109 protein-coding genes, 5 tRNA genes and 5 pseudogenes (2 of these 119 only partly in view) are annotated in these 112,642 nt (G+C 70.8%); 69 read left to right on the top strand and 50 right to left on the bottom strand.

Translation table 11 applies throughout. The features are described from left to right. The 3 genes from AB0A97_RS07415 to AB0A97_RS07405 form a co-directional block, all read right to left on the bottom strand. Window positions 1-129, bottom strand: the beginning of a protein-coding gene (locus AB0A97_RS07415; RefSeq protein ID WP_030018343.1) for a DUF742 domain-containing protein. It extends 282 nt beyond the left edge of the window; the window shows 129 of its 411 coding nt (coding positions 1-129); the start codon lies at window positions 127-129; its stop codon lies off the left edge, out of view. Between the two features lie 97 nt (window positions 130-226). Next, entirely contained in the window at window positions 227-640 is a 414-nt protein-coding gene (locus AB0A97_RS07410; RefSeq protein ID WP_030018344.1) for a roadblock/LC7 domain-containing protein, read from the bottom strand. Between the two features lie 9 nt (window positions 641-649). Then, a complete protein-coding gene (locus tag AB0A97_RS07405; protein WP_361145827.1) occupies window positions 650-4,432 on the bottom strand; it encodes a nitrate- and nitrite sensing domain-containing protein in 3,783 nt (1,260 codons plus the stop codon). 625 nt (window positions 4,433-5,057) lie between these two features. On the opposite strand from AB0A97_RS07405, the gene AB0A97_RS07400 reads away from it, so the two are divergent. The 3 genes from AB0A97_RS07400 (at window position 5,058) to gltX (ending at window position 7,614) form a co-directional block, all read left to right on the top strand. Then, window positions 5,058-5,282, top strand: coding sequence for a hypothetical protein (locus tag AB0A97_RS07400; RefSeq protein WP_361145824.1), 225 nt, complete (start codon window positions 5,058-5,060; stop codon window positions 5,280-5,282). Window positions 5,283-5,381: 99 nt separating this feature from the next. Further along, complete coding sequence (locus AB0A97_RS07395) at window positions 5,382-6,143, top strand: fumarylacetoacetate hydrolase family protein (RefSeq protein WP_361145821.1); 762 nt, start codon at window positions 5,382-5,384, stop codon at window positions 6,141-6,143. After that, window positions 6,136-7,614 carry a glutamate--tRNA ligase gene (gltX, locus tag AB0A97_RS07390; RefSeq protein WP_361145820.1) on the top strand — a complete coding sequence of 493 codons (1,479 nt, stop codon included), beginning with the start codon at window positions 6,136-6,138 and terminating at the stop codon, window positions 7,612-7,614. Before AB0A97_RS07395 ends, gltX begins: the two co-directional genes overlap by 8 nt. A gap of 88 nt (window positions 7,615-7,702) precedes the next feature. Here gltX and AB0A97_RS07385 read toward each other — a convergent pair whose 3' ends face one another. The 3 genes from AB0A97_RS07385 to AB0A97_RS07375 form a co-directional block, all read right to left on the bottom strand. Continuing rightward, window positions 7,703-7,942, bottom strand: a complete 240-nt coding sequence (locus AB0A97_RS07385) for a hypothetical protein (RefSeq protein WP_030018349.1) — start codon at window positions 7,940-7,942, stop codon at window positions 7,703-7,705. Further along, complete coding sequence (locus AB0A97_RS07380) at window positions 7,939-8,271, bottom strand: DUF6247 family protein (RefSeq protein ID WP_030018350.1); 333 nt, start codon at window positions 8,269-8,271, stop codon at window positions 7,939-7,941. The genes AB0A97_RS07385 and AB0A97_RS07380 overlap by 4 nt, the downstream gene beginning before the upstream one ends. A 143-nt stretch (window positions 8,272-8,414) precedes the next feature. Continuing rightward, window positions 8,415-8,714, bottom strand: a complete 300-nt coding sequence (locus tag AB0A97_RS07375; RefSeq protein ID WP_361145817.1) for a hypothetical protein — start codon at window positions 8,712-8,714, stop codon at window positions 8,415-8,417. 154 nt (window positions 8,715-8,868) lie between these two features. Here AB0A97_RS07375 and AB0A97_RS07370 point away from each other — a divergent pair, with 154 nt between their 5' ends. The 8 genes from AB0A97_RS07370 to AB0A97_RS07335 all read left to right on the top strand — a co-directional run bounded on the left by AB0A97_RS07370 (window position 8,869) and on the right by AB0A97_RS07335 (window position 11,427). Next, window positions 8,869-9,708, top strand: coding sequence for a helix-turn-helix transcriptional regulator (locus AB0A97_RS07370; protein ID WP_361147321.1), 840 nt, complete (start codon window positions 8,869-8,871; stop codon window positions 9,706-9,708). Window positions 9,709-9,787: 79 nt separating this feature from the next. Further along, window positions 9,788-9,913: a hypothetical protein gene (locus tag AB0A97_RS07365; protein ID WP_361145814.1), complete on the top strand. Its 126-nt coding sequence runs from the start codon at window positions 9,788-9,790 to the stop codon at window positions 9,911-9,913. A gap of 166 nt (window positions 9,914-10,079) precedes the next feature. Further along, on the top strand, window positions 10,080-10,820 hold the full coding sequence (locus AB0A97_RS07360; protein WP_361145811.1) for an HAD family hydrolase: 741 nt from the start codon (window positions 10,080-10,082) through the stop codon (window positions 10,818-10,820). Between the two features lie 87 nt (window positions 10,821-10,907). Next, window positions 10,908-10,979: transfer RNA gene (locus tag AB0A97_RS07355), tRNA-Gln, on the top strand. A 40-nt stretch (window positions 10,980-11,019) separates the two neighbouring features. Further along, window positions 11,020-11,092 (top strand) — tRNA-Glu (locus AB0A97_RS07350). A 63-nt stretch (window positions 11,093-11,155) separates the two neighbouring features. Continuing rightward, window positions 11,156-11,228: transfer RNA gene (locus tag AB0A97_RS07345), tRNA-Glu, on the top strand. Window positions 11,229-11,244: 16 nt separating this feature from the next. Beyond that, a tRNA-Gln gene (locus AB0A97_RS07340) sits at window positions 11,245-11,316 on the top strand. Window positions 11,317-11,354: 38 nt separating this feature from the next. Continuing rightward, a tRNA-Glu gene (locus AB0A97_RS07335) sits at window positions 11,355-11,427 on the top strand. A gap of 76 nt (window positions 11,428-11,503) precedes the next feature. On the opposite strand, the gene AB0A97_RS07330 is transcribed toward AB0A97_RS07335, so the two are convergent. Further along, window positions 11,504-12,154 (bottom strand): MerR family transcriptional regulator, encoded by a 651-nt coding sequence (locus AB0A97_RS07330; RefSeq protein ID WP_361145808.1) that lies wholly within the window; start codon window positions 12,152-12,154, stop codon window positions 11,504-11,506. A gap of 83 nt (window positions 12,155-12,237) precedes the next feature. On the opposite strand from AB0A97_RS07330, the gene AB0A97_RS07325 reads away from it, so the two are divergent. Continuing rightward, window positions 12,238-12,720 (top strand): DUF4188 domain-containing protein, encoded by a 483-nt coding sequence (locus tag AB0A97_RS07325; protein WP_361145806.1) that lies wholly within the window; start codon window positions 12,238-12,240, stop codon window positions 12,718-12,720. Window positions 12,721-12,813: 93 nt separating this feature from the next. Here AB0A97_RS07325 and ndgR read toward each other — a convergent pair whose 3' ends face one another. After that, a complete protein-coding gene (ndgR, locus tag AB0A97_RS07320) occupies window positions 12,814-13,530 on the bottom strand; it encodes an IclR family transcriptional regulator NdgR (protein ID WP_003984709.1) in 717 nt (238 codons plus the stop codon). Window positions 13,531-13,702: 172 nt separating this feature from the next. Here ndgR and leuC point away from each other — a divergent pair, with 172 nt between their 5' ends. From leuC to AB0A97_RS07295, 5 genes are all read left to right on the top strand, one after another. Beyond that, the gene (gene leuC, locus AB0A97_RS07315; protein WP_361145802.1) at window positions 13,703-15,139 is read left to right on the top strand and encodes a 3-isopropylmalate dehydratase large subunit; all 1,437 of its coding nucleotides are present in this window, start codon (window positions 13,703-13,705) and stop codon (window positions 15,137-15,139) included. Between the two features lie 6 nt (window positions 15,140-15,145). Next, window positions 15,146-15,739, top strand: coding sequence for a 3-isopropylmalate dehydratase small subunit (gene leuD / locus AB0A97_RS07310; RefSeq protein WP_361145800.1), 594 nt, complete (start codon window positions 15,146-15,148; stop codon window positions 15,737-15,739). 135 nt (window positions 15,740-15,874) lie between these two features. After that, complete coding sequence (locus tag AB0A97_RS07305; RefSeq protein ID WP_030018364.1) at window positions 15,875-16,120, top strand: hypothetical protein; 246 nt, start codon at window positions 15,875-15,877, stop codon at window positions 16,118-16,120. 125 nt (window positions 16,121-16,245) lie between these two features. Further along, window positions 16,246-16,968, top strand: coding sequence for an HU family DNA-binding protein (locus tag AB0A97_RS07300; RefSeq protein ID WP_361145797.1), 723 nt, complete (start codon window positions 16,246-16,248; stop codon window positions 16,966-16,968). A 150-nt stretch (window positions 16,969-17,118) separates the two neighbouring features. Next, entirely contained in the window at window positions 17,119-17,340 is a 222-nt protein-coding gene (locus AB0A97_RS07295) for a hypothetical protein (RefSeq protein WP_361145794.1), read from the top strand. Window positions 17,341-17,470: 130 nt separating this feature from the next. Here AB0A97_RS07295 and cofC read toward each other — a convergent pair whose 3' ends face one another. Then, the gene (gene cofC, locus AB0A97_RS07290; RefSeq protein ID WP_361145792.1) at window positions 17,471-18,157 is read right to left on the bottom strand and encodes a 2-phospho-L-lactate guanylyltransferase; all 687 of its coding nucleotides are present in this window, start codon (window positions 18,155-18,157) and stop codon (window positions 17,471-17,473) included. A 140-nt stretch (window positions 18,158-18,297) separates the two neighbouring features. Here cofC and AB0A97_RS07285 point away from each other — a divergent pair, with 140 nt between their 5' ends. From AB0A97_RS07285 to AB0A97_RS07275, 3 genes are all read left to right on the top strand, one after another. Next, window positions 18,298-19,128, top strand: coding sequence for a lysophospholipid acyltransferase family protein (locus AB0A97_RS07285; protein WP_030018368.1), 831 nt, complete (start codon window positions 18,298-18,300; stop codon window positions 19,126-19,128). Beyond that, window positions 19,125-20,126, top strand: a complete 1,002-nt coding sequence (locus AB0A97_RS07280) for an NAD(P)H-dependent glycerol-3-phosphate dehydrogenase (RefSeq protein ID WP_361145789.1) — start codon at window positions 19,125-19,127, stop codon at window positions 20,124-20,126. Before AB0A97_RS07285 ends, AB0A97_RS07280 begins: the two co-directional genes overlap by 4 nt. A gap of 159 nt (window positions 20,127-20,285) precedes the next feature. Then, on the top strand, window positions 20,286-21,422 hold the full coding sequence (locus tag AB0A97_RS07275; RefSeq protein WP_361145786.1) for a D-alanine--D-alanine ligase family protein: 1,137 nt from the start codon (window positions 20,286-20,288) through the stop codon (window positions 21,420-21,422). Between the two features lie 18 nt (window positions 21,423-21,440). Here AB0A97_RS07275 and AB0A97_RS07270 read toward each other — a convergent pair whose 3' ends face one another. Both AB0A97_RS07270 and AB0A97_RS07265 read right to left on the bottom strand, forming a co-directional pair. Further along, entirely contained in the window at window positions 21,441-21,932 is a 492-nt protein-coding gene (locus AB0A97_RS07270; RefSeq protein WP_361145783.1) for a DUF3515 domain-containing protein, read from the bottom strand. Between the two features lie 9 nt (window positions 21,933-21,941). Beyond that, on the bottom strand, window positions 21,942-22,175 hold the full coding sequence (locus AB0A97_RS07265) for an Lrp/AsnC ligand binding domain-containing protein (RefSeq protein WP_030018372.1): 234 nt from the start codon (window positions 22,173-22,175) through the stop codon (window positions 21,942-21,944). A gap of 209 nt (window positions 22,176-22,384) precedes the next feature. Here AB0A97_RS07265 and AB0A97_RS07260 point away from each other — a divergent pair, with 209 nt between their 5' ends. Both AB0A97_RS07260 and thiD read left to right on the top strand, forming a co-directional pair. Continuing rightward, window positions 22,385-23,365: a thiamine-phosphate kinase gene (locus AB0A97_RS07260; protein ID WP_361145780.1), complete on the top strand. Its 981-nt coding sequence runs from the start codon at window positions 22,385-22,387 to the stop codon at window positions 23,363-23,365. A gap of 103 nt (window positions 23,366-23,468) precedes the next feature. Beyond that, on the top strand, window positions 23,469-24,260 hold the full coding sequence (gene thiD, locus AB0A97_RS07255; protein ID WP_361145777.1) for a bifunctional hydroxymethylpyrimidine kinase/phosphomethylpyrimidine kinase: 792 nt from the start codon (window positions 23,469-23,471) through the stop codon (window positions 24,258-24,260). Window positions 24,261-24,403: 143 nt separating this feature from the next. Here the strand turns inward: thiD and rpmB are convergent, their stop codons facing one another. Continuing rightward, window positions 24,404-24,589, bottom strand: a complete 186-nt coding sequence (gene rpmB / locus AB0A97_RS07250) for a 50S ribosomal protein L28 (protein ID WP_003984695.1) — start codon at window positions 24,587-24,589, stop codon at window positions 24,404-24,406. A gap of 262 nt (window positions 24,590-24,851) precedes the next feature. On the opposite strand from rpmB, the gene AB0A97_RS07245 reads away from it, so the two are divergent. From AB0A97_RS07245 to AB0A97_RS07200, 10 genes are all read left to right on the top strand, one after another. Then, entirely contained in the window at window positions 24,852-26,564 is a 1,713-nt protein-coding gene (locus tag AB0A97_RS07245) for a DAK2 domain-containing protein (RefSeq protein ID WP_361145773.1), read from the top strand. Window positions 26,565-26,647: 83 nt separating this feature from the next. Beyond that, window positions 26,648-28,870, top strand: coding sequence for an ATP-dependent DNA helicase RecG (gene recG / locus AB0A97_RS07240; protein ID WP_361145771.1), 2,223 nt, complete (start codon window positions 26,648-26,650; stop codon window positions 28,868-28,870). Between the two features lie 108 nt (window positions 28,871-28,978). Further along, window positions 28,979-29,563: a 16S rRNA (guanine(966)-N(2))-methyltransferase RsmD gene (rsmD, locus tag AB0A97_RS07235; RefSeq protein WP_361145768.1), complete on the top strand. Its 585-nt coding sequence runs from the start codon at window positions 28,979-28,981 to the stop codon at window positions 29,561-29,563. Continuing rightward, window positions 29,560-30,069: a pantetheine-phosphate adenylyltransferase gene (gene coaD / locus AB0A97_RS07230; protein ID WP_361145766.1), complete on the top strand. Its 510-nt coding sequence runs from the start codon at window positions 29,560-29,562 to the stop codon at window positions 30,067-30,069. The genes rsmD and coaD overlap by 4 nt, the downstream gene beginning before the upstream one ends. A gap of 109 nt (window positions 30,070-30,178) precedes the next feature. Beyond that, entirely contained in the window at window positions 30,179-31,261 is a 1,083-nt protein-coding gene (locus AB0A97_RS07225; protein WP_361147318.1) for a cell division initiation protein, read from the top strand. An 86-nt stretch (window positions 31,262-31,347) separates the two neighbouring features. Next, complete coding sequence (locus AB0A97_RS07220) at window positions 31,348-32,031, top strand: YceD family protein (RefSeq protein ID WP_361145763.1); 684 nt, start codon at window positions 31,348-31,350, stop codon at window positions 32,029-32,031. A gap of 2 nt (window positions 32,032-32,033) precedes the next feature. Then, complete coding sequence (gene rpmF, locus AB0A97_RS07215; protein WP_003951102.1) at window positions 32,034-32,207, top strand: 50S ribosomal protein L32; 174 nt, start codon at window positions 32,034-32,036, stop codon at window positions 32,205-32,207. A 19-nt stretch (window positions 32,208-32,226) separates the two neighbouring features. After that, on the top strand, window positions 32,227-33,078 hold the full coding sequence (gene rnc / locus AB0A97_RS07210; RefSeq protein ID WP_361145760.1) for a ribonuclease III: 852 nt from the start codon (window positions 32,227-32,229) through the stop codon (window positions 33,076-33,078). Window positions 33,079-33,248: 170 nt separating this feature from the next. Then, the gene (mutM, locus tag AB0A97_RS07205) at window positions 33,249-34,109 is read left to right on the top strand and encodes a bifunctional DNA-formamidopyrimidine glycosylase/DNA-(apurinic or apyrimidinic site) lyase (protein ID WP_361145757.1); all 861 of its coding nucleotides are present in this window, start codon (window positions 33,249-33,251) and stop codon (window positions 34,107-34,109) included. A 222-nt stretch (window positions 34,110-34,331) separates the two neighbouring features. Next, on the top strand, window positions 34,332-34,568 hold the full coding sequence (locus AB0A97_RS07200) for a hypothetical protein (protein WP_361145754.1): 237 nt from the start codon (window positions 34,332-34,334) through the stop codon (window positions 34,566-34,568). 19 nt (window positions 34,569-34,587) lie between these two features. Here AB0A97_RS07200 and AB0A97_RS07195 read toward each other — a convergent pair whose 3' ends face one another. Further along, window positions 34,588-35,538 carry a CAP domain-containing protein gene (locus AB0A97_RS07195; RefSeq protein WP_361145751.1) on the bottom strand — a complete coding sequence of 317 codons (951 nt, stop codon included), beginning with the start codon at window positions 35,536-35,538 and terminating at the stop codon, window positions 34,588-34,590. A gap of 136 nt (window positions 35,539-35,674) precedes the next feature. On the opposite strand from AB0A97_RS07195, the gene AB0A97_RS07190 reads away from it, so the two are divergent. The 4 genes from AB0A97_RS07190 (at window position 35,675) to AB0A97_RS07175 (ending at window position 42,056) form a co-directional block, all read left to right on the top strand. Further along, window positions 35,675-35,956, top strand: coding sequence for an acylphosphatase (locus AB0A97_RS07190; protein WP_361145748.1), 282 nt, complete (start codon window positions 35,675-35,677; stop codon window positions 35,954-35,956). 381 nt (window positions 35,957-36,337) lie between these two features. After that, window positions 36,338-36,544 carry a hypothetical protein gene (locus AB0A97_RS07185; protein WP_361145746.1) on the top strand — a complete coding sequence of 69 codons (207 nt, stop codon included), beginning with the start codon at window positions 36,338-36,340 and terminating at the stop codon, window positions 36,542-36,544. 295 nt (window positions 36,545-36,839) lie between these two features. Continuing rightward, window positions 36,840-40,391, top strand: a complete 3,552-nt coding sequence (gene smc, locus AB0A97_RS07180; protein WP_361145743.1) for a chromosome segregation protein SMC — start codon at window positions 36,840-36,842, stop codon at window positions 40,389-40,391. A gap of 246 nt (window positions 40,392-40,637) precedes the next feature. After that, on the top strand, window positions 40,638-42,056 hold the full coding sequence (locus AB0A97_RS07175; protein WP_361145741.1) for a sugar porter family MFS transporter: 1,419 nt from the start codon (window positions 40,638-40,640) through the stop codon (window positions 42,054-42,056). Window positions 42,057-42,208: 152 nt separating this feature from the next. Here AB0A97_RS07175 and AB0A97_RS07170 read toward each other — a convergent pair whose 3' ends face one another. Both AB0A97_RS07170 and AB0A97_RS07165 read right to left on the bottom strand, forming a co-directional pair. Next, complete coding sequence (locus AB0A97_RS07170) at window positions 42,209-43,198, bottom strand: LLM class flavin-dependent oxidoreductase (RefSeq protein WP_361145738.1); 990 nt, start codon at window positions 43,196-43,198, stop codon at window positions 42,209-42,211. Between the two features lie 92 nt (window positions 43,199-43,290). Beyond that, window positions 43,291-44,772 carry a cytosine permease gene (locus tag AB0A97_RS07165; RefSeq protein WP_361145736.1) on the bottom strand — a complete coding sequence of 494 codons (1,482 nt, stop codon included), beginning with the start codon at window positions 44,770-44,772 and terminating at the stop codon, window positions 43,291-43,293. 514 nt (window positions 44,773-45,286) lie between these two features. On the opposite strand from AB0A97_RS07165, the gene ftsY reads away from it, so the two are divergent. Next, on the top strand, window positions 45,287-46,513 hold the full coding sequence (ftsY, locus tag AB0A97_RS07160; RefSeq protein WP_361145733.1) for a signal recognition particle-docking protein FtsY: 1,227 nt from the start codon (window positions 45,287-45,289) through the stop codon (window positions 46,511-46,513). A gap of 237 nt (window positions 46,514-46,750) precedes the next feature. Here ftsY and AB0A97_RS07155 read toward each other — a convergent pair whose 3' ends face one another. Further along, complete coding sequence (locus AB0A97_RS07155) at window positions 46,751-47,419, bottom strand: bifunctional DNA primase/polymerase (RefSeq protein ID WP_361145730.1); 669 nt, start codon at window positions 47,417-47,419, stop codon at window positions 46,751-46,753. A 1,195-nt stretch (window positions 47,420-48,614) separates the two neighbouring features. Between AB0A97_RS07155 and AB0A97_RS07150 the strand changes: the two genes are divergently transcribed. The 5 genes and pseudogenes from AB0A97_RS07150 (at window position 48,615) to ffh (ending at window position 57,222) form a co-directional block, all read left to right on the top strand. Then, entirely contained in the window at window positions 48,615-50,090 is a 1,476-nt protein-coding gene (locus AB0A97_RS07150; protein WP_361145727.1) for a hypothetical protein, read from the top strand. 537 nt (window positions 50,091-50,627) lie between these two features. After that, a pseudogene (locus tag AB0A97_RS07145) lies at window positions 50,628-51,920 on the top strand (ammonium transporter); the annotation flags it as partial. A gap of 257 nt (window positions 51,921-52,177) precedes the next feature. Further along, the gene (locus AB0A97_RS07140) at window positions 52,178-52,516 is read left to right on the top strand and encodes a P-II family nitrogen regulator (protein ID WP_030018395.1); all 339 of its coding nucleotides are present in this window, start codon (window positions 52,178-52,180) and stop codon (window positions 52,514-52,516) included. 284 nt (window positions 52,517-52,800) lie between these two features. Continuing rightward, a complete protein-coding gene (locus AB0A97_RS07135; RefSeq protein WP_361147316.1) occupies window positions 52,801-55,326 on the top strand; it encodes a [protein-PII] uridylyltransferase in 2,526 nt (841 codons plus the stop codon). A gap of 336 nt (window positions 55,327-55,662) precedes the next feature. After that, window positions 55,663-57,222, top strand: a complete 1,560-nt coding sequence (gene ffh / locus AB0A97_RS07130) for a signal recognition particle protein (protein ID WP_361145724.1) — start codon at window positions 55,663-55,665, stop codon at window positions 57,220-57,222. Between the two features lie 110 nt (window positions 57,223-57,332). On the opposite strand, the gene AB0A97_RS07125 is transcribed toward ffh, so the two are convergent. The 9 genes and pseudogenes from AB0A97_RS07125 to AB0A97_RS07085 all read right to left on the bottom strand — a co-directional run bounded on the left by AB0A97_RS07125 (window position 57,333) and on the right by AB0A97_RS07085 (window position 66,702). Next, entirely contained in the window at window positions 57,333-58,583 is a 1,251-nt protein-coding gene (locus AB0A97_RS07125) for a phosphopentomutase (protein ID WP_361145721.1), read from the bottom strand. Then, window positions 58,580-59,767 carry an alanine racemase gene (locus tag AB0A97_RS07120; RefSeq protein ID WP_361145718.1) on the bottom strand — a complete coding sequence of 396 codons (1,188 nt, stop codon included), beginning with the start codon at window positions 59,765-59,767 and terminating at the stop codon, window positions 58,580-58,582. Before AB0A97_RS07120 ends, AB0A97_RS07125 begins: the two co-directional genes overlap by 4 nt. A 5-nt stretch (window positions 59,768-59,772) precedes the next feature. Next, window positions 59,773-60,918, bottom strand: coding sequence for an aminotransferase class V-fold PLP-dependent enzyme (locus AB0A97_RS07115; protein ID WP_361145715.1), 1,146 nt, complete (start codon window positions 60,916-60,918; stop codon window positions 59,773-59,775). Window positions 60,919-61,132: 214 nt separating this feature from the next. Next, window positions 61,133-62,053, bottom strand: a pseudogene (locus AB0A97_RS07110) (phosphotriesterase); the annotation flags it as partial. A 36-nt stretch (window positions 62,054-62,089) separates the two neighbouring features. Continuing rightward, the gene (locus AB0A97_RS07105) at window positions 62,090-63,505 is read right to left on the bottom strand and encodes a YhfT family protein (RefSeq protein ID WP_361145712.1); all 1,416 of its coding nucleotides are present in this window, start codon (window positions 63,503-63,505) and stop codon (window positions 62,090-62,092) included. A 97-nt stretch (window positions 63,506-63,602) separates the two neighbouring features. Further along, a complete protein-coding gene (locus tag AB0A97_RS07100; protein WP_361145709.1) occupies window positions 63,603-63,959 on the bottom strand; it encodes a DUF2620 family protein in 357 nt (118 codons plus the stop codon). Further along, complete coding sequence (locus tag AB0A97_RS07095; protein ID WP_361145706.1) at window positions 63,956-64,327, bottom strand: PRD domain-containing protein; 372 nt, start codon at window positions 64,325-64,327, stop codon at window positions 63,956-63,958. The genes AB0A97_RS07100 and AB0A97_RS07095 overlap by 4 nt, the downstream gene beginning before the upstream one ends. 146 nt (window positions 64,328-64,473) lie before the next feature. Further along, window positions 64,474-65,421, bottom strand: coding sequence for a GntR family transcriptional regulator YhfZ (gene yhfZ, locus AB0A97_RS07090; protein WP_361145703.1), 948 nt, complete (start codon window positions 65,419-65,421; stop codon window positions 64,474-64,476). Window positions 65,422-65,826: 405 nt separating this feature from the next. After that, window positions 65,827-66,702 carry a methyltransferase domain-containing protein gene (locus AB0A97_RS07085; RefSeq protein WP_361145700.1) on the bottom strand — a complete coding sequence of 292 codons (876 nt, stop codon included), beginning with the start codon at window positions 66,700-66,702 and terminating at the stop codon, window positions 65,827-65,829. A gap of 219 nt (window positions 66,703-66,921) precedes the next feature. Between AB0A97_RS07085 and proS the strand changes: the two genes are divergently transcribed. The 18 genes and pseudogenes from proS (at window position 66,922) to AB0A97_RS06995 (ending at window position 84,719) form a co-directional block, all read left to right on the top strand. Then, window positions 66,922-68,337: a proline--tRNA ligase gene (proS, locus tag AB0A97_RS07080; RefSeq protein ID WP_361145697.1), complete on the top strand. Its 1,416-nt coding sequence runs from the start codon at window positions 66,922-66,924 to the stop codon at window positions 68,335-68,337. A 248-nt stretch (window positions 68,338-68,585) separates the two neighbouring features. Beyond that, window positions 68,586-69,176, top strand: a complete 591-nt coding sequence (locus tag AB0A97_RS07075; protein WP_361145694.1) for a hypothetical protein — start codon at window positions 68,586-68,588, stop codon at window positions 69,174-69,176. Between the two features lie 155 nt (window positions 69,177-69,331). Next, complete coding sequence (gene rpsP, locus AB0A97_RS07070; RefSeq protein ID WP_030018410.1) at window positions 69,332-69,769, top strand: 30S ribosomal protein S16; 438 nt, start codon at window positions 69,332-69,334, stop codon at window positions 69,767-69,769. 2 nt (window positions 69,770-69,771) lie between these two features. Then, window positions 69,772-70,011, top strand: a complete 240-nt coding sequence (locus tag AB0A97_RS07065; RefSeq protein WP_003980229.1) for an RNA-binding protein — start codon at window positions 69,772-69,774, stop codon at window positions 70,009-70,011. Window positions 70,012-70,206: 195 nt separating this feature from the next. Then, window positions 70,207-70,815, top strand: a complete 609-nt coding sequence (gene rimM, locus AB0A97_RS07060; RefSeq protein WP_361145690.1) for a ribosome maturation factor RimM — start codon at window positions 70,207-70,209, stop codon at window positions 70,813-70,815. Further along, entirely contained in the window at window positions 70,815-71,624 is an 810-nt protein-coding gene (gene trmD / locus AB0A97_RS07055) for a tRNA (guanosine(37)-N1)-methyltransferase TrmD (protein WP_361145687.1), read from the top strand. Before rimM ends, trmD begins: the two co-directional genes overlap by 1 nt. Window positions 71,625-71,756: 132 nt before the next feature. Beyond that, a complete protein-coding gene (gene rplS, locus AB0A97_RS07050) occupies window positions 71,757-72,104 on the top strand; it encodes a 50S ribosomal protein L19 (protein WP_031007308.1) in 348 nt (115 codons plus the stop codon). A gap of 393 nt (window positions 72,105-72,497) precedes the next feature. Further along, the gene (gene lepB, locus AB0A97_RS07045; protein WP_361147313.1) at window positions 72,498-73,268 is read left to right on the top strand and encodes a signal peptidase I; all 771 of its coding nucleotides are present in this window, start codon (window positions 72,498-72,500) and stop codon (window positions 73,266-73,268) included. Window positions 73,269-73,593: 325 nt separating this feature from the next. Then, window positions 73,594-74,529, top strand: a pseudogene (gene lepB / locus AB0A97_RS07040) (signal peptidase I); the annotation flags it as partial. Beyond that, a complete protein-coding gene (gene lepB, locus AB0A97_RS07035; RefSeq protein WP_361147310.1) occupies window positions 74,471-75,475 on the top strand; it encodes a signal peptidase I in 1,005 nt (334 codons plus the stop codon). The pseudogene lepB (AB0A97_RS07040) and the gene lepB (AB0A97_RS07035), both read left to right, overlap by 59 nt. A 219-nt stretch (window positions 75,476-75,694) precedes the next feature. Beyond that, the gene (gene lepB / locus AB0A97_RS07030) at window positions 75,695-76,423 is read left to right on the top strand and encodes a signal peptidase I (protein WP_361145684.1); all 729 of its coding nucleotides are present in this window, start codon (window positions 75,695-75,697) and stop codon (window positions 76,421-76,423) included. 73 nt (window positions 76,424-76,496) lie between these two features. Next, on the top strand, window positions 76,497-76,985 hold the full coding sequence (locus AB0A97_RS07025; protein ID WP_361147307.1) for an NUDIX hydrolase: 489 nt from the start codon (window positions 76,497-76,499) through the stop codon (window positions 76,983-76,985). Window positions 76,986-77,023: 38 nt separating this feature from the next. Further along, window positions 77,024-77,332, top strand: a complete 309-nt coding sequence (locus tag AB0A97_RS07020; protein ID WP_003980220.1) for a DUF2469 domain-containing protein — start codon at window positions 77,024-77,026, stop codon at window positions 77,330-77,332. A gap of 515 nt (window positions 77,333-77,847) precedes the next feature. Next, the gene (locus tag AB0A97_RS07015) at window positions 77,848-78,216 is read left to right on the top strand and encodes a YraN family protein (RefSeq protein ID WP_361147305.1); all 369 of its coding nucleotides are present in this window, start codon (window positions 77,848-77,850) and stop codon (window positions 78,214-78,216) included. Window position 78,217: 1 nt separating this feature from the next. Next, window positions 78,218-79,834, top strand: a complete 1,617-nt coding sequence (locus AB0A97_RS07010) for a YifB family Mg chelatase-like AAA ATPase (RefSeq protein ID WP_361145682.1) — start codon at window positions 78,218-78,220, stop codon at window positions 79,832-79,834. Window positions 79,835-80,422: 588 nt separating this feature from the next. Further along, window positions 80,423-81,586 carry a DNA-processing protein DprA gene (dprA, locus tag AB0A97_RS07005; protein WP_361145679.1) on the top strand — a complete coding sequence of 388 codons (1,164 nt, stop codon included), beginning with the start codon at window positions 80,423-80,425 and terminating at the stop codon, window positions 81,584-81,586. A gap of 369 nt (window positions 81,587-81,955) precedes the next feature. After that, window positions 81,956-82,792 (top strand): RNA polymerase sigma factor WhiG, encoded by an 837-nt coding sequence (gene whiG, locus AB0A97_RS07000; protein ID WP_031007327.1) that lies wholly within the window; start codon window positions 81,956-81,958, stop codon window positions 82,790-82,792. Between the two features lie 1,387 nt (window positions 82,793-84,179). Further along, window positions 84,180-84,719, top strand: coding sequence for a helix-turn-helix domain-containing protein (locus tag AB0A97_RS06995; RefSeq protein ID WP_361147302.1), 540 nt, complete (start codon window positions 84,180-84,182; stop codon window positions 84,717-84,719). 288 nt (window positions 84,720-85,007) lie between these two features. Here the strand turns inward: AB0A97_RS06995 and AB0A97_RS06990 are convergent. Beyond that, window positions 85,008-85,799: pseudogene (locus tag AB0A97_RS06990) on the bottom strand (M23 family metallopeptidase); the annotation flags it as partial. Window positions 85,800-86,425: 626 nt separating this feature from the next. Between AB0A97_RS06990 and rpsB the strand changes: the two are divergent. From rpsB to AB0A97_RS06965, 5 genes are all read left to right on the top strand, one after another. After that, the gene (gene rpsB, locus AB0A97_RS06985) at window positions 86,426-87,337 is read left to right on the top strand and encodes a 30S ribosomal protein S2 (protein WP_361145675.1); all 912 of its coding nucleotides are present in this window, start codon (window positions 86,426-86,428) and stop codon (window positions 87,335-87,337) included. Between the two features lie 109 nt (window positions 87,338-87,446). Continuing rightward, window positions 87,447-88,283 carry a translation elongation factor Ts gene (gene tsf, locus AB0A97_RS06980; RefSeq protein WP_030017378.1) on the top strand — a complete coding sequence of 279 codons (837 nt, stop codon included), beginning with the start codon at window positions 87,447-87,449 and terminating at the stop codon, window positions 88,281-88,283. A 176-nt stretch (window positions 88,284-88,459) separates the two neighbouring features. Continuing rightward, complete coding sequence (gene pyrH, locus AB0A97_RS06975; protein ID WP_030017377.1) at window positions 88,460-89,233, top strand: UMP kinase; 774 nt, start codon at window positions 88,460-88,462, stop codon at window positions 89,231-89,233. 174 nt (window positions 89,234-89,407) lie between these two features. Beyond that, entirely contained in the window at window positions 89,408-89,965 is a 558-nt protein-coding gene (frr, locus tag AB0A97_RS06970; RefSeq protein ID WP_030674083.1) for a ribosome recycling factor, read from the top strand. Next, window positions 89,965-91,104 (top strand): phosphatidate cytidylyltransferase, encoded by a 1,140-nt coding sequence (locus AB0A97_RS06965; RefSeq protein WP_361145671.1) that lies wholly within the window; start codon window positions 89,965-89,967, stop codon window positions 91,102-91,104. Before frr ends, AB0A97_RS06965 begins: the two co-directional genes overlap by 1 nt. A 213-nt stretch (window positions 91,105-91,317) precedes the next feature. On the opposite strand, the gene AB0A97_RS06960 is transcribed toward AB0A97_RS06965, so the two are convergent. The 7 genes and pseudogenes from AB0A97_RS06960 to AB0A97_RS06930 all read right to left on the bottom strand — a co-directional run bounded on the left by AB0A97_RS06960 (window position 91,318) and on the right by AB0A97_RS06930 (window position 97,047). Continuing rightward, entirely contained in the window at window positions 91,318-92,580 is a 1,263-nt protein-coding gene (locus AB0A97_RS06960; protein WP_361145668.1) for a site-specific integrase, read from the bottom strand. Window positions 92,581-92,665: 85 nt separating this feature from the next. Beyond that, window positions 92,666-92,896 (bottom strand): helix-turn-helix domain-containing protein, encoded by a 231-nt coding sequence (locus AB0A97_RS06955; protein WP_361145665.1) that lies wholly within the window; start codon window positions 92,894-92,896, stop codon window positions 92,666-92,668. A 138-nt stretch (window positions 92,897-93,034) separates the two neighbouring features. Further along, a complete protein-coding gene (locus AB0A97_RS06950) occupies window positions 93,035-94,282 on the bottom strand; it encodes a DUF3631 domain-containing protein (protein WP_361145662.1) in 1,248 nt (415 codons plus the stop codon). Window positions 94,283-94,454: 172 nt separating this feature from the next. Further along, window positions 94,455-95,378 carry a bifunctional DNA primase/polymerase gene (locus AB0A97_RS06945; protein ID WP_361147299.1) on the bottom strand — a complete coding sequence of 308 codons (924 nt, stop codon included), beginning with the start codon at window positions 95,376-95,378 and terminating at the stop codon, window positions 94,455-94,457. After that, window positions 95,370-95,666, bottom strand: a pseudogene (locus AB0A97_RS06940) (bifunctional DNA primase/polymerase); the annotation flags it as partial. The gene AB0A97_RS06945 and the pseudogene AB0A97_RS06940, both read right to left, overlap by 9 nt. Beyond that, on the bottom strand, window positions 95,663-96,352 hold the full coding sequence (locus AB0A97_RS06935; RefSeq protein ID WP_361145659.1) for an SAM-dependent methyltransferase: 690 nt from the start codon (window positions 96,350-96,352) through the stop codon (window positions 95,663-95,665). The gene AB0A97_RS06935 and the pseudogene AB0A97_RS06940, both read right to left, overlap by 4 nt. Continuing rightward, window positions 96,349-97,047, bottom strand: coding sequence for an SAM-dependent methyltransferase (locus tag AB0A97_RS06930; RefSeq protein WP_361145657.1), 699 nt, complete (start codon window positions 97,045-97,047; stop codon window positions 96,349-96,351). The genes AB0A97_RS06935 and AB0A97_RS06930 overlap by 4 nt, the downstream gene beginning before the upstream one ends. Window positions 97,048-97,346: 299 nt before the next feature. On the opposite strand from AB0A97_RS06930, the gene AB0A97_RS06925 reads away from it, so the two are divergent. The 3 genes from AB0A97_RS06925 (at window position 97,347) to AB0A97_RS06915 (ending at window position 99,944) form a co-directional block, all read left to right on the top strand. Next, window positions 97,347-98,042 carry a hypothetical protein gene (locus AB0A97_RS06925; protein ID WP_361145654.1) on the top strand — a complete coding sequence of 232 codons (696 nt, stop codon included), beginning with the start codon at window positions 97,347-97,349 and terminating at the stop codon, window positions 98,040-98,042. 295 nt (window positions 98,043-98,337) lie between these two features. Next, on the top strand, window positions 98,338-99,315 hold the full coding sequence (locus AB0A97_RS06920; RefSeq protein WP_361145651.1) for an HNH endonuclease: 978 nt from the start codon (window positions 98,338-98,340) through the stop codon (window positions 99,313-99,315). After that, window positions 99,312-99,944, top strand: coding sequence for an HNH endonuclease signature motif containing protein (locus AB0A97_RS06915; RefSeq protein ID WP_361145648.1), 633 nt, complete (start codon window positions 99,312-99,314; stop codon window positions 99,942-99,944). Before AB0A97_RS06920 ends, AB0A97_RS06915 begins: the two co-directional genes overlap by 4 nt. Window positions 99,945-99,997: 53 nt before the next feature. Here the strand turns inward: AB0A97_RS06915 and ssb are convergent, their stop codons facing one another. From ssb to AB0A97_RS06830, 17 genes are all read right to left on the bottom strand, one after another. Continuing rightward, window positions 99,998-100,444 (bottom strand): single-stranded DNA-binding protein, encoded by a 447-nt coding sequence (gene ssb / locus AB0A97_RS06910; RefSeq protein ID WP_361145645.1) that lies wholly within the window; start codon window positions 100,442-100,444, stop codon window positions 99,998-100,000. Between the two features lie 19 nt (window positions 100,445-100,463). Further along, window positions 100,464-100,958 (bottom strand): MazG-like family protein, encoded by a 495-nt coding sequence (locus AB0A97_RS06905; protein ID WP_361145642.1) that lies wholly within the window; start codon window positions 100,956-100,958, stop codon window positions 100,464-100,466. 8 nt (window positions 100,959-100,966) lie between these two features. Continuing rightward, window positions 100,967-101,440 carry a hypothetical protein gene (locus AB0A97_RS06900; RefSeq protein WP_361145639.1) on the bottom strand — a complete coding sequence of 158 codons (474 nt, stop codon included), beginning with the start codon at window positions 101,438-101,440 and terminating at the stop codon, window positions 100,967-100,969. 32 nt (window positions 101,441-101,472) lie between these two features. Next, entirely contained in the window at window positions 101,473-101,667 is a 195-nt protein-coding gene (locus tag AB0A97_RS06895; RefSeq protein ID WP_361145636.1) for a hypothetical protein, read from the bottom strand. A gap of 212 nt (window positions 101,668-101,879) precedes the next feature. Beyond that, complete coding sequence (locus AB0A97_RS06890) at window positions 101,880-104,087, bottom strand: hypothetical protein (RefSeq protein ID WP_361145634.1); 2,208 nt, start codon at window positions 104,085-104,087, stop codon at window positions 101,880-101,882. Continuing rightward, window positions 104,080-106,557, bottom strand: a complete 2,478-nt coding sequence (locus AB0A97_RS06885) for a hypothetical protein (protein ID WP_361145631.1) — start codon at window positions 106,555-106,557, stop codon at window positions 104,080-104,082. Before AB0A97_RS06885 ends, AB0A97_RS06890 begins: the two co-directional genes overlap by 8 nt. A gap of 73 nt (window positions 106,558-106,630) precedes the next feature. Then, entirely contained in the window at window positions 106,631-106,843 is a 213-nt protein-coding gene (locus tag AB0A97_RS06880) for a hypothetical protein (RefSeq protein ID WP_361145628.1), read from the bottom strand. A gap of 13 nt (window positions 106,844-106,856) precedes the next feature. After that, window positions 106,857-107,153, bottom strand: a complete 297-nt coding sequence (locus tag AB0A97_RS06875) for a hypothetical protein (protein WP_361145625.1) — start codon at window positions 107,151-107,153, stop codon at window positions 106,857-106,859. Beyond that, complete coding sequence (locus tag AB0A97_RS06870) at window positions 107,150-107,374, bottom strand: hypothetical protein (protein ID WP_361145621.1); 225 nt, start codon at window positions 107,372-107,374, stop codon at window positions 107,150-107,152. The genes AB0A97_RS06875 and AB0A97_RS06870 overlap by 4 nt, the downstream gene beginning before the upstream one ends. A gap of 82 nt (window positions 107,375-107,456) precedes the next feature. Further along, window positions 107,457-107,765 carry a hypothetical protein gene (locus AB0A97_RS06865; RefSeq protein ID WP_361145618.1) on the bottom strand — a complete coding sequence of 103 codons (309 nt, stop codon included), beginning with the start codon at window positions 107,763-107,765 and terminating at the stop codon, window positions 107,457-107,459. Between the two features lie 58 nt (window positions 107,766-107,823). Beyond that, window positions 107,824-108,207 carry an RRQRL motif-containing zinc-binding protein gene (locus tag AB0A97_RS06860; protein WP_361145615.1) on the bottom strand — a complete coding sequence of 128 codons (384 nt, stop codon included), beginning with the start codon at window positions 108,205-108,207 and terminating at the stop codon, window positions 107,824-107,826. Beyond that, on the bottom strand, window positions 108,207-109,538 hold the full coding sequence (locus AB0A97_RS06855) for a hypothetical protein (protein ID WP_361145612.1): 1,332 nt from the start codon (window positions 109,536-109,538) through the stop codon (window positions 108,207-108,209). Before AB0A97_RS06855 ends, AB0A97_RS06860 begins: the two co-directional genes overlap by 1 nt. Then, window positions 109,535-110,335 (bottom strand): GGDEF domain-containing protein, encoded by an 801-nt coding sequence (locus AB0A97_RS06850; RefSeq protein WP_361145609.1) that lies wholly within the window; start codon window positions 110,333-110,335, stop codon window positions 109,535-109,537. Before AB0A97_RS06850 ends, AB0A97_RS06855 begins: the two co-directional genes overlap by 4 nt. Window position 110,336: 1 nt before the next feature. After that, window positions 110,337-110,831 carry a hypothetical protein gene (locus AB0A97_RS06845; protein WP_361145607.1) on the bottom strand — a complete coding sequence of 165 codons (495 nt, stop codon included), beginning with the start codon at window positions 110,829-110,831 and terminating at the stop codon, window positions 110,337-110,339. Window positions 110,832-110,932: 101 nt separating this feature from the next. After that, a complete protein-coding gene (locus tag AB0A97_RS06840) occupies window positions 110,933-111,088 on the bottom strand; it encodes a hypothetical protein (RefSeq protein ID WP_361145604.1) in 156 nt (51 codons plus the stop codon). Continuing rightward, complete coding sequence (locus AB0A97_RS06835; RefSeq protein WP_361145602.1) at window positions 111,085-111,531, bottom strand: DUF3307 domain-containing protein; 447 nt, start codon at window positions 111,529-111,531, stop codon at window positions 111,085-111,087. Before AB0A97_RS06835 ends, AB0A97_RS06840 begins: the two co-directional genes overlap by 4 nt. Continuing rightward, on the bottom strand, window positions 111,531-111,791 hold the full coding sequence (locus AB0A97_RS06830; RefSeq protein WP_361145599.1) for a DUF6284 family protein: 261 nt from the start codon (window positions 111,789-111,791) through the stop codon (window positions 111,531-111,533). The genes AB0A97_RS06835 and AB0A97_RS06830 overlap by 1 nt, the downstream gene beginning before the upstream one ends. 801 nt (window positions 111,792-112,592) lie before the next feature. On the opposite strand from AB0A97_RS06830, the gene AB0A97_RS06825 reads away from it, so the two are divergent. Beyond that, window positions 112,593-112,642, top strand: partial view of a winged helix-turn-helix domain-containing protein gene (locus AB0A97_RS06825; RefSeq protein ID WP_361145596.1) — the start only. 313 nt of this gene lie beyond the right edge of the window; the window shows 50 of its 363 coding nt (coding positions 1-50); the start codon lies at window positions 112,593-112,595; its stop codon lies off the right edge, out of view.

Genomic DNA, 112,642 nt, shown 5'->3' with positions numbered 1-112,642 from the left:
CTGGTAGCGCGGCCGGGTCCGTCCCCCGGTCATGGCGTACGGGCGGACCAGCGGCTGGTCACCTTCGCCCCCGTACGGCGCTTGGCTGTAGGCGCCGTACGGGCCGGGCGAGGCAGGTGGCGGGGTCATGGGGTCCTCCGGACGGGACAACTGACTGTCGTCGGGTTGGGCCGGTGGGGGGTGCGGCACGGTGGTCGGTGGGTCGGGTCGTGACGTTCGGCGGGACTCAGTGCAGCAGGCTGCCCTGGAGTTCGGCGCGCAGGTCGGGCGTCAGCACGGTGCCCGCGCGGTCGACCAGCAGGGCCATCTCGTAACCGACGAGGCCGATGTCGCACTCGGGGTGCGCCAGTACGGCCAGCGACGATCCGTCGGAGACGGACATGATGAAGAGGAAGCCGCGCTCCATCTCCACCACGGTCTGATTGACCACGCCGCCCTCGAAGATGCGGGACGCACCGGAGGTCAGCGAGGTCAGCCCCGAGGCCACCGCCGCCAACTGGTCGGCGCGGTCGCGGGGAAAGCCGTCGGACATGGCGAGGAGCAGTCCGTCCGCGGAAACCACCACCGTGTGGGACACACCGGGGGTGTTGTCCACGAAGTTGGTGATCAACCAGTTCAGATTCTGCGCCGCCTGGCTCATCGGACTCAACTAACGCTCCTGCTGGTGAGTGGGGTCGACAATGCCGTGGTTGCCGGTGGAGGCGTTCTCCTCGGCCCGGTAACGGCCTTGCTGGATACCCCGACGAAGATTGGTCAGACGGCCGCGCACGTCGTCGGGCGCACGCGAGACCTGCGGACCGGTCTGGTGGGACTGCTGCTGCGCGGTGCCGGCGACCAGGTTGGCGCGCGGCACCCGGCGGGGCAGCCCGGAGGTGGTGACGCCGCCCGCGGCGGGCTGGCGGATCTGCTCCGCCTGCCGCCAGCGCTCGTCGTTGGGCGAGGCACGCCACTGGCCCTGCTCACCCTGGGTACGGCTGTCGGCGGCGGCACCGTCGAAGAGCGAGCCGGACGTACCGGCGGACGCGCCGCCGGCGGCGGCACCGGGCTCGCGGCGCGGCAGCGGCGGCGCCTCGGAGTGCTCCGCCGACGGGACCGAGGGTTCGTCGGCGGCCTGCTGCGGCACCGAGGCCGCACCGGACGCCGGGTGGTTGAACCAGTTCGACTCGATGGTGTCGAAGATCGGCGTACGGCCGTCCCCGGGACCGGCGGGCGAACCGCCGCCGAGCAGGTCACCGGAGCCGCCGTCCTGGCGCTGCCGCTCCTGTGGCGGCACCGCGAACTCGCCGGTGCCCTGCTGCGACCCGTTCTGCAGGTCGGCGGGGAGGGCGAACTCGCCGGTGGTGTTGGCGTCCTGCTGCTGCGCGCCGCCGCCGAAGGCACTGCCGCCCGCGAAGGCGTTGCCCGCGGCCGCGTCATAACCGTTGTTCCCGTACGCGGTCTCGCCGAAGCCGCGCCCGTCGTCCGGGCGGGCGAACTGCCCGGTGTCGCCGGGGCCCTGCGGCGACTCGCCGCGCAGGTCGGCAGGCAGTTCGTACTGACCGGTCGCCTGGTCGTCACGCTGCGGCGCGCCGGAACCGAAGGCGTCGGTACGGGCGAATTCCCCCGTGTCACCGGGGCCGCGTCCGGTCAGGTCGCCGGGCGGCGGGGCGTCGAAGTCGGGACGGGCGAACTCCGCCGTGTCGCCGGGACCGCCGGCCGCCGGGCGGGGGAAGCCGCCGGTGGTCTCCGGCTCCTCGTGGCCGCGCGGCCGGTCCTGCTCCTGGCGGGGCGTCATCGGCCAGTCGTCCGAGGCGCCGCGCTCACGGCGGGCACCCCAGCTCGTGGTGTTCGGCTGCGACGGACCGCCGGTGGCGTCCGCGCCGCCGGTCAGCTCGCCGGCCGGGCCGCGCTGCGGAAGCTCCGGGCGCTCGTCACGGTGGGGCGCACCCGTCGGGGGAGCGACCGTCGGCATCTGCGAAGTGTCACCGGCACCGGCACCCGCGCCCGTGTTCGCACCGGCCGGCGTGCCACGGGTCGGCAGCGCCGGACGTCCGTCGCTCAGCTGACCGGTGTTCGGGGTGCTCTTCGAGGGTCCGGCGGGCGCGTTGCCCGTACGGCCGGCCGGCGCGCCGAACGCACCGGCACCCGGCCCGCCCTGGCCACCCGGACCGCCGCGGCCCGGCAGCGCCGGACGCGCGCCGCCCGCGCCGACCTGGCCGCGCGGCTGGAGACCGGCGAGGCGGTTGGCGGAGGCGTTCGGGGTGTGGGGCGCGGGGGCGCCCTCGACGGAACCGGCACCCGGCCCGCCCTTGCCGCCCGGCTGGGGCTTCTTGCCGCCCTGGGCGACATCGACCGGCAGCATGACCAGCGCCGTCGTACCGCCCGAGTCGGACGGCCGGAGCTGGATGCGGATGCCGTGCCGCAGCGACAGGCGGCCGACCACGAACAGACCCATGCGGCGGGAGACCGAGACGTCCACCGTCGGCGGGCTGGCCAGCCGCTCGTTGATCGCGGACAGGTCCTCGGGGGACAGGCCGATACCGGTGTCGTGGATCTCGACCAGCACCCGGCCGTCGGGCAGCGCGTGACCGGTGACCTTGACCTTGGTCTGCGGGGAGGAGAACGAGGTGGCGTTCTCCAGCAGCTCGGCGAGCAGGTGCACGAGGTCGTTGACGACCCGGCCCGCGACCTCGGTCTGCGGTACGGCGCTCAGCTCGATGCGCTCGTACTGCTCCACCTCGGACGCGGCGGCGCGCAGCACGTCGACCAGCGGGACCGGGCGCGTCCAGCGGCGGCCCGGCTCCTCGCCCGCGAGGACGAGGAGGTTCTCACCGTTACGGCGCATACGGGTCGCGAGGTGGTCCAGCTTGAACAGCGAGGAGAGCTGGTCCGGGTCGGCCTCGCGGGACTCCAGTTCGGAGATGAGCGAGAGCTGGCGCTGGATGAGGCCCTGGCTGCGGCGCGAGAGGTTGGTGAACATCGCGTTGACGTTGCCCCGCAGCAGCGCCTGCTCGGACGCCAGACGGACGGCTTCGCGGTGCACGTCGTCGAAGGCCGCGGCCACCTTGCCGATCTCGTCCCGGCTGTGCACGCCGACGGACTCCACGGAGGTGTCCACGTCCTGCGGGTCCGCCTCGGAAAGCTGCTTGACCAGCTCGGGCAGGCGCTCCTGGGAGACCTTCTGCGCGGTGTCCTGCAGACGGCGCAGCGAACGCACCATGGACCGGGACACGACGAACGCGCCGACCAGCGAGATGCCGAGGACCAGCAGGATCAGCGCACCGCTGAGGATCGCCTCCTGCGTCGCCTCGTTGCGCAGCTCGCGGGACTTCTGCTCCATCTGGGAGAGCAGCGAGCTCTCGATACGGCCCATCTCGTCGATCTTGACGGTGTCCGTGTCGTACCAGTCGAGGTACTTGTAGTCCTCGCTGTGGATGCCGCCGTCGCTGGCGAAGGCCCGGTGGGCGAAGGCGACAGCCGCCTTGATGTCGTCGTTGTTGCCGTCCAGACCCTTGGTCAGGTCGGTGGCGCCGGTGTAGATCTGCGAGAAGCGGTCACGGGCCGCCTTCTCGTTGTCCTCGGCGGTACGGCCGGCCAGCCGGTCGTTGGAGGAGAGCTGCGGGCTGCCCTTGTGCGCGAGGCCGGCACTGACCAGCGCGCGCTGCATCGACGCGTATTCCTTGGCGGAGGAGAACGCCGCCAGCGCACGGGTGCTGCGGATCATCTCCGGGTTGCTGGTCGCCTGGGCCATGTCCTGGGACAGCGCGAGCAGCGAGGTGATGAGCTGGTTGTAGCTGCTGACGGTACGGGCGGCGTTGTCGCCGTCCTTGTACGCGTTGTTGCGGATCTCGTTGAGGGTGTTGAGCTGACGCCCGATGTCCAGCAGGGTCGCCTGCACGCCGGCCATCGTCGGGTCGTCGCGCTGGACGTCACCGGTGGCCTTGTTGAACGCCTGCTTGGCCCGGTCGGTCGCCTCACGCGGGGCGACGACGCTGGCGTCGTCCTTGACGTTGCCGGTGCCGGCGATCGGACCCGCCGACTTGTCCCGCTCCGTCTGGAGGGCGTCGGCCAGCTCGGTGGCCTGCCGCGTCATCTCGGTGAGCAACTGCATCTTGTCGAGCTGGTCGATGTTCTCCAGCGACGTGTTGATGCGCATGCCGCCCAGCGTGGTCGCGGCGATGACGGGGAGTGCGAGCAGGGAGACCAGGCGGGTGCTGATGCGCCAGTTGCGCATGGCTATTCGCGCGCCGGGGCCGCTCGGCTCCTTGGCGCCCTTCGACGGCTTGGGCGAGGCGCCGTCGGCGGAGTCACCCCCGGCCGCCGGGCCGGGGCCCTGGCCATGCTGGGGCGAGGCGGCGCGGTCGCTTCCGCCGCGCAGCTCCGGGTCCGCCGCAGCTTCCCCTTGGCCCTGGCGGGCCTGGGGAGACCCGTCCCTCTTGAAACGTCCCTGCACTAGCGTCGCAACCTCTGGACCAGGCGTCCCTCCGCGTGAACGGCGGGACGGTTGTCGAGTCGTAGGGGACCGGGGCCCCCGTGTGGCGGTCGTGAGTGACCGGCGAGCTGCCCTCTCTGGCCGAGAGAGCGGCACCACCGCGCGGCGCTTCGCTGCGCCCTCTGCCTGCGCCCTCTGCGCGCCGTCCGGCTGAAACCTGCGGCGGTCCGTGGAATTCCAGCACAGTGCCGGATCTCCAACAAGGGCGGTGCCGTCCCCTGTGACATGCGTGACGCAATGTACGGAACTCGTCACAATACGTAGAGAGTGGCGCCGTCGATAACGGACTAATGCCCGCGAGTCGCTCGCGGGTACCTCCTGTCCCAGGTGCGGTGATCGGGAGCGGAACATGGGCTTCAATCCTGCAATGTCCGTTTCGCCCGTGGATGTTGATCATGAGAAATGCGGCATTTGTCACACAGTTCGTGAGCAAACTCACAGGTGCCGGGTCGACTTTCCCGGAGTCGCGCGGGGAATAGCGCGCATAGCCTGACGCTTTACACAGTTGCCCGAAACGACAAGGCCGCAATCCCGCGCGAGCGGACCGCGGCCTTGTTTCCCGAGTTCCCACGCGAGGCATGAAGCAGTGAAGACCACGATGATGTTCCGCAACATAGCCAATCCGCGGCGCACCACCCTCGCCCACCTCAAGGACGCCGACGACCTCCAGAGCGCCGCGGCCGAGGCCCCGGAGCACGCCGTCGAGCTGCCCACCCAGACCGCCAACCCCCGCCGCACCGTCCTCATGGACGCCCCCGCGCCGCAGACCGTCCCCGCGCAGGCCGCCGCCGCGCCGGACACGGCCGTCTGACACCAGGGCGAACGCCAGGGCAGGCGGGCCCGCCGCGCCCCCCGCGATAGCCTGGAGTGTCAACTCCGGCCAGTGATCTATGAGGGGCAGCGGCAACCCGTGCGCATCGCCAGATTCTCCATCGACGGCAACGTCGGCTTCGGCGTCCTCGACGGCGACGACATCGACGTCATCAAGGGACATCCCTTCGCGGAATTCGAGCGCTCGGGTCACAAGGTCCCCCTCGACAAGGTCCGCCTGCTGCCCCCGGTCCTGCCCAACAAGGTCGTCGCGGTCGGCCGCAACTACGCCGAACACGCGCGCGAACTGGGCAACGAGGTCCCGGACGTGCCGGTCACCTTCTTCAAGCCCTCCACCTCGGTGGTCGGCCCCGGCGACCCCATCGTGTACCCCTCCTTCTCCCAGGAGGTGCACCACGAGGCGGAGCTCGCCGTCGTCATCGGCCGCATGTGCCGCGAGGTCCCCCGCGAGCGGGTCAAGGACGTCGTCCTCGGCTACACCTGCGCCAACGACATCACCGCCCGTGACGTGCAGAAGCGCGAGGCGCAGTGGGCGCGGGCCAAGGGCTTCGACACCTCCTGCCCGCTCGGCCCCTGGGTCGAGACCGAGCTGGACCCCGGCGACCTGACGATCATGTGCACCGTCAACGGTGAGCAGCGCCAGCTCGGCCGCACCAGCGAAATGGTCCGTTCCGTCGAGGACCTGATCGTGCACATCACCGAGGCGATGACGCTGCTTCCCGGCGACGTCGTCCTCACGGGCACCCCGGCCGGGGTCGGCCCCCTCCAGGACGGCGACGAGGTCGCCGTCCACATCGAAGGCATCGGCACTCTCACCAACAAGGTGATCAAGCGTGGCTAACGCGACCCCCGTCCGCGTCCGTTTCTGTCCCTCCCCGACCGGCAACCCCCACGTGGGCCTGGTCCGCACCGCCCTGTTCAACTGGGCCTACGCCCGGCACACCCAGGGCACCATGGTCTTCCGCATCGAGGACACCGACGCGGCCCGCGACTCCGAGGAGTCCTACAACCAGCTGCTCGACTCGATGCGCTGGCTGGGCCTGGACTGGGACGAGGGCCCCGAGATCGGCGGCCCCCACGAGCCGTACCGGCAGTCGCAGCGCATGGACCTCTACCAGGAGATCGCGCAGAAGCTGCTGGACGCCGGCCACGCGTACAAGTGCTACTGCTCCACCGCCGAGCTGGACGCCCGCCGCGAGGCCGCCCGCGCCGCCGGCAAGCCGTCCGGCTACGACGGCAAGTGCCGCGTCCTGACGGCCGACGAGATCACCGCGTACGAGGCCGAGGGCCGCGAGCCGATCGTCCGCTTCCGGATGCCGGACGAGCCGATCACCTTCACGGACCTGGTCCGCGGCGAGCTGACCTTCACCCCGGAGAACGTCCCGGACTACGGCATCCTCCGCGCCAACGGCGCCCCCCTCTACACGCTCGTCAACCCGGTCGACGACGCCCTGATGGAGATCACCCACGTCCTGCGCGGCGAGGACCTGCTCTCCTCCACCCCGCGCCAGGTGGCCCTCTACAAGGCCCTGATCGAACTGGGCGTCGCCAAGACGGTCCCCGCCTTCGGCCACCTCCCGTACGTCATGGGCGAGGGCAACAAGAAGCTCTCCAAGCGCGACCCGCAGGCGTCCCTGAACCTGTACCGCGAGCGCGGCTTCCTCCCCGAGGGCCTCCTCAACTACCTCTCCCTCCTCGGCTGGTCCTTCTCCGCCGACCAGGACGTCTTCTCCATCGACGAGATGGTCGCGGCCTTCGACATCGCCGACGTCAACGCCAACCCGGCCCGCTTCGACCTGAAGAAGGCCGAGGCGATCAACGCCGACCACATCCGCCGCCTGGACCCGAAGGCCTTCGCCGAAGCCTGCCGCCCCTGGCTCCAGGCCCCGCACGCCAACTGGGACCCGGCCGACTTCGACGAGGCGGCCTGGCAGGCCATCGCCCCGCACGCGCAGACCCGCCTGACGGTCCTCTCCGACATCACCGCCAACGTCGATTTCCTCTTCCGCAAGGAGCCGGTCGAGGACGAGGCGTCCTGGACCAAGGCGATGAAGGGCGACCCGGTGGCCCTGCTCACCACCGCCCGCGAGAAGCTGACCGGCGCCGACTGGTCCAGCCCCGACTCCCTCAAGGAAGCCGTCCTGGCCGCCGGCGAGGCCCACGGCCTCAAGCTCGGCAAGGCCCAGGCCCCGGTCCGCGTGGCCGTCACGGGCCGCACGGTCGGCCTCCCGCTCTTCGAGTCCCTGGAGATCCTGGGCAAGGACCGCACCCTGTCCCGCATCGACGCGGCACTGGCGAAGCTGGGCGCGTAACCGCGCGGCTTTCACGTCGTACGCCGAAGGGGCGGCCACCGGGTGTCGGTGGCCGCCCCTTCGGCATGGCGTGTGTGGCGGGGCCGGGTCACGCGGCCACGAGGTCGATGACGTTGATCACGACGTGCGTATTGGACACCACGTACTGGATGAAGCCGCCTTCGAAGGTGGCCGACCAACTGTTGTCCCGATGGCTCTTGGCAGGCGCGCCGAACGGGTTCAGGCTGAGCCTTTTCTCCAGCTCCTCCAGGGAGGCCCGCTGCGCGGCGCCCAGGGCCGCCTTGCACCGTGCGGCGCGGTCCGCGTACCTGATGACGTAGGCGGTCATGGACACCTGCCGACGTCGATCGGATTGTTCTCGGCGTCGTACGCGTTGCCCTCGGCGTCCCGGAAGACCATGCCTTCCGTGTCCCCCTCCGCCAGGCGCTTGGCCATCTGCTCCACCTGATCCAGGTAGCCGGGCGTCGCGCACGCACAGGCGAAGGGGAACCACTTGTCGACCACCCGGTCCAGCTCCGCCCGGTCGAACTCCGCCGCCGCGCTGAGCCAGTCCTGCTCGAAGTACTGGAGCCAGTCCGGGCGCCGCTGCAACGCCGTACGGATCGCGTCCGGAGTCCGCTCGCAGGCGTCCCGATCCACTTCGATCTCTCTGTCCATGGCCGGCGACCTCCGGTACGAGTAGGCAGGGCGGGACCCACGGTAGGCGGCGGTGGGGCACGCATCCAGGAGATCCGGGCTTCCGTGCCCCGACGGACGGATGGTGTCCGGCGATGGTCGGATCGGTCCGTTCGGCCGGGCCCTCATGCCCCCGGCCAGACGACGCTCCCGAGACTGCCCGGCCGCATCGACACGAACCGGGCCGCCCGCTCCGGCGCCGCCACCGACATCCGGAAGCCGGAGCCCACGGCAGCGACATCCGCCCGCCCGTCCTCGTAGGCAAGCCCCCAGGCGGCGACACGGGCGTCCCGGAACCCGCCGACGGCGTACTCCTCGACGACGGCGAAGAGGCGGGGCGCGGTGGCGTCCACCAGCTCCTGAACCTCCCGCCCGAAGCCGTCGGGTGGCTCGGGGAGGGGCGAGGGTGGGGATACGGTGGCCATGTGAAGTCTCCTGTCATCGCGAGGAGTTGATGACGCGACGTTAGCCGCTTCGTGATAGCTCTATCCCGAAGAAGCTGATAGTTCTTGGGAATTCACTGGTGTGGGGTACGTCTTGCACACGCGTGCACCGAGAGGGGGACCCTTGGCGACAGCCATGCCGCCGACATTGCGGCAGCGCCGCCTGGGCGCCGAACTGCGCAAACTGCGGGAACAGGCCGGGCTGACCTCGACGGAGGCAGCGGCCAGGGTGGGCATCCAGCAGGCCCGCATGAGCATGATCGAGGCCGGGCGGTACGGGGTGAGTGCGGACCGGGTACGGGCCATGGCTCACACCTACGCCTGCGACGACGCTGGGCTGACCGAAGCGCTGGGCGACATGACGGGGCGCCGCAGTCGCGGCTGGTGGGACGAGTACCGCGAACTCCTTCCCGTGGCGCTTGTCGAGGTCGCTGAGCTCGAACACGAAGCCACGGCTCTGCGGGTCGCTGTACTCGTGACCATGCCGGGCCTCTTGCAGACCGCCGAGCACGTCCGTGCTTCATACGACCAGAGCGTGCCCGCGCTTCGCCCGTTCGAGGTCGAGCATCGCACTGCGTTCCGCATCAGGCGGCAAGGTGTCCTGCATGGGGAAGCGCCGGTGCCCTACACGGCGATCGTCCACGAAGCCGCTCTGCGGATGGGGATCGGTGGTGTGGACGTCGTGCGCGCACAACTTCGGTACCTGATCGACGTCGGCGAGCACGAGCACGTGACAATTCAGGTCATCCCGTTCGGGCGGGCGGATTTCCCCGCGGCAGGGCAACCGATCACCTACGCGTATGGCCCCGTACCGCAGTTGGACACCGCCCTGCTGGATTACGACCACGGCTGCGAGTTTCTCTTCGCGGAGGCCCAGTTGGCCCGCTACCGGGCGGTGCTGGACCGTATGCAGCGGTGCGCACTCGATCCCGCCCAGAGTCGCGACCTCATTCACAAGATCGCGAAGAGCATGTGAGGCCCTGACGATGCACGTGCACCACTGGCAGAAGTCCTCGTACAGCAACGAGGGCGCAAACTGCATATACATCGCCGCTATGCCTGACGGCTCCGTGCGTCTACGGGAGAGCGATGACCCGCAGGTGATCCTCTCGGCCAACCACGACAGCCTGGCCGCACTCCTGGCCGCGATCAAAGGGCACGGCGCACCCGCCCGTACGTAACCGCTGAGCGCGCGGCGGCCCGGCGGGCCGAACCCCGGCCGCCGGTCCCCACGTCACCTTCGGCGCGCGAGCGCGCCTCAGCAGGACCCGGCAGCATGCCGTGGCCTTGACGTGCGCAGGGCAAAAATCGCGTCCTCGTGCGGCCTGCCCGGGTACCGTCGGTTTCATGACCATCGAGGCCGTCCTCTGGGACGTGGACGACACCCTCTTCGACTACACCGGGTCCGACCGCGCGGGAGCGCTTCGGCACATCGAGGCCGAGGGGCTGCTCGGGCGGTACGCGGACGCCGAGTGTGCGCTCGGGCGGTGGCGGGAGTGCATGGAGGTCGCCTTCGCGCGCTTTCTTGCCGGGGAGGTGGGGTTCCTGGAGCACCGTAGGGAGCGGGCTCGGGCCTTTCTCGGGGCGGTGCTGAGCGATGACGAGGCGGACGCCTGGTTCGGGCGGTATGTCGCGCTGTACGAGGCGGCCTGGACGCTCTTCCCGGACGCCGTCCAGGCGCTCACGGACCTGGCGCCGCTGGCCCGGCAGGGCGTGTTGTCGAACTCCTCCGTCGCCAATCAGGACCGCAAGCTGCGGACGCTGGGAATTCGTGATCACTTCGAGGTGGTGCTCTGCGCCGACGAGGTGGGACACGCGAAGCCGGCGGCCGAGGCGTTCCGGGCGGCCTGTGATGCGCTGGGGCTGGCGCCTGAGCGGGTCGTCTACGTCGGGGACAAGCTGGACGTGGACGCCATCGGGGCGCGCGATGCCGGGCTGGGCGCGGTGTGGGTGGACCGGGCCGGCGCGGAGGGGGAGGTACCGGAGGCGGACGTGCCGGACGGGGTGACGCGGATCGGCGGGCTCGGTGAGCTGCCCGGGCTGGTGCGCGGCCTTATCGGTTTTGGAGCGTCGTCCACCTTCGGGTAATGTTCTTTCTGCGCCGCCCGGGCGGGCCGAAAGGCCGGACCGGGAAGCGCAAGCCGAACTGAACCCCCGGCGGGGGTTGCGTTCCGGTGGGCTATGGTGTAATTGGCAGCACGACTGATTCTGGTTCAGTTAGTCTAGGTTCGAGTCCTGGTAGCCCAGCAAGAGACCTTCTGAAGGTGTCTTGATCATGCAGTACCAGGCCCCCGTTGTGTAGCGGCCTAGCACGCCGCCCTCTCAAGGCGGTAGCGCCGGTTCGAATCCGGTCGGGGGTACAGATCCTTTCTCACCGTCACCTTCGGGTCGCTCCCGGATGCGACGACGCAAGGATCGCTAGGGCCCCCGTTGTGTAGCGGCCTAGCACGCCGCCCTCTCAAGGCGGTAGCGCCGGTTCGAATCCGGTCGGGGGTACTGGTCTATACCACCATGGGCTATGGTGTAATTGGCAGCACGAGTGATTCTGGTTCATTTAGTCTAGGTTCGAGTCCTGGTAGCCCAGCGCGAAATCGCAGGTCAGACTGCGGTTCTGCAGAGCAAGCCCCCGTTGTGTAGCGGCCTAGCACGCCGCCCTCTCAAGGCGGTAGCGCCGGTTCGAATCCGGTCGGGGGTACGCGACGAAGAGGCCCTTCCCTGATCGGGGAGGGGCCTCTTCGCGTGGTGGGCCCCACTCTCCGCGGGGCCCGGCGTCACGAGGAGTCGGCCCTGAAGCGGCGGTGTGATTCCTCCGCCTCCGCCAGCCGCCGCAGACTGAGCAGTACCGGTTCGAGCAGTACGGTCAGCGCCACCGCGGCCTCCACCTGCTCGGCGGGCGTCTCGTACTCCTCCACCAAGTCCAGGTCGGCGGCGGCCAGTTCACCCGCGATCCGGGCGTACGGGAGTACGTTCTCGACGGTGTGCGGATAGCTGAGCCGGGCGAGCGCGGCCAGCGCGTTCACCAGCATTCCGTACGCGGGGGAGACCGGTCCCAGCTCCAGCCCGTACTGCCAGCCCAGGCGGCGCAGCAGCTCGTCCGCCGTCCCGCGTGCGGCGGTGATCTCCGGAGTCTCCTCGGTGGGGGCGGGGTCGTGCGGCAGGGCCCACACGGCCGCGCCGAGGCGCATGTGGTGGTCCAGCGACTCGTCCTCGACCGCGGCCAGTACCTCGCGCGCGGCGGCCACCGGCATCTTCCCGACCTGGACCAGCGCGCGGACCAGGCGCAGCCGGCGCAGATGGGTGTCGCCGTACTCGGCCTTGGTGGTGGTGATCCGCTCGCCCGGCGGCAGCAGCCGCTCCCGCAAGTAGTACTTGATCGTGGCGGTGGGCACCCCACTGCGCTCGCTCAGTTCCGCCAGTCGCATACCCTTGCGCCTTTCCTTGGAGAGTGTCACTATCCAAGCATGGATAGTGACGCTATCCAAAGAAGAGATGACAGGGGGTCGTCATGGGGGACAAGGTCGTACCGGGGAGTGCGGTGGCGGACACCGACGAGGAGGTGGTCGTCTTCCTGGTCGGGATGCGCATCAACCGGCTCCGGTCGGTGCGCAGTTGGCTGCCGACGCTGCTCGCCATGCCGCGGATGCTCAAGGAGTTGGCGCGCGAACGGGGCGCGGGGATGCTGGGCTTCCGGATGCTGAACGGCGGGCCGCGCGTCTTCACCGTCATCCAGTACTGGGAGTCGCGGGAGAAGCTGTACGCCTACGCCTCGGACCGGGACATGCAGCACCGCCCCGCGTGGACGGCGTTCAACCGTCGTGCGCGGAGCGGCGAGGGGGGAGTGGGGATCTGGCACGAGACGTACGTCGTGCCGGCGGGCGCGTACAGCACGTTCTACCGCTCGATGCCGCCGACCGGGCTCGGTGCCGCGCGTGGCGTCGTCGCGCCCGGCCGGCGCGGGGCGCGGAGTGCGCCCGTGAGCGTGGCGTAATACGGAGTACGGGCCGACCGGTTGGGGCGGACGTCGGCGGGCGCCCCGACCGGTCGGTGTCCCGGCAGGTCGGCAGGTCGGCGGGGCAGCCGGTCAGCCCGTGCGGCGCAGCGCCTCGCTGAGCCGGGCCGCCGCGTCGATGACCGCCTGGGCGTGCATCCGGCCCGGGTGGCGGGTCAGCCGCTCGATCGGTCCGGAGACCGAGACGGCGGCGACCACGCGGTTCGACGGGCCGCGTACGGGAGCGGAGACCGAGGCCACGCCGGGCTCCCGCTCGCCGATCGACTGCGCCCAGCCCCGGCGCCGTACGCCGGACAGCGCGGTGGCCGTGAAACGGGCGCCCTGGAGGCCGCGGTGCAGGCGCTCCGGCTCCTCCCAGGCCATCAGGATCTGGGCCGCCGAACCGGCCTTCATGGGGAGCGTGGAGCCGACCGGGACGGTGTCCCGCAGTCCGGACAGCCGTTCCGCCGCGGCCACGCAGATCCGCATGTCGCCCTGGCGCCGGTAGAGCTGCGCGCTCTCGCCCGTCACGTCACGCAGATGCGTGAGCACCGGTCCGGCCGTGGCCAGCAGGCGGTCCTCGCCGGCCGCCGCGGCCAGTTCCGACAGCCGCGGGCCGAGGATGAACCGGCCCTGCATGTCCCTCGCCACCATCCGGTGGTGTTCCAGTGCCACGGCCAGCCGGTGTGCCGTGGGTCGTGCGAGCCCGGTCGCCGTGACCAGCCCGGCGAGGGTGGCCGGACCGGACTCCAGAGCGCTCAGTACCAGAGCTGCCTTGTCGAGAACGCCGACGCCGCTAGAGTTGTCCATGAAACGATACTCGCGTCTCACAGTGTGAAACGCAAGTTCAATTTTCCTGGGAAGCCGCCAATCTGTAGTCGCGGCCCTCGACCAGGGCCCGGCACGGCGTCCGGATCCGGGGGACGGGCGCCGCGTACACAGTCGAGTTGGGCCGGCAATGCGGCCGGCCGGAGGGAAAGCGATGGCACGGACACTCGCGGAGAAGGTCTGGGACGACCATGTCGTCCGGCGCGCCGAAGGCGAACCCGACCTCCTCTTCATCGACCTGCACCTGCTCCACGAGGTGACCAGCCCGCAGGCGTTCGACGGCCTGCGCAAGGCCGGCCGGCCGGTGCGGCGCACCGACCTCACCATCGCCACCGAGGACCACAACACCCCCACCCTCGACATCGACAAGCCCATCGCCGACCCCGTCTCCCGCACCCAACTGGAGACGCTGCGCAAGAACTGCGCGGAGTTCGGCGTCCGGCTGCACCCGCTGGGCGACGTCGAGCAGGGAGTCGTCCACGTAGTGGGACCGCAGTTGGGACTGACCCAGCCGGGCACCACCGTGGTCTGCGGCGACAGCCACACCTCCACCCACGGCGCGTTCGGCGCGCTGGCCTTCGGCATCGGCACCAGCCAGGTCGAGCACGTGCTGGCCACCCAGACGCTGCCGATGGCGCCCTTCAAGACCATGGCCGTCACCGTCGAGGGCGAGCTGCCGGACGGCGTCACCGCCAAGGACCTGATCCTCGCCGTCATCGCCCGGATCGGCACCGGCGGCGGCCAGGGCTACGTCATCGAGTACCGCGGCGAGGCCATCGAGAAGCTCTCGATGGAGGCCCGGATGACCATCTGCAACATGTCCATCGAGGCGGGCGCCCGGGCCGGCATGATCGCCCCCGACGAGACCACCTTCGCCTACCTCCAGGGCCGCGACCACGCGCCCCGGGGGGCGGACTGGGACGACGCCGTCGCGTACTGGAAGACCCTGCGCACCGACGACGACGCGGTCTTCGACCACGAGGTCGTCGTGGACGCCTCCGAGCTGGCCCCGTTCGTCACCTGGGGCACCAACCCGGGCCAGGGCGCACCCCTTTCGGCGGCCGTCCCCGACCCCGCTTCGTACGAGGACGCATCGGAGCGCTTCGCCGCCGAAAAGGCCCTGGAATACATGGGGTTGACGGCCGGTCAGCCGCTGCGCGACATCCGTGTGGACACCGTCTTCGTAGGTTCGTGCACCAACGGACGCATCGAGGATCTGCGCTCCGCCGCCGAGATCGTACGGGGCCGCCGGGTCGCCGACGGCGTACGGATGCTCGTCGTACCGGGCTCGGTGCGGGTCTCCCTCCAGGCGGTCTCGGAAGGCCTCGACAAGGTCTTCACCCAGGCCGGTGCCGAGTGGCGGCACGCCGGCTGCTCGATGTGCCTCGGGATGAACCCGGACCAGCTTGCGCCCGGCGAGCGTTCCGCCTCGACCTCCAACCGCAACTTCGAGGGGCGGCAGGGCAAGGGCGGCCGCACCCACCTGGTCTCGCCCCAGGTCGCCGCCGCAACGGCGGTTCTCGGCCATCTGGCATCGCCGGCCGACCTGTCCGACGCCGACGCCGACGTACGCACGCCCGCGGGAGTCTGAACCACCATGGAAGCTTTCACCACGCACACCGGCCGGGCCGTACCGCTGCGCCGCAGCAACGTCGACACCGACCAGATCATCCCGGCCCACTGGCTCAAGAAGGTCACCCGCGACGGTTTCGAGGACGGGCTCTTCGAGGCCTGGCGCAAGGACCCGGGGTTCGTGCTGAACCAGGAGGCGTACCGGGGGGCGACCGTCCTGGTGGCCGGGCCCGACTTCGGCACCGGCTCCTCGCGTGAGCACGCGGTGTGGGCCCTGCAGAACTACGGCTTCAAAGCCGTCATCTCCTCGCGTTTCGCCGACATCTTCCGGGGCAACTCGCTGAAGAACGGACTGCTGACCGTGGTGCTCCCGCAGGAGACCGTCGAGGCGCTGCAGAAGCTCGCCGAGGCGGACCCCGCGGCCGAGGTCACCGTCGACCTCGTCGGCCGGCAGGTCCGGGCACCGGGCATCACCGCTGGGTTCGAGCTGGACGAGAACGCGCGTTGGCGGCTGCTGGAGGGACTGGACGACATCAGCCTCACTCTTCGGGAGGAGGAGGCCATCGCCGGGTACGAGGCGAACAGGCCGTCGTTCAAACCGCGTACGGTAGTAGTCTGACCTCGGGTTTTTTGGCTCAAAGCCTTATTGCGTACGATGCGCCCCTTGCTAGTTGGCAGGGGGCGCATCGGCGTGTGAAGGCTGCCGTTGAGGCCCCGTGAAGCGACAACTCGCCGCAGATGGCACAATTAGCGCATGGAACGCGACGACCAACTCGAGCTCTACGGTCTCGTCGCCGACCGACTCAAGGACGCACACACACGAGTGCGGACACTGCAAGTCCCGGAGGGCGTACGCATGGCGCTGACCCGGAAGCTGCTCGTCATCACGGCGGCGGCGAAACACGATCTGGCGGACGCGGCAAGGCGTCTGGAGTGGTTCATGAACGACCTCGACGAGGGTCGTTTTCCCGTGGACGTGCACGCCGATGGAACTCCGTGAAGGTCGAGTTCGTTGCGGCACAAGGGTGATTAGCCCGTTTCGTGTTTGATTTGCGGTATATATCTGCCTAACGTGCGAAAAGGCTTGAACACTTTCGTTCCAGCAATGTCTCCGAAGGGGAAGACGTGAACAAGGCGCAGCTCGTAGAAGCCATTGCCGACAAGCTCGGCGGCCGTCAGAACGCCGCGGACGCGGTGGACGCGGTACTGGACGCAATCGTCCGTGCAGTTGTCTCCGGCGACCGCGTATCGGTCACCGGATTCGGTTCGTTCGAGAAGGTGGACCGGCCGGCCCGCTACGCCCGCAACCCGCAGACGGGTGAGCGGGTGCGGGTCAAGAAGACCTCGGTGCCGCGTTTCCGCGCGGGTCAGGGCTTCAAGGACCTGGTCAGCGGCTCGAAGAAGCTCCCGAAGAACGACGTGGCCGTCAAGAAGGCCCCCAAGGGCAGCCTTTCGGGCGGTTCCACCCGTACGACGGCCAAGGCCGCCGCCAAGAAGGCCACGGCCAAGAAGTCGTCGGCCGCGAAGAAGACCACGGCCACCGCCAAGAAGGCCACGCCGGCGAAGAAGACCACCGCCACGGCGAAGAAGGCCACGGCCACCGCCAAGAAGGCCACCCCGGCGGCGAAGAAGGCCACCACCACGGCCACGGCGAAGAAGTCGGCGGCCAAGAAGACCACGGCCACCGCCAAGAAGGCCACCCCGGCCAAGAAGGCCACCGCCACCGCCAAGAAGGCGACGGCCAAGAAGACCGCGCCCGCGACCAAGGCGACGGCCAAGAAGGCCCCGGCCAAGAAGACCACGGCCCGCAAGACCACCGCCAAGAAGACCACCGCCCGCAAGCGGTAATCCAGCAGCGGCGACGCCACGCGTCGGGCCGGACCCCCCTCGGGGGGCCCGGCCCGCGGTGCGTCCCGGACCGCCCGCCCGGTGTGCGGCGCGGCCCCCGACGCGGTGCGCGGCGCGGCCCGGAGCCCTGTGCCGTCTAGGCTGGTCACCATGCAGGCCACCGCGTACACCTACGACGCCCAGACCCGTTCCGGCAGCGTGCTGCTCGACGACGGCACCCCGCTGCCCTTCGACGCCGCGGCCTTCGACGCGGGCGGCCTGCGGCTGCTGCGGCCCGGCCAGCGGGTCCGTGTCGACGTCGAGGGCGAGGCCGGCGACGGCAAGGAGACGGACGGTCGCCGCATCGTGCTCGTCACTCTTCAGACGTTCTGACGGCTTTCCGGCACTTGCCAGGGCTTCCGGCGGTCTTCCGGCACTAGTCAGGGGTTCCAGCGGCTTTCCGGCGCCCTTCCCGGCGGTGTGACGGTTCTCTGCCGCCCTCCGGGCACCCCGCCGCATTGCGTCATACTCCGGGCGCCCGGACGCCTTCCGCCGCCGGGTAAGCCCGCATCCGCGGCACACAGCGGGCGGTGTGCCGCCCCACACCCAGTGCCAGCGCGGCCCGCAGATCCTCCCCGGTGTCCACGTCCCGGCGTACGGATTCGGTCCCCGGCAGCACGATCTCCCGCGCTCCCGATTCGCGGTGACGCGCCCGGGACGGCCCCCCGAAAGCGGGTGCCAATTCCACTCCCGGAGCCGCGCACAGCAGTGTCGTCCCGATTTCCGCCGCATCCGCGAGAAATGCCCGGGGAAATGCCGCGGCGGCCGACAGCACCCGCCCCAGTTCCGCGGGACGCAACGCCGGGAGATCCGCGTTCAGTGCCGCCACGGCCGCGGCGGCGCGCCGCCGCCGCACCAGACCCGCGCCGTACGCCAGCGCGGCGTTCAGGCCGCGGCCCGGCACGTCGGCGACGACCCGCGCTCCGAGGGCCGCCAACCGCTCCCCGGCCACCGGATCGTCCGTGACAACCGCCACATCCAGGACGTCTTCGCAGGCCAGCGCAGCCGTCACGGTGTCCAGCGCGAACGCCAGTGCCAACTGGGGCCGGAGCTGTTCCCCCGCCGCCCGGGACAGCCTGCTCTTCGCCCGTACCAGGGGTTTCAGCGGTACGACCAGGCTCCAGCCCACGTCCGCTCCGTCTCTTCGCATCGCCCTCATTCTCACCCGCCGCCACCGCCTTCCGTGAGCGGCGGGGTTACGGTGTTCTCGACATAGCGGGTACCTGGGGCGACACTTGTGCGGCTGCCGGGTCGCAGCAGCTCAGCAGATCCCACAAGGAGGGTGTCCCAGTGTCCCGCCGCAGAATCGGCTTCTGGTACCGCTTGGCCGCGGTCATCTGCAAACCGCCGCTCCTGGTTCTGTTCAAGCGGGACTGGCAGGGAATGGAGCACATTCCCGCCGACGGCGGATTCATCACCGCGGTCAACCACAACTCGTATCTGGACCCGCTGTCGTATGCGCACTACCAGTACAACACCGGCCGGGTCCCGCGATTCCTCGCCAAGTCCGGACTCTTCAAGGGCGGCTTCGTCGGCCTGATGATGCGCGGAACCGGCCAGATCCCCGTCTACCGGGAATCCGCCGACGCCGCGGTGGCCTTCCGCGCCGCGGTGGCCGCCATCAACAAGGGCGAATGCGTCGCTTTCTACCCCGAGGGCACCCTCACCCGCGACCCCGACATGTGGCCCATGCAGGGCAAGACCGGGGCCGCCCGGGTGGCGTTGCTCACCAAGGCGCCGGTCATCCCGGTGGCGCAGTGGGGCGCCAACGAGGTCATGCCGCCGTACGCCAAGGAGAAGAAGCTGCGGCTCTTCCCGCGCAAGACCCTGCGGGTCAAGGCGGGGCCGGCGGTCGACCTGAGCGAGTTCTACGGCAAGGAGCCCACCGCCGAGGTGCTGCGCGAGGTGACCGACAAGGTCATGGCCGCCGTCACCGCGATCCTCGCCGAGGTGCGGGACGAACCGGCGCCGGCCGAACCGTACGACCACCGCAAGGACGCCGTCCGGCGCAGCCGGGCCCGTCGCGAACAGCAGGCCGCCGAGCGGGCGCGGAAGCTGGACGAGCAGGGCGTGAAACTGGACGACCAGGCACCGAAGACACAGGAGGATGAAGGCAAGTGACGCGCTGCGCCGTCTACGGCACGGGGTCCTGGGGCACCGCATTCGCGATGGTGCTCGGCGACGCGGGCTGCGAGGTGACGATGTGGGGCCGCAGAGCGGGCCTGGTCGACGCCATCAACACCGGCCGTACCAACCCCGACTACCTGCCGGACGCGGAGCTGCCGGACACCGTACGGGCCACCACCGACCCCGCGGAGGCCGCGCACGGCGCCGATTTCACCGTCCTGGCCATCCCCTCGCAGACGCTGCGCGAGAACCTCGCCGCCTGGGCGCCGCTGCTGCCCGCCGACACCGTCCTGGTCTCCCTGATGAAGGGCGTCGAACTGGGCACCGCCAAGCGGATGAGTGAGGTCGTCGAGGAGGTCGCCAAGGCTCCCGCCGAGCGGGTCGCGGTGCTGACCGGCCCCAACCTCGCCAAGGAGATCGCCGCCCGGCAGCCCGCCGCCGCGGTCGTCGCCTGTGCGGACGAAGCCGTGGCCCGGCGCCTCCAGGCCGCCTGCCACACCCCCTACTTCCGCCCGTACACCAACACCGACGTGGTCGGCGCCGAGCTGGGCGGCGCGGTCAAGAACGTCATCGCGCTGGCGGTCGGCATGGCCGGCGGCATGGGTCTGGGCGACAACGCCAAGGCGTCCCTGATCACCCGCGGCCTCGCCGAAACGACCCGGCTGGGCCTGGCGATGGGCGCCGACGCGCACACCTTCGCCGGCCTCGCCGGCATGGGCGACCTGGTCGCCACCTGCTCCTCGCCGCTGTCCCGCAACAACACCTTCGGCGCCAACCTGGGCCGCGGCATGACGCTGGAGGAGACCATCGCGGTCACCAAGCAGACCGCGGAGGGCGTCAAGTCCTGCGAGTCGGTACTGGATCTCGCCCGCCGGCACGGCGTCGACATGCCGATCACCGAGACGGTCGTGGACATCGTCCACGAGGGCAAGCCGCCGCTGGTGGCCCTCAAGGAACTGATGGCGCGCAGCGCCAAGCCCGAGCGGCACTGAGCGCGCTCGCGCCACGCCCGGGAGGCGTACGGGCCGGTGCCCCGGGACCGGCTCCGGCCCCCGGCCCCGCCCGGCCGCGGGGCCCGCGGCGACTCCCGGGGCCGGGGTGGTGACACAGGCTCCGACTCCTCCTGGGGCAGCAGGTACGCTCAACGCGATATGAGCAGCGAGACCCCTTCCCAGAAGCCCCGCGTCGCCGTCGTGTTCGGCGGGCGCAGCTCCGAGCACGCCATCTCCGTGGTCACCGCGGGCGCCGTGCTGGCCGCCATCGACCGCGAGAAGTACGACGTGCTGCCCATCGGCATCACGACCGACGGACGGTGGGTGCTGACCGCCGACGCCCCGGAGCGGATGGCCATCACGGACCGGAAGCTGCCGAACGTGGCGGAGCTGAGCGGATCCGCCGAGGGCACCGTCGTCCTGCCGGTGGACCCGACCAGCCGCGAGGTCGTCTACAGCGAGCCCGGCACGACGCCCAAGGTGCTCGGCGAGGTCGACGTCGTCTTCCCGGTGCTGCACGGCCCGTACGGTGAGGACGGCACCCTCCAGGGCCTCCTGGAGCTGTCCGGCGTGCCCTACGTGGGCTCCGGTGTGCTCGCCTCGGCCGTCGGCCAGGACAAGGACTACATGAAGCGGGTGTTCACCTCCTTCGGGCTGCCGGTCGGCCCGTACGAGGTCGTCCGCCCCCGCGAGTGGGAGCAGGCCCCGGCGGCGGCCCGCAAGAAGATCGTGGACTTCGCCGGGGAACACGGCTGGCCGCTGTTCGTGAAGCCCGCCCGCGCCGGTTCCTCCATGGGCATCACCAAGGTGGACGCCCTCTCCGGCCTGGACGCGGCCGTCGCGGAGGCCCGCCGCCACGACCCCAAGATCATCGTGGAGTCGCTGCTGACCGGCCGGGAGATCGAGTGCGGCGTCCTGGAGTTCGAGGACGGCCCGCGCGCCAGCGTCCCGGCCGAGATCCCGCCGGTCTCGGACCACTCCTTCTACGACTTCGAGGCCAAGTACATCGACTCGGCCAGCGGCATCGTGCCCGCGCCGCTCGCCGAGGAGCAGACCGCGCGCGTCCGGGAGCTGGCTGTGGCGGCCTTCGAGGCGGCCTCCTGCGAGGGACTGGTGCGCGCCGACTTCTTCCTCCAGGAGAACGGCGAGTTCGTGATCAACGAGATCAACACGCTGCCCGGTTTCACGCCCATCTCGATGTACCCGCGGATGTGGCAGGAGAGCGGCGTCAGCTACCCGGAGCTGGTCGACCGGCTGATCCAGGCGGCGCTGCGGCGCTCCACCGGGCTGCGCTGAGGCGGCCGGCCGGCGGCCTCAGACCCCGGCCGGCACCGTCGTGCGTACGGCGTCCGCGAGGTCGGTGAGCACATCGACCTCGGGGGCGTACTTCCCCGGCACGCTCACCTCGACGTACGTCTTGCGCAGTACGGTCGTGAAGCGGTATCCGTCGTCCTGCTGCTCGAAGAGCCAGTCGACACCGTCGACTTCCGCCGCGTCCGCACCGGGGTTGTAATGTTCACTCCCAGGCGTCAGCACGGCGGGCTTGCGTACCCCGCAGCGCAGCCGGACGGCGGGATCGCCCCAGACGGCGGTGAAGTCCGAGACCGGATCGGCGGTGCCCCGCTCCAGCCCGTCCACGGTCCGCGGCAACTTCTTCTGGAGCGCCCGGCACTGCCGCGCGGAGTCGCCCTCGGGCGCGGGGGCGGCGACGGGGACCGAGGACGAGCAGCCCACCGCGGCGAACGCCACGGTGAGCAGGGCCGGAATCAGCAGCCGGCGCGACGAGGAGATCACCCGGCCGAGCATACGGGGGAGCTAGAGATGGACCACCGGGCAGGTCAGGGTGCGGGTGATGCCGTCCACCTGCTGAACCTTGGCGACCACCATGCGGCCGAGTTCGTCGACCGTGTCGGCCTGGGCCCGCACGATCACGTCGTACGGACCGGTGACGTCCTCGGCCTGGATCACGCCGGGGATCTTGGCGATTACTTCCGCCACGGCCGACGCCTTGCCCACCTCGGTCTGGATCAGGATGTACGCCTGTACCACGGGACCTCCAGGGCGGCTTCGAGGATCATGTGGGAAGAAGGGACGCCACGGTACCGCGTCGGCGCGCGCGCCGGGGAGACCCGGGCGGGGAACGCGACGCGCGGCGCGGGGACCGGCCGCCCCGGGGGAGCGGGGGCCGGACACGCGGTGACGGAGTACGGATCGGCAGCGCAGTACGGATCGTCCGTACGCATCGGAAGGGCAGCAGCATGAAGGGCACCGTGGGCGAGCTGGGAGAGTTCGGGCTGATCAGGGAGCTGACCTCCCGGCTCACCGCCACCCCGGCCGTACGGATCGGTCCGGGCGACGACGCCGCGGTGGTCACCGCGCCCGACCGCAGGGTCGTGGCCAGCACCGACGTACTTCTCGAAGGGCGGCACTTCCGCCGCGACTGGTCCACCGCCTACGACGTGGGCCGCAAGGCCGCCGCGCAGAACCTGGCCGACATCGCCGCCATGGGAGCGGTGCCCACCGCCATCCTGCTCGGCCTGGTCGTACCCGCCGAACTGCCCGCGACCTGGGCGACCGAGCTGATGGACGGGCTGCGCGACGAGTGCCAGGTGGCGGGCGCCGCCGTGGTCGGCGGCGACGTCGTACGCGGCGACACCATCACCGTCGCCATCACCGCACTGGGTGACCTCCGCAACCAGGAACCGGTCACCCGATCCGGTGCCCAGCCGGGCGACGTCGTCGCCGTCACCGGCTGGCTGGGCTGGTCGGCGGCCGGCTACGCGGTCCTCACCCGCGGCTTCCGCTCCCCGCGCGCCTTCGTGGAGGCGCACCGCCGCCCCGAACCCCCGTACCACGCGGGCCCGGCGGCGGCCGGTCTCGGCGCCACCGCCATGACGGACGTCAGCGACGGCCTGGTCGCCGACCTCGGCCACATCGCCGAGGCCAGCAAGGTCCGTATCGACCTGCGCTCGGGCCAGATCGACATCCCCTCGCAGATGTCCGACATCGGTACGGCGGTCGGCGTGGACCCGATGCAGTGGGTGCTCAACGGAGGCGAGGACCACGCCATCGTGGCGACGTTCCCGCCGGACGTGAAGCTGCCCGCCCGCTGGAAGGTGATCGGCGAGGTGCTGAACCCGTCGGCGCTGCCGCAGGTGACGGTGGACGGCGCACCGTGGTCCAGCGCGGGCTGGGACCACTTCGGCGAGGACGAGGACGGCGAGCAGCCGGGCGCCTGAGGGACCGCGGGCCGAACACGCGCCCGAGAAGGAACCGCGGGACCGGTCCGCGCCTGAGGGACCGCGGCCAGGCCCCGCACGGCGCCCCGGTAGATTCGCCGGTATGCGCACACCTCCACGCGTCCTGACCGTCGCCGGGTCCGACTCCGGCGGCGGCGCGGGCATCCAGGCCGACCTGAAGACGATGCTGGCGCTCGGCACGCACGGCATGAGCGTGCTGACCGCCGTCACCGCGCAGAACTCACTCGGCGTGCAGGGCGCGTGGGAACTGCCCGCCGAAGCCGTCCGGGCCCAGTTCCGCAGCGTCGTCGACGACATCGGCGTCCAGGCCGTCAAGACCGGGATGCTGTCCTCACCCGAACTGGTCGAGACCGTCGCCGCCCTGCTCGCCGGGGTGTCCGTGCCGGTCGTCGTCGACCCGGTCGGCCTCTCCAAGCACGGCGACGCCCTGCTGGCCGCCTCCGCGCTGGACGCCGTCCGCACCAAGCTGCTGCCGACGGCCACCCTCGCCACCCCCAACCTCGACGAAGTGGCGCAGCTCACAGGCGTACGGGTGCGGGAAGAGGCCGATCTGCCGCGCGCCGCCGCCGCGGTCCTCGGCTTCGGGTCGCGCTGGGCGCTGATCAAGGGGGGCCATCTGGAGGGCGACGCCGTCGACCTGCTCACCGACGGCACCGAGGAGCACTGGCTGCGCGCCCCGCGGCACGACAACCGGCACACCCACGGCACCGGCTGCACCCTCGCCAGCGCCGTCGCCGCCCGGCTCGCCCTGGGGGACACGGTCCCGGAGGCCGTGACGGCGGCCAAGGAGTACGTCACCGGCGCCATCGCGGGCGGCTTCCGCCTGGGCGCGGGGATCGGGCCGGTGGATCATGGCTGGCGGATGCGGGGCTAGGAGGTGCCCGGTGCCCGGCATCAGGGCGTAGGGCTCCGGGTGTACGGGCTCCGGGCGTACGGGCTCCCGGTACGGCAAAAAGCCGGCCCACCGAGGTGGACCGGCTTTCAGGCAACCGGCGGGGCTGCGCTTCGACTAGGACGTCAGCGCGAGACCTTGCCGGCCTTGATGCACGAGGTGCAGACGTTGAGCCGCTTCGGCGTGCGCCCGATGACCGCGCGCACCGTCTGGATGTTGGGGTTCCAACGACGGTTGGTACGGCGGTGCGAGTGGGAAACGCTCTTGCCGAAGCCCGGCCCCTTGCCGCAGACGTCGCAGTTGGCAGCCACGGGTCACTCCAAAGACTTCAGATGCACTTACGGTGAATCCCGGCGAGCGGAGTGCATTGAACCGACCCGATTCGCCAGGAGAGGAATGGCCCGATTCGCATCGGGCAACCGGAGCAGCATACAACGACCGCTCCCGTAGAACGAAACTACCATGAGCGCCCCGGCCCCCGCCCCGGCCGCCGGGCCCCCGCGCCACTACTGTGCGGTGGATCGCATGACCGAGCCGAGCCCGCCGAGGGCCGCTGGCCGAGGAGGACGAACGGTGCCGCACCCGCTCGACGCCGATGCGGTACGTACCTGGTGCGCCCTCGCGCTCCAGGCCCTGGGCCGCGAGCGCGAGCGGATCGACGCGATCAACGTCTACCCCGTGGCCGACGGCGACACCGGCACCAACCTGTACCTGACCGTGGAGTCCGCGGCCCGCGCGGTCGAGGCCGCCTTCGACGGCCACGGCGCCTCGGGCACCGCCCCGGACCTGGCCGACGCCGTCGGCGCCATGGCCCACGGCGCCCTGATCGGCGCCCGCGGCAACTCCGGCACGATCCTCGCGCAGCTACTGCGCGGGATGGCGGAGATTCTGGGGGCCGGGGGTGAGGTCGGTTCTGGGCCCGGCGGCCCGGCGGCGGCGCTCAAGCGGGCCCTGCGGCGGGCGGCCGAGTCGACGTACGAGGCGGTGGCGCACCCCGTCGAGGGCACGGTCCTGACGGTCGCCACCGTGGCCGCGCAGGCGGCGGAGCGGGCCGACGGGACCCCGGCGGCGGTCGCCAGGGCCGCGTACGAAGGAGCACGTACCGCCCTGGACGCGACGCCGGGCCAGCTCGCGGTCCTGGGCCGGGCGGGCGTCGTGGACGCGGGCGGCTGCGGCCTGGTCGCCCTGCTGGGCGCGCTGGCCGGGGCGCTCTCCGGAGAAGTGCCGACCGCGGCGATCACCGTACGGCCGGACGCTCCCGTGCCGGTGGCGGGCGGCTGCCCGGCGGCGGGCGGGGACGGACCGGCCTCCGCGGAGCAGCGCCCGGAGGGCACGGCCCACGGCGACGACGCCGACCCGGACGGTCCCGCCTTCGAAGTGATCTACCTCCTGGAGGCCGACGACTCCGCCGTGGTCCGGCTGCGCGCACGGCTGGACGGCCTGGGCGACTCCCTGGTGGTCGTCGGCGGCGACGGGCTGTGGAACGTGCACGTCCACGTGGACGACGCGGGCGCCGCCGTCGAGGCGGGCATCGAGGCGGGCCGCCCGCACCGCATCCGCATCACCCACTTCGGGGCACCGGACGGCGGCGGCCGGGGCGCCCGCCGCCGCGCGCCCGAGCCCGCGGCGCGCGCCGTGGTGGCCGTGGTGCCGGGTGACGGGCTCGCCGGTCTGTGCGCCGAGGTCGGCGCGACCGCGGTGACCGTACGCCCCGGGGAGCCGCCCGCCAGCGGCGAGCTGGTGCAGGCCATCCGGCAGGCGAACGCCCGCGAGGTGATGCTGCTGCCCAACGATCCCGAGCTGCGGCACACGGCCGCCGCCGCGGCCGAGCAGGCCCGTACCGAAGGCGTACGGGTCGCCCTGATCCCCACCCGCGCCGCCGTCCAGGGCATCGCCGCGCTGGCCGTGCACGAGCCCGCCCGCAGCTTCGACGAGGACATGGTGGCCATGACCTCGGCCGCGGGCGCCACCCGCTACGCCGAGCTGGCCGTCGCCGAACGGCAGTCCTGGACGATGGCCGGCGTCTGCCAGGCCGGCGACGTCCTCGGGCTGATCGACGGGGACGTGGTGGTGATCGGCTCCGACCTGGCCGCGACCGCGGTGACCGTACTGGACCGGATGCTCTCCGCGGGCGGGGAAATGGTGACGCTCGTCCTGGGCGCGGATTTCCCCGATTCCCTCGCGGAGCGCCTGGAAAGGCACGTACGGGAACGCCACCTGGCCGTGGACACCGTCGTCTACGAAGGCGGACAGCGCGGTGCCCCCCTTCTCATCGGCGTCGAATAACGCCCCGGAAGGCGGTGCGGGAATCCGGGCCGTCCCGGCGGAATTCCGGGGCCTGCCGCCGGATGTCAGTGGCGTGGTGTGCAATGGTCTGCGTGTCCGCGCTCGACGAACCCCTGAAGAAGATTCTCGGTGGCACCACCGCCAAGGTGATGGCCGAGCATCTCGGCCTGCACACGGTCGGCGACCTGCTGCACCACTATCCGCGCAGATACGCGGAGCGCGGTGAGCTGACCCGGCTCTCCGACCTGCCGCTGGACGAACACGTCACGGTCGTCGCGCGGGTCGCGGACGCCCGCGTGCTGAAGTTCAACAACGGCCGCGGCCAGCGCCTGGAAGTGACCCTCACCGACGGCAGCGGCCGCCTCCAGCTCGTCTTCTTCGGCAAGGGCATCCACAAACCGCACAAGGACCTGCTGCCCGGCCGCCGCGCGATGTTCGCGGGCAAGGTCTCGGTCTTCAACCGCAAGCTGCAACTGGCCCACCCCGAATACGCGCTGCTGGAAGGCGAGGGGGGCGCGACCGGCGAGGAGGCCGTGGACGCCTTCGCCGGCCGCCTCATGCCGATCTACCCGGCCTGCCAGCAGATGGCCTCCTGGAAGATCACCAAGGCCGTCGACGCGGTGCTGCCCAGCGCCCGCGAGGCACTCGACCCGCTGCCGGAGGCGCTGCGCGCGGGCCGGGCCCTGCTGCCGCTCCCGGACGCCCTGGAGAAGGTCCACCGCCCGCGCACGAAGGCGGACATCGAGGACGCCCGCTCCCGGCTCAAGTGGGACGAGGCGTTCGTCCTCCAGGTGGCCCTCGCCCGCCGCCGCATGGCGGAGACCCAACTCCCCGCAACCCCACGCCCGTTGACCCCGGGCGGCCTGCTCGACGCCTTCGACGCGAAACTCCCCTTCACCCTCACCGAAGGCCAGCAGAAGGTCAGCCGCGAGATCTTCGACGACCTGGCGACGGACCACCCGATGCACCGGCTCCTGCAAGGGGAAGTCGGCAGCGGGAAGACGATGGTCGCCCTGCGCGCCATGCTCGCCGTCGTGGACACCGGCGGGCAGGCGGCGATGCTCGCGCCCACCGAAGTGCTCGCCCAGCAGCACCACCGGTCCATCACCGAGATGATGGGGGAGCTGGCCGAGGGAGGGATGCTGGGCGGCGCCGAGCACGGCACGAAGGTGGTGCTGCTGACCGGGTCGATGGGCGCCGCCGCCCGCCGGCAGGCCCTGCTGGACCTGGTCACGGGCGAGGCCGGGATCGTCATCGGCACCCACGCGCTGATCGAGGACAAGGTGCAGTTCCACGACCTCGGCCTGGTCGTCGTCGACGAGCAGCACCGCTTCGGTGTGGAGCAGCGGGACGCGCTGCGCGGCAAGGGCAAGCAGCCGCCGCACCTCCTCGTCATGACGGCCACCCCCATTCCCCGTACGGTCGCGATGACCGTCTTCGGCGACCTGGAGACCTCCGTACTGGACCAACTCCCCGCCGGGCGCTCGCCGATCGCCAGCCATGTCGTGCCCGCCAAGGACAAGCCGCACTTCCTGGCGCGGGCCTGGGAGCGGGTGCGCGAGGAGGTCGGGTCCGGCCACCAGGCGTACGTGGTCTGCCCCCGCATCGGTGACGAGGAGGAGGCGCCGAAGGGCAAGGGCGCCAAGAAGAAGTCCGCGGAGGAGGCAGGGGACGGCGGGGGCGAGGACAAGCGGCCCCCGCTGGCCGTCCTGGACGTCGCCGACCAGCTCACGAAGGGGCCGCTCGCCGGGCTGCGCGTCGAGGTGCTGCACGGCCGGATGCACCCGGACGACAAGGACGCGGTGATGCGCCGGTTCGCGGCCGGCGAGGTGGACGCGCTGGTGGCGACCACCGTCATCGAGGTCGGGGTGAACGTGCCCAACGCCACCGCCATGGTGATCATGGACGCGGACCGGTTCGGCGTCTCCCAGCTGCACCAGCTGCGCGGCCGGGTCGGCCGCGGGTCGGCCCCGGGGCTGTGCCTGCTGGTCAGCGAGATGCCCGAGGCCAGCCCCGCGCGGGCCCGGCTCGCCGCCGTGGCCGGCACCCTGGACGGCTTCGAGCTGTCCCGTATCGACCTGGAGCAGCGCCGCGAGGGCGACGTCCTCGGCCAGGCCCAGTCCGGCGCCCGTACGTCCCTGCGGATGCTCGCCGTCATCGAGGACGAGCAGGTCATCGAGGCCGCCCGGGAGGAAGCCACCTCGGTGGTCGCCGCCGACCCCGAACTGTCCGGCTATCCGGAGCTGCGCATCGCCCTCCAGGCCCTGCTGGACGCCGAGCGCGAGCAGTACCTCGACAAGGGGTGAACGGGCGGCGGGGCCGGCTGGCGCGGCCTCGTCCCGTCCGACGCCATATCGTGGGGAGTGGTCCGCGCAGGCGGGCCGCCCCACCCGCAGCGCGAAGGACCGAGACCCATGACCCGCGTGATCGCCGGCACGGCCGGCGGCCGGCGCCTGGCCGTGCCCCCCGGCAACGGCACCCGCCCGACCTCCGACCGGGCGCGCGAGGGCCTGTTCTCCACCTGGGAGTCGCTGGACGGCACGCTGTCCGGCGCCCGGGTGCTCGACCTGTACGGCGGCTCCGGCGCCGTGGGCCTGGAGGCACTGTCCCGCGGCGCCGCGCACGTCCTGCTGGTCGAGGCCGACGCCCGCGCCGTCCGCACCATCAGGGACAACGTCCGCACCCTCGGTCTGCCGGGCGCCGAGGTGCGGGCCGGCAAGGCCGAGCAGGTGATCGCCGGGCCGGCCCCGGACGAGCCGTACGACGTGCTCTTCCTCGACCCGCCGTACGCCGTCACCAACAGCGATCTTGAGGAGATCCTGCTCACACTCCATCAACGGGGCTGGTGCGCCGAGGAGGCACTCGTCACCGTGGAGCGGAGCACCAGAGGCGGTCCGTTCCCCTGGCCGGCCGGATTCGAGGCCGTCCGGTCCCGGCGCTACGGCGAGGGGACGCTTTGGTACGGTCGCGCCGCTTCGACGTGCGACAACGCGTCATGACCGGACCGGAGAGCGAGGAACCTCAGTTGCGCCGCGCAGTCTGTCCGGGGTCGTTCGACCCCATCACCAACGGGCATCTGGACATCATTGCCCGGGCCTCTAGGCTCTACGACGTCGTGCACGTCACCGTGATGATCAACCAGGCCAAGAAGGGCCTGTTCACGGTCGACGAGCGGATCGACCTGATCCGCCGGGCCACCGCCGAGTACGGGAACGTCCAGGTCGAGTCCTTCCACGGCCTGCTCGTCGACTTCTGCAAGCAGCGCGACATCCCCGCCATCGTCAAGGGGCTGCGGGCGGTCAGCGACTTCGACTACGAGCTGCAGATGGCCCAGATGAACAACGGGCTCTCCGGCATCGAGACCCTCTTCATCCCCACCAGCCCCACCTACAGCTTCCTCTCGTCCAGCCTGGTCAAGGAGGTCGCGGCCTGGGGCGGCGACGTCTCCCACCTCGTGCCGCCCTTCGTCCTGGAGGAGCTGACCAAGCGGCTCGGTACCGAGTGACGGCCCGGGGCACGTCCTGACCTCCCGTCAGCAGGTGTCGGCGTGGGGCGCTGTGGACGTACAGTCGTCCCCGTTCCGTCGTACCGACCCGGAGAGTGGCGAGTCCAAGGTGGACGTGCAGAAAAAGCTCGACGAGATCGTCCGGACCGTCGGCAGCGCCCGGTCCATGCCCATGTCGGCCTCGTGCGTGGTCAACCGCGCCGAGCTGCTCGCCATGCTGGAGGAGGTGCGGGCCGCGCTGCCCGGGTCGCTCGCGCAGGCCCAGGAGGTGCTGGGCGACCGTGCGCAGATGGTCGAGGAGGCCCGTGCCGAGGCGGAGCGGATCATCGAGTCCGCCAACGCCCACCGCGGCTCGCTGATCTCCGACACCGAGGTCGCCCGGCAGTCCCGGGCCGAGGCCGACCGCATCCTGGCCGAGGCCCGCCGGGAGGCCGAGGAGGTCCGCGCCGAGGCGGACGACTACGTGGACAGCAAGCTGGCCAACTTCGAGGTCGTCCTCACCAAGACCATCGGCTCGGTCGACCGGGGCCGCGAGAAGCTGCTGGGCCGCGCGCCGGGCGAGGACGGCCACCCGGACGAGGACGGCGTCCAGGCGCCCGAGCGCAGCGCCGACCCGCAGACGCTCAAGGAGCGGGCCGACCGGTACGTGGACGCCAAGTTCGGCGCCTTCGAAGCCGTCCTGACCAAGACCCTGGAGGCCGTCGGCCGCGGCCGGCTCAAGCTCCAGGGCGCCCGCCCGACGGACGAGCTGGGCAGCCTCGCCGCACCGTCCGACGGACACCACCCGGGCCACACCGGCGACGCCGAGTACCTGGCCGGGCTCGCCGAGCTGGCCGACCCCGTACCGCCGCAGCCCACCGTGCCGCCCCAGGCCCAGCCCGGGGGCCGGCAGGAGTACTACGCCGACTACACCGCCCCGGGTTACCAGCAGCAGGACGCCTACGGCTACCAGCAGGCCTCGTACGCACAGCAGGACCCGTACGGCTACGGCTGGCAGGATCCGCAGGCCCAGCAGCACCAGCACCAGCAGCCCTACGACCCGAACGCGGCCTACCTCCAGCAGCCCCAGCCGCCCGGGCAGGACCCGGCGGGCGGGGCGGCGCAGCCCGCCGCCCTCGACGAGACCAGTCTCTTCGACACGAGCATGATCGATCTGGACCGGCTGCGGCAGTACGAGGAGGGGCGCCAGTAGCGGATTGGGCCTATCGGGACCGTTCCAGTATCCTGGCTCTTCGGTCGCGTGTACGTCCGCGATCTCTGCTGCCCGGTTGCCTGCCGGTGACGGGGTGGCTCGTACGTCAGCGTAGAAAGCAGGAAGCCATCAACGCCCGCCTCGACCACCGTTCCCCGCTCGTGTTCGACACGCGCGATCTGGGACGTCGTCCCGGCGCGCTGCAGCGGCTCTCCCGCACCGTCGAGGCCCCCCGGGACCTCGGCAACGAGGTCATCGGAGTGCCCGTGGGCGCGCCGGTGGAACTCGACTTCCGCCTGGAGTCCGTCATGGACGGGGTGCTTGTCACAGGCACCGGCCGTGCATCGGTCCAGGGGGAGTGCGTAAGGTGTCTGGAGCCGCTGGAGCGCGAGCTCGTAGCGGACTTCCAGGAGATGTTCTCCTACCCCGACGCCGACGCCAGGAACCGCACCGCGGAGCCCGGCGACGACGCCGAGGAAGAGGAGGACACTCTCTTCCTCGAGGACGACCTGTTCGACCTCGAACCCGTGCTGCGTGACGCGGTGGTGCTCGCACTGCCGATGCAGCCGGTGTGCCAGGACGACTGCCCGGGCCTGTGCTCCCAGTGCGGAGAGCGGCTCGCGGACGACCCGGACCACCACCACGACGCCGTCGACATCCGTTGGGCGGCACTGCAGGGACTCGCCACCGACCCGGCCGGCGAGAAGGACGAAAACATGAGCGGCGACGGGCCTGAATCAGCGCGCGCCGCCGAGAAGCAGGAGAAGTAGCCGTGGCTGTTCCGAAGCGGAAGATGTCGCGCAGCAACACGCGCCACCGCCGGTCGCAGTGGAAGGCTGCGGTCCCCACCCTGGTGGCGTGCGAGCGCTGCCACGAGCCGAAGCAGCAGCACATCGCGTGCCCGAGCTGCGGCACCTACAACAAGCGACAGGTCCTCGAGGTCTGATCGGCTGGTGACAGGCTCTATGTCAGACGCCCAGACGTCTCCCCGCAAGCGCGGGGCTGAAACGGCACCGGCGGACACGGCCTCGTCCCACACGCTTCTGGAAGGGCGGCTCGGGTATCACCTTGAGTCCGCCCTTCTGGTGCGTGCGCTGACGCACCGCTCGTACGCGTACGAGAACGGCGGTCTGCCCACCAACGAGCGGCTGGAGTTCCTCGGGGACTCGGTGCTCGGCCTGGTGGTCACGGACACGCTGTACCGCACCCACCCCGACCTGCCCGAAGGCCAGCTGGCCAAGCTGCGGGCCGCGGTGGTCAACTCGCGCGCACTCGCCGAGGTGGGCCGTGGCCTCGACCTCGGCGCCTTCATCCGCCTCGGCCGGGGCGAAGAAGGCACCGGAGGCCGGAACAAGGCCTCCATCCTGGCCGACACCCTCGAAGCGGTGATCGGCGCGGTCTATCTCGACCAGGGCCTCGACGCGGCCGGCGAGCTGGTGCACCGGCTCTTCGACCCGCTCATCGAGAAGTCCGCCGGCCTGGGGGCCGGCCTGGACTGGAAGACCAGCCTCCAGGAACTGACCGCGACCGAAGGTCTCGGTGTCCCGGAGTACGTGGTCAGCGAGACCGGTCCGGACCACGAGAAGACCTTCACTGCTGCTGCCCGCGTCGGTGGTGTCTCGTACGGCACCGGCACCGGCCGCAGCAAGAAGGAAGCCGAGCAGCAGGCGGCCGAGTCCGCCTGGCGGGCGATCCGCGCGGCGTCGGACGAAGCGGCCGAGAAGGCCGCGGACGCGCCGCCGGCGGGGGAGCCCGTGGTTCCGCCGTCCGGGGAGCCCGTGGTTCCCCCGGCAGGGGAGCCGCCCGTCTCCGGCTGAGCCGCAGAGCTCGTCACTCCCGGTCGTCCGCCCCGTACAGGGGAGGGCGGCCGGGCAGTGCTTTGCGGGGCCGTACCGCCCGCGCGAGGCCCGCTTCCCGCGGCCGGCGCGCACCATCCGTACCGCGTCCTCCGCGCGCTCGCGGCGGACGCCCCATGACGAGGAGAGCCGTGCCCGAGCTGCCCGAGGTCGAGGTCGTACGCCGCGGACTGGAGCGGTGGGTACGGGGCCGTACCGTCGACGCCGTCGAGGTCCTGCACCCGCGGGCCGTCCGGAGGCACACCGCCGGAGCCGTCGACTTCGCGACGCGCCTTCGGGGGCAGCGCATCGGCGAGGCCCGGCGCCGCGGCAAGTACCTCTGGCTCCCGGTCACCGACGGCCTGTCCGTCCTCGCCCACCTGGGCATGAGCGGGCAGCTCCTGGTCCAGCCGCAGGACGCCCCCGACGAGAAGCACCTGCGCGTCCGCCTCACCTTCGACGACGACGCCGGCACCGAGCTGCGCTTCGTCGACCAGCGCACCTTCGGCGGGCTGTCGCTGCACGACGCCGTGCCCGGCGACCTCGAAGGGCTCCCCGACGTCATCGCGCACATCGCCCGCGACCCGCTCGACCCGGCCTTCGACGACGCCGCCTTCCACGACGCGCTGCGCCGCCGCCGCACCACCGTCAAGCGCGCGCTGCTGGACCAGTCGCTGATCAGCGGTGTCGGCAACATCTACGCCGACGAGGCACTGTGGCGCTCCCGGCTGCACTACGACCGCCCGACCGCCACCCTCACCCGCCCCCGCACCACCGAGCTGCTCGGCCACATCCGCGACGTCATGAGCGCCGCGCTCGCCGTCGGCGGCACCAGCTTCGACAGCCTCTACGTCAACGTCAACGGCGAGTCCGGCTACTTCGAACGGTCGCTGGACGCGTACGGGCGCGAGGACGAACCGTGCCGGCGCTGCGGCACGGCCATGCGCCGCCGCCCCTGGATGAACCGCTCCAGCTACTTCTGCCCCCGCTGCCAGCGACCGCCGCGTCCGTAAGAGCCTGTGTCACCACTCAGGCTCCAAGCCCGCACACCGGCGCGCCGTAGATCCGTACAGCGCGCGCCCGGCCCGCGCGCCCACCCCGCACGCCCGGCCCCCGGGCATGCCGCCCGTACGCGGGGACCTGTACACGCCGACCCACCCGCATACGCGTGCTTTCGTACGGATGGAGATGCGACCCTGTAGCCAGGGGGCCATACCTTCGGAGGTTGGGATCCGATGGCGACGAGTATGCATCTGGTCTGGAGCTCGGCGGCGCCCGGCAGCGTCGTGTACGAGACACACGCGATCGAGGTGGTCGAAGAAGGCGGCGTACACGGCGAGGTGGTCAGCGAGCGGCACGAGGTCACGGTGCACAGCCGCACCCAGGCGGAGGAGATCGCCGCCGAGCACGGCTACGAGCTCTACCGCGACGGCGAGGAATGGGACAGCCTTCCGGAGGACGCGGAGGGCTGAGCCGACGCCGCCGCCCGGCTCAGAAGCCGAAGTCCTGTGTCCACCACGGGCCGCCCGAGCCGAAGTGCGCTCCGACCCCCAAGGTCTTGTATTCGCAGTTCAGTATGTTGGCGCGGTGTCCGGTGCTGTGCATCCAGGTGTCCATTACCGCGCGGGCGTCGGCCTGGCCGCGCGCTATGTTCTCGCCGCCCAGGTTCTCCATGCCCGCCTCCTTGGCCCGGTCCCACGGGCTGCGGCCGTCCGGGTCGGTGTGGTCGAAGAAGCCGCGGCGCGCCATGTCCTCGCTGAAGTTCCGGGCCAGGACGCCCAGTTCGCGGTCGGCGGTCACCGGTGAGCAGCCGGCCTTCGCGCGCTCCTGGTTGACCAGGTCCACCACTTGTGACTCGGCCGCGGAGGGCGAGGTGTCCGGGGCCGCGGAGGCGGTCGGGGTGCGCTTCGGGGGCGCGGGGGTGGTCGCCGTACGGTCCGGCCGCTGCGTGCGGTCCCGGTCGGGGGCGGTGTCCGCCGCGGGCGTGGACGGGCGCCGGGGGGCCGGGGTGGCCGACGGGGCGGCGGACGACGTGGGGCGCGTCCGGTCCGGGAGGCCGGGCCGGGTCTCGCCGCGGCTGGCCTGCCCGGTGCCCCGGTCCGTGGGCGACACGGACGCCGCGTCGCGCGGCGTGGTGTGCGGCAGGGCGTCGGCGCGCACCCGCTCGCCGGAGCCGCCGCTGCCGCCCCAGTCGTACTGCCCGCCGCCGGGTAGCAGGCCCGAGGCGACGGCGACCGCGCCCATCGCCACGGCGGCCGAAGCGCCGAGCAGTCCGGTGCGGACCGGTGCGGACCGGCGGTCGCGCGCGGGGCGGTTGCCACGGTGGCGGCCGGAGTGCGCGGGGCCCGCGTGCGCGGGAGATGCGGAGGCCGGGCTTCCGGCCTGGTCCGTGGCTCCGGCGGCTTCGGGCGATGCGGGAGCGGAGCGTCGATGGCGGCCCATCCACTGCCTTCCTTCTGTCCACACGAGCGTCAACGCGCCTCACCCGTACGGGTGAGTCTCGTTTGCCGGGCGACTGTACGCCATGACGTGTGGGGCCGATGTGCCCGCCGAGCAATTGGCCGGTTAACGTGCAGACATGAACGAAGATGTCCGCCTGACCGCCTGGGTGCGCGGCCGGGTCCAAGGGGTCGGCTTCCGGTGGTTCACCCGGGCCAACGCCCTGCGGATCGGCGGCCTCGTGGGGTTCGCCCTCAATCTCGAAGACGGCCGGGTCCAGGTCGTCGCCGAGGGACCCCGCCAACGGTGCGAGGAGCTTCTGGAGTGGCTGCGCACCGGCGACACGCCCGGACGTGTCGAAGGGGTCGGTGAGATCTGGGACACTCCGCGGGGCGGTTACGACGGCTTCGCGATCCGCTGACCCGGTGCGGCGCGCGGTATCCGGGAACCGGACGCGGGGCCGGTTCTGCGTGTCCCCGTCAGATGCACAATGCAGTCATGACCTGGTGGTTGCCAACTCGGCCGACCCGTGGAAGGCTGCCGCTGTAAGGATGATCTCCACGCCCCCGAGGCGCTTTTCTGGGGAGCCGGTCCGGCGTTGCCGTGGCCGCGGACTCCCGGGCGCCCAAGGATACGGGGCGTGATCGTGTTGACCCTCAAACCTTTTGGTGAGACTCTGGAAGCCCCGCGCACCTTAGCTGTTTGGCATTGAGTTCGCAGGACAATGGCAAGCACCGCGGGTGCGAATCCCTCACGACCCACACCGCTTCGGTCGGTCACTCAGTGTGGAGGACCATCCATCATGGCAAAGGCGCTTCTCGGTTACGTCGGCGGCTCCGACCCCCGAGTCCTCTCCGAGATGCGACGGCTTCAGCAGCGCGTCCAGGACCTCGAATCCGAACTCATCCGGATGCAGGCCGAAAACGACATGCTGTCCGCTGCCGCACGTCACGACGACTCGATGCTTGAGGGCATCGACGTACCCCAGGCGGAGCCCGCGCTCACCTGACCCCATCCCCCGGGGTCAGCGGGCTGTTTCGCCAGCCGCTTGAGGCACCGCTAGCAAGATCTTCAAGGGACGCTTCGGCGTCCCTTCGTCGTTTTCCGTCGCTTTTCTCTTCGGCTCCCGGTCGGCCCTCACCGTCTGATGTGCCCTGCACCTTCAGCAACGAAACCGAAATCACACCGCCGCGAGGAGCGCGGGCGCCCGGCGACCGGCCTCGCGCTCCCCGTCCGGGCGGCCGCGCCGGGGTCCTCGTGCCGGGGCGGCTCCCGGCGGGACGTGGGCGGTAGAGTCCAACGGCGTGCATCTCAAGAGCCTGACACTGCGAGGATTCAAATCCTTCGCCTCCGCCACGACACTGCGTTTTGAACCCGGCATCACCTGTGTCGTGGGCCCCAACGGGTCGGGCAAGTCCAATGTCGTCGACGCCCTGTCCTGGGTCATGGGCGAGCAGGGCGCCAAGTCGCTGCGCGGCGGCAAGATGGAAGACGTGATCTTCGCCGGGACGACCGGCCGGCCGCCGCTGGGCCGCGCCGAGGTCTCGCTGACCATCGACAACGCCGACGGCGCCCTGCCCATCGACTACGCCGAGGTCACCATCACGCGGACGATGTTCCGCAACGGCGGCAGCGAGTACCAGCTCAACGGGGACACCTGCCGCCTCCTGGACATCCAGGAGCTGCTCTCGGACTCCGGCATCGGCCGCGAGATGCACGTCATCGTCGGGCAGGGCCAGCTCGACTCCGTCCTGCACGCCGACCCCATGGGGCGCCGCGCCTTCATCGAGGAGGCCGCCGGCGTCCTCAAGCACCGCAAGCGCAAGGAGAAGGCGCTGCGGAAGCTGGAGGCGATGAAGGCGAACCTGGCGCGCGTCCAGGACCTCACCGACGAGCTGCGGCGGCAGCTCAAGCCGCTGGGCCGGCAGGCCGCCGTGGCCCGCCGGGCCGCCGTCATCCAGGCCGACCTGCGCGACGCCCGGCTGCGGCTGCTCGCCGACGACCTCGTGACACTGCGCGAGGCGCTGCGCGCGGAGATCGCGGACGAGGCGGCGCTCAAGCAGCGCAAGGAGACCGCCGAGCGGCGGCTCAAGGAGGCGACACGGCGCGAGGCCGCCCTGGAGGAGGAGGTACGGACGCTGACGCCGCGGCTCCAGCGGGCCCAGCAGACGTACTACGAGCTGTCGCAGCTCGCCGAGCGGGTGCGCGGCACGATCTCGCTGGCCGACGCGCGGGTCAAGAGCGCGACGGCCGCCCCGCCGGAGGAACGGCGCGGCCGCGACCCGGAGGACCTGGAACGGGAGGCGGCCCGGGTCCGCGAGCAGGAGGCCGAGCTGGAAGCCGCGCTGGAGGCGGCGAGCCGGGCGCTGGAGGACACCGTCGAGCACCGGGCCGCCCTGGAGCGGCAGCTGGCGGACGAGGAGCGGCGGCTGCGGGACGCCGCGCGCGCCATGGCGGACCGGCGGGAGGGACTGGCCAGGCTGCACGGGCAGGTCACGGCCGCGCGCGGCCGGGCGGCTTCGGCGCAGGCCGAGATCGGGCGGCTGGCCGCGGCCAGGGACGAGGCGCGGCAGCGCGCGGCCCACGCCCAGGAGCAGTACGAAACCCTCAAGGCCGAGGTGGACGGGCTGGACGCGGACGACGCCGACCTGTCGCGGCAGCACGAGGCCGCGAAACAGGACCTGGCCGACGCGGAGGCCGCGCTGAGCGCCGCGCGCGACGCGCAGACGGCCGCCGAGCGGCAGCGCGCGGCGGTCTCCGCCCGCCACGAGGCGCTGGCCCTCGGGCTGCGCCGCAAGGACGGGACCGGCGCGTTGCTCGGCGCGGCCGACCGGCTGACCGGCCTGCTCGGCCCGGCCGCCGAACTGCTGACCGTCGCACCGGGCCACGAGGTGCCGGTGGCGGCGGCACTCGGCGCGGCGGCGGACGCCGTGGCCGTGGCCGACCCGGCCACGGCTGCCGAAGCGATTCGCCTCCTGCGCAAGGAGGACGCGGGACGTGCCGCGATGGTGCTGGGCGCGGGCCCGGAGTCGAGCCCGGACGTGGATTCCGGCGGCCTGCCGCTCGCATCCGAACTGGTCGGCGGCCCGGACGAGTTGCTGCGCTCCGTACGGTGGTTGCTGCGCGGCGTCGTGGTCGTCGGCTCGCTGGAGGACGCCGAGGAACTGGTGGCGTCCCGGCCGGAGCTGACGGCGGTGACCGCCGAAGGTGACGTCCTCGGGGCGCACTTCGCGCAGGGCGGGTCGGCCGGCGCGCCGAGCCTGCTGGAAGTGCAGGCATCCGTCGACGAGGCCGCGGCCGAGGCCGCCGAACTGGGCGAACGCTGTGCGGAACTGACCGCCGCTCACGAGGCGGCGCGGCAACGGCGGGACGCGTGCGCGCGGCTGGCCGAGGAGGCGGGGGAGCTGCGGAGCGCCGCCGACCGCGAGAAGTCCCGCGTCGCGGGTGACCTGGGCCGCCTCGGTGGCCAGGCACGCGGCGCCGCCGACGAGGCGGAGCGCTCGGCCGCGGCCGCGGCGAAGGCGGAGGAAGCGCTCGAACGGGCGACCGAAGAGGCCGAGGAGCTGGCCGCGCGGCTGGCGGTGGCCGAGGAGGAGCCCGGCGACGCGGAGCCGGACACCTCCGTACGGGACCGGCTGGCCGCGGACGGCGCCAACGCGCGGCAGACGGAGATGGAGGCCCGCCTCCAGGCCCGTACGCACGAGGAGCGGGTCAAGGCCCTGGCGGGCCGGGCCGACGGCCTGGACCGCGCGGCGCGGGCCGAACGTGAGGCACGGGCCCGTGCCGAGCAGCGGCGCGCCCGGGCCCGCCACGAGGCGGCGGTGGCGTCCGCGGTGGCCTCCGGGGCGCGGCAGTTGCTGGCGCACGTCGAGGTCTCGGTCGTCCGGGCCGAGGAGGAGCGGCTGACCGCGGAGCTCGCCAAGCAGGAGCGCGAGCAGGCGCTGGTGGCCGAGCGCAACGCGAGCCGGGAGCTGAAGGACGAGCTGGACAAGCTGACGGACTCGGTCCACCGGGGCGAGGTGCTGGGCGCCGAGAAGCGGATGCGGATCGAGCAGCTGGAGGCCAAGGCACTGGAGGAGCTGGGCGTCGAGCCCGCCGCACTGGCGGCCGAGTACGGCCCCGACCAGCCCGTACCGCCGTCCCCGGCCGCGCAGGGCGAGGAGCTGCCGGCGGACCCGGAGCACCCGCGCAACCGGCCGGTGGCCTACGTACGGGCCGAGCAGGAGCAGCGGCTCAAGGCCGCCGAGCGGGCGTATCAGCAGCTCGGGAAGGTGAACCCGCTGGCGCTGGAGGAGTTCGCCGCGCTGGAGGAACGGCACCAGTTCCTCAGCGAGCAGCTTGAAGACTTGAAGAAGACCCGTACCGACCTGCTGCGGGTGGTCAAGGAGGTCGACGAGCGGGTGGAGCAGGTCTTCACCGAGGCCTTCCACGACACCGCCAGGGAGTTCGAGGGCGTCTTCGCGCGGCTGTTCCCGGGCGGCGAGGGGCGGCTGGTGCTGACCGACCCGGACCACATGCTCACCACCGGCCTGGACGTGGAGGCCCGCCCGCCGGGCAAGAAGGTCAAGCGGCTGTCGCTGCTGTCGGGCGGCGAGCGGTCGCTGACCGCGGTGGCGCTGCTGGTCTCGATCTTCAAGGCACGCCCCAGCCCGTTCTACGTGATGGACGAGGTCGAGGCGGCGCTGGACGACACCAATCTGCAGCGGCTGATCGGGATCATGGAGGAGCTGCAGGAGAGCTCCCAGCTGATCGTGATCACGCACCAGAAGCGGACGATGGAGGTCGCCGACGCGCTGTACGGGGTGTCGATGCAGGGCGACGGCGTCTCGAAGGTCATCAGCCAGCGGCTCCGGTGACCGCGCGCAGGGTACCCGGCTGTGGCATACACGCTTCCCGCGACCCCGGCACGCTTCATAACTTGAACGCAATGACCGCGAAGCTCCGGCGAAACAAATTCATCACGACCTATTGACTTCGAAACTTGAAGGCATAGGGTCTGCAACGTTGCTTTTACCTTCAAGTGGTGGGTACCCCCAACCTATGCGCCACTGGAAGGGCCAGCCCCCTACGCCCGGCAGCGCAGCCGGGCACTGGAGTACACGTTGACCAGCACCGCGCAGCCGACGACTCCGGAAGGCCGCAAGGCCCAGCCGGATCACCTCGGCCATGTCATCTTCATCACCGCGGCTGCCGCGATGGGCGGCTTCCTCTTCGGCTACGACAGTTCCGTGATCAACGGCGCCGTCGAGGCGATCCGCGGCCGCTACGAAGTGGGCTCCGCGGGGCTCGCCCAGGTGATCGCCATCGCGCTGATCGGCTGCGCCATCGGCGCCGCCACGGCCGGCCGGATCGCGGACCGCATCGGCCGGATCCGCGTCATGCAGATCGCCGCGGCGCTCTTCACGATCAGCGCGGTCGGCTCGGCGCTGCCGTTCGCCCTGTGGGACCTGGCCATGTGGCGCGTCCTGGGCGGCATCGCGATCGGTATGGCCTCGGTCATCGGCCCGGCCTACATCGCCGAGGTCGCGCCGCCCGCGTACCGGGGGCGCCTGGGCTCCTTCCAGCAGGCCGCGATCGTCATCGGCATCGCGATCTCGCAGCTGGTGAACTGGGGCATCCTCAACCTCGCCGACGGTGACCAGCGCGGCAAGCTGGCGGGTCTGGAGGCCTGGCAGTGGATGCTCGGCGTGATGGTCGTACCGGCCGTGCTCTACGGGCTGCTCTCCTTCGCGATCCCCGAGTCGCCCCGCTTCCTGATCTCCGTCGGCAAGACCGCCAAGGCCAAGGAGGTGCTGGCCGAGGTCGAGGGCCGGGGCGTCGACCTGGACACCCGCGTCTCGGAGATCAAGGAGGCGATGCGCCGGGAGCACAAGTCCAGCTTCAAGGACCTCCTGGGCGGCAAGGCCGGCTTCCTGCCGATCGTCTGGATCGGTATCGGCCTCTCGGTCTTCCAGCAGCTCGTCGGCATCAACGTGGCGTTCTACTACTCCTCGACGCTGTGGCAGTCCGTCGGCATCAACCCGAGCAGCTCGTTCTTCTACAGCTTCACCACCTCGATCATCAACATCATCGGCACCGTGATCGCGATGGTCTTCGTGGACCGGATCGGCCGCCGTCCGCTGGCGCTGATCGGTTCCGCCGGTATGGCCGTCGCCCTCGCGCTGGAGGCCTGGGCCTTCGCCTCGAAGACCGCGGACGGCACGCTGCCGACCGCCCAGGGCACGGTCGCCCTGGTCGCGGCCCATGCCTTCGTGCTCTTCTTCGCCCTGTCCTGGGGCGTCGTGGTCTGGGTCTTCCTCGGTGAGATGTTCCCGAACAAGATCCGTGCCGCTGCGCTCGGTGTCGCGGCGTGTGCGCAGTGGATCGCCAACTGGGCCATCACTGCCAGCTTCCCGAGCCTTTCCGACTGGAATCTTTCGGGTACGTACGTGATCTACATGATCTTCGCTCTGCTCTCGATCCCCTTCGTGCTGAAATTCGTGAAGGAGACCAAGGGCAAGGCGTTGGAGGAGATGGGCTAACAACCCCCCGCCAGCCCTTCTCCTCAGTTGTGGGCAGCTGCCCCGGTCCGTCCGTCGGACCGGGGCAGCTCCTTTATCGCGCGCCAGGGCTCGCGGGCACTTCTTTTCCCCGTGAATGGTTTTCCGTTGAAGCAGGGAAGCGGGCCGGCGCCTCAGCTCTCCTTCAGGTGCGGAACCACCCGCTCCGCGAACAGGTGTACGGAACGCCAGCCTTCGTCCACCGGCATCCCGCCGCACAGCGGATGCAGGATCAGCGACCCCGTCGGCCCCGCCTCCCCGGCCAGCCGCACACACTCCTCGGGTGTCACGATCCGGTAGACCCCCTCCCGGCGCAGCGCCGCCACGTCGTCGGCGGCGGACCGCACGGCCGACTCCGCACCGGGGGCCTGCCACGCGGCGTACGTTCGCGCCTCGTGCAGCAGATGCCCGCCGTACTCGGCCCAGGACCGGTCCGGATCCTCGGACACGTGCAGCAGACTCGTACGGGCGTCGGGCTGCAGCACCCAGCCCTCGGTCCCGTACTCGGCGCGCCGCGCGTGGTAGTACGCCTCCAGCTCGGGCAGATGCGCGCTGGGGAAGAGCGGCAGCCCCAGCCGTGCGGCCCGGCGCGCGGCGGCCCGGGAGCTGCCGCCGACCAGCAGCAGCGGATGGGGCTGGGTGTACGGGCGCGGGGTGACCCGCACCGTACGGCCCCGGTAGCGGAACGGCTCACCCTTCCAGGCGGCGAGCAGCGTCTCCAGCACCTCGTCCTGGAGCTTGCCCCGCCAGTGCCAGTCCCGGCCGTGCGCCGCGTACTCCTCGGGCCGGTAGCCGATGCCCGCCACGGTGACCAGCCGGCCGCCGCTCAGCAGATCCAGTACGGCGATCTCCTCGGCCAGCCGCAGCGGGTCGTGCAGCGGTGTGATCAGGGCGGAGACGGTGACGGTGATCCGCCGGGTGGCGCCCAGGACCGTGCCGGCGAACGCCAGCGGCGCCGGCATCCAGCCGTTGTCCGTGGCGTGGTGCTCCTCGGTCTGGACCGTGGTCAGGCCCCGGTCGTCGGCGAAGGCGGCCATCTCGACGGCCGCCCGGTAGCGCGCGCTGAGTGAGGCGGGGGTGGGGGAGGGGTCGGCGAGGTTGAAGCGCAGGACCGTTACGGGCATGACGAACGTCCCCTTCACCGAGGCGGTGGGCCCGGTTGGCGAAGGGGACGCTAGCTGACGTCACATCAGGTGAGAAGGGTGCGGGCGCTGAATCAGCCGACCGGCGCCGGCTCCGCGGCCGGGGCGGCGGCACCCGCGGGCACCGTCTCCTTCGGCTTCGGCAGCACCGCGAAGACCACCGCGGCGATCACGATCGTGGCCGCCCAGCCCAGGCCGTGCTTGCCCGGCCAGGTCTCGGCCAGCGGGCCGGTGAACCAGGTGACCTTGGTCAGGCACAGGCCCACCACCAGCGCCGCGGCCCAGGCTGTCAGCGCCTGCCAGCAGAAGCCGCCCGCGTACCAGTAACGGCTGGCGCGGCTGACGTTCATCAGGCTGTCGCCGTCGTAGCGGACCGCCATGTTCCGGCGGCGCGCCATGTCGACGGCGTACACCCCGATCCAGGCGGAGAAGGACACCGCGAGCAGCGTCAGGAAGGTGATGAACTGGCCGATGAAGTCCTTGGCCACCAGCATCATGAACGCGCCGCCGACCAGGCTGATGACCGCGTTGATGCTCACGGCCAGGGCACGCGGCAGCTTGACGCCCATGGTCTGCGCGGTGAAACCGGCCGAGTACATCGACAGGCTGTTGATCAGCAGCATCCCGACCAGCGCGGTGATCAGGTAGGGGATCGCCAGCCAGGTCGGCAGAACCTCGCCGAGGAAGGACATCGGGTCGGTGTTCTGGTTGGCCAGGTCGGGCTTGGAGACGGCCATGATGCCGCCCATCAGCACCATCGGGACCATCACCAGGGCCGCGCCGGAGATGGTGGTGCCGACGATCTTCTTGCCGGAGGCGGAGTGCGGCAGGTAGCGCGCGAAGTCCGGACCGGTGGGCACCCAGCTGATGCCGCCCGCCGCGATGGTGCCGATACCGGCGATCATCAGGGCGGTGCTGCCCGCCGACTGGGAGAAGATCTTCCCCCACGGCATCTCGGCGATCAGGTAGACCAGCACCATGATGCTGAAGACGCTGAACAGGTACGTCGAGTACTTGTTGCAGACGTTGAGCGCCTTCCGGCCCATGCCGCTGACCAGGAACGTCGTCGCGACGAAGAGCAGCAGCGTGATCACGGTGAGGACGTTGTTGGCCTCGATGCCGAACAGCAGCTTCAGGACCGTCAGTACGGCGTACGCGCCGCTGACCGCGTTGATCGTCTCCCAGCCGAAGCGGGCCACCCACAGGATCGCGCCCGGGAAGTAGTTGCCCCGCACACCGAAGGCGGCACGGGAGAGCATCGCGCCGGGCGCGCCGCCCCACTTGCCGGAGACCGACAGCACGCCGACCATGCCGAAGGAGACGACGGAGGCGATGGCGGCCACGATCAGGACCTGCCAGAAGTTCAGACCGTTGGTGATCACCAGGGAGGCACCCATGGTGAGCAGCAGCACGCTGATGTTGGCGGCGACCCAGGTCGGGAAGAGTTCGCGGACGCGGCCGTGGCGTTCGTGGTCGGGGACGGGCTCGATGCCTCGTTGCTCGACGGCGCCTTCGGTTTCAGGAGCGGACATGGTGTCCGTGGACGTGGTGCCCATGGTGCAGGTGTCTCCGTGCGGGTTCAGGCAGCGGCTGTGATGCCTGGCGAAGGGGAGGGGGTTGCCAGGACTCTACGCGCGTTGCGCAGCCGAGAGCTATCGTACTTTGATCCAACTTCGGTTCATACGCCTTGTTGTGTCCAACGACGACCGCTCGCTGTCCCCGAACTCGTCGGAGCCTCCCGTCCGGTCGGCTGAGGCGCAGGTCAGGCGGGGTGTGCGGCAGTCCGGAGCAGGGGCTTTCAACGCCCGGCCGACACGACGGATATCGACCGCGCCCCCGGCGCGGGGGTGCGTGCGCCGGGGGGCAGGCGGCGCCGCGCCGGGTCAGGCGGCCGACCTGGGCCGACGATCAGGGCCGCCGCGCTCGGGGCCCGGACTGTGGTGCGCGATGTCCGGACTTTTCCTCCAGGGGGTGGCGAGCGGCCCCGCGGCGAGTGAACCCGGACAGGCGACGTCCAGGTTCGGCGTGTGCGGTCCCGCACGGCGGGGTGTGACCGATACTGGACGGGTTATGGAAATCGTCATCCTTGCTGTAGTCATCGCTGTGGTCGCGCTCGGCGCGATCAGCGGGCTCGTCGTCAGCAGCCGCAAGAAGAAGCAGCTGCCGCCGGCCCCGCCGACCACCCCGTCCGTCACCGCGCCCCCTGCGGAACCGCAGGTCGGTGAGGACGCCGAGACCCCCCGCGACGAAACCCGTCGCACCATAGAAGAAGTCGACCTGCCGCCGGCCGAGGCGCCCGTCGAGGAGCCGGTGGCCGAAACGCCGCCCGCCCCCGCCGCCCCCGAGGTCGAGGTCCCCGAGCCGACCGCCGGCCGGCTCGTGCGGCTGCGCGCCCGGCTCTCCCGCTCCCAGAACTCGCTGGGCAAGGGCCTGCTCACGCTGCTCTCCCGCGAGCACCTCGACGAGGACACCTGGGAGGAGATCGAGGACACGCTGCTCACCGCCGACGTGGGTGTCGCGCCCACGCAGGAACTGGTGGAGCGGCTGCGCGAGCGCGTGAAGGTGCTCGGCACCCGTACCCCCGAGGAGCTGCGCGCGCTGCTGCGCGAAGAGCTGCTCAAGCTGATCGGTACGGACCAGGACCGCGCGGTCGCCACCGACAACGCGGTGGGCAAGGACGGCCAGGAGATCCCCGGCGTCGTCATGGTCGTCGGCGTCAACGGCACCGGCAAGACCACCACCACCGGCAAGCTGGCCCGTGTCCTGGTCGCCGACGGCAAGTCGGTCGTCCTCGGCGCCGCCGACACCTTCCGCGCCGCCGCCGCCGACCAGCTCCAGACCTGGGGCGAGCGGGTCGGTGCCCGTACGGTCCGCGGTCCGGAGGGCGGCGACCCGGCCTCGATCGCCTTCGACGCGGTGAAGGAAGGTATCGCCGAGGGCGCCGACGTGGTCCTCGTCGACACCGCGGGCCGGCTGCACACCAAGACCGGCCTGATGGACGAGCTGGGCAAGGTCAAGCGGGTCGTGGAGAAGCACGGCCCGGTCGGCGAGGTCCTCCTCGTCCTGGACGCCACCACCGGCCAGAACGGCCTGGTGCAGGCCCGCGTGTTCGCGGAGGTCGTGGACATCACCGGTGTCGTGCTGACCAAGCTGGACGGCACGGCCAAGGGCGGCATCATCGTCGCGGTCCAGCGGGAGCTGGGCGTACCGGTCAAGCTCGTCGGTCTCGGCGAGGGCGCGGACGACCTGGCGCCGTTCGAGCCGGAGGCATTCGTGGACGCCCTGATCGGCGACTAGGGCGGGCAGATGGCCTTACGGGCGCAGCCGGTGGGAAGAGCCCCGCAGCGGATGATCGCTGCGGGGCTTTTTGGTGGGTGGGGGGCGGGGCGGGGCTTCTGGGCGGGAAGGCGGGGTATGCCGGGGTACGCCGTGGCGCGGGGAGGCGGGGCGTGGCGTGGCGGGCTGCATTGCGGCGCGGGTGCGGCGTAGGCGGGCGGGGGCGCGGATGGGGCGCGGTTCCGTCCGGGCCCGAGGTCAAGCGGCCGACCGGTGGCACACGTACGCGAGTGTGCCCAGCAGCAGCCGGGCCTGCGGCGGCCGCCCGGCCGTGTCCAGGGTGGGCGGCCGCAGCCACCGCATCGGGCCGAGCCCGCCGAGGTCGGACGGCGGGGCCGTGACATGGTCGCCGGGGCCGCGCGGACACAGATCGAGGGCGGCGTCGTCCCAGCCCATCCGGTAGAGCAGACCGGGCAGCCCGGCGGCGGCACCGGGCGCCACGAAGAACAGGGCGCGGCCCGTCGGCGTGGCGGCCACCGGACCGAGCGGCAGACCCATCCGTTCCAGCCGTACGAGCGCGCTGCGCCCCGCCCCTTCCGGCACTTCGAGGACGTCGAAGGTCCGGCCCACCGGGAGCAGGACGGCCGCACCGGGCGTCCTCGCCCAGACGACGGCGGCCTCCTCCAGCGTCGCGCCGGCCGCCAGTCCGTCCGCGTGGGCCAGCGGGTGCGCGCCGGGGGAGGCGCAGTCGTCCGCACCGCACGAGCAGACCGTACGTCCGTTCCCGCCGCGGGCCGCGCGGGCGCCGGGCACCACGTCCCAGCCCCACAGTCCCGTGTACTCCGCCACCGCCGTGATCTCGGTCGAGCGGGCGCGACGCCGTGAGCCGGACCGGATGTCGCGGATGCCGCCGATCGTGAAGCCCATGCCTCCTCCAACGGGTGGTGCGTGCCAGTGGTTACGTGTGGGAGCGAAGTCGTGACGCTCCGTCAGGAGAGGTCGGTGTCCGTGGCGCGTTGTGGTGCGGTGGGTGGTGCGGCGTGCGACGCGCGCCTGTGCGCACTCCTTTCCGTCCGTCTCCTCTCGACCTGTGTCAAGTCAATCGCGAGGACCGGTCGGGGAGTTCATTCAAAGGGGTGGCGAATGGTGGCGTTTAGCGGATCGCCCTCGCCGCGGGCGTGATCGTAGGATTACTTTCGGTGCACGACCCGGGGCGGGACGCTGCGGGCGTGGGTATGCCGGAGGCAACGCACCGGCGGGTGAACCCTGCCGAATCGGGTTGGCTCAATTCCGTGGTCGGGTAGGTCAACCCCGTACCGGTCGCCGCAACAGACGGCATCCTGTGGGAGGTTCAACGGAATCCTGTGGCAGATTCACGGGACACGGCCGCGGCGCACAGCGGCAGGGCGGCCGTGCGGAGCGGTGCGGTGAACCGGTGCGCGAACAGCGCGATGGCGCGGTACCGAGGCACTACGGCGACGTGGAGCGGCGACGTAGAGCCATGACGTAGCGGACACGGCAGGGATACGGCGGAGAAGCTGCCGCAGGACATGCCGGACCGGCAGACGCAGGAAGCAGCAGACGTACGAAGCAGCAGAACGGGAAGTAACGCGAGGCGACGCGAACGCGAAGTGCCGAAACCGATGCGGCAGTGTCAACGGTCGGTCGTACCGGCGCAACCCGTGGGGCCGGCAGTTCCGCGGGACGGCCGGTCCTACGGGACCGGCGGACAACCGTAGGGCGAGCGGCGATATCCGGAACGACAGCAGTACTTGACCAGCAGCAGTACTTGACCAGCAGCAGTACGCGAACGACAGCGGTATCGGATCAACAGCAGTACCGGAACAACAGCAACACCACGACGTGGACGCAGCGGCGCGGAAACCGTCCGCAGCGGCCACAGCGCGGCCGGGCACCGGCGGGGCGGCACCCTCCACGTACCGCACCGGACCGGCACCGCGGCCGCGGCAGGAACACCGCGCCGGCGCAATGAGGCATCGGGGCGGTCCGGACCGTATTAGCGGACGTATGGAAAAGAAACCCGGAAGCGGCGAAGAGCGGCGATGCGAAGCGATGGCGCGGCGCAGTGAAGCAAGGCAGCAATCGGAATGGGGGCGTTCCAGTGGGCGGCAGTGGCGGCACCGGCGCTGACAAGCGTCCCAACGAACCGTTGGGCTCATGGTTCGTGCGCAGCGGCTGGTCGAAGGGCGAGCTGGCACGACAGGTCAACCGGCGCGCACGCCAGATGGGCGCGCACCACATCAGCACCGACACCTCGCGGGTACGGCGCTGGCTCGACGGTGAACAGCCGCGCGAGCCCATCCCGCGCATCCTCTCCGAACTGTTCTCGGAGCGGTTCGGGTGTGTGGTCGGCATCGAGGACCTCGGCCTGCGTACCGCGCACCAGTCCCCGTCCGTCTCCGGCGTCGACCTGCCCTGGGCCGGCCCCCAGACCGTCTCGCTGATCAGCGAGTTCTCCCGCAGCGACCTGATGCTGGCACGCCGGGGCTTCCTGGGCACCTCCTTGGCGCTGGCCGCCGGGCCCGCGCTCATCGAGCCGATGCAGCGCTGGCTGGTGCCGGTCTCGCCCGGCCAGGCGTCCGCCGCGCAGCAGGCGTCCCAGGAGCGTCCCCGGCGCTCCAACCGGCTGTCCAGCCCGGAACTGGACCTGCTGGAGTCGACGACCGTGATGTTCCGCCAGTGGGACGCCCAGTGCGGCGGCGGACTGCGCCGCAAAGCGGTGGTCGGCCAGCTCCACGAGGTCACCGACCTGCTGCAGGAACCGCAGAGCGAAGAGGTCTCCAAACGGCTGTTCAAGGTCGCCGCCGAACTGGCCGAGCTGGCCGGGTGGATGAGCTACGACATCGGCCTGCAACCCACCGCGCAGAAGTACTTCGTGCTCGCCCTGCACGCCTCCAAGGAAGCCGGCGACCGCCCGCTGGGCTCGTACATCCTCTCCAGCATGAGCCGCCAGATGATCCATTTGGACCGCCCGGACGACGCACTGGAGCTCATCCACCTCGCGCAGTACGGCAGCCGCGAATCGGCCACGCCCCGTACCCAGGCGATGTTGTATGCGATGGAGGCGCGGGCGTACGCGAGCATGGGCCAGCCGAGCAAGGTCAAACGCGCCGTGCGGATGGCCGAGGACACCTTCGGTGACGTGACGCCCGGTGACCCCGAGCCGGACTGGATCCGCTTCTTCTCGGAGGCCGAGCTGAACGCGGAGAACGCCCATTCCTACCGCGATCTCGCCTACGTGGCCGGGCGCAGCCCGACCTACGCCTCCCTCGCCAACCCCGTGATGCAGCGGGCGGTCGAACTCTTCTCGCGGGACATGGAGCACCAGCGTTCGTACGCGCTCAATCTGATCGGGATGGCGACGGTGCACCTGCTCCAGAAGGAGCCGGAGCAGTGCGCGGTCCTGGCGCAGCAGGCCATACCGCTGGCGAAGAAGGTCCGCTCGGAACGGGTCAACACCCGGCTGCGCAAGACCGTGGACACCGCGGCGCGGAACTTCGAAAGCGTGGCCGAAGTGATCCAGCTCAGCGACGAACTGGCCCAGCAACTGCCGGAAACCGGCGCGGAGGCCGTCTGACCGCACTCCCTGGCCGCACCCCCTTCGGCCCCACTGTGCGACCGCACCCTCTTCACCCCGTTTCTTCGACCGCATTCCCAGAGACCCCGACCGCGGCCCGTCACCCCGTACAGCTCGACTCGGCTCCCCCACGCCAGGTCAAACGGGTGACAGCCGCGGTCGGCTTTGTGGGGCGTGCGGTGAGGCAGGGCGCAGGGGGCAGGGACAGGGGGCAGGGCTGGCGTGGCAGGGGGTGGCGTCGTGGGGGCACTGTGGCCTCGGTGGCGCGGTCGCGGTGTGGCCGTCGTGCCGTGGTCTCGGTGTGGGCGTGGTGCTGGGGGCGTGGTGCCGACGTGGTCGTTTCGGTGGGTTGCGGGAGGTACCGGGCGTGGCGGGCTGATCTCGGAGTTCATGGGGGCGTAACACTGACGAGGGCTTCGTCACCGTGGGGAAACACCGACGGGTCATGGCCGAAACGGTGCTGCGACAACCTCGTGGCGAAAGTCGGCCCACCCGGAACCACGCCCGCACGGGCCGCATCGACGACAGGAGACGCCGATGCCCCCAGGCATCATGACGCTCGCGGCAGACGAGGCCACCCTGAGCCCGGCCAACACCGGCTTCATGCTCATCTGCACCGCCCTGGTGATGCTCATGACCCCCGCCCTGGCCTTCTTCTACGGCGGCATGGTCCGGGTCAAGAGCGTGCTCAACATGCTGATGATGAGCTTCATCAGTCTGGGGATCGTCACCGTCCTGTGGGTGCTGTACGGCTTCGGGGTCGCCTTCGGCCAGGACAGCGGCGGCTTCCTCGGCCGGCCCGGAGACTTCGCCGGGCTCAGCGGCATCGGCCTGACCGAGCTGTGGGGCACCACCTCCATCCCGGTCTACGTCTTCGCGGTCTTCCAGCTGATGTTCGCGGTGATCACACCCGCGCTGATCAGCGGTGCCCTCGCGGACCGGGTGAAGTTCACGGCGTGGGCGCTGTTCATCGCCCTGTGGGCCACCGTCGTCTACTTCCCCGTCGCGCACTGGGTGTGGGCCGAAGGCGGCTGGCTCTTCGACCTGGGCGTCATCGACTTCGCCGGCGGTACGGCCGTCCACATCAACGCGGGTGCCGCGGCCCTCGGCGTGCTCTTCGTCGTCGGCCGGCGCATCGGCTTCAAGAAGGACCCGATGCGGCCGCACAGCCTGCCGCTGGTGATGCTCGGCGCCGGGCTGCTGTGGTTCGGCTGGTTCGGTTTCAACGCGGGCTCCTGGCTGAACAACGACGACGGCGTGGGCGCCGTCGCCTTCGTCAACACCCAGGTCGCCACGGCCGCGGCGATGCTCGGCTGGCTCGGGTACGAGAAGATCCGGCACGGCTCCTTCACCACCCTGGGCGCGGCCTCCGGCGCCGTGGCAGGGCTGGTCGCGATCACTCCGGCGTGCGGCGCGGTCAGTCCGCTGGGCGCGATCGGGGTGGGCGTCATCGCCGGGGTGCTGTGCGCGATGGCGGTCGGCCTGAAGTACCGGTTCGGGTACGACGACTCCCTCGATGTGGTCGGCGTCCACCTCGTCGGCGGCGTCGCCGGGTCCCTGCTGGTCGGCCTGTTCGCCACCGGCGGCGTACAGAGCGACGTCAAGGGCCTCTTCTACGGCGGCGGCCTGGACCAACTGGGGAAGCAGGCCGTCGGTGTCGTCTCCGTGCTCCTGTACTCCTTTGTCGTCTCCTTCCTCCTCGCCAAGATCATCGACGTGCTGATGGGCTTCCGGGTCTCCGAGGACGAGGAGGTCGCGGGCGTCGACCAAGCCGCGCACGCGGAGACGGCGTACGACTTCGGCGGTACGGGCGGTGGCGTGGTGGCGCGCGCGGGCGTGGGCGCAGCAGCCCCCGGGCCGGCCTTCGGTGGCGGCTCGTTCCCGTCCCGGCACAAGGCGCAGGGGGAGGGCCACGGCAAGGGCCGAGGCGCGAACCAGGGCCCGGACCAGGACACGGACGAGGGCACGGACGAGGGCACGGGCAAGAGCACGAACCGGGATACGAACAAGGGCAAGGACAAGGGCGCGGGTCAGGGGAAGGGCCAGGGCCCGGCCCCGGCCTCCGGCAGTGAGAAGAGGGTGGACGCGTGAAGCTCATCACGGCAGTGATCAAGCCGTACCGGCTCGACGAGGTGAAGGAGGCCCTGCAGTCGTTCGGCGTACACGGTCTGACCGTCACCGAGGCCAGCGGATACGGCAGGCAGCGCGGACACACGGAGGTGTACCGGGGCGCGGAATACACCGTCGACCTGGTTCCGAAGGTCCGCATCGAGGTCCTGGTGGACGACGCGGACGCCGACGAACTGATCGACATCGTGGTGAAGGCGGCCCGCACCGGCAAGATCGGCGACGGCAAGGTCTGGAGCCTCCCGGTCGAGGAAGCGGTCCGCGTCCGCACGGGCGAACGGGGTCCGGACGCGTTGTAGGTGCGGGTGCGGGTGCGGGTGCGGGTGTCCGTACCCCCGTGCTGGCAGAGCCGTACCCGCCACGGGGGAAGGAGCGTGAGGACGGGGCCCTTCGAGGTCCGGTGCCTGGGGGCCGACATGACCAAGGAGCGCCTGAGTTGACCGACAGCGTGCGCAAGACGGCGGAGGACGGCGACCAGTGCGACGCCGCCACCACTGCGGCCCGGACGAGTGCCGCCACGAACCAGGCAGCGGACGCGACCACCGCCCTTACGGAAGCACCGGACGGCCCGCAGCACCAGACCCTGTCCTCCGCTGCCGAAGACAGCAAAGACAGCAAAGGCAGCGAAGACAGTTACGCCCCGGACCGGCTGCGGCTTCTGCAGGACACGGGTCAGGAGGGAGCCGCGCGCCGGGCCGCCCTCGCCCGGCTCACCGACGACTGGCTGGCCGGTCTGTTCGAGCGCGCGACCGGCCGCACCGGCTCCGGCGTCGCGCTGGTCGCCGTCGGTGGCTACGGCCGCGGCGAACTCTCCCCCCGCAGCGACCTGGACCTGCTCCTGCTCCACGACGGCAAAGCCGGCGCCCGCACGGTGGCCGAGCTCGCCGACCGGCTCTGGTACCCGGTCTGGGACCTGGGCCTCGCCCTGGACCACTCGGTACGGACGCCCGCCGAGGCACGCAAGGCCGCTCGCGACGACCTCAAGGTCCAGCTCGGCCTGCTGGACGCCCGCCACCTGGCCGGCGACCCGGAACTGACCGGCGCCCTGCGCGGCACCGCGCTGGCCGACTGGCGCGAACAGGCTCCCAAACGCCTGCCGGAGCTGCGCGAGATCAGCCGCGAACGCGCCGCCCGTCAGGGCGAGTTGCAGTACCTCCTGGAACCGGACCTGAAGGAGGCTAAGGGCGGGCTGCGGGACGCCACCGCGCTGCGGGCGGTCGCCGCCTCCTGGCTGGCCGACGCCCCGCGCGAGGGACTGGAGGCAGCCCGCACCCGCCTGCTGGACGTGCGCGACGCACTGCACCTGACCACCGGCCGCACCACCGACCGGCTCTCTCTCCAGGACCAGGACCAGGTGGCCCAAGCACTCGGTGTACTGGACGCGGACGTATTGCTGCGGCAGGTCTACGAATCCGCGCGCACCATCTCGTACGCGAGCGACGTCACCTGGCGCGAAGTCGGGCGGGTGCTGCGGTCCCGGTCCGTACGCCCCGTACTGCGCGGGCTGTTGCGGGGCCGTACGGCCGGGGGCGGGCCGGGACGGGGAGAGCGGTCCCCGCTCGCCGAGGGCGTGGTCGAACTGGACGGTGAAGCCGTCCTGGCGCGGACGGCGCGGCCGGACCGCGACCCGGTGCTTCCCCTGCGCGCCGCTGCCGCCGCCGCGCTGGCCGGACTGCCGCTGTCCTTGCACGCCGTGCGCCGGCTGCGGACGGGCGCCGCCATCCGGCCCCTGCCCGTGCCGTGGCCGGCCGAGGCACGCGAACAACTGGTCACCTTGCTGGGCGCGGGCGCACAGACCGTACCCGTCTGGGAGGCGCTGGAGGCGGAAGGGATCGTGACCTGGCTGCTGCCCGACTGGGAGCGGGTGCGCTGCCGTCCGCAACGCAACGCCGTGCACCGCTGGACCGTCGACCGGCACCTGATCGAGACCGCCGTCCGCGCCGCGGCGCTCACCCGCCGCGTGCACCGCCCCGACCTGCTGCTGATCGCGGCTCTGCTGCACGACATCGGCAAGGGCTGGCCCGGCGACCACTCCGTCTCCGGCGAGACCATCGCCCGGGACATGGCGACCAGAATCGGCTTCGACGCCCGGGACGTGACGGTGATCGCCACGCTCGTACGGCATCATCTGCTGCTCATCGAGACGGCCACCCGCCGGGACCTGGCCGATCCGGCGACGATCGATGCGGTCGCGGAGACGGTGGGCAGTACCGGGACGCTGGAACTGCTGCACGCCCTCACCGAGGCCGACGCACTGGCGACCGGCCCCGCGGCCTGGAGCGCCTGGCGCGGGTCGCTCGTCGCCGATCTGGTGAAACGCGTCACGGCGCGGTTGGCGGGGGAGGCCGCACCAGAAGGGCGCCCGGCGGACGAGCCGACCGCCGAGCAGGAGCGCCTGGCCGTCGAGGCGTGGCGTACCGGCGGCCCGGCCCTCACCCTGCGCACCCGGGCGGAGGGCCGCGGCGAAGTCGACGAACGCCTCCGCACGGACCCGCCCGCCGGTCCCGCCGCAGGTCCGGGCGCCGCGGCAGATCCGGAACCGGAGCCGGTGGGCGTCGAACTGCTGATGGCCGTACCGGACCAGCCGGGCGTGCTGCCCGTCGCAGCGGGCGTCCTCGCCATGCACCGCCTGACCGTCCGCGCCGCGGACCTGCGCAGCGTCGATCCCGTCGGCGAGGGGCCGGTGCTGCTGCTGAGCTGGCGGGTGGCCGCCGAATACGGCTCTCTCCCGCAGGCGGTACGGCTGCGGGCGGACCTCGTACGGGCTCTGGACGGCTCGCTGGACGTGCCGGCCAGGCTGGCCGAGCGCGAGCAGGCGTACGCGCGTCGTTCGCGCGGGATGCAGGCTCCGCCGCCCCGGGTGACGGTCGCCCCCGGGACCTCGGAGCTGGCCACCGTGATCGAGGTACGGGCCCAGGACGCCCAGGGACTGCTGCACCGGATCGGCCGCGCCCTGGAGTCCGTGCGGGTCACCGTACGCAGCGCCCATGTGAGCACGCTGGGAGCGAACGCGGTGGATGCGTTCTACGTCACGGACGAAAAGGGAGAACCTCTGGCGGACGAGGTGGCCGTCGAGGTGGCACGGACGGTGGAGCACGCCTTGAAGTAGCCGCACAGGCCGCCTGCCCGGTGCGGGCTCCGAAACCAGCAAGATCGACAACACGGAGATCATCGCCCCGGACCGGTACGCCTCCGCCGACCGGAACGCCTTCGCAAGCCGCACCGTCTCCGTAGACGGCGCGGGCTCCCCGGATGCCGCGCCTCCGTGAGACGGTGGGTGCGGGGTGCGCAAGGGGCGCCCGCGCTGGTTGCGCACCGCCCCCGCAGTCGTACGGGGGCCTGTCCCGGCGCCCTTCCCCGGCGGGCAGGGACACGTTGCTTGCCTGTGCGGATACCCTAGAAGCCGACTTGACCCTGCCCCCGACCCCGAGGATCGACGACCGCCGTGTTCGATACGCTTTCCGACCGCTTGGCGAGTACTTTCAAAAACCTCCGGGGCAAAGGCCGCTTGAGCGAGGCGGACATCGACGCCACGGCGCGCGAGATCCGGATCGCTTTGCTGGAGGCCGATGTCGCGCTGCCCGTCGTCCGGGCCTTCATCAAGCAGGTCAAGGAGCGGGCGACCGGCGTCGAGGTCTCCCAGGCGCTGAACCCCGCCCAGCAGGTCATCAAGATCGTCAACGAGGAGCTCATCGGCATCCTCGGCGGCGAGACCCGTCGGCTCCGCTTCGCCAAGAACCCGCCGACCGTCATCATGCTGGCCGGTCTGCAGGGTGCCGGTAAGACGACCCTCGCCGGAAAGCTCGGCAACTGGCTCAAGCAGCAGGGCCACGCGCCGCTGCTGGTCGCCTGTGACCTGCAGCGCCCCAACGCCGTCAACCAGCTCTCGGTCGTCGCCGAGCGCGCCGACGTCGCCATCTTCGCGCCGGAGCCGGGCAACGGTGTCGGCGACCCGGTCAAGGTCGCTCAGGACTCGATCGAGTTCGCCCGCTCCAAGCAGCACGACGTGGTCATCGTCGACACCGCCGGCCGCCTCGGCATCGACCAGGAACTGATGCAGCAGGCCGCGGACATCCGCGACGCGGTCAAGCCGGACGAGGTCCTCTTCGTCGTCGACGCGATGATCGGCCAGGACGCGGTCAACACCGCCGAGGCGTTCCGCGACGGCGTCGGCTTCGACGGCGTGGTCCTCTCCAAGCTGGACGGCGACGCCCGCGGTGGTGCCGCGCTCTCCATCGCGCACGTCACCGGCAAGCAGATCATGTTCGCCTCCAACGGCGAGAAGCTGGACGACTTCGACGCGTTCCACCCGGACCGCATGGCGTCCCGCATCCTGGGCATGGGCGACATGCTCACGCTGATCGAGAAGGCCGAGCAGACCTTCAGCCAGCAAGAGGCCGAGAAGATGGCCTCGAAGCTGGCGAGCAGCAAGGGCAAGGACTTCACGCTCGACGACTTCCTGGCCCAGATGGAGCAGGTCCGCAAGATGGGCTCCATCTCCAAGCTCCTCGGGATGCTGCCCGGCATGGGGCAGATGAAGGAGCAGATCAACAACCTCGACGAGCGCGAGGTCGACCGTACGGCGGCGATCATCAAGTCGATGACGCCGGCCGAGCGCCAGGAGCCGACGATCATCAACGGCTCGCGCCGTGCCCGTATCGCCAAGGGCTCCGGCGTCGACGTCAGCGCGGTCAAGAACCTGGTCGAGCGGTTCTTCGACGCCCGCAAGATGATGTCGAAGATGGCCCAGGGCGGCGGCATGCCGGGAATGCCTGGCATGCCGGGGATGCCGGGCATGGGTGGCGGCGGCGCCAAGAAGAAGAAGCAGCAGAAGCAGGCCAAGGGCAAGCGCAAGAGCGGCAACCCGATGAAGCGGAAGGCCGAGGAGGAGGCAGCTGCCGCCCGCCGCGAGGCCGCACAGTCCGGCAATCCGCTGGGTCTGCCGCAGGGCGACGACGCGAAGAACTTTGAACTGCCCGACGAATTCAAGAAGTTCATGGGCTGACGCCCACCCCGGCCTCCGGGCGGCACCCGCCGCCTCCGGGGCCGTGCACGGCGCGTAGCTGCGTGATCGAGCCCCTGGCCGGAGCCCCGGCCGGGGGCTCGTCCGTGCGGTCATGTCGGTACACCCGCCGATCCTGCCGCCGGCCTCAGGAGTGGAGCGCCGCTGCCGAGGGCGGCGGCACCCAGTCCCAGGGCGGCCGCCGCCGTGGCCCCCACGTCCGCCAAGGTCCGGGCCGCCGGCAGACGCTCCGCCCGGGCGGCTTCCGGGCGGTGGATCAGGACCGGGACGTACTCCCGGGTGTGACAGGCGTGACCGATCACCGGGTCGTTGCCATGATCACCGGTGACGATCAGGCGGTCGCCGGGGGAGGAGAGCAGCGGCAGCAGCGTGCTCAGACCCGTATCGGTACGCCGGAGCACGGAGGCGTACCGAGGGGCGTCCTGCTGGTGCCCCGCCAGGTCGGTCTCCTGGACGTTGCTGACGATCAGCGCCGTGCCAGGATCCCGCCGGAGGGCGTCGAGGGTGAGCGCGAAGACGTCGGTGGTGCCCACGGCAGGGCGGCGCACCGCCGCGTCGCAGGCCAGCACCTCCGCGGCCTTGCCCACGAGCGTGACGGGGACACCCGTGCCCGCCACCAGTTCCGGCAGCCGGCGGGCCCGGTCCAACGGCGCGCCGAGATGCTGCACCGCCAGCCCACCGTTCCGGTAGAAGCCGCTCGCCGGGGTGTCCAGGCCGACCGTGCCGAGGGCGCCTTCCCGTACGAAGGCGGGCAGCGGAGCGTCGGCGTGACCGCCCACGGCGATCACCCGGGCGACGGGCGCCACCGAGCGCACCACCTGGGCGATGCGGAGAACGTCGGTGAACGAGACGTCTGCCAAGCAGCCGGAGACGTTCCAGTTGACGCCCGGGTCCGCCTCCAGGTTGTCGTGGACGAGAACCCGCCCGTCCACCACCAGCAGGGGCCGCCCGCCGAGGCTGTCCGTACCGTGCCCGTTCGCCCGCAGGGCCACGGTGACCTCGTCGAGGTGATCGGCGAGCCGGGCCACCGTCACCCGGCTGCAGTCGGCTCCCATCATGGTCTGATGCCCGGCGTACGTGTCGGCCCCCGGATAGCCGAGAGCCGCGCGGCCCACGGCCACCGGCAGTGACGGCTCCCGCGGCAGGTCCGGATGAGGGTGGACGAGGCCGAGACCGAGAGCTGCCAGCGTGGGCAGCGGCAGACGCCGGCCGGTGGTCGCGCGGTGCCGGTCGAGGAGATGGCCGAGCGTGTCGGCGGCGGCGTCGCCGGGGCGCTGGGTGTCCGCGTCGGGCATCGCCCCGATGCCGAAACCGTCGATGACGACGATGACGATCCTGCTCATGGCCCACCCGCACCCTTCCCGTCCGCACCCTCCGGAAGCGGCCGACCGAGCGCGTCATGGCGGCCGATCAGCCGCGGGGAACCGGTGGCGAGGCCGGCGACGACGGCGACCGTGCTGCGGGTGACGAAGACCTGGGTACGGAACGCGAGGACGGCCGTGTCGCCGGGCCTGGCGTCACCGGGAGCCAGCAGACGGTGGTAATCGATGTTCTCGGCCGGGGCTCGCTGGACGACGAGCCGTGCGCCGGTACGGGCGATCAGCGCCGATTCGACCCCGGACCTGGAGTAGAAGCCGCCGCCGTGCAGAGCGGGCCGGCCGTCCGCGAGGACATGCGCGACCTCGGTGACATAGACGTAGGCGGGCCGTTCCGGCTGGTCCAGGTCGACTGCGTGGAGCGGTGTGGTGCCGGTGAGGGCATGGCCGGGCTCACCGTGCGTGGCACCCAGCTCGGCGAGCAGCGGCAGGGTGGCCGCGCAGGTCACGCCCGGAGCGCTCAGCTTCAGGTCCGGATGCCCGCGGGCAGCCAGCACCGCTCGGGCCTCGCGGACGCGTGCGAAAGTGGCGGTGGGACGCGGCTGCCCGGTTCCGGGAACACACTGGACGCAGGGGAATCCGGTGACCCCGGCGACACGGACTCCGGGCAACTGCTCCACCTCGGCCGCGAACTCCGCCAGCCCACCGAGCGGTACACCGCCTTCCTGCCCGGGATGCACCAGCCTCGGCGCACCCTCGATCCGTACGAGGATGTCCTGCACCCAGCCCAGTCGGCGGGCGGTCCTCGAGACGGCTCGGGCGTTGGCCACATCGAAAACGGTCACCGCCTCCGGGCGCCAGGCGAGGATCTCGGGCAGCGCGCGGTGCGGAATCTGCACCAGGTGGCCCACGTTCCCGAACCGCGCGCCCGCCGCGTGCAGGGCACGGGCTTCCGGTGCGTCGATGGCGGCGAAGCGGGGCAGGTGCCGGGCCACCGCCCGGATCAGTTCGGGGTTGCGGCCGACCTGTTTGACCACGGGCCAGAGACCGAGGCACCACCGTCTCGTCTCCGCCGCCAGCAGCGCGGCATTGGCCTCGACGGTCTCCAGGTCGACGACGTAGGTGTCCGGCTGGACCCTTCCGGTGCGGTGCAGCTCGGCGGCATGGTCGACCAACTGCGGGTTACGTGCGAGGACCGCGTCAAGGAACATCGTGGTCAGCCCCCTTTCCCGCACCCGGGAACACCGGGCGCGGTGCCGGCGGCGTCCAGGTCACGCAGCGCACGGCGGAGGATGTCGATGACCAGGTCCGCGCCTGCCCGCATCGGATTGACGCGTACCGTCCAGTCGGCGAGCTCCGGAGCGTCCTCCAGGGCCGAGCTGGACATCCGGTAGACGAGCGGAGCGATCTCGTACCGGGAGTTGGCACCGACCGGGTACGGCGCGGCCCCGTACCGGGACGCGACCCCCGGCACCGCTTGGGCCACAGGCCGGTCCAGCCTCAGCAGTACACAACGGTCCTGGACATTGGCGATCCGTACCTCGGCGACACCGGGCACTTCCCCGGCCGCCAGCCGCTCGGCGACTTCCGTACCCGTCCTGGACTGCACCGCCCACATCACCGGGACATGGGTGAGCGCACGCAGCGCATCGAGCGCCTGATGCCCCTGCACCTGACCGCCGCCCGAGTAGTTGTCGTCGTGCACCCGCTCCACCACGTCGCGTGCACCGACGACCGCTCCCACCCCCTCCGGGCCGTGCAGCTTGAACAGCGAGAAGCAGGAAGCGTCGGCGCCCAGTTCCACACCGCACGCCGGGACACGGAAGACCGCGTAATTGTCGTCCACGATGGTTTGCACACCGGCTGCCCGGCAGGAGGCGAGCACTGCGCCCGGGTCGTGGGAGTCCGCCAGCCGCTGCCGGGTGTACTGCACGAAGGCCCACCGGAACCGGCCCGAGGACAGGGCCCGGTCGAGCGCGGCACGGTCCTCGAAGTCCACCTCGACGGCCTCCACCCGCAACCCGCGCAGAGTGACACCGGTGGTGCGGTAGACCGGCGCACGGTGCACGAGCAGCCGATCACCCGCGCCGATCACGGCGCCGAGCGCGGCCCGGATGGCCCCCGTCCCCGCACCCTGCACCAGCGCGGCGGCGGGAGCCCCGAAATAGTCCGCGAGGACGGCCTCGACCCGCGCGGTGGTCCGCGGACGGCCCAGCCCCGGCACCACTCCCGCGTCCGCCTCGAAGAGCTGACGGCCCTCGAAATGCCGGGCCACGCACTCCACCAGCCGAAACTGGTTCATCACCGCGTCCTCCACCGAGACCGTCGGCAACGGAAACGTCCTGGGCAGCCGCACACTCATGTCACCACCTCCCACCCCGCCCGGCACCCCTGGCGCCGGGAGCCGGGCGGGAAGCTGCCCCAGGAGCAGAAGCCGCCCTGGAACCAAGGGCTGCCCTGGTACCAAGGGCTGCTCCGGTACCAAGGGCCGGCGCGGTGACCGGCTGCCCTGCCGGCCGGGCTGCTGCCCGCGGCTCGGCTGCTCCGTCCCCATCTCTGTCCCCGCCGCCGCCTCCACCGGTCAGGAAACGCAGCGGATTGCGACGGGTCAGCAGATCGATCAACTCCTCGTCGGCCCCGGCGGCCCGCACCCGCGGCAGGAACGACCGGAACAGGTGCCCGTACCCCTGGCCTCCCGCACCGACCAGATAGCTGTGCCGGGAGATGTCACAGCTGAGCAGTACACGATCGGCGTGCCCGGCCTCCAGCAGCGCGAGCAGTGACCGCAACCGGGTGGTATCGCTCTGGTAGTGCTCCTTGCCGATGGTGTCGAAGGCTACGTACGCTCCCGCCGCCGCCAGCTCCCGATGGGCCACGGGATCGTCGCGCAGATCCTGATGCCCGACACTGATCCGGTGCGGCGCCAACCCGGCCGCGGTCAGCAGCTCCAGCTGGGCGGGGCCGCCGTACCCCATCTGGGCATGGGTCGCCAGCGACAGGCCGGTCGTGACAGCAGCGCGGGCGGCCGCGGTGAGCGTACGCACCTCCGGCCCGCTCGGCGCACGACCGTGACTGCCGACTTCCCCGATGACGCCGGGAAGGACGCCGTCGCCGCCCGAGCCACCCGTGATTTCTTCGACCAGGATGTCGGCCAGTTCCTCGACACTCGCGCCTTCCACCTCATCCGGATGGAATCGCTCGTGGTACCAGCCGGTGCCCGCGACGACCGCCACCCCCGACGCCCGGGAGATGCACGCCAGTGTCGCGAGGTTCCGCCCCATGCCGCGGCAGGTCAGCTCGATGACCAGCCCCAAACCGAACTGCTCCCGGAGGGCCGCCAGTTCGCCGGCGACCCCTGTGGCGTGTCGGGCTCCAAGGAATGCCGCGCGGTCGGCGGCCCGGGTGAGATCGAGGGCCAGGTGCTCATGGGCGAGCACGGGGCCCCGCACGGCGCTCACGGGCAGCGGCCCGGTGACGGTCCGCACAAGAGAATTCATCACGCACTGCCTTTCTGACATCCCCTGCACGCCTGCTCAGCTCTTGACCGGGGTGAAGAGGTGCAGCCAGTGGAGGAGGTTGAGGACGATGCCGGTGACGACGACCGCGGCGGGAGCGGCGGCCATCCGGACCACCACCCGGCCCACTGCCTCGTTCAGCAGATAGAGCCCGCCGGCTATCAGAATCCCCAGCCCGCCGCCCATGGCGTCGGCCGCCAGCAAGGAACCGAAGAGGATGGCCAGTTGCAGGGTGTCGCCGATGGCTGCACGCAGGTGCTCCGAGGAGTCACGCACCGATGGCAGCGCGCCCAGCACCTTTCCGATCCAGCTGAGGGCCAGCACCTCACCGGCGAAGATCAACGCTCCGCAGGCCATCGCCAGCCAGGGACTCGGCAGCAGATATCCGACCGGGTAGGCGAGGGTGAAACCGACGATGCCGTACGCCCCCGAGGCCAGCGCGGTGGTGGCGATCAGCGGGATGAACCCCAGCGCCCGGTAGAAGTCGACCTGCGCCGCTTCCGCGTACTGCCCCTTGGCGACCAGGAAACTGGTCGCCTCCCCACCGCCGAACACATGCAGCTGAGCCAGCAGACAGACACCGGCGCCCAGCACCATGAACAACGGCAGGTGCCGGCGCAACCGGGCCGCGCTGGAGCCGAACAGCGACGCCATCGGATCCACCTCACCCGGCGCCCCACCGGCAGCTGGATCACCCGGAGCCTGCCCCTTCCCCGTGTTCGGATCACCCGGAGCCTGCCCCTGCGCGGGCGTCGCCCCTCCTGCTGCGACACGCTCCGCCCGGCGCCGACGTACGTCCTTCGCCACCGCGAACCCGATGAGGAGAAGCACCCCGACCGCCATGGCCGGCGCCCCCGCGAACACTTCCGGCCACACCTTCATCGTCAGCACCACGAGCGCCAGCTCCGCCCCACCCGCCAGAACCCCGCGCAACCTCCCGAACTGTCTGGTGATCGCCAGCACTGGGAAGAGTGTGAAGAGGAAGAGGATCGGCGTCGCCATCTGCTGCATGGCCGTCAGGAAGTCGACCGGCAGATCGTGCGCGAGATCGTTGGCCCCGTCCAGCCCGAACACGACCACCGCGCCCCACGCGCCGCCGAGCAGCGGCGCGAGCCACTTCTTCGGCGCGAGGATGCCCAGCACGTCGGTGGGCAGGAACAGCAGCCAGGGATTGAGTACCCCCGAGGAGAGCGCCATCGGCGCCCCCAGCCCGAAGATGAACCCGGCGGACAGTCCGAAGGACACCGCCGTGGTGGCGCTCCGGGTCGTACGGCCCTGGACGAAGTCGAGCATGAAGGGGCGTACACCGTCGTTGAAGACGGCCAGCGCCAGGTGCGAGAGGAACGCGGTCAGCGCGCACAGGGCCACGACGGTCAACTGCTGCGCGAGCGGGAAGTCGAGACCGGTGCTCGCGGCGAAGACGGTGCTGCTCACAGAGTCACTCCTTTGTGCCCTGGCAGGTCATCGGGTCGCACGGCCCTCGCAGGCCGGGGTGCCGAGCCGGTGACAGCCCGGCACGGTCAGGTTGCGGTCAAGCGCGGGCGACGATGGCGCCGGCCAGCGTGGGCGTGATTGCGTCGATCTGGTCCACCGCGAAGCCGAACACCTTCTTGCCCTGGTCCAGCAAGGCGTTGATCTCGCCCGCCGAGGGGACCGAGCGGCCGAAGGTGTGGCAGACGGCGGAGCCCATCAGCCCGACCAGCACGCCCAGCGACGCCCCGGCCCCCGTCTGGCAGGTGCCCAGGAAGTAGTCGGCCCGGCCGGCCCGCAGCCGTGCTGCCGCCTCCATGTCGTTGCTGACCTCGACCTCGACGCCGGCCAGCGCCAGCCGTTCCACGGCGTCCGCGACCTCGGCCTTGCCGACACCGCCGGTGAGGATGGTCGTCATGGTGTGTCCCTTCGCAGGAGGGCGAAATGCATCGCCAGGAAGTTGATCTCGGATTCGGGGAACGGAGAGCCGAAGGCGCTTTCGGCCCGTACGGAGACGGCGTGGGCCCGCCGGACGGCCTGGGGATGGTCGGCCAGCTCCGCCGCCGCTATGTCGTCGGTGCGGAACGCCACCACCGAATCGCCGTTCCGCAGCCGGGTCAGCGCCATCAGCAGATGGCTGGTGAGCATCCCCGCGGTCTCCTCGGTGACCATGCACCCGTCGGCGGCCAACGCGTCCAGTTCGGTCCGTACAAAATCAGCGACCTCGGACCGCACCTGACCGCTCTCCACGAAGATGCGGATCCGCTGCGCGAGCAGGGCTTCCATGCCCGCCCCCCCCTGGTGATCGGTAGAAGAATTCGGCGTCTTGCGCATCGGTCTGCGACTGCGGGGGAGCGCCTGCGTGCAGACACCCCGATGACCCATTCGGAGCGACGGAGACGACTCGCCCCCGGCCGGCCGCCAAGGCCGTCTCAGTAGGAAGGAATGCGCTCCCCTCGCAGCACCTCGTCCTGAAGACCGGTGACGGCTCCCAGATCTAGTGAGCCGCTCACGGCTGCCAGCGCTTCGCTGCCCTCACTGCGGGCTATCAGCGCCGCGCTGGAATTGCGCAGCGACAGATCGCCGGGGATCTTGTCGTCGAGCGGCAGCACCTCCACCTCGTCGCCCAGCTGCCCCGGCACCTCGTCGAGGCTCCAGACGGTGGCGTCGGCCCTGTCCTGCGCGAACAGGTCGTGGAGCCGTATGAACGAGCTCTCCAGCCACGTCACGTCCTGACGGCCGGCGAACGCCTGCTCGGCCAGCGCTCGTTGCCCCTCCGACGCGGTGTCCACGGCGACCCGCAGGCCGTCGGCGTCGAGCTGGACGCCGCGCCGCAGGAGCACCCCGTGTCCCCCGACATACGTGGCCGGGCCCAGGTCGGCGATCAGGTCGACGGGGTGCTGCTCCATCAATCGGTCGGCGGCGAAGCGGGACAGCACCGCCAGGTCGACCTTGCCGTCCAGCAGGGCGGAGACCCGCGAGGCGGCACCGCGCATGAAGGTGATGGCGAAGGGCGCGCCGGCCTCCTCGAAGGCGCTCCGCAGTCCGGTGGCCAAGCCTTCATGACGGCGTGAGTGAGGCAGCGGCATCGCGGCGAGGACGGTGCCCAGCCCTGCGAGGCGCCACAGTATGCCGCGGTCCGCACGCACCAGGAAGGTGCCGAGATGCCCGCGGGCCACGGTCTCTATCGCACCCGACTCCTCCAACAGTTGGAGTGCCGCCTGCACCGTCCCGTTGCCGACCCCGAGCTCCGTGGCGAGGTCGCGGACCCGGGGGAGTCGCGCGGCGTCGCCCTCGGTGGGCTGGTTGATCAGTAGCGCGGAGAGCCGCCGGGCCGTGTGCCCGTTGCGGGTCAGGAACCGTTCGTCGATGCTGTTCATGGAAACGACAGTAAACAGAATTCTGGATATTGGGTATACCTCGCACGGGTGAACGCCTGACACCTCGACGTTGACGCGCGTTCCCACCCCGGGCGGGGCAGGGAGACAACGCTGCGAACCCGGCCGGGCCGCCCCCCCGGTCGCCCCGTCACGTCCCAGTGACGGGCGGGGCCCGGTCGAGAACGGCCGGCTCCGGCGGTCAGGCCGTCGGAAAAGACGGAACAACTGAAAGGTCCGAATGGGCCGAATGGGCCGGAAGAGCTGGAAGGGGTGGAAGAGGCGAAGGGGCCGGAAGAGCTGCAAGAGCCGGAGGAGCCGAAAGGGTCGAAAGAACAAGGGAACGAAGCAGCGGAAGAGACGCGGACCGAGGCAGCGGGCAGACGGAAGGAATCGCTGCGGAAAGGATCACGTGCGGGTGATGAGATAGCGGAACACGTTCGCCATCCAGACCGTGCCGTCCGGGCGCTGGTGCGGATGCAGCGCCTCACTCAGCTCCTTCTCCACCTGAGCCTGCTCGGTGACCTCCAGCGCCGCGTCGAACAGCCCCGTGGACAGCAGCCCGCGCACCGCACTCGGCAGGTTGCCGTAACCGAACGGGCAGGCCACCCGCCCCGACCCGTCGGGCCGCAGCCCTGCGCGGTCAGCCAGGTCTTCGAGGTCGTCCCGGCCGCTGGGCCGCCAGCCGCCCGCCGTGCGCAACGGGTCCGCCAGCCGCTGGGCCACCCGCAGCACACTCGCCGTGGCGCACCGCTCCACAGGCCCCCAGCCGCCCAGCACCACCGGGCTGCCGCGCTCCGCGAGACCGGCGGCCGTCACCAGCGAAGTCGTCAGTCCATCGACGCTGCTGACACAGCCCACCGGGTGAAGGGCCGTCACCAGGTTGAACGCGGAGCCGTCCGGGGCGGCCGCCCGCTCGGGGCCGCCGCACGCCAGGACCGTGGCTCGCGCCGCGTCGCCTCGGGCTTCGCGCGAGGAGTCGGGAGTCAGTCGTTCCCGCGCCAGATCCAGCCGTTCCTCGTCCGCGTCCACGCCGCAGACCTGCCCTCCGCGGGCCGCGGCGATCAGCAGCGCGAGTCCGGAACCGCACCCCAGGCCCAGCAGCCTGGTGTGGGGGCCGACGCCCACCCGGTCGTAGACGGCCTCGTACAGCGGCACCAGCATCCGTTCCTGGATCTCGGCCCAGTCGCGGGCGCGTCCACGGGAGTCGGCCGGTGCGGATGGGTCGTGAGAACCGGGAGAGCCGGACTGCCGGAGGTGATGCCGTACGAGCGTGGGTGTCATCGAAAGCGCCCCAATCCGCCGAGAACCCGAAGCTGTCAGTGGTCGATCTCCCCCGTGTCCCGCCCCTGTGTTCGCGTCGTGCGCCCCCGCATTCCAGACAACTCCCCATCCGGCTCGGAGTCCAGGGTTGCGCCGGGGTTGTCTCCCGCGCGCCCCTCAGTGCGCCGGGGTGCAATTTCGTTTGCCGATACCGGGTGTCGCGCCCCTACCATGCGCGCCATGGCAAAGGCCCCCGTTCTCACACCCCAGGCGGACGACTTTCCCCGCTGGTACCAGGATCTGATCAGCAAGGCCGAGCTGGCCGACAACGGACCGGTGCGCGGCACCATGGTCATCCGGCCGTACGGGTACGGGCTCTGGGAACGGATGCAGCGGGAGGTGGACGTGCGCATCAAGGAGGCGGGCGCCCAGAACGCCTACTTCCCGCTCCTGATCCCGCAGTCGTACCTGACCAGAGAGGCCGAGCACGTCGAGGGCTTCGCGCCGGAACTGGCGGTGGTCACCCACGGCGGCGGCAAGGAACTGGAGGAACCGGCCGTCGTGAGGCCCACCTCCGAGACCATCGTCAACGAGTACTTCTCCAAGTGGGTGCAGAGCTATCGCGACCTCCCCCTGCTCATCAACCAGTGGGCCAACGTCGTCCGTTGGGAGATGCGGCCGCGGGTGTTCCTCCGTACGACGGAATTCCTCTGGCAGGAGGGGCACACCGCGCACGCCACCTATGAGGAGGCCCGTGACTACGCCGCCCGCATCCACCGTGACGTCTACGCCGACTTCATGGTCAACGTGCTCGCCGTCGACGTGGTGGCCGGGCGCAAGACTCCGGCGGAACGATTCGCCGGCGCCGTCAACACCCTCACCCTCGAAGCGATGACGGGCGACGGCAAGGCCCTCCAGATGGCCACCAGCCACGAACTGGGCCAGAATTTCGCGCGCGCCTTCCACACGCAGTACCTCTCCAAGGAAGGCGCGCAGGAACTCGTCTGGCAGACCTCCTGGGGCAGCAGCACCCGCATGGTCGGAGCGCTGGTCATGTCGCACGGTGACGACCACGGCCTGCGCGTCCCGCCCCGACTGGCCGCGGTCCAGGCCGTGGTTCTCGCGGTCAAGGGCGACGACGCCGTACTGGCCGAGGTGCAGCGGATCGGCGACACCCTGAGGGCGGCGGGGGTGCGCGTCCAGGTCGACGACCGTACGGACGTCCCCTTCGGGCGCCGCGCGGTGGACTGGGAGCTGAAGGGCGTACCGATCCGGGTCGAGGTCGGTCCGCGCGACCTGGAGAACGGCACCGCGGTGCTCGTCCGCCGTATCCCCGGAGGCAAGGAACCGGTCCGGCTCGACGCGCTCGCCTCCCTGCTCCCCGCCGTCCTGGAGGAGGACCAGGCGCTCCTCCTGCGGCAGTCCCGTGAGCGCCGGCAGTCGCGCACGTCGGACGTGACGACGGCCGAGGAGGCCGCCGAGGTGGCGGCCTCGGGCGGCTGGGCCCGCATCCCGTGGGCGGCACTCGGCCCGGAGGGGGAGGCCCGGCTCGCCGAGGGGGCGGCGACCGTACGGTGTCTGGTAGCCGAGGACGGGTCGGTGCCCGACACGGACGAAGCCCCCGGTACGATCGCGGTCGTCGCGCGCGCCTACTGAGCCCCACCGGGCTCCACCGGTGGCACGTCGCGGCCCACGGGCAACGGTTGTCCCGGCGCGTACCCGTCTCTTACGCGCCGGGGCGTACGCGCGGGTACGCCCCGGCTTGCCACCCGACGCGCGCCTTCTCCGCAGTTCTGCGCACACGCCGTCCTCGAAACCCATGACCAGAAACTGACCGGTACGTGCAAATTATTTGAGATGCCCCGTAATCGGAACACTGGATGGGCCCGGCTCGTTGTCACGACGTGAGCACGACACCGCCTGTTCTCGCCGCCGAGCTGGCGCTCGCGTGGGCCGACATTCAACGGCACCACCCCGAGCTGCCGGATCTGGCCGCGCCCGAGTCCTTGATCGGAGAGTCCTCGTCCGCCTGTGGGGCCGAGCTCTCCTTCGAACGGCTGCTGCATGAGGCAGTCCACGGCATCGCCGCCGCCCGCGGCGTCCGTGACACCTCACGCGCCGGCCGCTACCACAACCGCCGATTCCTCTCCATCGCCGAGGAGTTGGGCCTCGACCACGTCGACGAGCCGCACCCGAGCAGCGGCTTCTCACTGGTCACGCTCAACCCCGAGGCCAGAAGGCGCTACCGCCCCACCATCGAGCGGCTCGCCAGAGCCCTCAAGGCCCACTCCGCCGCGACCACGGCCGACAGCGCCCGCAGCTTCCGGGGCCCGGCCGCCCGGCACGGCTCCTCCGGCGGTGGTGTGCGCGTCAAGGCCGTCTGCGATTGCGGGCGCAATGTCCGGGTCGTTCCGTCCGTGCTGGCGCAGGCGCCCATCGTCTGCGGCGGCTGCGGCAAGCCCTTCCGGATCCCCGAGGTGGCTGCGGTCGGCTGACCTGGAGTGGTGTGGCACAATGGTCAGCTGTACTCGACAGTCGCACAGGACCCCTCTCTCCTCCGGCTGGCGCGTCCATCGGGCACCCGAGTACCGCAACCCCACGTGGCATCCCGTTGTGCCCAACCACGTCAAGACCAGGAGACACCACTCCCGTGGCAGTCAAGATCAAGCTGAAGCGTCTGGGCAAGATCCGCGCGCCTCACTACCGCATCATCATCGCCGACTCCCGCACCCGCCGTGACGGCCGGGCGATCGAGGAGATCGGCCTGTACCACCCGGTGCAGAACCCGTCGCGCATCGAGGTCGACTCCGAGCGTGTCCAGTACTGGCTGGGTGTCGGCGCGCAGCCGACCGAGCCCGTCATGGCCATCCTCAAGGTCACCGGCGACTGGCAGAAGTTCAAGGGCCTGCCCGCCCCGGCGCCGATGAAGGTCGCCGAGCCGAAGGCTGACAAGAGCGCCCTGTTCGAGGCTCTGGCCAAGGACGGCGACGAGCCGAAGGGTGAGGCGATCACCCCGAAGGCGAAGAAGGCGGACAAGAAGGCGGACGAGGCCGAGGCCGAGTCCACCTCCGAGTCGACCGAGTCCTGATCATGCTCGAGGAGGCCCTCGAGCACCTCGTAAAGGGCATCGTCGACAACCCCGACGACGTGCAGGTCGCCTCGCGCACCCTGCGCCGCGGGCGCGTTCTGGAGGTCCGGGTCCACCCCGACGACCTCGGAAAGGTGATCGGCCGCAACGGCCGCACCGCGCGCGCCCTGCGGACGGTCGTAGGCGCCATCGGCGGCCGCGGTATCCGGGTCGACCTCGTCGACGTGGACCAGGTCCGCTGAGCAGAACCGGGGTACCGGGGCACTTCCCGGACCAGGCAGTACCGGCACGGGCCGGGGAGGGCTACGGCTCGCCCCGGCCCGTTGTCGTAGGCATCTGCGACGATGCACGTATGACCGTTATCACCGATTGACGAACACGAGGCGAGGACCGCCACCGCGGCGAGCGGCGGGCGGCCGGCCGCGAAGAGGGGCACTGTGCAGCTGGTAGTCGCGCGGATCGGCCGCGCCCACGGCATCAAGGGCGAGGTCACCGTCGAGGTGCGTACCGACGAGCCGGAGCTGCGGCTCGCGCCCGGCGCCGTACTGGCTACGGACCCGCCCGCAACCGGTCCGCTGACCATCGAGACCGGCCGGGTGCACAGCGGACGCCTGCTGCTGCGTTTCGAGGGTGTACGGGACCGTACGGGCGCCGAAGCGCTGCGGAACACGCTGCTGATCGCGGAGATCGACCCCGAAGAGGTCCCCGAGGACCCCGAGGAGTTCTACGACCACCAGCTCGTCGACCTCGACGTGGTCACCCGCGACGGCATCGAGGTCGGCCGGATCGCCGAGATCTCCCACCTGCCCTACCAGGACCTGCTGATCGTCCGCCGCCCGGACGGCAGCGAGATCATGATCCCGTTCGTCTCCGAGATCGTGCCGGAGATCGACCTGGCGGAGCAGAAGGCGGTCGTCGACCCCCCGCCCGGCCTGCTCGACGACAGCCAGGCCGAGGTGGCCTCGGCCCGCGACACGTCCGAGGAGGCCGCGGCCCCGAAGGCGGAGGGCGCCGCACCGGCCCGTGGCACCGGCGAGGACGTGTGATGCGGCTCGACGTCGTCACGATCTTCCCGGAGTACCTGGAACCGCTGAACGTCTCCCTGGTCGGCAAGGCCCGCGCCCGCGGCCAGCTGGACGTCCGCATCCACGACCTGCGGGAATGGACCCACGACAAGCACAACACCGTCGACGACACGCCGTACGGCGGCGGCCCTGGCATGGTCATGAAGCCCGAGCCGTGGGGTGAGGCGCTGGACTCGGTCATCGACTCCCAGGAGGGCGACCCGGTCATCGTCGTCCCCACGCCGAGCGGCAAGCCCTTCACCCAGCAGCTCGCCGTGGAGCTCTCCGAGAAGCCCTGGCTGGTCTTCACGCCGGCCCGCTACGAGGGCATCGACCGCCGCGTCATCGAGGAGTACGGCGACCGCGTGGACGTCCGCGAGGTCTCCATCGGCGACTACGTCCTGGCCGGCGGCGAGGCCCCCGTCCTGGTGATGGTCGAGGCCATCGCCCGGCTGCTGCCCGGCGTACTGGGCAACTCGGCCTCCCACCAGGACGACTCCTTCGCCCCCGGTGCGATGGCGGACCTCCTGGAAGGCCCCGTCTACACCAAGCCTCCCGAGTGGCGCGGCCGCGGCATCCCCGAGGTGCTGCTCAGCGGCCACCACGGCAAGATCGCCCGCTGGCGCAGGGACGAAGCGTTCCGCCGCACCGACCGCAACCGCCCCGACCTCATCGAGCGCGCCGACCCGGCCGCCTTCGACAAGAAGGACCGCGAGACCCTCTCGATCCTCGGGTGGGCCGAGGGAACGGGCGGTCGATTTGGGCGTACGGCCGACGGCGTGGAAGAATAGGCCGCTGCTGTGTGCGTCCGGCGCGCGCCCCTGCCACAGGGGGAACGACGCCCGCCCGACGGAACGGCAACCTCAACGCAATTCTCCAGTTCCGTTGATGACCTGTGGCATCAGCGAAGAAAGCAGTGGGTCATGAACCTTCTCGACTCCGTCGACTCCGCGTCGCTGCGCAGCGACATCCCGGCCTTCCGCCCGGGTGACACCGTCAACGTCCACGTGCGCGTCATCGAGGGCAACCGCTCCCGTGTGCAGCAGTTCAAGGGCGTCGTCATCCGCCGCCAGGGCGCGGGTGTCCGCGAGACCTTCACAGTCCGCAAGGTCAGCTTCTCCGTCGGCGTCGAGCGCACCTTCCCCGTGCACACCCCGATCGTCGAGAAGATCGAGCTGGTGACCCGCGGTGACGTGCGTCGCGCCAAGCTGTACTACCTCCGTGAGCTGCGCGGCAAGGCCGCGAAGATCAAGGAGAAGCGCGACAACTGAACAGACGTCCGGCGTCCTGGACCGGCCGGATAGGCTCAGGGTCCGATGGACACCGACGCACAGCTTTCGGAGCGCGACCGCTCTCCCGCTCCTGAACCGGGGCCGGAGCAGGGGTCGCGCTCCGCGCGTTTTTCCGCGCCCTCTTCCTCCGGGCCGGAGGGGACGGGCGAGCTCCTCGGGTCCGAGGAGCGGGTGGAAGGGGGCGCAGGGCCTACGGGGCGTACGGAGGGACCCCCGGAGCCGGATGATCGGCCGGAGGGGGGCAGGGGCGCGCTGGGCCGGTCTGAGGGGTACACCGGCTCGAAGGGGCGGGCGGAGAGGGATACGGGCCCGCAGGAGCGGTCGGAACAGGCCACGCGATCGCATGATCGAAACGCGCCGTCCCAAGAAGCGCTGCCTCAGGAGGCGCCGCTCAAGGAATCGCTGGCCCCGGAGGGGGGAACGCAACGGCGGCCGTCCCGGATCCGGCGGTTCGGGTCCTGGCTCGGAGCAGGCGTGTCCGCTCTGTGGCACCGGCCCGTTCTGCTGCTCGCGACCTGCGTGGCCTTCGTCCTGCTGGTGAGCGCCTTCGTCGTACAGCCCTTCCTGATCCCCAGCTCCTCCATGGAGAACACCCTGCGGGTCGGTGACCGGGTGCTGGTCAACAAGCTTGCGTACCGCTTCGGCGGCGCACCGCGCCGGGGCGACGTGATCGTCTTCGACGGCACCGGTTCGTTCCTGCAGAGCGAACCCGACGAGAACCCGGTGACAGGGCTGATCAGGGGAACGGGCGCGGCGCTGGGGCTGGCCGAGCCCGCGGCCACCGACTACATCAAGCGCGTGATCGGCGTCGGCGGGGACCGGGTGACCTGCTGCGACAAACGGGGGCGGATCAAGGTGAACGGCGAGCCGGTGGACGAGGACTACCTGTTCCCGGGGGACGAACCGTCCTCCGACGCGTTCGACATCGTGGTGCCGGAGGGAAAGCTGTGGGTCATGGGGGACCACCGCGGCAGATCACGTGACTCACGGGACCACCTCGGCCAACCAGGAGGCGGCGCCGTCCCGGTCGGCAAGGTGATCGGCCGTGCCGACTGGATCGCCTGGCCGGTGGGCCACTGGACGGCCTTGCACCGCCCGCGCGCCTTCGACGGCATACCGGGCGCGGCGGGCAGCCATGGGTAGCCGGGGGCGGCCCAGGCACGGGCATCAGGGGGCCGCGGGCGCGGATGAGTCGGACGGGGAAGAGGCATACGGGGGCGGCTCGCACGGGTCCGCTTCGTTCCGGTCCGAGTATGGGACCGGCGGGCCCGAGTATGGAACCAGCGCGCCCGAGTACGGAACCGACCACGGGCCCGGCTCCGGAACCGGCTACAGGGCTGACTCGTACGCGGGGCACGGTGGCAGCCCGTACGAAAGCGCAGGTCACTGGGACGGTTCGTATGGCGAAGGAGCCGGGGCCGGCGACGGCGCGCGCGTCAGCACGCGAACGACCAGGCCCGCCACTGGAGGACGTGCCGCACGGCGGCGCCAGGCGCGCCGCATCAAACGGCGCAGGCGTCGCTCCTATCTCAAAGAGATACCGATCCTCATCGGTGTGGCGCTGGCCATCGCGCTGGTGCTCAAGACGTTCCTCGTCCAGGCATTCGTGATCCCCTCCGGCTCCATGGAAGAGACCATCCGGATCGGCGACCGGGTGCTGGTGGACAAGCTCACCCCCTGGTTCGGCTCGGAACCCGAGCGCGGCGACGTGGTGGTCTTCAAGGACCCCGGGGGCTGGCTGAAGGACGAGCAGGTCACCTCCGCCGACGATCCGGTCGTGGTCAAGCAGATCAAGGAGTTCATGACCTTCATCGGTCTGCTCCCGTCGGCCGACGAGCAGGACCTGATCAAGCGAGTGGTGGGTGTCGGGGGCGACACCGTCAAGTGCTGCGACAAGCAAGGGCATGTCACGGTCAACGGCACCCCCCTGAACGAGCCGTACATACATCCGGGCGATGTGCCCTCGCAGATCACATTCGAGGTCAAGGTTCCGGCCGGCCGGATCTTCGTGATGGGCGACCACCGCTCCAATTCGGCGGACTCGCGGTATCACCTGGACGAGCCGTACCGTGGGACGATCTCGGTGGACAACGTGGTCGGCCGGGCCGTGGTCATCGCCTGGCCGGTGGGACACTGGCGCCGCCTGGAGGAGCCTGACACCTATGCGACCGTGCGCGACGCGCCGGACGCGAGGGCGACGGCGGGGCGGGCTCCGCATAGTGTGTCCTCCGACGGTTTGTCCGAACTCCCGACCCCTGCGGAACTCCCGCTCGTTATGGGAGTGGTGGGCCTGCACCGGCTATCGGGCAGGCAGTGGCGTGGAGTAAGGAGTGGATGTGGGGGACTTGGCGGTCGGCGCGCGGTCCGGAACCGGAGAGCCCGAAGAGCCGGCGGGAAACGGTGAGTCCTCACAGTCCGCCGCGTCCGGTGGGCCGGGGGGACCGGCGGGTCCGGCGCGGGCGGCGGGTCCGGGACAGCCGGCCGGCCCCGGTCGACCGGAGGGTGTGGGAGTGCCGTTGGACAAGGAACAACCGGGGGACGAGGAGGAGAGCGGCAGCGTGAAGAAGGGCAAGAAGCCGCGTGCCTTCTGGAAAGAGCTGCCGATCCTCATCGGGATCGCGCTGATCCTGGCGCTGATCATCAAGACGTTCCTGGTGCAGGCGTTCTCCATCCCGTCGGACTCGATGCAGGACACCTTGCAGCGCGGTGACCGGGTACTGGTGGACAAGCTCACCCCGTGGTTCGGCTCCGAACCGGAACGGGGCGAGGTGGTGGTCTTCCACGACCCGGGCGGCTGGCTGAACGAGGTGCCCACGCCCGAGCCCAACGCGATCCAGCAGGTCCTCAGCTTCATCGGCCTGATGCCGTCGGCCGAGGAGAAGGACCTGATCAAGCGGGTCATCGCCGTCGGCGGTGACACCGTGGAGTGCCAGGGCACCGGTCCGGTCAAGGTCAACGGCACGGCCCTGAAGGAGGACTCGTACCTCTACCCGGGCAACACGCCGTGCGGCGACAAGCCGTTCGGGCCGATCAAGGTGCCCAAGGACAGCATCTGGGTCATGGGCGACCACCGCCAGGACTCCCTCGACTCGCGCTATCACACGAACCTCAAGGGCAACGGCACGGTCGAGGTCAAGCAGGTCGTGGGGCGCGCCTTCACGATCGCCTGGCCGGTCAACCGCTGGTCGTGGCTGTCGGTGCCGGACACCTTCGACCAGCCCGCGCTGAACAAGGCCATGGCGGCGACGCCGGCGGCGCTCGGTCTGGCGGGCGCGGTACCGATCGTGCTGTGGCGGCGCCGCAGGCGGGTCGCGAGGGCGGCGCAGCCGGTGGAGCAGGCGTCCGACTGAGCGGGTGACCGTACCGGACCGCGCATGAGGTGTGCGGTCCGGAAGGACAGAGGTCGACGGTGCCGGATTGCTCTCCTGGTGAGCGTCACAGCGTCGTGGCGTCGCGTGCGTACGTCGGCAGATCGTCCCGGCTCATGGTGCTGACTGGGGTACGTACCCCCAGGTAGGGTGCCGTCCCAGATCTTCGACGCGGGTCGTTCGCGGGGCGGGAGCGCTGGGATGAGCAGCAGCAAGGCGCGTACGGTCGACGGCCGCGGCCGGACGACGGGCAGTGTGCTGTCCGGTCTGGTCGTGGCCGTCGGCTGTGTGCTGTTCCTGGGCGGCTTCGTATGGGGAGCGCTGACCTACCGCCCCTATACGGTGCCGACCGACTCGATGGCCCCGACGATCGGAGTGGGGGACCGGGTGCTGGCCGAGCGGGTGGACGGCTCCGAGGTGCGGCGCGGGGACGTCGTGGTCTTCCGGGACGCGGTGTGGGGCGATGTGCCGATGATCAAGCGGGTCGTCGGGGTGGGCGGCGACACGGTCGCCTGCTGCAGCAAGGACGGCCGGCTGACGATCAACGGCAAGCCTGTCGAAGAACCGTATCTGCACGCCACGGGCCCGGCCTCGCCGACCGGCTTCAGCTCCAAGGTACCGGTGGGCCAGCTCTTCCTCCTCGGCGATCACCGCAATGACTCCCTGGACTCCCGCACGCACCTCAAGGACGCCGACCACGGCTCCGTGTCGCGCAAGGCCGTGGACGCGCGGGTGGACGCCAGAGCGTGGCCGGTCGGCAACATGGGCGTGGTGGAACGGCCGGAGAGCTTCGCGGCGATGCCCGGCGGCACGTCGCAGCCCGGGCCGGTACGCGTCATCGTCGTCGCGGTCGTCGTCGGAGCGGTGATGATTCTGGGCGGCGCGGCGTACGGGCCGCTGGCGCGGTGGAGGAGACGCAGGAATGGCTGACGTGACGGGCGCTGATGCTACGGGTGAGGGCGGGGCGTATGAGGTGTCCGAGGAGCCTGAGACGCTCGGGGGGCTGCCGGTGGAGGTGCGCCAGGTCGCACGGGTAGTACTGCTCGACCCGGACGACCGGGTCCTGCTGCTGAACGGCTATGAACCAGGCGATCCCTCTCGCACCTGGTGGTTCACGCCGGGGGGCGGGCTGGAGGGCGAGGAGACCCGTGAGGAGGCCGCACACAGGGAGCTGGCCGAGGAGACGGGGATCGTCGGCGTACAACTGGGGCCGCTGCTGTGGAAGCGGCGCTGCGCCTTCCCCTTCGACGGCAGGCGCTGGGAACAGGACGAGTGGTACTACCTGGCTCGTACCGACCGGACTGCAACCGAGATGTCGGGGCAGACAGATCTTGAGCGGCGCAGCGTGTCGGGAGTGAGGTGGTGGACTCTGGAAGATCTTTCCGTGTCGCATGAGACGGTGTATCCGACGAAATTCGCCGAGCTGCTGCGCAGGCTGCTCGACGAAGGGCCCCCTGACGCGCCGGTGCTGCTGGCTACCGAGAGCGTCTGACGCACAATAGGGGGACGCACGGCTGAAGGGGATCTGCCATGAGCGCCGAGGACCTCGAGAAGTACGAGACCGAGATGGAGCTGAAGCTCTACCGGGAGTACCGCGATGTCGTCGGGCTGTTCAAGTACGTGATCGAGACCGAGCGTCGCTTCTATCTCACGAACGACTACGAGATGCAGGTGCACTCCGTACAGGGCGAGGTCTTTTTCGAGGTCTCCATGGCTGATGCATGGGTCTGGGACATGTACCGGCCCGCTCGGTTCGTGAAGCAGGTACGGGTGTTGACGTTCAAGGACGTGAACATCGAGGAGCTGAACAAGAGTGACCTGGATCTTCCGGGGAGCTGAGACCGCCGAGCCGGTCGAGGGCAGGCGCGCTGGGCCTGGCGTCGGCCTCGAAGGGGTCGTAGATGCTGGGGCCTCACCTGGGCGAGTGACGAAGTTGTCCACAACCGCTCGGTAGTCCACCAAGATCCAACATTTCGTGGCTGAAGCGTCACAGTCGGTGCCGGAGGTGGTGCCGAGTGAACGCCACGGACGAGAAGAATCGCCGACCTGACCGGCGCAAGAGGGACTCGCAGGGACATCCGCGTGAGCAAAGCTCCCTGAAATATCAGCCTGACGGACGCGCTCAGGCAGCGGTGGATGCGGGGGGCCCGTCACCCCCGGAGGACAGGCCACGAGGGCTGGATGGCGTACCGCGGGAGCCGTGCGACGCAACACCGCGAGTCCGGAGCGGCCGGTCGGTGACAAGCTGCGGAGACGGCCCGCCCGGTTCCCGTACCGTCGCCCGAGCCGCCTCCCGACGCTCCCGCCCCCGCCGCCCCAGACACCCCATCGGGCCGGCCACCGCTCCCTACGACCTGCCCGTCAGCAGTGCGCGCCGAGCGCTCGGACGCTACGGGGAAGACCTGGCGGCACGGCACCTGACCACCGTCGGCATGCGCATCCTGGACCGTAACTGGCGATGTCAGGACGGCGAGGTCGACATCGTGGCGGCCGACGGTGACGCCTTGGTGCTCTGCGAGGTCAAGGCCCGCCGTGCGGGCTCGTACGAACACCCCATGGCGGCCGTACGGCCGGAGAAGGCCGCCCGCCTTCTGCGCCTGGCGGAACGCTGGCTGGAGGAACACGGCGGCCCACCGCCCGGCGGAGTGCGCATCGACGTGGTCGGAGTGCTGCTGCCGTCACGTGGCGCACCGGTTCTGGAGCATGTGCGGGGAGCGACCTGACATGGGATTCGCCCGCACGTGCTCGGTCGCACTGGTCGGGGTCGAAGGCGTGGTCGTGGAGGTCCAGGCGGATCTGGAGCCGGGAGTGGCGGCCTTCGCACTCGTCGGACTGCCGGACAAGAGCCTGATCGAATCGCGGGACAGAGTACGGGCCGCCGTTGTGAACTCCGGCGGTGAATGGCCGCAGAAGAAGCTCACCGTCGGCCTCAGCCCGGCCTCCGTGCCCAAGGGCGGCAGTGGGTTCGACCTCGCCGTGGCCTGCGCGGTGCTCGGCGCGGCGGAACGGATCGATCCGCGGGAACTGTCCGACCTCGTCATGATCGGTGAGCTGGGGCTGGACGGCCGTGTCCGACCGGTGCGCGGAGTGCTCCCGGCCGTCCTGGCGGCGGCCGACGCCGGATACCGCCAGGTGGTCGTACCGGAGAAGACCGTGGCCGAGGCATCGCTCGTCCCGGGCGTCTCCGTCCTCGGCGTACGCAGCCTCAGGCAGCTGATCGCGGTGCTCACCGACGAACCGGTGCCGGAAGAAGAGGAAGACAACGCGGCCGCCGAGGGACGCCCGGATTCTCTGCTGGCCGGCCTGGCCGTACCCGGTACCGGGCTGGGGACGGAGCGCACGATCGGCGACCGGCTGCCCGACCTGTCGGACGTCGCCGGACAGTACAGCGCGCGAAGAGCCCTGGAGGTGGCGGCAGCCGGACGCCACCACATCTTCTTCCTGGGCCCTCCGGGAGCTGGGAAAACCCTTCTGGCCGAACGCCTGCCCGGCCTGCTTCCCCGTCTCTCGCCCAAGGAGTCCCTGGAGGTGACGGCGGTGCATTCGGTGGCCGGTGCCCTGCCGCCGGGGCAGCCACTGGTGGATCGCCCCCCGTACTGCGCGCCTCACCACAGCGCGACGATGGCCTCGCTCGTGGGCGGCGGCAGCGGCCTGCCCCGGCCGGGAGCCGTGTCGCTGGCGCATCACGGCGTCTTGTTCATCGACGAAGCAGCCGAATGCAATGCCCGCGTACTGGACGCGCTGCGGCAGCCGCTGGAATCGGGATACGTCGTAGTCGCACGGGCCGCCGGAATGATGCGGATGCCGGCGAAGTTCCTGCTGGCCCTGGCTGCCAACCCTTGTCCTTGCGGGCGCCACGGCACACTCGGAGGCGGCTGTGAATGCCGCCCGTCCACCATCCGGCGCTACCGTGCCCGGTTGTCGGGTCCGCTGATGGACCGGGTCGATCTGCGGGTGGCGGTGGAGCCCGTCGCACGTTCCGAATTGCTCTCGCTCGCCCAGAGCGCCGAAACCACTGCCGAAGTGGCCGAACGAGTACGAGCAGCCCGCGACCGCGCCGCAGCCCGGCTCACGGACACGCCATGGAGCACCAACAGTGAGGTTCCGGGACACGAATTGCGAACGCGCTGGCAAGTCGCCCCGGGCGCGATGGCGCAGGCAGAACACGACCTCGAAACCGGCCTCCTGACGGCCCGCGGAATGGACCGCGTACTCCGGGTCGCCTGGACCTCAGCCGACCTCGCAGGCCACGACCGCCCGACGGCCGAAGACATCAACTGGGCTCTGGAACTCCGTACGGGTATCAGGCGGGGGGTGCCTTTGGCAGCGGGGGTGAGGTGAGCGAGGAGAGGCGCGCGCCCCTTCGGTCGGGTTGTTGGGCTAGCCGGCGGCCCTTGCGGTAGGCGTGCCCCGGCGCTGCGGGTGTGGTGTTGCCGGTGTGGTGCTGCGAATGCCGCCGCGGCGTTGGGCGCGGAAGTGATGCGCATGGAAGGGCGTCGCGCGGCGGGCGGATGTGGTGCCGCGACGATGGGGCGATCCGTGTTCCGGTGGCTGACGGTCGCCCGCGGCCCGCGGCCCGCGGCCCGCGGTCCGCCGCTCGCCGACGGTCGAAGGGAGGGGGAGGGGGGAGGGGGAGCGAGCACAGTCATCTCGTGCTTCGCCTTAGCTCGGGCGGGTGAGAACGTCCGTGACCTGAGCGTAGGGCCGAACGGATGACGGATGAAGGCGGGCAGCGGGCCGCAGACGATGATGCCTGGCCGCGATCGCTGGCCCGGCAGACCGACGTATGGCGACTCAGTTACCGATTACCCCTTTCGACTACACGGCGCTGCTCGGCTGACGAGGAATCGGTAATCGAAGAAGGGGAAGGGAAGAGGGACATGCGGGGGACCGAGGGCTGTTCCACGGCGAGCGCCAGGGAGCCGGCGCATGAGTGAAGTGGGAGAGGAAGAGAGGGCAGCACGCGCGGCACTGACGCGTATCGCTGAGCCCGGTGACGAAGCGGTAGGCCGGTGCCTGCGGCAGACGACGCCGGTGCACCTCGTACAGTCCCTGTTCGGCGAGCGGGACATGCCGTCAGGAGTGTCGAAAGAAAAATACAAGAGCCTGCGCCTGCGAGCGGCTCGGACGGACGCCGACGGAGCTGCTGCGGACCTTGCGGCTGTCGCTGCACTCGGTGGCCGGTTCGTCTGTCCGGGAGACGACGAGTGGCCACAGCAGTTGAACGATTTGGGGGATGGCAAACCCGTCGGCCTGTGGGTGCGTGGGAGCGCGAACTTGCGCATGTGGGCTTTACGGTCCGTCGCGGTCGTCGGCGCTCGCGCCTGCACGGAGTACGGCGCTCACTTGGCAGCCACCCTCAGCGCCGGCCTGGCCGACCGCGGCTGGACGGTGGTGTCAGGAGCTGCTTACGGAGTGGACGGTGCGGCTCATCGAGGTGCCCTGGCGGCGAAGGGGGCCTCGGTCGCTGTACTGGCCTCCGGCGTCGACTACGCCTATCCGCGGGGACACACCGAATTGATCCGTCGGCTTGCGGAACAGGGCCTGGTGATCGCGGAGTTGCCACCGGGAGATCATCCGACCCGGAGCCGATTCATTCTCCGGAATCGAGTCATCGCGGCCCTCACCCGCGGCACCGTGGTCGTAGAGGCCGAACTGCGCAGCGGATCCCTGGTCACCGCTCGGCGGGCGACGGAGCTCGGCCGGTTCACCATGGGGATGCCGGGGCCGGTCACCAGCGGACTGTCGGCGGGAGTGCACCAACTGCTGCGAGGTGAGGCCGTAGTGGTGACCGAAGCCGCCGAAGTGATCGAGTTGGTCGGCAGCATCGGCGACCTCGCTCCCGCGCAGCGTGGGCCGACCCTGGCGCATGATCTTCTTGATCCGGTGGCGTCCCGGGTGCTCGAAGCGGTCCCCGCACGGGGTGGTGCGGACTCGCGGCGGCTGGCTCGGGACTCGGGCACGGCAGAGGAAGTCGCGCAGGGCAAGCTCTTCGAGCTGCAGTCGCTGGGATTCGTTCAAAGGTGTGGACCTGTATGGGGGTTGGCGCGACGTCCCGTATCCATCACGGGGCCCCGGGGAGGCGGTGCTTGACATGTGGCGAACGGGTGAAAAGGGAGGAGGGGAAGTGGCTGTAAGGGCCGGTTTGGATGCGATTCTGTACGTGGAGCCTTGTCGTCGCTGGACGGCGGCGAGGCGCATCGGTCGTCGCCGTGGCGGTCTGTGGTGAAGCCGCGTGCGGAGGAGCGTGCGCCGGGCGCCCGTAACGACGCTTCCATCCCCCTGCGAGTGGAATCGGCGTCGCCTCGTGTAACCCGGGGGTGCGGGCAGCGGAACGTATCTGCGCACTCCCGGACCACCCTTCATCGCGCATCGCGACACTGCAGTCACGCTACGCTCACGAGTAATTGAACCTCACGCACGTGTTCCCCAGTGTTTCGGCAGAACGGCTCAAGGCAACGAATGCCCCAGCACACCTCCGGGTCCGACCGCGCGGCCGCGCCCCCCGCCGCACGCGGTAGCGTGCGCCCCGCCGCGCCCACCTCGCTGGAGGAGCTGTGGCGCGCCTACAAGATCTCAGGCGACGGGCGGCTGCGTGAGCAGCTGATCCTGCACTACTCGCCCCTGGTGAAGTACGTCGCCGGCCGGGTCAGTGTCGGCCTGCCGCCCAACGTCGAGCAGGCCGACTTCGTCTCCTCCGGAGTCTTCGGGCTCATCGATGCCATCGAGAAGTTCGATCCCGAGCGGTCGATCAAGTTCGAGACGTACGCCATCACCCGCATCCGGGGCGCGATGATCGACGAACTGCGGGCACTGGACTGGATCCCGCGGTCGGTGCGGCAGAAAGCCAGGGCGGTCGAGCGGGCCTACGCCACACTGGAGGCCCAGCTGCGGCGTACCCCGTCCGAAGCGGAGGTGGCCTCGGAAATGGGCATCGCCTTGGAGGAACTCCACGGGGTCTTCAGCCAACTGTCCCTGGCCAATGTCGTCGCCCTGGAGGAGCTGCTGCACGTCGGTGGCGAGGGCGGTGACCGGTTGAGCCTGATGGACACCTTGGAGGACACGGCTGCCGACAACCCGGTCGAGGTGGCCGAGGACCGCGAGCTGCGGCGACTGCTCGCCAGGGCCATCAACACGCTTCCTGAGCGGGAGAAGACCGTCGTGACGCTTTACTACTACGAGGGCCTCACGCTCGCCGAGATCGGCAATGTCCTCGGGGTCACCGAGAGCAGGGTCAGCCAGATCCACACCAAGTCCGTACTCCAGCTCCGCGCCAAACTGGCTGACGTGGGGCGGTGAGCCGGGGCAGGGGGTGGGAGCCGTGGGCCTCCGTTCAGTGGGGCGCGTGCTGTCGTGTCGTAGCCGGGGTGGAGGCTCTTGTCGTCGGAAGCTGGAGAGAAGCGGGCCGGTGCCGGCTGGGGACGAGAAGCAGCTGATGCTTTGCTGGAGGCAGAGGTTCCTGCGCGCACGGGGGCCGAGGACTGTTGCCGGTGTTCACGATGGCGGAGGTCCATCGGTTCCTGCGCGCGCGGGGGGAGCGAGGGTTCTCCATCGAGGTGGGCGACGAGGCCCCGGGTCGGTTCCTGCGCGTGGGGGCGAGGCGGCGAAGTCACTGCGCCGACGTCCTTCCTTCGCCCGGCTCTGCACTGTGGCCTTCGCCTGGCTCTTGGACTGCGCTTTCGCGGCTCCGAGCCCCTGACGGTCATTCCGAGTTCGGCGCTCGCTTCTCGCTTCGCCTCCCCCCCCGCCCCCCCCCGCCCACCCACCCCACCTCCGCCGCTCTCCTCTTTCGCCCTGGCCGTACCCCGCGGCGGTTCGAGCGCAGCCGGTTTCCCGGCGGCGTTCGTGCCTGGAGGGCCGCATTGGAGCTCGCTGTTATAGGCCGCACTCAAGCTCACGCCGCCCCCAGGGCCGCCTCCTCAGGAACCGCAGCGCTCCGCGCCTAATCCGCAGCTCCCGCGCCTGACCCGCAGCCCCGCGCCTGCCCGCGGCGTCCGCGTCTGACCGCCGAACCCGGGCGTGACTGCCGAACCTGGACCTGGCTGCGATGCCTGCGTCTGATCGTCCGCACTCCCCGGCTGCGGCCCCGGGCCTGGTTGCGGTGCCCGTGTCTGGTTGTCGGACTTGACCTATGGCCGATCCGGATTGGCTCGGGATCGGTCGGGGGTAGTTCCGGGCGCTCGCCCTGCGGTCGATCCGTACTCTGCCCCGCTGCGGAGGGCCCGCAGCGGACAGGCAGTCCTGGCGGCTGTCTGACCTCCGACGCACGCACCTGCGGTCGCTCCGCGATCACCGGGACCGATACCCGTCTGCGCATCAGTACCCATGCCAAGCGCTCTGTGGCCCCGTCCCTCCCGGACGTCACGTCGGCGCTCGCTTCCGTGTTTGCCTGCCTGCTCGGCATCGTGTGCGCGCCTACGAGGTCGTCCTATGGCGGCTGCCCTTGCTCGTTTCCTTCCCTAGCTGGATTTCTGCCTCTGGTCCTCTTCCCTTCCCGACCTGCCTTCTCCCGGTGTCTCGCCGCGTCGTCGGCCCGCCGTGGCCCCCTCTCGTCGCCCTTCTCGGTGTCCTTCTCCCGGGTGTCGGCATGGACACATCGTGATGCGGAGTGCCATGTCCGCGGTGCCATCCGTAGAGTGGTGACGTGCCCAGGATTCGAGCGGCCTCTGTGGCCGAGCACCGGACGATGCAGCGTGGCGCCCTTCTGGACGCCGCCCGCACCCTGCTGTCCGAAGGCGGGACCGAGGCGTTGACCTTCCCCGCCCTCGCTGAGCGAACGGGCCTCGCGCGCTCCTCCGTCTACGAGTACTTCCGTTCCCGCGCGGCTGTCGTCGAAGAGCTCTGCGCTGTCGACTTCCCCGTATGGGCGGCTGAGGTCGAGGCGGCGATGGAGCGGGTCGAGACACCCGAGGCCAAGATCGAGGCGTATGTGCGGCAACAGCTCGCGCTGGTCGGCGACCGCCGTCACCGAGCCGTCGTCGCGATCTCGGCCGGTGAGCTGGACGCCGGCGCGCGGGAGAAGATCCGTGCCGCGCACGGGGGACTGATCGCGATGATCGTGGAGGCGCTGGCCGGCCTCGGTCACGAGCAACCACGTCTCGCCGCCATGCTGCTTCAGGGGATCGTCGACGCCGCTGTCCGCCGCATCGAGCTCGGGGCTGCGGAAGAGCCGACGCAGATCACGGAGGCCGCGGTCGCCATGGTCCTGGGTGGGGTAAGAGGCTGATCGGTCGGTCGATCCTCCCTGCACGAGGTAGTGGGTGGTGTGGGGTGTGGGGGACGGAGATCGGCGCTGTTGCAGGATCGGGCGCGTAGGCACGAGTAAGGGCCGTTGGCGGGTTCCATTTGCGTGTGCCGCCTGCGTCGGGGATCTCGAACGCTGAGATTGACGTGAGCGCGGCGGATCGCGACGTCCTGGTTCGCTGCTCGGCTCGGGCACGCCGATGACCGGGAGGAGCCGCGAAGGGCCGGGGTTCAGCATTGCCGCGGGGAGCAGGGACAGCGGGTCCAGGTAGGTCTTGTCGCGCAGCAGGCCCCAGTGCAGGCAAGGGGTGGAGCAGTGGAACGGGCCTGGGCCGAGCTTGGCCACTGCCTGACCGGCGGTGACGTGGTCACCCTTGCGGACGGTCGGGTGGACCGGTTCGTAGGTGGTGCGTAGGGGCGGGTGACCGGACCCCGAGACTTCGATCGACAGGACGCCTCGGCCTGCCACCTTGCCGGCGAAGAGAACGCGTCCGGGGGCGGCTGCCCGTACCGTCGCGTCCTCGGCCGCGAGGAGATCCACCCCCCGATGGCCGGGCGCCCAGGGGGCGGGTGGGGGCTCCCAGCCGCGCGCGATGGTGGGCCGCGCGCCGGCCGCTCCAGTGACGGGCCAAGCTCGCTCGCCGGTAGCCGGCGGTGCGGGGCGGCTTCGGTCAGGATCGATCGGGTGGGCGGGTGCCGGACGGCGTTCCGATGACCTTGCGAGTTCCTCGGAACCGGGCTGAACGGCACCGGCGAAGGCCAATCCAGCCGTGGAGGAGGCTCCAGCCGTGGGGGAGGCTCCAGTCGGGGCGGCGGCTACGGCCGCCAGCACGGCAGATGTGGTGCCCGCTGCGCACAGGGCCAGGAGGCGGACGGCTGGGGGAGCGGTGCGCCGGGCGTACGCCGCCCGCCTGGATCCGGAGGCGAGGGGGACTGGTGAGTGGCCAGCCCCGGGCGATACCCGTGGGCGGCGTGTGGCGGTAGTGGGCACGGCGTGCACGTCGCGCGCCGGCTGTCGGGTGACTGCGGTGCGTACGGTCTCGATAACAGTTCGTTGTCGCATGTCACGACGGTGCCCCGATCGGCTGCGGCTTGGGGATCTTGAGCTGGATCGGTGGACTACCGACGGGTTGTGTGCAACCACGTCACCCGTGCGATACCCCGGGATCTGCCCGGAGCGCTCCCTCCCGTCTCGGAACGCTCCCCAAGGCGCCAATGCTCCAGGCAGGCAGCAGGCAGCAGGCAGCAGGCAGCAGGCAGCAGGCAGCAGGCAGGGGGCGCGGGGCACGCGTCACGCGTCACGCGTCACACCGGAAACTCCGGAAGGCCGGGAAGCCGGGAAGCCGGAAGCCGTGCAGTCGTAAAGCTTGAACAGCCTGGCGGGCCCGTACCCCGACCCTCCCACCCCACCCCCGACCGCACCCCCTCCCCGCCCCCACCCCCTGGCCGAAAGGAGTGTGTCGCCCGTCCCTTCGGCGGTCCCGTACACTTCTTGTGGCGATCCGGGTCACCGGGTCGACTTCGCACGCCCCGCCACCAGCGCACATTTCCCATTCGGGCAGCACGGTGGACGCGCCCCTCGGTCCTCGGAAGGCCCCGCAAGGTTCCTTCCCCGGCAGAGCGCGCCGGGGCGTCAGGCACCGCGGCCGCCCGGCCGCAGTGGAACCGAGTAACACGAGGAGTACGGCCATGGCCGTCGTCACGATGCGGGAGCTGCTGGAGAGCGGCGTCCACTTCGGGCACCAGACCCGCCGTTGGAACCCGAAGATGAAGCGCTTCATCTTCACGGAGCGCAACGGCATCTACATCATCGACCTGCTCCAGTCGCTGTCGTACATCGACCGCGCCTACGAGTTCGTCAAGGAGACCGTCGCCCACGGCGGCTCGGTGATGTTCGTCGGCACCAAGAAGCAGGCCCAGGAGGCCATTGCCGAGCAGGCGACCCGCGTGGGCATGCCCTACGTGAACCAGCGCTGGCTCGGCGGCATGCTGACCAACTTCTCGACCGTCTACAAGCGCCTGCAGCGTCTGAAGGAGCTCGAGCAGATCGACTTCGAGGATGTGGCCGCCTCCGGCCTCACCAAGAAGGAGCTGCTGGTCCTCTCCCGCGAGAAGGCCAAGCTGGAGAAGACCCTCGGCGGTATCCGCGAGATGCAGAAGGTGCCCAGCGCCGTCTGGATCGTGGACACCAAGAAGGAGCACATCGCCGTCGGCGAGGCGCGCAAGCTCAACATCCCGGTCGTGGCGATCCTCGACACGAACTGCGACCCGGACGAGGTCGACTACAAGATCCCGGGCAACGACGACGCGATCCGCTCCGTCACCCTGCTCACCCGCGTGATCGCCGACGCCGTCGCCGAGGGCCTCATCGCCCGCTCCGGCGTCGCCACCGGCGACCAGAAGCCGGGCGAGAAGGCCGGCGAGCCGCTCGCCGAGTGGGAGCGCGACCTGCTCGAGGGCGAGAAGAAGGCCGACGACGCCAAGGCCGACGAGGCCAAGGCCGAGGACAAGCCCGCCGAGGCCCCCGCTGCCGAGGCTCCGGCTGCCGAGGCCCCCGCCGCCGAGGCCGAGAAGCCGGCCGCGGACGCCGAGCAGGCCTGACGCCGCACCACCGGTTGACGACGGCGGGGGAGGGCGCCACGAGCGCCGCCCCCGCCGTCCACCCGTAGATCTTTCGACTGTCGAGATTTCGAGAAGAGATTCACAGACCATGGCGAACTACACCGCCGCGGACGTCAAGAAGCTCCGTGAGCTGACCGGCGCCGGCATGATGGACTGCAAGAAGGCCCTGGACGAGGCCGAGGGCAGCGTCGACAAGGCCGTGGAGATCCTCCGCGTCAAGGGCCAGAAGGGCGTCGCCAAGCGCGAGAGCCGTTCGGCCGAGAACGGCGCCGTCGTCTCCCTCATCTCCGAGGACAAGACCTCCGGCGTCCTGCTGGAGCTGAAGTGCGAGACGGACTTCGTCGCCAAGGGCGAGAAGTTCCTGGCCGTCGCCAACGCGCTCGCCGCGCACGTCGCCGCCACCTCCCCGGCCGACCTCCAGGCGCTGCTCGCCTCCGAGATCGAGGCCGGTAAGACCGTCCAGGCGTACGTCGACGAGGCCAACGCCACGCTCGGCGAGAAGATCGTCCTGGACCGCTTCGCGCAGTTCTCCGGCGGCTACGTGGCCGCCTACATGCACCGCACCATGCCCGACCTCCCGCCGCAGGTCGGCGTCCTGGTCGAGCTGGACAAGGAGAACGCCGAGACCGCCAAGGACGTCGCGCAGCACATCGCCGCGTTCGCGCCGAAGTACCTCACCCGTGAGGACGTTCCGGCCGACGTCGTCGAGAACGAGCGTCGCGTCGCCGAGGCCACCTCGCGCGAGGAGGGCAAGCCCGAGGCCGCCCTCCCGAAGATCGTCGAGGGTCGCGTCAACGGCTTCTTCAAGGAGAACACGCTGCTCGCGCAGCCCTTCGCGAAGGACAACAAGAAGTCCGTCGAGAAGGTCCTGAACGAGGCCGGTGTCTCGCTGAAGCGCTTCGCGCGCATCCGCGTCGGCGCCTGAGCCAAGCCGTGGGCCTTGCCGCCAAGGCCAGCGAATGACCTGCGGCCCCGCTAGGGTCGTACGCAGTCGGCCGCATACCGGCCGGCCGCAGATGTGACGAGGAGGCCATTGCCGTACAGGGATCTGCACCAGACCCCCGGCAATGGCCTTCTTCGTATGTGCACGAGGAGAGCGTGATGAATCAGGGTGCCGACGGCGCGGACACAGCCCACAAAGCCGACAGTGACGGGAAGGGACGCTTCCTTCTGAAGCTGTCGGGCGAAGCGTTCGCCGGCGGCGGCGGACTGGGTGTCGACCCCGATGTCGTGCACGCCATCGCCCGCGAGATCGCAGCCGTGGTCCGCGACGGCTACGAGATCGCCATCGTGATCGGCGGTGGCAACTTCTTCCGCGGCGCCGAACTGCAGCAGCGCGGCATGGACCGCGCCCGCTCCGACTACATGGGCATGCTCGGTACGGTCATGAACTGCCTGGCCCTCCAGGACTTCCTGGAGAAGGAGGGCATCGACTGCCGGGTACAGACCGCCATCACCATGGGACAGGTCGCGGAGCCGTACATTCCGCTGCGCGCCGTCCGCCACATGGAGAAGGGCCGCGTGGTCATCTTCGGAGCGGGCATGGGCATGCCGTACTTCTCCACCGACACCACCGCGGCGCAGCGCGCCCTTGAGGTCGGCGCCGAGGCCATGCTGATGGGCAAGAACGGGGTGGACGGGGTCTACGACGCCGACCCCAAGAAGTTCCCGGACGCGGTGAAGTTCGACGCCCTGGAGTACGGCGAGGTCATCACCCGCGACCTCAAGGTCGCCGACGCCACCGCCATCACGCTCTGCCGTGACAACAAGCTTCCGATCCTCGTCTTCGAGCTGCTCGCCGAGGGCAACATCGCGCGCGCGGTGAAGGGTGAGAAGATCGGCACGCTCGTCAGCGATCAGGGCACCCGGGCCTGACGGCCCCAACTGCCGTAGTGCCGTACGGGCAGGGCTCCGTACGGGCGGCAACCCCGGGTCGTGGCTGACCTCGGCACGGGGATGGACAACGGCCTGCCGGTCGGACACCGTGCAGGAGAAGACGCGCGGCAGGGGCGAGGCTCTGCTTCTTACCGAAAAGACCAGGAGCAAGTGGTGATCGAAGAGATCCTCCTCGAGGCCGAGGAGAAGATGGAGAAGGCCGTCGTGGTCGCCAAGGAGGACTTCGCCGCGATTCGCACCGGGCGTGCGCACCCGGCGATGTTCAACAAGATCGTGGCGGACTACTACGGCGCCATGACGCCGATCAACCAGCTGGCGTCGTTCTCGGTTCCCGAACCGCGGATGGCCGTGGTGACCCCGTTCGACAAGAGCGCGCTGCGCAACATCGAGCAGGCGATCCGCGACTCCGACCTGGGCGTCAACCCGAGCAACGACGGCAACATCATTCGCGTGAACTTCCCGGAGCTCACCGAGGAGCGCCGCCGGGAGTTCATCAAGGTCGCGAAGAACAAGGCCGAGGACTCGAAGATCTCGATCCGCAGCATCCGGCGCAAGGCCAAGGAAAACCTCGACAAGCTCGTCAAGGACAAGGAGTCCGGCGAGGACGAGGTGCGCCGGGCGGAGAAGGAGCTCGACGACACCACCGCGAAGTACGTCGCGCAGGTGGACGAGCTCCTCAAGCACAAGGAATCCGAGCTCCTCGAGGTCTGATGAACGAGTCATCCTGGGGGGCCCCGCCTGGCGTCGGCCGAGCCGGTCAATGGGGACCACCCGAGCAGGGACCCGTCGGTACGGCGGGTCCCGCGCACGACTGGAGCGCGGCGGCGCAGACTCGCCCCATGCCCATCGTGCCCGACACAGGCGGACACCAGGACGACGACCGGAATCCTCTGGACGACGACCGGGACCACCGGGACGACCTGGGGGCCGCTCGGCCGAGCGGCCCCCTGTTCCGCGACGAACAGCCGCAGGAGCCCATGCCCACCTCTTTGCCGGGGCCCGACAGCTCACAGCAACCCCCCAAGCCGCAGAAGAAGAGCGCGGGACGCAACCTCCGGGCCGCCATAGGGGTCGGCGTCGGCCTCGGCGCGGTCATCCTCTTCTCGCTCTTCGTCTACAAGCCCCTGTTCGTGGGCGTGATAGTCATCGCGGTGGTCGTGGGCCTGTGGGAGCTGACCTCGCGGCTGGCGGAGCGCAAGGACGTCAAGGTCCCCCTGGTGCCGCTCGCGCTCGGCGGTACGGCGATGGTGGTCGCCGGCTACGTACGCGGCGCGGAGGGCGCCTGGGTGGCGATGGCGCTCACCGCGCTCGCCGCGCTCGTGTGGCGCATGACGGAGGCGCCCGAGAACTACCTCAGGGACGTCACGGCAGGCGTCTTCGCGGCGTTCTACGTGCCGTTCCTGGCGACGTTCGTGGCGATGATGCTCGCCGCCGACGACGGACCGCAGCGGGTCCTGACGTTCCTGCTGCTGACCGTCGTCAGCGACACGGGCGCGTACGCGGTGGGCTGGCGCTTCGGCAAGAACAAGCTCGCCCCGCGCATCAGCCCGGGCAAGACCCGCGAGGGCCTGCTGGGCGCGGTGCTGTTCGCCATGGTCGCGGGCGCGCTGTCCATGGAGCTGCTCATCACCGACGGCGCCTGGTGGCAGGGTCTGCTCCTGGGCATCGCCGTCGCGGCCAGCGCGACCCTCGGTGACCTCGGCGAATCCATGATCAAGCGGGACCTCGGCATCAAGGACATGGGCACCCTGCTGCCCGGTCACGGCGGGATCATGGACCGCCTGGACTCCCTCCTGCCGACCGCGCCGATCGTCTGGCTGCTGTACGTGATCTTTGTCGGCTCGGGCTGACCAGCGGTTTTCCGTACGCGGCCGTAGGGCCCGCCACCTCGCGTGGCGGGCCCTACGCACGTCGGGAACGGCCCCGGATCGCGTCGGCGATCGTCACTTCGTACGTCTGCGACACTGGAAGAACCATGCCTAAGCCCGGAGAACTGGCAGCGATCCGGCAGTAACCGGCCCCCTACCTGCGCTTTCGGCGTCGGCAAGGGGCCGGTTTCGGGGTTACTGGGCCGTCTCTGGGCCGTCAGGCTGGCTTGGGCCGGGCTGGAACGCCCGGTCAACAGCCTTCCTCGTACGCTCCTGACTCGATGGCATGAGATGCGCATACACACGCAACGTCAGAGCCGGGTCAGTGTGTCCTAGGTACTGGCTTACGGCCTTGATGCTCTCCCCGGCCTCCAACAGCAGTGAGGCGTAGAAGTGCCGCAGCGCGTGCATACCGTGCGCGCGTGCCGACTCGTACTTGCCGCCCTCTCCGGCGTCCGGAATGAGGCCGGCCACCGCGAGTGCGGGCTTCCACTCCTGGATGTTGAAGTTGCTCCGCCACACAACGCCGCCCGCGGTGTTCGTGAACAGGAGGCGGGCCGACACCTTCGGGCCGTCCGGCTTCCGCCATGGGAGTGTTATCTCCACCGGCTTGAAGGCATCCATGTGGACGCGTATCGCCTCAGCCACTGAGGACGGCAGCGGCACGTCCCGCTCCTTGCCGCACTTCGGCGGGGAGAACACAGCCTTTCCTCGGATGAGCTTCACCTGCCGTACCACTCGCAGAACGCCGCCCTCGAAGTCGAGCGCATCCTCAGCCAGTCCGACGATCTCGCCTTGCCGGAGTCCGCACCCAGCTCCGGTGTCCACCATGGTCCGGTACCGCCTGGGAAGCGCTGCGCGGACGGCGTGAACCTCAGTGGGCAGCCATGGCACAAGTCGTCGCCGCTCGACCGCCGGCGGCCGGACGGATTTCGCAGAGCACGGATTCCGCGGCAACAGCCCGTCGTCCACGGCCGCGCTCAGCACAGCTCGAACATCGCCATAGATGTTTCGCGCGTAAGCGCCGCTGACGGCAGGGTTTGCTTCCAGAGCGCTGACCAGTTCGCGGATGTGCTCGGGACGGAATGAGTCGAGCGGGCGCGAGCCAAGGACGGGGAAGGCGTGCAGCCGCAACCGCTGCTCGGCGACGATCTGGCTGGACACGTCGGCAGTGTGAGTCCGGAGCCACTTCTCGGCGTAGCTCTTGAGAGTGATTCGAGCTGCGCGGGGGTCGATGTAGTGGCCGCGTGACATGTCGGAAGCGGTGTTGGTGAGCCACTGCTCCGCAAGGCGCTTTTGCCGGTCGGGGAAGCTCTTGGACTTCTCGGTGCCGTCAGGGCCGATGTAGCGGGCGCGGTAGCGGAGGCCGATGCCGTAGCGGTCGGTCTTGATCCGGACGGGCTTGCCGTCCGGGCCTTTCTCCGTCTTGAACCATCGGTCTTGGATGTGGCCTGCCATGCGAAGGCGGTCCTTTCCAGAAATGCGGCAGGGCGCGGCCATGAGGCCGCGCCCTGCCTTCGATCGATGTTCGGTTGTCGTTACGTCAGGCGGCTTCGGCGTCGGCGCGCATCTGCTGCTCAGCCCAGCAACGCACGACGTCCGGGTCGTAGCGGAGGTACTTGCCGACGCGGAAGCCGGGCGGCCCGCAGCGCTTCTTGCGCCACTCGTAGACGGTTTCTTTGGGCACGTGGAACAGGTCGGCCACGTCGTCAGGGGTGAGGTAGCGATCCGGGAGCCCACCCCGGAGCGCATCTGTGGGAGGTGTATCAGCCATACGGCTGCTCTCCTTCGCGGCGAACGGGGGCTCTGCCCCCTTCTCTCTCAGGTCCGCTACGTCCGCTACATCCGCTACACCCCAGGTCAGGGCCATGATTTTTGTAGCGGATTGGTGGCGTGTAGCGGATAGGTCCCGCTACGCGGTGCGGAAGAGGACCGGCGGGGGTGTGGCGCTCGTATCCGCTACATGCTCCGTATCCGCTACATCGATCATGCTGTTGACCTGCGGTGTAGCGGACGTAGCGGACGTAGCGGACCTGGGGGAGGAAGGGGAGCAGTACCGCATCCAGGCGTCGGCGAGATCTTCCGCGTAGTAGCCCCGGGGGGTGCCGGAGGTGGTGCGGATGGGCCGGGTCCGGATCGGCTCGTTGGTGCCGGTCACGTACTCCTTGAGCATCTTGGCCAGGCTGCGGGGGGTCAGGTGCCGGCCGTCCATGTCGCCCCACGGTGAATCTTCCAGATTGTGGAGTTTGCGGAGGATTTCGGCGGTGGGCATCCGGTCGGCGCCGCAGAACACCCTGTCCCGCAGGTCGGTCAGGAGCTGGACGCCCAGGGAGGCCGGTTCGCCGTCCTTGGCCGCGGCGACCAGTTCCACGCAGGCCGCGCGGGCCCGCTCCGGCCAGGTGCCTCCGGCGGCTTCGGCCACGGCCAGCAGCGGCTCCCACACGTCCGCGGGCCGGTCGGAGATGCCCTCCGGCAGCTCCGGCCAGGCGTCGGTCACCTGCGTGCGCACCTGGTCGGCCCATGCGGCGAGCCGGTCGCGCAGGGCGTGCCCTTCCTTGCCGTTGGTGCGCTGGCGGTAGGGCTCGATGTGCTCGTTGGGTGCCCGTTTGCGCATCCGGATGATGACGGAGCGGGTCAGGATCGTGTCGGGCAGGGAGCCGAGTCCGGCCATGGCGACGGCGCAGAATGACGGGAAGGGCGCGGCGGCTTGGTTGGCGCCCTCACCGACGCACCGCAGGGAACTTGCGCCTCTGCGGTAGCCGGAGTTCAGGAAGCCGCGAAGGTCTTCGTTGCCGCCGGCTTTGGGGCTGAAGATGGTGTCGATTTCGTCGAAGAGGATGGTGGGGCGGCCTTCTTCGCCTGTGACCACGCGGAAGAGAGCGTTGGCGGAGGCGTTGACCGTCGCCAGCGGGCGCGGCACCAGAGCCTCCACGATCTCCAAGGCGCGGCTTTTGCCGCTGCCGGGTTCGGGGGAGAGGAAGGCCAGGCGTGCCGTGTTGTCGCCGCAGTCCACGAGGTGGGCGTGCGCGTCCCACAGGGTCACGGCCACGTAGGCGGCCTCCCGGGGGAAGATGTTGAAGCGGCGGTGAAAGCACTCGACTTCATCCAGGAGTGCCGCGCCGTTGATCGGGCTCGGTGCGTGCTGTGCGGGATCGTTCATGAGGCAGTCCTGTTCTCGGTGTCCGGCCGCGGAGCGGGGCGAAGAGCTGCATGGACGGCCTGACGGCCGACGCCCTTCGGGCCGCAAGCAGTCACCGGGCCCCGGAAGCGGCCAGCGGCGTACGGGCGGTCGGGACTCGCGGGGAGGCTCTTAAGGGGCAGGGGGCGGGCGGTCATGCGGCTGACCCGCCGTTGTGGCTGATGGACCAGTTCAGCGCGCTGGTGACGGCAGGCCGGCACTCGCGTTCGGTCAGACCGGCTGCCACTCCTGCCCCATTAAGAGCCTCCTCCACCACGGCGTGGGGGAGGTCGCCGGAGGCCACCAGTCGTCCCAGGGCCCGCGCGGCGCGGACCAGGGTCTGATTGCGGGTGCCTTCGGGGGCATGACGAACGTTGTCCGTCTCGTTGCGCAGCGCCGCCTGCGCGTACGCACTCGCCCGGCCCGGGGAGGGTAGGGCGACGGGGCCGCGGGTGCGTGCCGAGGGGGTGAGGGCGGCGAGCAGCCAGGCGGGCAGGTCGGCCACGGGTGCATCGTCCACGACCTGGTAGTGCCCGGCCGGGGTGGTGCTGCCGGCGGCGACCACGTAGCCACCCCAGGCCCGGGTGTCGATGTGCGGGCCCAGCTTGCCTGCGGTGTTGTGCAGCCGCAGGCCGGGCGGCGCGGCGAAGTACAGGTGCTGTCCGCCGCTTGCGGTCCGCACCGTGTAGGTGGTTGGCCAGGGCTGTCCGGCGCGCTCGCAGAGCGCCTTGAAGGTCGTCGCCCCGTCAGGGGCGTCCTCGTTGAGCAGTTCGGCCAGAACCCGGGCGTGACAGGGCTGGCCTGCGGGACACCAGCAGCCCAGGCGCTTGCCGCGCAGCGCGGGTAGTTCGCGTGCTACCAGGTCGGGCTGGTCGGCCAGCCAGACGCGGTAGCGCTCCACAACGTCGGCGCGGGTGGCGCCCCTGGTCAGGGGGAAGGGATTGGCGAGGGGGTGGCCGGGGAGGTTCCAGCCGCCCTTGTTCAGCGGACGGCCGACGTAGACGACGTCTGCCAGAAAGTCGGCGTCGTCGCGGCGCCCGTGAAGATCTACCACGGTGGCAGTGCCGTCCTTGGGCATGTCGAGGTCCACGACGACCAGGCCGGAAGGCCCCGTAGCGACGCCCACGTTGTACGGGGCGTGCGACCAGGCGCGTTCGATGCGGGCCGGGTCGGTGGTGGCGCGCTGCTCCCACTTGCGGTGCCCGCCAACGCATTCGCTGGTACGGGGGCAGCGCTCTTCCCCGTGCAGCGCCGGAGTCTTCGCGCCGGGCCGCAGCGGGTGGACGTGCCAGCCGCGATCGGCGGTGGCCAGTGCCGCAGCGAGCAGAGGTACCTGCGGGAGGTCCATGGTCAGGGGCGCGCTCATGCGGCGGCCCTCCCTTCGAGGGCGAGGAACTGTTCGCCGATCCAGCGGGCGTAGGCCGGGGGAATCGCCTCGCACACGCCCCGGATGGTGGTGATCCAGGGGGTGCCCATGGCTTCGGCGGCGGCGCGCTGCCATGCCCTGGAGTGCCGTCCTCCGGTGATGGTCATGAACGGACGCTCGGAGGTGGGCAGGTAGCAGTTGCGGGTGCAGACCGCCGTGTGCGTGGGGTGGGCAGGCTCCCTGAGCGGGAACGAGGTCTCGAACAGCCGGTGGCGGTACATGCGCAAGCCGAACATGGGCCCGCACAGGCGGACCGGGCCGCGCAGCTCGCAACGCGCGGCCTCCACGTTCTCGATCACGTACGGCCGCCCCGCCGCGCGCATCGCCTCGCGGGCGGGGGCGATCAGCTCAGGGTAGGACTTGTGGTTATAGGCGTTCAGCGGGGTCCACGCCTGGCACGGCGGAGAACCATGGATCACGTCGAAGTCCGCCCCGAAGCGGCTGATGAAGTCCACCGCGTCGCCCTGGCAGAAGGTGAACGGGTAGTCCGGCTGCGGCTCGATGTCGACGCCGACCACCTCGAATCCGGCGAGATAGAAGCCCATGGCCATGCCGCCGGCGCAACAGAAGGCGTCCAGCACCCGCAGCCCGTTCGGCCGCCGCAGCGGCAGCGCACGCGCGCTCATGCCGCCACCGCCTGTTCCGTGCGGAGGCTGGCCAGGACGGCGCGGCCGATGTGCTCGGTGTAGGCCGGGGGAACGCACTCGCGGATGCCGTCGCGGTTCATCCACGGCACGCCCATCACCTGCCGCGCGCGCTCGACACCGGAGAAGTTGCCGACGTACTGCCCGAAGTGGCCGGGCGGGACGGGGCGGCCCATCTTGGCCTGCGGTGCGGTGTGCGGCGGGTGCGGGGGCGGGGTGAAGGTGAAGCCGCCGCCGGTCTCGAAGTACCGGTGCCGGTACGTCTCCAGGTCGAACATGGCGCCGCACAGCATCACCGGGCGGCGCAGCTTCGCCACGGCGCCGCGCACGTTCTCGATGACGTACGGCCGCCCGGTGGCCTCCAGCGCTGCGCGGGTCTGCCCGATCAGGTCGGGGTGGTCACGCCCCTGGATGCGCTGGCAGTCCGAGTCGTGCTGGCACGGCGGGGAGGCGTGGATGAAGTCGAAACCGGCGCCGAACTCGCGGATGAACGCGACGGCGTCGGCCTGGTGAAAGCTGAGCGGGTAACGGGGCTGGGCAGCGACATCGACGCCGGTCACGTCGAACCCGGCCAGGTGGTAGCCCATGCCGGCGCCGCCCTGGCAGCAGTACACATCCAGCAGCCGCAGCCGGAACGGTCGGCCGGTGTCTCGTCGGACGGGGGCAGGTTGAGTCATGCTGGAGACCTCCAGTGCTCTCTGTTGAGTTGTGCTGGGAGCAAGAGGGCGGCCCCGGTTCTTTGGCGAGACGCGGGGGCCGCCCTCGGTATGTCAGTCAAGAGGACTAGCAGGTGCAGGCGCTGGCGTGAATATCCGCGTGCCGCCTGTCAGTGGTGTGTCCTAGCCTCGGCTTCACTGTGGGTGACAGGGCTGGGAGTGTGGCTATGGTGACAACTGCGGATGATGTGGTCTGTCTGTTCGCTTCGCGCGGCAGGGCCGCGCGGGAACTTGCCCAGTGGCAGCGCAGGAAGCCTCACGTGGCAGAGCGCGTCATGCGCCATGTAAGCGCCGCGCCCTACACCCTGCGCTCCGCGGAGTTCAGGGCTTTCAACTTCGACCATCCACTGGAAGAGATCACGTCGGCGGCGGCGTACAGGCAAGTGGAAATCCGGGACTGGTTCCCCGAGTTCGCCATGGTGCACTTGTTCCACTTCGCCCTTGAACGCAAGGACGGGCTTTTCTCTTACCGTGAGTTCCGCGACTTCTGCCAGGACGACGAAGACGGCCAGGGCTTTTCACGGGAGGCGCAGGACAAAGTCAACAGCCTTGTCAGAAACGCGGGATGCACTCTCCAGGCGGCCGTGAACGCCATCAAGTGGCGGGTCGGCAACGCGTTCTACTCGTTCCTGCGAGAGCTGTACCTGATCGCGCGCCTGCGGGAGGCTGGTCTGGACGCCCGTATCCATCCGCTGGCCGACGCCCTGTTCCGGGTCGATGCGTGGTGCGGCAGAACCACCGTGGAGATGTACGTGGCGAACAGCCTGTTCAAGGGCGGCCAGGGTGGCCGCAAACCCCACCCCGAAACCTACCTGGAAGACCAGGGCGGATTCAGTTTCGTCCGTTTGGAGATACAGAAGCAGCACACTTTCGGGAAGCTGCATCTGCCAACGGACGAGGAAGTGGACCGTTGCATCGCCGACCTGCGGAAGTCGGCGGGCACCGGCTGCGTGTAGATAAGGGCAGGGCGGCCCTCCCTTGGTCAGAGCGGGGCCGCCCTCGGCGTGCGTGCGGTTCAGGTGGTAATGCCGCCTCCGCCGGGGCGGCTGGTGGCGGGCGCCGAGGTCACGCAGCCAGCCGGGCCAGTACTGGGGCAAGCCGCGGTAGAAGAGATGGTGAGCCGGAGGCGCCCGAATGTCAGTGGGATGGTTCATCCTGGGGCCTCCTGGCTGATGAGTGGTGAGGACCCAGGCCGACGGTGAACCTTGGAGACACGGTCGGCCCGGACCTGCGAGGGGGAAGGGGAGAGGGTTGGCCACAGCCTGGCTGGTTCTGGCGGCGGGTGACAACCGCAAGCACGGAGGGAACGGCGGCTATGACGACCTGCCGTCGGAGCACTACAGCTGGGACAGTTCGGTCCCGCATCACGCGTCCCTGGCCGCAGGAGACGTGATCGCTGTGTGGGACAAGACGGCGCTGCTCGGTATCTCCGTGATCGAAAGGATCGAGGCCGGACAGGCCATTAAGGAGATCTACCGCTGCCCCGAGTGCGGCAAGGCAGACTTCCAGCCGCGCAAGACCAAGCGGCCTGTGTACGTCTGCCTGAAGTGCCCGGCGAAGTTCGATACCCCCGCAGCGGGGGCCAAGGCGGTGACGACCTACCGATCACGCCATGGCGCGTCATGGGTCGACATGCCTGGCATTCTCAGCGGCGCCGAACTCCGGGCCCTGTGCGACAATCCGCGCACACAGCACAGCCTGCGCTCCATGCGCTGGGAGGGGCTCCGGAACGCGATCGCGGCGACCGGCACGGCCACGAGCGTGGACATCGCCGACAATGCGCAGCGCGCCATCGCGGGCGGACACCGGCAGACCACCGTCCGCGTCCGGCTCGGCCAGGCTGCCTTCCGCCGACAGCTCGTGACCGCGCACGGCGAGACCTGCGCGGTTACCGGACCCGCCCCGGCAGCCGTACTAGAAGCCGCCCACCTCTACAGTTACGCGTCCAGCGGCGAGCACCACAGCGACGGCGGGCTGCTGCTGCGCCGCGACATCCACCGATTGTTCGACCTGGGCCTGTTGGCCGTCGACCCTGCCGCCCTGACCGTGGACGTCGCTCCACGGCTGCGGGACTATCCGGTTTACGCCATCTTGCAGGACGCGCCTCTGGCCGTCGCCGTTACGTCACGCCACCGACAGTGGCTCCGGGCCCACTGGGAGATCCATCGGCGCACTGCTCCGGCCTCGCTGGGCGACGCCAAGCGGGGCGGGTCTGGGAGCGGCTGGTGACCACGCACCTCGCAGGAAGCGAAGAGGGCGTACCCGAGCAGGTCCGGCGCCGCCACTTCCCGCTCTGGGAAGAACTCGCCGTCCTGACCGCACACGACGGGCGTTGTGTGTACTGCCTGGCCCCCTCTCAGGTCAAAGACCATGTCGTCCCCTTCAGCCGCGGCGGGGACGATGACCTGCGTAACCTCACGCCCGCGTGCAACGCCTGTAACGAGACCAAGGGCTACCGCACTCCGTTGGAGTTCGCCGTGCTGACCCTCCACCCTGGTGCCTGGGGGCTGGGCGGGCACCCGGGGAAAGGCCGGCTGCGCGATGAACTGGATGACCTGCGCCGCCGCTACGAGGTGTGGATGGAACGCATCGAGTTCACGCAGGTCGAACTCCTCAACCCGCGCCGCCTGGCCTGGTTCAAGCACGATACGAGTCACACCTATTTCAACGCCCCTACCACGCCCACGGTCAGGGTGAAGGCCGCGATCTGCCGTGCGCTTGGGATGGCGCGTGTCGCCGCGAAAGCGGAGGCTGCCGGCTGGCCCACTGACTCACTGCCCCCCTTCCGGGTCATACGGCCACGCAAGTGGGGCCAGCCTCTGGCAGAGGACCCTGACGACTGGCACAGGGTGCTGTAGGCGGTGAGGACCGAGAGGCGGGCGAGATGACAGAAGCGCCTGCCTCGGATCGATTAGAAGGGTGGCTCGTCGCCCTCCTTGGCGGGGGTGCCCGTACTGTTCCACGACTCGCCGGACGGGGCCGTGCCGTTGGTGCGCTTGCCGTCGATGGTGACGGTGGTGAAGCGCAGGGAGGCGCCGATTTCATCGACTTCGACGGCGAGCATGGAGCGGTTCTCGCCCCGCTCGGTCTGCCAGTTGTGCTGGCGGATGCGGCCGGAGAGCACCACGCGGGAGCCCTTGGTGAGGGATTCGGCGACGTGTTCGGCCAGGGTGCGCCAGGTGGCGCAGCGGAAGAACGTGGACGTGCCGTCCTTCCACTGGTTGGTTTCGCGGTCGAAGGTGCGCGGGGTGGATGCGATGGTGAACTTGGCCAGGGCCTGGCCGCCGGTGGTGTATTTGAGTTCCGGGTCGGCGGTCAGGTTGCCGATGATGGTGATCGGGGTTTCTCCGAACGACATGACTCTGCTCCTTCGCTGCTCAGCTACGCGCGGGGGTGGCGGTGAGGGCGGTCAGCCGCTGGTGGCGGTGGGCGGCGGTGTCGGCGAGTAGGCGGGCGGGGTGGTCGTGGAAGTCGTGCAGGGCGACCATCGCGCTCAGGATCACGTCGCACAGTTCGGCGGCCACGTCGTCGGTGCTGTGGCTGGTGCCCTTGCGCGGGTTCTGGCCGCGGACGCCGATGTACGCCTGCGCCGCTTCCCCGGCTTCCTCGGTGACCTTGAGCAGGCGCAGAGCGGTCTCCTCAGGGCCGCGGCCGTTGCAACCGTCCAGCCACGCCTTGACCGCGCGGATGTGCGCCCACGGCTCGGCCAGGTCGGCACTGCCGGGCTGGTGGTCGGCGGTGAGGTGGACGCGGGTACGGCCGGGATCGGCGGCCGGCGTCTCGCGGAGGGAGCGGATGCTGAAGGCGGCGGGCAGGGTGTTGACGATCTGCTCGGTCTCGGTGTTGTCGCAGATCAGGTAGATCTCGAACACGATTCTCCTTAGTGGGTGTTGATGGTGCCGTTGGCGCGGCCGAAGAGGCCGTTGGCGGTGATGTTCTGGGTGATGTGGGCGGGTGCCGCGCGGCGCCGGAGAGCGCGTACGACGGAGCAGGCGGCGATGCCGCCGGTGGCGATGAAGGCGACGGCGGCCCACAGGGCGTGGCTCACGGCGATGACTCCCGGTGCGGCGTAGGAGATGCCGACGCCGGCGGCGGCGACGCCGAACCCGGTGGTCGGCGCGAGCAGCGCAATCGTCTTGGCCCACACCGGTACCGTCCCGCCCGCCGGAAACGGGACGGTCGCGGCGGGCGGGGCGGGGGTGGGCTGGGTGTAGGCGAGGGTGCGGGCGCCGCCGGGCAGGGTGACCACCTCCACACCGGGCGGAATCTCGGTCACGGGCAGCGGCGGATAGGCCAGGTGCGCACCGGGCTCGTACGGCGCGGGGGCGGTGGTGATCCGGTAGGGGTCGGGCACGGAATCCTCCTTGCGGGAGGTGCGGGCGCCGGTCAGCCGGCCAGGTTGGCGAGCGCGCTGGCGACGGTTTCGCACAGGTTGTGGATGGGCCGGTAGGCGCCGGTTCCGGCGGCGAAGAAGCCGCACAGGAACACCACGATCGCGGCGCCGGGGCCGACGTAGCGGGCGCGCAGCAGCACGAGGGTGAGGATGGTGAAGAGCACGGCGGCGGAGACGGTGAGGGCCATCAGGGCTCCTATCCCGGTCGAAGACGGGCGCCGCGCGCCCGGCCGGACGGCTCCGGCGAAGAGCGCGCGGCGGTTACGATGCGTGCTTGCTGTCGCTTGTTGTCGCTTGTAGCGACAACAAGGAAAGAGGGAGTCACCGGCGCTCAGGGGGCGCGGGAAGGGGGTGTGTGCTTGTTGCCGCTACAAGCGACAACAAGCACACACAGTGACCGTCAGGCGGAGGGGGGACGGTCGGAGACGTAGCTGCGGTGGACGTAGTACGTCTGGGTTCCGCTGCCCATCTGGAAGACCTCTGCGGCGGCGGCCCACAGGCGCAGCCATCCGGAGATGGTGGTGCGGTGGGTGCTGTAGCCCATGGCTTTGAGGTCGGCTTCGATGCGGGAGGGGCCGGTGCCCTTCGGGCCGGCGTCCAGCACCAGCCGCATCGCCGCGTCCTGCGCGGTCGGCTGCGGTGTCGTCGGCTCCTCCGACTCCGCCCGCTCCGGCGGTTTCGCCGGTTCCGGCTGCTGTGCCGGGGCCGGGTCGTCGTTCGCCAGGGCGGGCAGCTCCTGGGGGGGTTCCGGTGGCTTCGGCGGGTCCAGCGGCTGGTCGGCGTTGTTGACCACCAGCCGCAGCCGCCCGTCCGGCGGGGGGCCCAGAGTGCCCGGGGCCTTCTCTGGTGCGGCGGGCGCAGTCGCGTCGCCGCGGCGGGGGAAGAGCCGGTTCCATTCCGGGCTGCCGGGCCGGATGCCCGCCCCCGGCCCGCCCGGCGCCGCGCCCGATGCCGGCGCTGTGCCGCCTTGCGGTGCGGCGGTGGGCACGGGCACGACGGGCACGTCGGTGTAGGGCCGGGTGACCGCGTGCAGCCGCTCCCCCTCATACAGGCGCGGCAGGACCCGCGCCCACCGCGAGGGGTAGAAGCGGCCGTGCGGCACCTCGCCGGAGATCTTGTCGAGGACCGGGCGGCGGGCGCTGACGGCCGCGGCGATGCGGTCCATGGCCTTGGGGCTGAGCTGGAACGCCTTGAACGGCCGTGGCTTCGTGCTGTCGAACGCGTTGAAGCCGCATCCGGGCCATGGGGCGTCGCTGGGGTCCACCTTCTGATAGCCGGAGAACAGGTACGACAGTTCCTCCGGGTCGGTAACGAACATCCCCCAGCGCCACTTCGCACGCTTCTTGACCGGCACCGGGATGGAGTCCGTGGTGGCACGCAGCGAGGAGACCAGCATCCGCACGCGTACCGCCCGGCCGGTGTTCATCACCGTTTCGATCATGCCTTTGATGTCGCGCGGCAGATCGGCCGTCTCGTCCACCACGATGATGATCGCGGGGATGTCCGGGCGGGCGGGCAGCTTGGTGTCGTTGGCCTTGCGCATCACCTGCTGGTAGCGGCGCTTGCGCATCTCGATGACCTGGATGGCCATGGTCAGCATCGCGCGCGCTTCATCCAGGGTGGGCGCGGTCCAGTCGATGACCGGCCGCTTGTGGGTGCCGTCGATGGCCCACGAGGTCAGCCACGGCAGGGACAGGCCGGCGCCGGTGGTGTCGATGTGCCACACCAACGCATCGGTTGTGCGGATGAGTTGGGCGTTGACGCCGTTGAGGGTGTTGGTCTTGCCCGACCCGGTGTCGCCGATGCCCAGCCCGCACTGAAAGGCCAGCGAACCCTTCGCGTACGTGCCGTCCTTGTGCAGCCCGATGGCGAAAGGGTCATCAATGCTGGCCGGGGACAGGTCAGCGGGGAACGGGATGTTCTGCTCGATGACGTTGACGGTGGCGACGCGGATGATGGCGGTGCCCTTGCGGCGCCCGCTGGCCACCTCCACCCCGCATCCCTCCGGCAGCCGCAGATCCGAGCCCAGCGCCTCTTCGAAGCGCTTGAGCTGACCCCAGGTGGCACCGCCGGGCAGCTCCACCTCCACGGTATAGCCGGTGTTGGCCGCCCACGGCTGGATCGCCACGATGCGGCACTCCTCCAGCTTGGCGATGCGGGCCAGGCGCTGCTTCCACTGCTCGCCCCACGCGTCGTGCCGCTCCTGCCGCGCGGCCTCCTGCGCGTCCCAGGCGGCCTTGCGGCGGCGCTGCTTCTCGGCTCCTTCGTGGCGGCCGATGGCGGTCCAGGTCAGGCGGCCGAAGGCGGCGCCGCCGGCGAGCGCGGCCAGGCACGGCCAGGACCAGGGCGGGCCGCCCGCGGCGGCCCACCACGACCACGCGCCCGCACCGGCCCACAGGCCGGCGCGGTAGGTGAGGGTGGCGGGCAGGTGCCCGCTGCGGGCCCCGGCCAGCACGCTGCCCAGCGCCCCGGCCGCGGCGATCCCCGCATCCCACAGCGGGTCCACCCCGCTCACATAGGTCAGGGAAGAGGCGGCGAGCGCGGAGGTGACCGCGGTCGCAGCTCCGGTGTTCAGGGTGTGGCGGCCCTGCCAGTCCAGCTCAGGCACGCTGCCCTCCGTCCCGGGGCACATTCCACATGTGCTCACCGTTGCGCGGGTTCTCGTTGTGGTCGATCTCCTCGCAGTGCAGCCGCCGGAACGCCGGGTGCAGCTCCATCGCGGCGGACTCGGCCTTGCGCAGCCCGTGCACCACATCGGCGACCATTTCGGCGATGCACGGATCGACCGGGTAGCACTCGGCGGAGCGGGTGGCCAGATAGGTGACGGCCTGCGCCAGGTGTTCCAGTCCGACCGGCACGCCCTCGTATTCCGCGCCCACGACCATCGCGGGGTTGGTGGCAGCGTCCGCGTGTGCCTCCGGCGACCACTGCTCGTAGACGCCGCTGACCTCTTCGGCGGCGGTGGCCAGTACGGACGGCTTGGCCCACAGGGCGCCGTCGCCGTCGATGCCGCCGACGTTCCACCAGTGCTCATTGGTCCGGGGGTTCTCCAGGCGCATGATGTCCAGGTCGTGGACCTGGCGGAAGGTGGGTTCGAGTTCGTCGGCGTAGGCGGCGGTGGCCTCCAGGACCTGCGCGACCTGCGCGACGCCCTCGGCCATGGCCGGGTCCATCGGATACATGGCGGCGGAGTTCTCCGCCAGCGCCATCACCGCGCCGTTGATGTTGCGGATGGCATCCGGCAGGCCCTTGTATTCGGCGGCCACGGCCGCCATCGCGGGCGGATCGTAGGCCGCGTAGGTGTTGGCGACCTCTTCGGCGGAGGTGGCGAAGACACTCACGTGCTCACCCCTTTCAACTGTGGATTCGGTGGCGACCGGGGCGCCGGTGTCGGCCCCGGGGTCGTCGCAGACGTGGCGCACATGCGCGCGGTCGCCGGTGATCGGCGTGGCCATGTCGGCGAGCTGGGCATGCAGGCGGCGCCGGGAGGCGTCCGCCATGCCCTTCCAGACCTTGCGGAAGACCCGGCCCGGCCAGTTCATGCCGAGGTCGGTGAAGCGGAATCGCCGGTTGAGCGCGGCGGGGATGTTGGCGGCGGCGCCGACGAACAGGGCGGCGGGCATCACCGCGAGCGCGGCGACGGTCGCGAAGAACACGGCGGCGGCCAGCCGCAGCAGATGCCGCAGCTTCGCCAGATTGCGGCGCCGCCAGAGGTGCGTGGCCTGCCTGGCCCGCGCCATCTTCGCCTTGAGCCAGGTTCCGGCTCGCTCGCGCCACTGCTGCAACCGTTCCCGCAGGCGAGCGCCCCACTGCCGCAGCCACTGACCGGCCGCCTCCCGGGCGCGGACCAGACGGCCCTGGGCTGCTTTGAGCGTCTGCCGGACCGCACCGCGCCGGTGGTCGGGGCCGGGCGTACGGTCCCTGCGGTCCTTGCGGCCCAGCCCGGACCAGCCGTTGGCGGAGCCGGAGAACGGCCCGCCGCCGCGCTGCGTGCCCGATCCGGCCCAGCCGGCACCGTACCGTCCGGAGCCACGGCCACCGAAGAGACCACCGGCGCCGCGGCGTACCCCGCCCTTGCCCAGCCCGGAGAACCAGCCCGAGCCCCCGCCGCCAGCGCGGCTACCGGAACCGGAGCGGCCCCCGCCGGTCCCCGAGCCGGAGCGGCCCCGGCGGCCGAAGCCCCCGCCCCGGCCGAGCGGCGATACGCCCGAGGAACGGTGCCCGGCCGACGTATCGAAGCGGCCCATCCGGCTCTTCCCGCGCCCGCCGGAACCGGCAAAGCCCGCACCGGAGTTGGTGCCGAAAGCGCCACGGCCGTTGCGGTGGCGCCCCGGTGCCCGGCCCCACAGGCCGCCGCCCGCCGCACCGGAACCCTTGCGGCCCCCGCCAGCAGCACCGGAGCCCGTACGGCGACCGCCCCGCGGACCGCCACCGGTGTCCGCGGCAGAAGTTCCACGACCGAAGAGGCCGCCGACGCCCCGCCGCCCGCCGCCACCGCCTCCGCCGAAGCGGCGGCCCGACCGGGCACCGGCCGCTCCGCCGCCTCCGGCGGTGCGCTGGCGGCCACCGAGCCCGCCGCGGCTGTCCCCGCCAGCCCTACCCGCCGCGTCCTGCCGGACCCGGCCCCCGCCGCGCCCTGCACCGCCCGCCGCACCAGTGCCGCCCGTACGGCCGGCGCGGGTCGTGGTGGCCGCCTGCGCCCGGCGCTGCTCAGCCGTACGGGCGGACCGTACGGCGGCCAGGCCGAGCGCCCCGACACCGGCCGCGGCCACGGTGCCCACGGCGATGGCGGCGACCGGCCCGGCGGCACTGAGCGAACTGCACACGCCGACAGTGGACAGGTTGATGGCGTTGGCCAGCAGCGGCACCGCCGGCAGCCCCACGGGCCCCGGCTCAGTCTCTTCGTCGTCCGCGTCACCGGTGTCCCCGTCGTCCGGGTCCGGTGCGGATTCCGGGTCCGGGCCGGGGGCGGGCAGAGCCGGCGTCGGCGGCGGTTCCGGTTTAGGTACTGGCGGATTCGGATCCGTGGGGGTGGAGATTTCTCCGACCGGTTCGGCCGGCGTGATGATTTCCGGCATGCTGAGAGGGCTCCTCTCGAAGGGGTAGGACGCTTCCGGCCAGGCCCTGAGAAGCGGGCCGGAGGCGTCCGTCTTAGTTGTGGTCGGCGTCGCGCAGGTACGTGGCAAGCGTGACCTTGGCCGTTGCCACCGCGGCGTACGCGGTCATCGCCGCGTAGTCCCCGGTGTCTTCGCAGCTCATGGCCTGGCGCAGATGTTCGTCCGCTTCGAGCACCAGGTCATCGGGAGCGGTGCGGATCTGCCGCAACGACGGCCGCGGGGTGAAGATCTGTTTGAGCACGGACATGGCGGCCCTTCCGTCAGAAGCGGTGCGGGTGTGTGGCGGCGATCTCCTGCCAGCGCCGGTTGTCCACCGCGTCCACGTGGCGCACCTGCACCATGAAGGTGCAGCCCTCCATGCGGCAGCGGTGCACGGTGGTCGAACGGGCTTCGGCGATGCGCAGCACCAGCGTGAACGCGGTCACGAACAGCGCGCTGGTGCAGGCCATGAGCAGCGTCAGCGGCACGTGGTAGGAGGCCAGCCGCCAGCCGATCGCCACGGCGAACGCCGTACCGATGACTACCGCGACGGGCAGAACGAGGCGTTGACGCTTCACGGGCCCTCCAGGTCGTTACGGTCGAGACTGAAGAAGGTCACGTTGCAGTGGGCCAGCTCCGGCCTGTCGTCAATGACCTTGGCGTAGATGCGGTTGAAGGCTTCCTCCCGCGTACAGCCGGGCCGCGGGGTGAACGTGCCGGTCTGCGTGCACATGGCGTAGCCAGGGCTTTCGACCGTCAGGATGAAGAAGTGGGTTCCGGTTCCCTCCGTGCAGCTCAAGAGGGTGCTCCTTCCCCGTCAGTGGGCCGGACTGTCCGGCCGCCGACGGCCCCGGCATGGAGTCCGGGACCGCGGGCGGCCGTCAGGCAGCGGCCACAGAGGGGTAGGGCAGGTAGGCGGTGAGCTGGACGGGCACGCCGTCGAAGGTGGCGTAGGCGCGCAGGCTGTGGCACCTGCTCAGTTCGCTGTACTCGATGCCGCCGTGGTCGATGTCCAGGGCGGTACGCCAGGCTTCGAAGTCCGCGGCGCAGGTGTGCAGGTCGATGTGGATGCCCTCTTCGATGCCGCCGGGCCCGCACACCGTGCCCACGGTGAAGCTGGTGCTGGGCAAGGTGGTGAAGCGGTGGGCCAAGGTCGCCAGGGCGTGGATGGCGCGGGCCTGTGCGGCCACGGTCAGGGCAGGTTGGTCCGTCGCGGTGGTACTCCCGTCACGTCGGAAGGTGTGCAGGTCAGGCGGCGTGCTGGTCGTCCGGGTAGGCACAGGGCACGCACATGCCCAGGGAGCGGGGGATGCAGTAGCCGGCGTCCTGCCGGCACTGCGGGCAGGTGCGGCGCGCCAGCATCGCGGCGGCCAGCGCCGCATGGCGGCCCGGCGTCATGGGCCGGACCGGCTTAGCACGTTTGATCTCGTAGAGGTAGGCGATCGAGACGCCGGAGCCGTAGCGGCACTGACGCATCACCTGCGCGGCCACCGGCTGCCCGCCGGGCCGCAGCCCGCAGGCGCGCAGTTGGCGGCGGGTCGCCAGCCCGGACGGGGCATAGCGCCAGGGGTAGGTTGGTACGCCCCATCGGGTGCCGGACGGGTCCCAGCACTTGCCGAATGCCGGGGACATCACGCGGCCCCGGCGGTCGGCTGCTGTGCGGCCCGCAGGTCGCGGTAGCGGGCGGAGACCCAGCCCACCGACCAGCCGGTGCGGTCCGCCGCCTCGCGGACGGTGAGGCCGTCGGCCAGGCTCTGCCGGACGGCTTCGAGCGCTTCGTCCTCGGAGAGCTTGTCCGTGTTCACGGACCTGGCGCTGGTGTTCACGGGACTGTTCAAGGTCGGCCCGGCAGCGGCCGGGGTCGCGGCGTGAACAGCGGCGGCCGGGTGTTCACGGGGCGTCTCCGTCGTCCGGGCAGCCGTGTTCACGGGTGCCGGGGCGAGCGCGTTCACGGCCTCTGCCGCGGTGTTCATGTCGATCTTGGTGGGCTGTGCAGTGGCCGCCCGCGACCGCTCCTGACCGGGGCGTTCCCGCGCCAGGCGCTCACGCTGTTCACGCTCGATGCGGTCTTGTTCACGGGTCTCACGCGCCGCTTTTTCACGGAGTCGTTCCTCCCGTTCCCGCTGCTCACGGGCCAGGCGCTCGGTGCGTTCCTCCTCGCGGATGCGGGCCGCTTCCTTACGGGTGGCTTCGGCCTGCCGCTCCTGGCTGGCCAAGCGCTCGCGTTCCAGCATGGCGGTGTGTTCACGGGCTGCGCGCTGGTCGGCGGCCTCGTGTTCACGGCGTTCACGCTCCTGCCGCTCGCGCTGTTCACGCTCTTCTCGCGCCAGGCTTTCTCGGCGCTCGCGTTCCCGCTCCCGCTCCTCGCGGGCCAAGCGTTCACGCTCCTGGCGTGCGGCCTGTTCACGCTCCCGCTGCTCGCGCTGTTCACGCTCGATGCGCACCAGCGCCGCAGCGATGGCACGGCGGTAGGCCAGCGCCGCCTCGGCGTTCACGATCAGCAGCAACGGCGCCGGAATGTGCACGCCGACACCGACCAGATCACCGCGCAAGGCGGAGTCGCCGACGTTGAGCACCAGCGTCATCAGCCCGGTCAGCCAGCGCAGCAGGAACGGCCACACGGACCGGCGCGGGGTGGCGCCGTCGCGGGCCGCCTGCGCGTGCAGGCGGGCCAGGGCCGCGTCCAGGCGTACGACGATGACCACGGCCGAATCCACCACCAGCGGCAGAATCGGCGCGGTCCACACCCAGCCGGGCGCGGTGTGGCCGGCCATCAGCGGGGTGACCGTCAAGACGCTGTAGACGATCGCGCCGATGGTGATGGTCCACGACCCGATCGTCAGCGTCCTATCCGCCGCCTCGACATCGGCCGTGCTGGTCATCTTCGACGGCCTCATGCCGCCCCCGCCACACGCTTCGGCGTGCAGCGCGGCCAGGCGGGCCGCCGTCACGATACGGATCATGATGGAATTCCTTCCAGGGCGGTGCCGCGACGGCCGTCCCGGCGCCCGTTGACCGAGCGGTGGGCCGGGGCCGGACCAGCCGCTGTGAGCCAGCCGCCGCCGCTGCGCTTGGCCTCGTACATGGCTTCATCCGCCAGCCGCAGTGCCAGCGGCAGCGACACCGCGGGCAGGTCAGCCGTCAGGCAGGCGCCGATCGAGACGCCGACCGTCAGGCGTAGGCCGCGGTGGGCGAACGGTGCGGCGATGGAGTCGTGCAGGCCGCGCAGCAGCCACGGCAGCGCCACGGCCTCCGGCAGCGGCACCAAGGCTGCGAACTCATCACCGCCCAACCGGCCTGCCGTCGCGCCTGGGTGCGGCTCCAGGGCGTCGGTCAGGCTCCCGCCGGTCGCCCGGATCGCCGCATCGCCTGCATCGTGGCCGAACTGGTCGTTGAGCCGCTTCAGCCCGTCCAGGTCGATCAGCAGGACGGCGCACGGTCCGGCCCCCAGAACGTGCGGGGCGCGCTGCTCGAAGGCGGCTCGCGTCAGCAGGCCCGTTAGCGGATCGTGGCGGGCCTGCGCCAGTTCGGCGCGCAGCCCGTCGATGACGGTCAGCAGCTCCGGTACGTCCTCGCGGGTCTCGGCCATCCACAGCGCCAGGTTCCCGGCCCAGTCCGGCAGCGTCGCCAGGAGCTGGCCCCGGTGCGTCACCTGCCACACGTCGCCATCGGCCGTGGTCGCTTCGCGGATCATCCACGGTTCGGGCAGCCACTCGCCGGGCTGCTGGCGACGCACGACGGCCTCACGTTCGGGGGTCATCTCAAGCACCCCCGATCGGCGCTGCGTTGGGCAGGCCGGCTAGGGCCGCGACCGTGTCGCCGTGCAGCTTGGTGTCGGCCTCCACGGCGCGGGCCACGGTGGTGATCTGCTGCCAGCAGGCGGTCACGGCGTCCAGGGCCTGGCCTTGGACGCTGGCCCAGGACCGGCCGCCGGGCGGCGTGTGGTCGCGTCCGAGGTGGAAGCCGTGGCGGGCCAGGACATCGATGGCGTAGTCGCGGTCGTGGTCCGAGGTGGCGACGGCATCCGCCTGTTTACGGCTCCAGCCCAGGTGGCCCAGATGCTTGCGGTGGGCCACTTCGCCGGCAGCCATATAGGCGGCCAGCTTCCAGGGACAGAGGTTCGTGCCCTCGAAGCTGGTCTGGCCGGTCAGGGCCCATCCGCCGTCGGGGCGGTCCCATTGGATGATCTCGGTAGAGACCACGTGCAGCCCGTACAGCAGGCCCAGCACGGCGTGCGCCGCCTCATGCACGGCCATGCCCAGCCGGGCCTCCGCCAGTGTCTGCGGATTGAAGGACGCCGGCCGGACCGCCCCGGTGTGATCCGTCAGAACGTGCGCGTATTCAGCAGGCAGGGCCTTCACGACGCACCCCCGACCAAGCCGGTGCGGGTGTAGTCCAGCGGGCCGTCGGCGACCTGGTGCCGCTGTTCAGCGAGCTGCCCGGCGCGGTAGGCGCGGGGGTGCAGGCGCCGCCACAGGCGGTGGCGCAGCGTGGCGCGGGGCCGGTGCGTCATGAGGCACCTCCCGCGGCGAGCAGGGCGGCCGGGAACAGGCCGAAGATCAGGTGCATGGACTGATCGACCAGCGGCATCCCGCCGCGCTGCACGAAGCCGCTGGCCCCGGTGCGGCACATCCAGGCCCGTACCGGCCACCTGCGGTCGATCAGCGAGTGCGTGAGGTGATTCCAGAGCACGGCGGCCGTCACGCCCCACAGCGGGAGCGACAGGCCGACCACGGCGGCCAGGAGTCCGAGCGCCAGCAGTTCGGCGGCGCTGTGCGTCGCGGCGTGCAACTGGTTCGCCCCCCAGCCGGCGTGCCGGACGGACTCGCCGTCGGCGCCCTGTTCCGTCCAGCCGGCCTTGCGGGCCGACGTCCGGTCGCTCTGGGCCAGGTAGTCGGCGGCGTGGTGCGCGGTGAACAGCGCGATGTAGACCGCGGCGAACTCGGCGGCGGCCATCACACCACCTCCGGCAGAGGCTCGCTCAGCCGGTTGGCCAGGGCCAGCCGGGCAGCGAGCAACTTGCGACGAGCCCGCCGAACACGGCGTGCGGCCACTTCCGACACCGGGGCGTCCAGCACGGTGATCTGCGCGTCCAGCAGCTCAACCTCCGCCACGATCACGGGCATCTCAGCGTCGATCGCGGCCAGGTCAGCGGCGGTCGGCTCCTGTACAGCCAGATCTGCGGCCATGGCGTGGTCAGGGGTGGGAATGTTCATGACGGGCGTTCCTCTCGAAGGAAACGGCAGGCGCCCCGGCCAGGCCCTGAGAAAGCGGACCGGGGCGGACATCGGTTGCGCGAGGACCGTTCATCAGCACGAGCAACCGCGGCGCCCCGCCGCCCGGCGTCGCCTGTGTGGCGGCCGGGCGGAGGGGGCCGTGAGCACTGGTGCTCAGCCGCGCGGAAAGTTGGGGTGCGCGGTGGTGACACGGTGGGCATGGCCAGCGCCGTGCCGGTCCAGCACGGGCGGCGCCCCAAGCGTTCGTTGCATCGGAAACCTCCTGGTCGGAGGAGTGAAGGGCAGGCTTCGCCGGAGCGCCGTTGCCGCGGCGTTCCGGTCCCGAGCCTGAGTCGGTGCGCCATCGTTGCTGCTCTGACGCCAGCAGGGCGGCGCGCATCAGGAGTCCTTAAGCGCCTCAGGGGCTGACCTCCAGAAATGGAGGGATGATCCCCATCGGGCAACCCAGAGCTGACACGCAGGACAGGACAGGTTCGCCTGCCACGAAGTGGCCGCCGGGGCCGTTACCCGGGCCGTTGCGGGGACGAGGACTCGCGCCCCGTCGAATGTCACTCTGTTGAGTTCTCAAGGAACGACCGCTTCCTTCGGACTGGACCCGTCTCGCGGGGGTCCTCCGGGCGGAGTTCGTGCAGGTCAAGCGAGTCACCGAACGACATCACCACTCCTTTCGGGGCGGCGCCTCGTCGGCGATACTGTTCTAGCACAACTGATACAAGCAACACAAGCGGTCGTGTTGGCACAGCCGGTTGGGCTGATCAAAGCCCGGTTAGCATCGACACCATGACGCCTTCTTCCAGCGACGCCCGCCGCGTGAACGAGCAGATCGCCGA

The organism is Streptomyces sp. NPDC045470 (genome assembly GCF_040646595.1).
Taxonomy (GTDB): Bacteria; Actinomycetota; Actinomycetes; order Streptomycetales; family Streptomycetaceae; genus Streptomyces.
The sequence above is the reverse complement of the archived record's forward strand: the minus strand, read 5'-3'. Positions and strand labels throughout refer to the sequence as shown.

Excerpts from the sequence above, each read along its gene's own strand:
- AB0A97_RS07370 (WP_361147321.1), top strand. The coding sequence starts at position 8,869 with ATGCCGCCGACATTGCGGCAGCGCCGCCTGGGCGCCGAACTGCGCAAA.
- recG (WP_361145771.1), top strand. The coding sequence starts at position 26,648 with ATGGTCTGCGTGTCCGCGCTCGACGAACCCCTGAAGAAGATTCTCGGT.
- yhfZ (WP_361145703.1), bottom strand. The coding sequence starts at position 65,421 with ATGAACAGCATCGACGAACGGTTCCTGACCCGCAACGGGCACACGGCC.
- AB0A97_RS06855 (WP_361145612.1), bottom strand. The coding sequence starts at position 109,538 with ATGATCCGTATCGTGACGGCGGCCCGCCTGGCCGCGCTGCACGCCGAA.
- ssb (WP_361145645.1), bottom strand. The coding sequence starts at position 100,444 with ATGTCGTTCGGAGAAACCCCGATCACCATCATCGGCAACCTGACCGCC.
- AB0A97_RS06965 (WP_361145671.1), top strand. The coding sequence starts at position 89,965 with ATGAACGAGTCATCCTGGGGGGCCCCGCCTGGCGTCGGCCGAGCCGGT.
- AB0A97_RS06895 (WP_361145636.1), bottom strand. The coding sequence starts at position 101,667 with ATGGCCCTCACCGTCTCCGCCGCCGTGCTCTTCACCATCCTCACCCTC.
- AB0A97_RS06945 (WP_361147299.1), bottom strand. The coding sequence starts at position 95,378 with ATGCCCAAGGACGGCACTGCCACCGTGGTAGATCTTCACGGGCGCCGC.
- AB0A97_RS06830 (WP_361145599.1), bottom strand. The coding sequence starts at position 111,791 with ATGAACATTCCCACCCCTGACCACGCCATGGCCGCAGATCTGGCTGTA.
- AB0A97_RS07260 (WP_361145780.1), top strand. The coding sequence starts at position 22,385 with ATGAAGGGCACCGTGGGCGAGCTGGGAGAGTTCGGGCTGATCAGGGAG.
- AB0A97_RS06840 (WP_361145604.1), bottom strand. The coding sequence starts at position 111,088 with ATGACGCACCGGCCCCGCGCCACGCTGCGCCACCGCCTGTGGCGGCGC.
- rplS (WP_031007308.1), top strand. The coding sequence starts at position 71,757 with ATGAACCTTCTCGACTCCGTCGACTCCGCGTCGCTGCGCAGCGACATC.
- AB0A97_RS06885 (WP_361145631.1), bottom strand. The coding sequence starts at position 106,557 with ATGCCGGAAATCATCACGCCGGCCGAACCGGTCGGAGAAATCTCCACC.
- AB0A97_RS07325 (WP_361145806.1), top strand. The coding sequence starts at position 12,238 with ATGGGGGACAAGGTCGTACCGGGGAGTGCGGTGGCGGACACCGACGAG.
- AB0A97_RS07100 (WP_361145709.1), bottom strand. The coding sequence starts at position 63,959 with ATGACGACCATCCTCACCGGCGGTGTCGGCAAGGCCGAGGTCGCGGAC.
- AB0A97_RS07330 (WP_361145808.1), bottom strand. The coding sequence starts at position 12,154 with ATGCGACTGGCGGAACTGAGCGAGCGCAGTGGGGTGCCCACCGCCACG.
- AB0A97_RS07170 (WP_361145738.1), bottom strand. The coding sequence starts at position 43,198 with ATGCCCGTAACGGTCCTGCGCTTCAACCTCGCCGACCCCTCCCCCACC.
- rnc (WP_361145760.1), top strand. The coding sequence starts at position 32,227 with ATGTCAGACGCCCAGACGTCTCCCCGCAAGCGCGGGGCTGAAACGGCA.
- AB0A97_RS06955 (WP_361145665.1), bottom strand. The coding sequence starts at position 92,896 with ATGGCTGATACACCTCCCACAGATGCGCTCCGGGGTGGGCTCCCGGAT.
- AB0A97_RS07360 (WP_361145811.1), top strand. The coding sequence starts at position 10,080 with ATGACCATCGAGGCCGTCCTCTGGGACGTGGACGACACCCTCTTCGAC.
- AB0A97_RS07380 (WP_030018350.1), bottom strand. The coding sequence starts at position 8,271 with ATGGACAGAGAGATCGAAGTGGATCGGGACGCCTGCGAGCGGACTCCG.
- proS (WP_361145697.1), top strand. The coding sequence starts at position 66,922 with ATGGCAAAGGCCCCCGTTCTCACACCCCAGGCGGACGACTTTCCCCGC.
- AB0A97_RS07085 (WP_361145700.1), bottom strand. The coding sequence starts at position 66,702 with ATGACACCCACGCTCGTACGGCATCACCTCCGGCAGTCCGGCTCTCCC.
- tsf (WP_030017378.1), top strand. The coding sequence starts at position 87,447 with ATGGCGAACTACACCGCCGCGGACGTCAAGAAGCTCCGTGAGCTGACC.
- ftsY (WP_361145733.1), top strand. The coding sequence starts at position 45,287 with ATGGAAATCGTCATCCTTGCTGTAGTCATCGCTGTGGTCGCGCTCGGC.
- AB0A97_RS06860 (WP_361145615.1), bottom strand. The coding sequence starts at position 108,207 with ATGTCCCCGGCATTCGGCAAGTGCTGGGACCCGTCCGGCACCCGATGG.
- AB0A97_RS06845 (WP_361145607.1), bottom strand. The coding sequence starts at position 110,831 with ATGGCCGTGCATGAGGCGGCGCACGCCGTGCTGGGCCTGCTGTACGGG.
- AB0A97_RS07410 (WP_030018344.1), bottom strand. The coding sequence starts at position 640 with ATGAGCCAGGCGGCGCAGAATCTGAACTGGTTGATCACCAACTTCGTG.
- leuD (WP_361145800.1), top strand. The coding sequence starts at position 15,146 with ATGGAAGCTTTCACCACGCACACCGGCCGGGCCGTACCGCTGCGCCGC.
- trmD (WP_361145687.1), top strand. The coding sequence starts at position 70,815 with ATGCGGCTCGACGTCGTCACGATCTTCCCGGAGTACCTGGAACCGCTG.
- AB0A97_RS07020 (WP_003980220.1), top strand. The coding sequence starts at position 77,024 with ATGAGCGCCGAGGACCTCGAGAAGTACGAGACCGAGATGGAGCTGAAG.
- AB0A97_RS07115 (WP_361145715.1), bottom strand. The coding sequence starts at position 60,918 with ATGAGTGTGCGGCTGCCCAGGACGTTTCCGTTGCCGACGGTCTCGGTG.
- AB0A97_RS07125 (WP_361145721.1), bottom strand. The coding sequence starts at position 58,583 with ATGAGCAGGATCGTCATCGTCGTCATCGACGGTTTCGGCATCGGGGCG.
- AB0A97_RS07295 (WP_361145794.1), top strand. The coding sequence starts at position 17,119 with ATGCAGGCCACCGCGTACACCTACGACGCCCAGACCCGTTCCGGCAGC.
- AB0A97_RS06850 (WP_361145609.1), bottom strand. The coding sequence starts at position 110,335 with ATGACCCCCGAACGTGAGGCCGTCGTGCGTCGCCAGCAGCCCGGCGAG.
- leuC (WP_361145802.1), top strand. The coding sequence starts at position 13,703 with ATGGCACGGACACTCGCGGAGAAGGTCTGGGACGACCATGTCGTCCGG.
- AB0A97_RS06935 (WP_361145659.1), bottom strand. The coding sequence starts at position 96,352 with ATGAGCGCGCGTGCGCTGCCGCTGCGGCGGCCGAACGGGCTGCGGGTG.
- AB0A97_RS06950 (WP_361145662.1), bottom strand. The coding sequence starts at position 94,282 with ATGAACGATCCCGCACAGCACGCACCGAGCCCGATCAACGGCGCGGCA.
- lepB (WP_361145684.1), top strand. The coding sequence starts at position 75,695 with ATGAGCAGCAGCAAGGCGCGTACGGTCGACGGCCGCGGCCGGACGACG.
- thiD (WP_361145777.1), top strand. The coding sequence starts at position 23,469 with ATGCGCACACCTCCACGCGTCCTGACCGTCGCCGGGTCCGACTCCGGC.
- AB0A97_RS06960 (WP_361145668.1), bottom strand. The coding sequence starts at position 92,580 with ATGGCAGGCCACATCCAAGACCGATGGTTCAAGACGGAGAAAGGCCCG.
- pyrH (WP_030017377.1), top strand. The coding sequence starts at position 88,460 with ATGAATCAGGGTGCCGACGGCGCGGACACAGCCCACAAAGCCGACAGT.
- AB0A97_RS07185 (WP_361145746.1), top strand. The coding sequence starts at position 36,338 with ATGGCAAAGGCGCTTCTCGGTTACGTCGGCGGCTCCGACCCCCGAGTC.
- AB0A97_RS07195 (WP_361145751.1), bottom strand. The coding sequence starts at position 35,538 with ATGGGCCGCCATCGACGCTCCGCTCCCGCATCGCCCGAAGCCGCCGGA.
- AB0A97_RS07375 (WP_361145817.1), bottom strand. The coding sequence starts at position 8,714 with ATGGCCACCGTATCCCCACCCTCGCCCCTCCCCGAGCCACCCGACGGC.
- whiG (WP_031007327.1), top strand. The coding sequence starts at position 81,956 with ATGCCCCAGCACACCTCCGGGTCCGACCGCGCGGCCGCGCCCCCCGCC.
- AB0A97_RS07010 (WP_361145682.1), top strand. The coding sequence starts at position 78,218 with ATGGGATTCGCCCGCACGTGCTCGGTCGCACTGGTCGGGGTCGAAGGC.
- AB0A97_RS07200 (WP_361145754.1), top strand. The coding sequence starts at position 34,332 with ATGGCGACGAGTATGCATCTGGTCTGGAGCTCGGCGGCGCCCGGCAGC.
- coaD (WP_361145766.1), top strand. The coding sequence starts at position 29,560 with ATGACCGGACCGGAGAGCGAGGAACCTCAGTTGCGCCGCGCAGTCTGT.
- AB0A97_RS06930 (WP_361145657.1), bottom strand. The coding sequence starts at position 97,047 with ATGACTCAACCTGCCCCCGTCCGACGAGACACCGGCCGACCGTTCCGG.
- AB0A97_RS07065 (WP_003980229.1), top strand. The coding sequence starts at position 69,772 with ATGCTCGAGGAGGCCCTCGAGCACCTCGTAAAGGGCATCGTCGACAAC.
- AB0A97_RS07120 (WP_361145718.1), bottom strand. The coding sequence starts at position 59,767 with ATGTTCCTTGACGCGGTCCTCGCACGTAACCCGCAGTTGGTCGACCAT.
- dprA (WP_361145679.1), top strand. The coding sequence starts at position 80,423 with ATGAGTGAAGTGGGAGAGGAAGAGAGGGCAGCACGCGCGGCACTGACG.
- AB0A97_RS06995 (WP_361147302.1), top strand. The coding sequence starts at position 84,180 with ATGCAGCGTGGCGCCCTTCTGGACGCCGCCCGCACCCTGCTGTCCGAA.
- ndgR (WP_003984709.1), bottom strand. The coding sequence starts at position 13,530 with ATGGACAACTCTAGCGGCGTCGGCGTTCTCGACAAGGCAGCTCTGGTA.
- AB0A97_RS07365 (WP_361145814.1), top strand. The coding sequence starts at position 9,788 with ATGCCTGACGGCTCCGTGCGTCTACGGGAGAGCGATGACCCGCAGGTG.
- AB0A97_RS07270 (WP_361145783.1), bottom strand. The coding sequence starts at position 21,932 with ATGCTCGGCCGGGTGATCTCCTCGTCGCGCCGGCTGCTGATTCCGGCC.
- rpsB (WP_361145675.1), top strand. The coding sequence starts at position 86,426 with ATGGCCGTCGTCACGATGCGGGAGCTGCTGGAGAGCGGCGTCCACTTC.
- AB0A97_RS07275 (WP_361145786.1), top strand. The coding sequence starts at position 20,286 with ATGAGCAGCGAGACCCCTTCCCAGAAGCCCCGCGTCGCCGTCGTGTTC.
- cofC (WP_361145792.1), bottom strand. The coding sequence starts at position 18,157 with ATGCGAAGAGACGGAGCGGACGTGGGCTGGAGCCTGGTCGTACCGCTG.
- AB0A97_RS07095 (WP_361145706.1), bottom strand. The coding sequence starts at position 64,327 with ATGGAAGCCCTGCTCGCGCAGCGGATCCGCATCTTCGTGGAGAGCGGT.
- AB0A97_RS06880 (WP_361145628.1), bottom strand. The coding sequence starts at position 106,843 with ATGTCCGTGCTCAAACAGATCTTCACCCCGCGGCCGTCGTTGCGGCAG.
- rsmD (WP_361145768.1), top strand. The coding sequence starts at position 28,979 with ATGACCCGCGTGATCGCCGGCACGGCCGGCGGCCGGCGCCTGGCCGTG.
- AB0A97_RS07305 (WP_030018364.1), top strand. The coding sequence starts at position 15,875 with ATGGAACGCGACGACCAACTCGAGCTCTACGGTCTCGTCGCCGACCGA.
- AB0A97_RS07155 (WP_361145730.1), bottom strand. The coding sequence starts at position 47,419 with ATGGGCTTCACGATCGGCGGCATCCGCGACATCCGGTCCGGCTCACGG.
- AB0A97_RS07385 (WP_030018349.1), bottom strand. The coding sequence starts at position 7,942 with ATGACCGCCTACGTCATCAGGTACGCGGACCGCGCCGCACGGTGCAAG.
- AB0A97_RS07190 (WP_361145748.1), top strand. The coding sequence starts at position 35,675 with ATGAACGAAGATGTCCGCCTGACCGCCTGGGTGCGCGGCCGGGTCCAA.
- AB0A97_RS06835 (WP_361145602.1), bottom strand. The coding sequence starts at position 111,531 with ATGGCCGCCGCCGAGTTCGCCGCGGTCTACATCGCGCTGTTCACCGCG.
- AB0A97_RS07165 (WP_361145736.1), bottom strand. The coding sequence starts at position 44,772 with ATGGGCACCACGTCCACGGACACCATGTCCGCTCCTGAAACCGAAGGC.